This is a genomic window from Paraburkholderia atlantica (assembly GCF_000092885.1).
GTDB lineage: Bacteria > Pseudomonadota > Gammaproteobacteria > Burkholderiales > Burkholderiaceae > Paraburkholderia > Paraburkholderia atlantica.
Genome location: NC_014118.1, coordinates 567,236 through 682,578 on the forward strand (window position 1 = coordinate 567,236; position 115,343 = coordinate 682,578).

General features: G+C 64.1%; 95 protein-coding genes, 2 tRNA genes, 3 rRNA genes, 4 pseudogenes and 2 riboswitches (1 of these 106 cut by a window edge). Of the genes and pseudogenes, 59 read left to right on the forward strand and 45 right to left on the reverse strand.

Annotated features, from left to right (window positions below):
* Positions 1-393: 393 nt before the first annotated feature.
* Positions 394-1,941: an MDR family MFS transporter gene (locus tag BC1002_RS18590; RefSeq protein WP_013091535.1), complete on the reverse strand. Its 1,548-nt coding sequence runs from the start codon at positions 1,939-1,941 to the stop codon at positions 394-396.
* Positions 1,942-2,058: 117 nt separating this feature from the next.
* Here BC1002_RS18590 and BC1002_RS18595 point away from each other — a divergent pair, with 117 nt between their 5' ends.
* The gene (locus BC1002_RS18595) at positions 2,059-2,829 is read left to right on the forward strand and encodes a TetR/AcrR family transcriptional regulator (protein WP_157874711.1); all 771 of its coding nucleotides are present in this window, start codon (positions 2,059-2,061) and stop codon (positions 2,827-2,829) included.
* A gap of 48 nt (positions 2,830-2,877) precedes the next feature.
* Here BC1002_RS18595 and BC1002_RS18600 read toward each other — a convergent pair whose 3' ends face one another.
* Positions 2,878-3,609, reverse strand: coding sequence for a ribonuclease activity regulator RraA (locus tag BC1002_RS18600; protein ID WP_013091537.1), 732 nt, complete (start codon positions 3,607-3,609; stop codon positions 2,878-2,880).
* A 548-nt stretch (positions 3,610-4,157) separates the two neighbouring features.
* On the opposite strand from BC1002_RS18600, the gene BC1002_RS18605 reads away from it, so the two are divergent.
* Positions 4,158-4,670: a response regulator gene (locus tag BC1002_RS18605; RefSeq protein WP_013091538.1), complete on the forward strand. Its 513-nt coding sequence runs from the start codon at positions 4,158-4,160 to the stop codon at positions 4,668-4,670.
* Positions 4,671-4,815: 145 nt separating this feature from the next.
* Here the strand turns inward: BC1002_RS18605 and BC1002_RS18615 are convergent, their stop codons facing one another.
* Both BC1002_RS18615 and BC1002_RS18620 read right to left on the reverse strand, forming a co-directional pair.
* Entirely contained in the window at positions 4,816-5,397 is a 582-nt protein-coding gene (locus tag BC1002_RS18615) for a Fur family transcriptional regulator (RefSeq protein ID WP_013091539.1), read from the reverse strand.
* A gap of 105 nt (positions 5,398-5,502) precedes the next feature.
* The gene (locus BC1002_RS18620) at positions 5,503-6,129 is read right to left on the reverse strand and encodes a glutathione S-transferase family protein (RefSeq protein ID WP_013091540.1); all 627 of its coding nucleotides are present in this window, start codon (positions 6,127-6,129) and stop codon (positions 5,503-5,505) included.
* 235 nt (positions 6,130-6,364) lie between these two features.
* Here BC1002_RS18620 and BC1002_RS18625 point away from each other — a divergent pair, with 235 nt between their 5' ends.
* Positions 6,365-8,032 (forward strand): ATP-binding domain-containing protein, encoded by a 1,668-nt coding sequence (locus BC1002_RS18625; RefSeq protein ID WP_013091541.1) that lies wholly within the window; start codon positions 6,365-6,367, stop codon positions 8,030-8,032.
* 45 nt (positions 8,033-8,077) lie between these two features.
* Here the strand turns inward: BC1002_RS18625 and BC1002_RS18630 are convergent, their stop codons facing one another.
* Entirely contained in the window at positions 8,078-9,025 is a 948-nt protein-coding gene (locus tag BC1002_RS18630) for a phosphoribosyltransferase (protein WP_013091542.1), read from the reverse strand.
* A 267-nt stretch (positions 9,026-9,292) separates the two neighbouring features.
* On the opposite strand from BC1002_RS18630, the gene BC1002_RS18635 reads away from it, so the two are divergent.
* Positions 9,293-9,859: a putative pterin-binding protein gene (locus BC1002_RS18635; RefSeq protein WP_013091543.1), complete on the forward strand. Its 567-nt coding sequence runs from the start codon at positions 9,293-9,295 to the stop codon at positions 9,857-9,859.
* Entirely contained in the window at positions 9,829-11,676 is a 1,848-nt protein-coding gene (locus tag BC1002_RS18640; RefSeq protein WP_013091544.1) for an ATP-binding response regulator, read from the forward strand. Before BC1002_RS18635 ends, BC1002_RS18640 begins: the two co-directional genes overlap by 31 nt.
* 25 nt (positions 11,677-11,701) lie before the next feature.
* Here BC1002_RS18640 and BC1002_RS18645 read toward each other — a convergent pair whose 3' ends face one another.
* The 3 genes from BC1002_RS18645 to BC1002_RS18655 form a co-directional block, all read right to left on the reverse strand.
* Positions 11,702-12,556 carry a helix-turn-helix domain-containing protein gene (locus BC1002_RS18645; RefSeq protein ID WP_041734954.1) on the reverse strand — a complete coding sequence of 285 codons (855 nt, stop codon included), beginning with the start codon at positions 12,554-12,556 and terminating at the stop codon, positions 11,702-11,704.
* A 312-nt stretch (positions 12,557-12,868) separates the two neighbouring features.
* A complete protein-coding gene (locus BC1002_RS18650; RefSeq protein WP_013091546.1) occupies positions 12,869-14,209 on the reverse strand; it encodes a type II toxin-antitoxin system HipA family toxin in 1,341 nt (446 codons plus the stop codon).
* Positions 14,210-14,464: a helix-turn-helix domain-containing protein gene (locus BC1002_RS18655; protein ID WP_013091547.1), complete on the reverse strand. Its 255-nt coding sequence runs from the start codon at positions 14,462-14,464 to the stop codon at positions 14,210-14,212.
* Between the two features lie 230 nt (positions 14,465-14,694).
* On the opposite strand from BC1002_RS18655, the gene BC1002_RS18660 reads away from it, so the two are divergent.
* From BC1002_RS18660 to BC1002_RS18685, 6 genes are all read left to right on the forward strand, one after another.
* The gene (locus BC1002_RS18660; protein WP_013091548.1) at positions 14,695-16,035 is read left to right on the forward strand and encodes an NAD(P)/FAD-dependent oxidoreductase; all 1,341 of its coding nucleotides are present in this window, start codon (positions 14,695-14,697) and stop codon (positions 16,033-16,035) included.
* Between the two features lie 47 nt (positions 16,036-16,082).
* On the forward strand, positions 16,083-16,715 hold the full coding sequence (locus BC1002_RS18665) for a C39 family peptidase (protein WP_013091549.1): 633 nt from the start codon (positions 16,083-16,085) through the stop codon (positions 16,713-16,715).
* A gap of 89 nt (positions 16,716-16,804) precedes the next feature.
* Positions 16,805-17,083 carry a hypothetical protein gene (locus BC1002_RS18670; RefSeq protein WP_013091550.1) on the forward strand — a complete coding sequence of 93 codons (279 nt, stop codon included), beginning with the start codon at positions 16,805-16,807 and terminating at the stop codon, positions 17,081-17,083.
* A gap of 83 nt (positions 17,084-17,166) precedes the next feature.
* Entirely contained in the window at positions 17,167-18,099 is a 933-nt protein-coding gene (gene lhpI, locus BC1002_RS18675; RefSeq protein ID WP_013091551.1) for a bifunctional Delta(1)-pyrroline-2-carboxylate/Delta(1)-piperideine-2-carboxylate reductase, read from the forward strand.
* Between the two features lie 234 nt (positions 18,100-18,333).
* Positions 18,334-19,815 (forward strand): glucose-6-phosphate dehydrogenase, encoded by a 1,482-nt coding sequence (gene zwf / locus BC1002_RS18680; protein WP_013091552.1) that lies wholly within the window; start codon positions 18,334-18,336, stop codon positions 19,813-19,815.
* 168 nt (positions 19,816-19,983) lie between these two features.
* On the forward strand, positions 19,984-21,129 hold the full coding sequence (locus BC1002_RS18685; protein WP_013091553.1) for a nucleoside hydrolase: 1,146 nt from the start codon (positions 19,984-19,986) through the stop codon (positions 21,127-21,129).
* A gap of 31 nt (positions 21,130-21,160) precedes the next feature.
* Here BC1002_RS18685 and BC1002_RS18690 read toward each other — a convergent pair whose 3' ends face one another.
* Entirely contained in the window at positions 21,161-22,117 is a 957-nt protein-coding gene (locus BC1002_RS18690) for a LysR family transcriptional regulator (protein WP_013091554.1), read from the reverse strand.
* Positions 22,118-22,859: 742 nt separating this feature from the next.
* The gene (locus tag BC1002_RS18695) at positions 22,860-23,912 is read right to left on the reverse strand and encodes an NAD(P)-dependent alcohol dehydrogenase (protein ID WP_013091555.1); all 1,053 of its coding nucleotides are present in this window, start codon (positions 23,910-23,912) and stop codon (positions 22,860-22,862) included.
* 323 nt (positions 23,913-24,235) lie between these two features.
* Here BC1002_RS18695 and BC1002_RS18700 point away from each other — a divergent pair, with 323 nt between their 5' ends.
* Entirely contained in the window at positions 24,236-25,204 is a 969-nt protein-coding gene (locus tag BC1002_RS18700; protein ID WP_013091556.1) for an AraC family transcriptional regulator, read from the forward strand.
* Here BC1002_RS18700 and BC1002_RS18705 read toward each other — a convergent pair.
* The 3 genes from BC1002_RS18705 to BC1002_RS18715 are packed head-to-tail and all read right to left on the reverse strand — an operon-like array spanning position 25,201 to position 27,339.
* Positions 25,201-26,007 (reverse strand): molybdopterin-dependent oxidoreductase, encoded by an 807-nt coding sequence (locus BC1002_RS18705; RefSeq protein ID WP_013091557.1) that lies wholly within the window; start codon positions 26,005-26,007, stop codon positions 25,201-25,203. The two genes, BC1002_RS18700 and BC1002_RS18705, sit on opposite strands and share 4 nt — an antisense overlap.
* A complete protein-coding gene (locus BC1002_RS18710; RefSeq protein ID WP_013091558.1) occupies positions 26,004-26,654 on the reverse strand; it encodes a cytochrome b/b6 domain-containing protein in 651 nt (216 codons plus the stop codon). Before BC1002_RS18710 ends, BC1002_RS18705 begins: the two co-directional genes overlap by 4 nt.
* Before the next feature lie 43 nt (positions 26,655-26,697).
* Entirely contained in the window at positions 26,698-27,339 is a 642-nt protein-coding gene (locus BC1002_RS18715; protein ID WP_013091559.1) for a DUF5666 domain-containing protein, read from the reverse strand.
* A 234-nt stretch (positions 27,340-27,573) separates the two neighbouring features.
* On the opposite strand from BC1002_RS18715, the gene BC1002_RS18720 reads away from it, so the two are divergent.
* The 3 genes from BC1002_RS18720 to BC1002_RS18730 all read left to right on the forward strand — a co-directional run bounded on the left by BC1002_RS18720 (position 27,574) and on the right by BC1002_RS18730 (position 30,049).
* A complete protein-coding gene (locus tag BC1002_RS18720; protein WP_013091560.1) occupies positions 27,574-28,245 on the forward strand; it encodes a heavy metal response regulator transcription factor in 672 nt (223 codons plus the stop codon).
* Positions 28,242-29,642 (forward strand): heavy metal sensor histidine kinase, encoded by a 1,401-nt coding sequence (locus BC1002_RS18725; RefSeq protein ID WP_013091561.1) that lies wholly within the window; start codon positions 28,242-28,244, stop codon positions 29,640-29,642. The genes BC1002_RS18720 and BC1002_RS18725 overlap by 4 nt, the downstream gene beginning before the upstream one ends.
* 104 nt (positions 29,643-29,746) lie before the next feature.
* Positions 29,747-30,049, forward strand: coding sequence for a putative quinol monooxygenase (locus BC1002_RS18730; RefSeq protein ID WP_013091562.1), 303 nt, complete (start codon positions 29,747-29,749; stop codon positions 30,047-30,049).
* Between the two features lie 57 nt (positions 30,050-30,106).
* On the opposite strand, the gene BC1002_RS18735 is transcribed toward BC1002_RS18730, so the two are convergent.
* Positions 30,107-31,585: a sensor domain-containing diguanylate cyclase gene (locus BC1002_RS18735; RefSeq protein ID WP_013091563.1), complete on the reverse strand. Its 1,479-nt coding sequence runs from the start codon at positions 31,583-31,585 to the stop codon at positions 30,107-30,109.
* Between the two features lie 115 nt (positions 31,586-31,700).
* Complete coding sequence (locus tag BC1002_RS18740) at positions 31,701-32,468, reverse strand: GntR family transcriptional regulator (RefSeq protein WP_049870273.1); 768 nt, start codon at positions 32,466-32,468, stop codon at positions 31,701-31,703.
* Here BC1002_RS18740 and BC1002_RS18745 point away from each other — a divergent pair.
* The 9 genes and pseudogenes from BC1002_RS18745 to BC1002_RS18780 form a co-directional block, all read left to right on the forward strand.
* Positions 32,403-33,322, forward strand: a pseudogene (locus BC1002_RS18745) (UxaA family hydrolase); the annotation flags it as partial. The gene BC1002_RS18740 and the pseudogene BC1002_RS18745 sit on opposite strands and share 66 nt — an antisense overlap.
* Before the next feature lie 179 nt (positions 33,323-33,501).
* Entirely contained in the window at positions 33,502-33,924 is a 423-nt protein-coding gene (locus BC1002_RS38950) for a cation:dicarboxylate symporter family transporter (RefSeq protein ID WP_238538013.1), read from the forward strand.
* Positions 33,925-34,007: 83 nt separating this feature from the next.
* Positions 34,008-35,006 (forward strand): Ldh family oxidoreductase, encoded by a 999-nt coding sequence (locus BC1002_RS18755; protein ID WP_013091566.1) that lies wholly within the window; start codon positions 34,008-34,010, stop codon positions 35,004-35,006.
* 259 nt (positions 35,007-35,265) lie between these two features.
* Positions 35,266-35,418: pseudogene (locus tag BC1002_RS36400) on the forward strand (hypothetical protein); the annotation flags it as partial.
* A gap of 10 nt (positions 35,419-35,428) precedes the next feature.
* Positions 35,429-36,142, forward strand: a pseudogene (locus tag BC1002_RS18760) (dimethyl sulfoxide reductase anchor subunit family protein); the annotation flags it as partial.
* Between the two features lie 316 nt (positions 36,143-36,458).
* Positions 36,459-36,686, forward strand: a complete 228-nt coding sequence (locus BC1002_RS18765; protein ID WP_013091567.1) for a hypothetical protein — start codon at positions 36,459-36,461, stop codon at positions 36,684-36,686.
* A gap of 791 nt (positions 36,687-37,477) precedes the next feature.
* Complete coding sequence (locus BC1002_RS38955) at positions 37,478-37,840, forward strand: hypothetical protein (protein WP_238537992.1); 363 nt, start codon at positions 37,478-37,480, stop codon at positions 37,838-37,840.
* An 11-nt stretch (positions 37,841-37,851) separates the two neighbouring features.
* Positions 37,852-38,229 (forward strand): hypothetical protein, encoded by a 378-nt coding sequence (locus BC1002_RS18775; protein WP_013091568.1) that lies wholly within the window; start codon positions 37,852-37,854, stop codon positions 38,227-38,229.
* Between the two features lie 87 nt (positions 38,230-38,316).
* Positions 38,317-38,610, forward strand: a complete 294-nt coding sequence (locus BC1002_RS18780; protein WP_041734959.1) for a hypothetical protein — start codon at positions 38,317-38,319, stop codon at positions 38,608-38,610.
* A 66-nt stretch (positions 38,611-38,676) separates the two neighbouring features.
* On the opposite strand, the gene BC1002_RS18785 is transcribed toward BC1002_RS18780, so the two are convergent.
* Positions 38,677-41,262 carry an adenosylcobalamin-dependent ribonucleoside-diphosphate reductase gene (locus tag BC1002_RS18785; protein WP_013091569.1) on the reverse strand — a complete coding sequence of 862 codons (2,586 nt, stop codon included), beginning with the start codon at positions 41,260-41,262 and terminating at the stop codon, positions 38,677-38,679.
* Between the two features lie 284 nt (positions 41,263-41,546).
* Positions 41,547-41,834, reverse strand: coding sequence for a DUF3331 domain-containing protein (locus BC1002_RS18790; RefSeq protein ID WP_013091570.1), 288 nt, complete (start codon positions 41,832-41,834; stop codon positions 41,547-41,549).
* A 343-nt stretch (positions 41,835-42,177) separates the two neighbouring features.
* Between BC1002_RS18790 and BC1002_RS18795 the strand changes: the two genes are divergently transcribed.
* Positions 42,178-43,272: an AI-2E family transporter gene (locus BC1002_RS18795; protein ID WP_013091571.1), complete on the forward strand. Its 1,095-nt coding sequence runs from the start codon at positions 42,178-42,180 to the stop codon at positions 43,270-43,272.
* A gap of 7 nt (positions 43,273-43,279) precedes the next feature.
* On the opposite strand, the gene BC1002_RS18800 is transcribed toward BC1002_RS18795, so the two are convergent.
* Both BC1002_RS18800 and BC1002_RS18805 read right to left on the reverse strand, forming a co-directional pair.
* A complete protein-coding gene (locus BC1002_RS18800) occupies positions 43,280-44,152 on the reverse strand; it encodes an alpha/beta hydrolase (RefSeq protein WP_013091572.1) in 873 nt (290 codons plus the stop codon).
* A gap of 118 nt (positions 44,153-44,270) precedes the next feature.
* Positions 44,271-45,383: an OpgC domain-containing protein gene (locus BC1002_RS18805; protein WP_013091573.1), complete on the reverse strand. Its 1,113-nt coding sequence runs from the start codon at positions 45,381-45,383 to the stop codon at positions 44,271-44,273.
* Positions 45,384-45,908: 525 nt separating this feature from the next.
* On the opposite strand from BC1002_RS18805, the gene BC1002_RS18810 reads away from it, so the two are divergent.
* Together BC1002_RS18810 and BC1002_RS18815 are read left to right on the forward strand one after the other, a co-directional pair.
* Positions 45,909-47,087 (forward strand): porin, encoded by a 1,179-nt coding sequence (locus BC1002_RS18810; protein ID WP_013091574.1) that lies wholly within the window; start codon positions 45,909-45,911, stop codon positions 47,085-47,087.
* A 427-nt stretch (positions 47,088-47,514) separates the two neighbouring features.
* A complete protein-coding gene (locus BC1002_RS18815) occupies positions 47,515-48,462 on the forward strand; it encodes a peptidoglycan DD-metalloendopeptidase family protein (protein WP_013091575.1) in 948 nt (315 codons plus the stop codon).
* A gap of 251 nt (positions 48,463-48,713) precedes the next feature.
* Here the strand turns inward: BC1002_RS18815 and BC1002_RS18820 are convergent, their stop codons facing one another.
* Positions 48,714-49,112, reverse strand: a complete 399-nt coding sequence (locus BC1002_RS18820; protein ID WP_013091576.1) for a hypothetical protein — start codon at positions 49,110-49,112, stop codon at positions 48,714-48,716.
* Between the two features lie 359 nt (positions 49,113-49,471).
* Here BC1002_RS18820 and BC1002_RS18825 point away from each other — a divergent pair, with 359 nt between their 5' ends.
* The 3 genes from BC1002_RS18825 to BC1002_RS18835 are packed head-to-tail and all read left to right on the forward strand — an operon-like array spanning position 49,472 to position 53,503.
* Entirely contained in the window at positions 49,472-49,927 is a 456-nt protein-coding gene (locus BC1002_RS18825) for a (2Fe-2S)-binding protein (RefSeq protein ID WP_013091577.1), read from the forward strand.
* A 1-nt stretch (position 49,928) separates the two neighbouring features.
* Complete coding sequence (locus tag BC1002_RS18830; protein ID WP_013091578.1) at positions 49,929-52,181, forward strand: xanthine dehydrogenase family protein molybdopterin-binding subunit; 2,253 nt, start codon at positions 49,929-49,931, stop codon at positions 52,179-52,181.
* 17 nt (positions 52,182-52,198) lie between these two features.
* Positions 52,199-53,503, forward strand: coding sequence for a c-type cytochrome (locus BC1002_RS18835; protein ID WP_013091579.1), 1,305 nt, complete (start codon positions 52,199-52,201; stop codon positions 53,501-53,503).
* An 88-nt stretch (positions 53,504-53,591) separates the two neighbouring features.
* Here the strand turns inward: BC1002_RS18835 and BC1002_RS18840 are convergent, their stop codons facing one another.
* Entirely contained in the window at positions 53,592-54,296 is a 705-nt protein-coding gene (locus BC1002_RS18840; RefSeq protein ID WP_013091580.1) for an SDR family oxidoreductase, read from the reverse strand.
* A 399-nt stretch (positions 54,297-54,695) separates the two neighbouring features.
* Between BC1002_RS18840 and BC1002_RS18845 the strand changes: the two genes are divergently transcribed.
* The 4 genes from BC1002_RS18845 (at position 54,696) to BC1002_RS18860 (ending at position 56,741) form a co-directional block, all read left to right on the forward strand.
* Positions 54,696-55,142, forward strand: a complete 447-nt coding sequence (locus BC1002_RS18845) for an Ohr family peroxiredoxin (protein WP_013091581.1) — start codon at positions 54,696-54,698, stop codon at positions 55,140-55,142.
* A gap of 84 nt (positions 55,143-55,226) precedes the next feature.
* A complete protein-coding gene (locus BC1002_RS18850) occupies positions 55,227-55,673 on the forward strand; it encodes an OsmC family protein (RefSeq protein ID WP_013091582.1) in 447 nt (148 codons plus the stop codon).
* 69 nt (positions 55,674-55,742) lie between these two features.
* Positions 55,743-56,015 carry a hypothetical protein gene (locus tag BC1002_RS18855; protein WP_013091583.1) on the forward strand — a complete coding sequence of 91 codons (273 nt, stop codon included), beginning with the start codon at positions 55,743-55,745 and terminating at the stop codon, positions 56,013-56,015.
* Between the two features lie 267 nt (positions 56,016-56,282).
* Positions 56,283-56,741: a MarR family winged helix-turn-helix transcriptional regulator gene (locus BC1002_RS18860; protein ID WP_013091584.1), complete on the forward strand. Its 459-nt coding sequence runs from the start codon at positions 56,283-56,285 to the stop codon at positions 56,739-56,741.
* A 43-nt stretch (positions 56,742-56,784) separates the two neighbouring features.
* Here BC1002_RS18860 and BC1002_RS18865 read toward each other — a convergent pair whose 3' ends face one another.
* The 8 genes from BC1002_RS18865 to BC1002_RS18900 form a co-directional block, all read right to left on the reverse strand.
* The gene (locus tag BC1002_RS18865) at positions 56,785-57,375 is read right to left on the reverse strand and encodes a winged helix-turn-helix transcriptional regulator (RefSeq protein ID WP_013091585.1); all 591 of its coding nucleotides are present in this window, start codon (positions 57,373-57,375) and stop codon (positions 56,785-56,787) included.
* Positions 57,376-57,500: 125 nt separating this feature from the next.
* Positions 57,501-58,157: an amino acid ABC transporter permease gene (locus BC1002_RS18870; RefSeq protein WP_013091586.1), complete on the reverse strand. Its 657-nt coding sequence runs from the start codon at positions 58,155-58,157 to the stop codon at positions 57,501-57,503.
* A 2-nt stretch (positions 58,158-58,159) separates the two neighbouring features.
* A complete protein-coding gene (locus tag BC1002_RS18875) occupies positions 58,160-58,933 on the reverse strand; it encodes an amino acid ABC transporter permease (protein ID WP_013091587.1) in 774 nt (257 codons plus the stop codon).
* 62 nt (positions 58,934-58,995) lie between these two features.
* Positions 58,996-59,808, reverse strand: coding sequence for a transporter substrate-binding domain-containing protein (locus tag BC1002_RS18880; protein WP_041735296.1), 813 nt, complete (start codon positions 59,806-59,808; stop codon positions 58,996-58,998).
* A gap of 62 nt (positions 59,809-59,870) precedes the next feature.
* Positions 59,871-60,965, reverse strand: a complete 1,095-nt coding sequence (locus BC1002_RS18885; protein WP_013091589.1) for an ABC transporter ATP-binding protein — start codon at positions 60,963-60,965, stop codon at positions 59,871-59,873.
* A 25-nt stretch (positions 60,966-60,990) separates the two neighbouring features.
* A complete protein-coding gene (locus tag BC1002_RS18890; protein WP_013091590.1) occupies positions 60,991-61,884 on the reverse strand; it encodes an ABC transporter permease in 894 nt (297 codons plus the stop codon).
* Entirely contained in the window at positions 61,881-62,864 is a 984-nt protein-coding gene (locus BC1002_RS18895) for an ABC transporter permease (protein ID WP_013091591.1), read from the reverse strand. The genes BC1002_RS18890 and BC1002_RS18895 overlap by 4 nt, the downstream gene beginning before the upstream one ends.
* A 5-nt stretch (positions 62,865-62,869) precedes the next feature.
* On the reverse strand, positions 62,870-63,964 hold the full coding sequence (locus tag BC1002_RS18900) for an ABC transporter substrate-binding protein (protein ID WP_013091592.1): 1,095 nt from the start codon (positions 63,962-63,964) through the stop codon (positions 62,870-62,872).
* Between the two features lie 491 nt (positions 63,965-64,455).
* Here BC1002_RS18900 and BC1002_RS18905 point away from each other — a divergent pair, with 491 nt between their 5' ends.
* The gene (locus BC1002_RS18905; protein ID WP_013091593.1) at positions 64,456-65,349 is read left to right on the forward strand and encodes a LysR substrate-binding domain-containing protein; all 894 of its coding nucleotides are present in this window, start codon (positions 64,456-64,458) and stop codon (positions 65,347-65,349) included.
* Between the two features lie 34 nt (positions 65,350-65,383).
* Here the strand turns inward: BC1002_RS18905 and BC1002_RS18910 are convergent, their stop codons facing one another.
* Together BC1002_RS18910 and BC1002_RS18915 are read right to left on the reverse strand one after the other, a co-directional pair.
* Entirely contained in the window at positions 65,384-66,466 is a 1,083-nt protein-coding gene (locus BC1002_RS18910) for a calcium:cation antiporter (protein WP_013091594.1), read from the reverse strand.
* Positions 66,467-66,762: 296 nt separating this feature from the next.
* Positions 66,763-67,122: a BON domain-containing protein gene (locus BC1002_RS18915; protein WP_013091595.1), complete on the reverse strand. Its 360-nt coding sequence runs from the start codon at positions 67,120-67,122 to the stop codon at positions 66,763-66,765.
* A 325-nt stretch (positions 67,123-67,447) separates the two neighbouring features.
* Here BC1002_RS18915 and BC1002_RS18920 point away from each other — a divergent pair, with 325 nt between their 5' ends.
* Both BC1002_RS18920 and BC1002_RS18925 read left to right on the forward strand, forming a co-directional pair.
* Entirely contained in the window at positions 67,448-68,077 is a 630-nt protein-coding gene (locus BC1002_RS18920) for a DNA-3-methyladenine glycosylase (protein WP_041735297.1), read from the forward strand.
* A gap of 219 nt (positions 68,078-68,296) precedes the next feature.
* A complete protein-coding gene (locus tag BC1002_RS18925) occupies positions 68,297-68,644 on the forward strand; it encodes a DUF4148 domain-containing protein (RefSeq protein ID WP_013091597.1) in 348 nt (115 codons plus the stop codon).
* Between the two features lie 273 nt (positions 68,645-68,917).
* Here BC1002_RS18925 and BC1002_RS18930 read toward each other — a convergent pair whose 3' ends face one another.
* Positions 68,918-69,361, reverse strand: coding sequence for a CBS domain-containing protein (locus tag BC1002_RS18930; RefSeq protein WP_013091598.1), 444 nt, complete (start codon positions 69,359-69,361; stop codon positions 68,918-68,920).
* Between the two features lie 336 nt (positions 69,362-69,697).
* Here BC1002_RS18930 and ribA point away from each other — a divergent pair, with 336 nt between their 5' ends.
* Complete coding sequence (gene ribA / locus BC1002_RS18935; protein WP_041735298.1) at positions 69,698-70,348, forward strand: GTP cyclohydrolase II; 651 nt, start codon at positions 69,698-69,700, stop codon at positions 70,346-70,348.
* A gap of 193 nt (positions 70,349-70,541) precedes the next feature.
* On the opposite strand, the gene BC1002_RS18945 is transcribed toward ribA, so the two are convergent.
* Entirely contained in the window at positions 70,542-71,450 is a 909-nt protein-coding gene (locus BC1002_RS18945; protein WP_013091601.1) for an NmrA family NAD(P)-binding protein, read from the reverse strand.
* 238 nt (positions 71,451-71,688) lie between these two features.
* Between BC1002_RS18945 and BC1002_RS18950 the strand changes: the two genes are divergently transcribed.
* Positions 71,689-72,600 (forward strand): AraC family transcriptional regulator, encoded by a 912-nt coding sequence (locus BC1002_RS18950; protein ID WP_013091602.1) that lies wholly within the window; start codon positions 71,689-71,691, stop codon positions 72,598-72,600.
* 33 nt (positions 72,601-72,633) lie between these two features.
* On the opposite strand, the gene BC1002_RS18955 is transcribed toward BC1002_RS18950, so the two are convergent.
* The 3 genes from BC1002_RS18955 to BC1002_RS18965 form a co-directional block, all read right to left on the reverse strand.
* Positions 72,634-73,485 carry an anti-sigma factor family protein gene (locus BC1002_RS18955; RefSeq protein ID WP_013091603.1) on the reverse strand — a complete coding sequence of 284 codons (852 nt, stop codon included), beginning with the start codon at positions 73,483-73,485 and terminating at the stop codon, positions 72,634-72,636.
* Positions 73,482-74,000, reverse strand: a complete 519-nt coding sequence (locus BC1002_RS18960) for a sigma-70 family RNA polymerase sigma factor (RefSeq protein WP_013091604.1) — start codon at positions 73,998-74,000, stop codon at positions 73,482-73,484. Before BC1002_RS18960 ends, BC1002_RS18955 begins: the two co-directional genes overlap by 4 nt.
* Positions 74,001-74,158: 158 nt before the next feature.
* The gene (locus BC1002_RS18965; RefSeq protein ID WP_013091605.1) at positions 74,159-74,884 is read right to left on the reverse strand and encodes an anti-sigma factor family protein; all 726 of its coding nucleotides are present in this window, start codon (positions 74,882-74,884) and stop codon (positions 74,159-74,161) included.
* A 166-nt stretch (positions 74,885-75,050) separates the two neighbouring features.
* Here BC1002_RS18965 and BC1002_RS18970 point away from each other — a divergent pair, with 166 nt between their 5' ends.
* The 8 genes from BC1002_RS18970 to BC1002_RS19005 all read left to right on the forward strand — a co-directional run bounded on the left by BC1002_RS18970 (position 75,051) and on the right by BC1002_RS19005 (position 87,194).
* On the forward strand, positions 75,051-75,323 hold the full coding sequence (locus BC1002_RS18970) for a DUF4148 domain-containing protein (protein WP_013091606.1): 273 nt from the start codon (positions 75,051-75,053) through the stop codon (positions 75,321-75,323).
* A 115-nt stretch (positions 75,324-75,438) separates the two neighbouring features.
* Entirely contained in the window at positions 75,439-76,548 is a 1,110-nt protein-coding gene (locus BC1002_RS18975; RefSeq protein WP_013091607.1) for a catalase family peroxidase, read from the forward strand.
* Positions 76,545-77,084 carry a cytochrome b gene (locus BC1002_RS18980; protein ID WP_013091608.1) on the forward strand — a complete coding sequence of 180 codons (540 nt, stop codon included), beginning with the start codon at positions 76,545-76,547 and terminating at the stop codon, positions 77,082-77,084. The genes BC1002_RS18975 and BC1002_RS18980 overlap by 4 nt, the downstream gene beginning before the upstream one ends.
* Positions 77,085-77,303: 219 nt before the next feature.
* Positions 77,304-80,822 carry a DEAD/DEAH box helicase gene (locus BC1002_RS18985; protein WP_013091609.1) on the forward strand — a complete coding sequence of 1,173 codons (3,519 nt, stop codon included), beginning with the start codon at positions 77,304-77,306 and terminating at the stop codon, positions 80,820-80,822.
* Between the two features lie 997 nt (positions 80,823-81,819).
* The gene (locus tag BC1002_RS18990) at positions 81,820-82,560 is read left to right on the forward strand and encodes a response regulator transcription factor (RefSeq protein WP_013091610.1); all 741 of its coding nucleotides are present in this window, start codon (positions 81,820-81,822) and stop codon (positions 82,558-82,560) included.
* Complete coding sequence (locus BC1002_RS18995; protein ID WP_013091611.1) at positions 82,557-83,984, forward strand: FecR family protein; 1,428 nt, start codon at positions 82,557-82,559, stop codon at positions 83,982-83,984. Before BC1002_RS18990 ends, BC1002_RS18995 begins: the two co-directional genes overlap by 4 nt.
* Positions 83,985-84,050: 66 nt before the next feature.
* Complete coding sequence (locus BC1002_RS19000; protein WP_013091612.1) at positions 84,051-86,537, forward strand: CHASE2 domain-containing protein; 2,487 nt, start codon at positions 84,051-84,053, stop codon at positions 86,535-86,537.
* Positions 86,538-86,579: 42 nt separating this feature from the next.
* Positions 86,580-87,194, forward strand: a complete 615-nt coding sequence (locus BC1002_RS19005) for a DUF4136 domain-containing protein (RefSeq protein WP_013091613.1) — start codon at positions 86,580-86,582, stop codon at positions 87,192-87,194.
* A gap of 38 nt (positions 87,195-87,232) precedes the next feature.
* On the opposite strand, the gene bluB is transcribed toward BC1002_RS19005, so the two are convergent.
* The 5 genes and pseudogenes from bluB to cobA all read right to left on the reverse strand — a co-directional run.
* Positions 87,233-87,892, reverse strand: a complete 660-nt coding sequence (gene bluB / locus BC1002_RS19010) for a 5,6-dimethylbenzimidazole synthase (RefSeq protein ID WP_013091614.1) — start codon at positions 87,890-87,892, stop codon at positions 87,233-87,235.
* Positions 87,876-89,201, reverse strand: a complete 1,326-nt coding sequence (locus tag BC1002_RS19015) for a cobyrinic acid a,c-diamide synthase CobB (RefSeq protein WP_013091615.1) — start codon at positions 89,199-89,201, stop codon at positions 87,876-87,878. Before BC1002_RS19015 ends, bluB begins: the two co-directional genes overlap by 17 nt.
* 3 nt (positions 89,202-89,204) lie before the next feature.
* Entirely contained in the window at positions 89,205-89,807 is a 603-nt protein-coding gene (gene cobO, locus BC1002_RS19020; protein ID WP_013091616.1) for a cob(I)yrinic acid a,c-diamide adenosyltransferase, read from the reverse strand.
* Complete coding sequence (locus BC1002_RS39550; RefSeq protein WP_337999503.1) at positions 89,804-90,259, reverse strand: cobalamin biosynthesis protein; 456 nt, start codon at positions 90,257-90,259, stop codon at positions 89,804-89,806. Before BC1002_RS39550 ends, cobO begins: the two co-directional genes overlap by 4 nt.
* A 42-nt stretch (positions 90,260-90,301) precedes the next feature.
* Positions 90,302-91,027: pseudogene (cobA, locus tag BC1002_RS39555) on the reverse strand (uroporphyrinogen-III C-methyltransferase); the annotation flags it as partial.
* A 244-nt stretch (positions 91,028-91,271) separates the two neighbouring features.
* Positions 91,272-91,532, reverse strand: a riboswitch (cobalamin riboswitch).
* 80 nt (positions 91,533-91,612) lie between these two features.
* Positions 91,613-91,890: riboswitch (cobalamin riboswitch) on the forward strand.
* Positions 91,891-92,093: 203 nt separating this feature from the next.
* On the opposite strand from cobA, the gene cobW reads away from it, so the two are divergent.
* Genes cobW through BC1002_RS19045 form a run of 4 tightly spaced genes read left to right on the forward strand, consistent with a single transcriptional unit; the run spans position 92,094 to position 98,776 of the window.
* Positions 92,094-93,185, forward strand: a complete 1,092-nt coding sequence (cobW, locus tag BC1002_RS19030; RefSeq protein WP_274380054.1) for a cobalamin biosynthesis protein CobW — start codon at positions 92,094-92,096, stop codon at positions 93,183-93,185.
* A 13-nt stretch (positions 93,186-93,198) separates the two neighbouring features.
* A complete protein-coding gene (gene cobN, locus BC1002_RS19035; RefSeq protein ID WP_013091619.1) occupies positions 93,199-97,017 on the forward strand; it encodes a cobaltochelatase subunit CobN in 3,819 nt (1,272 codons plus the stop codon).
* A complete protein-coding gene (locus tag BC1002_RS19040) occupies positions 97,014-98,105 on the forward strand; it encodes a magnesium chelatase ATPase subunit I (protein WP_013091620.1) in 1,092 nt (363 codons plus the stop codon). The genes cobN and BC1002_RS19040 overlap by 4 nt, the downstream gene beginning before the upstream one ends.
* A 56-nt stretch (positions 98,106-98,161) precedes the next feature.
* Positions 98,162-98,776, forward strand: coding sequence for a vWA domain-containing protein (locus BC1002_RS19045; RefSeq protein WP_013091621.1), 615 nt, complete (start codon positions 98,162-98,164; stop codon positions 98,774-98,776).
* A 65-nt stretch (positions 98,777-98,841) separates the two neighbouring features.
* Here BC1002_RS19045 and BC1002_RS19050 read toward each other — a convergent pair whose 3' ends face one another.
* Positions 98,842-99,786, reverse strand: coding sequence for a flagellar brake protein (locus BC1002_RS19050; RefSeq protein WP_013091622.1), 945 nt, complete (start codon positions 99,784-99,786; stop codon positions 98,842-98,844).
* Between the two features lie 577 nt (positions 99,787-100,363).
* Here BC1002_RS19050 and BC1002_RS19055 point away from each other — a divergent pair.
* From BC1002_RS19055 to rrf, 5 genes are all read left to right on the forward strand, one after another.
* Positions 100,364-101,896 (forward strand): 16S ribosomal RNA (locus BC1002_RS19055).
* Between the two features lie 79 nt (positions 101,897-101,975).
* Positions 101,976-102,052 (forward strand) — tRNA-Ile (locus tag BC1002_RS19060).
* Positions 102,053-102,110: 58 nt separating this feature from the next.
* A tRNA-Ala gene (locus BC1002_RS19065) sits at positions 102,111-102,186 on the forward strand.
* 307 nt (positions 102,187-102,493) lie between these two features.
* Positions 102,494-105,373, forward strand: a 23S ribosomal RNA gene (locus BC1002_RS19070).
* A 200-nt stretch (positions 105,374-105,573) separates the two neighbouring features.
* Positions 105,574-105,687: ribosomal RNA gene (rrf, locus tag BC1002_RS19075) — 5S ribosomal RNA — on the forward strand.
* The 16S, 23S and 5S rRNA genes sit together here with 2 tRNA genes alongside, the layout of an rRNA operon.
* 80 nt (positions 105,688-105,767) lie before the next feature.
* Here rrf and BC1002_RS19080 read toward each other — a convergent pair.
* Genes BC1002_RS19080 through BC1002_RS19090 form a run of 3 tightly spaced genes read right to left on the reverse strand, consistent with a single transcriptional unit; the run spans position 105,768 to position 110,267 of the window.
* Positions 105,768-106,937 (reverse strand): lipocalin-like domain-containing protein, encoded by a 1,170-nt coding sequence (locus tag BC1002_RS19080; RefSeq protein WP_238537993.1) that lies wholly within the window; start codon positions 106,935-106,937, stop codon positions 105,768-105,770.
* Between the two features lie 26 nt (positions 106,938-106,963).
* Positions 106,964-109,543: an FtsX-like permease family protein gene (locus BC1002_RS19085; protein ID WP_013091624.1), complete on the reverse strand. Its 2,580-nt coding sequence runs from the start codon at positions 109,541-109,543 to the stop codon at positions 106,964-106,966.
* Complete coding sequence (locus tag BC1002_RS19090; RefSeq protein ID WP_013091625.1) at positions 109,533-110,267, reverse strand: ABC transporter ATP-binding protein; 735 nt, start codon at positions 110,265-110,267, stop codon at positions 109,533-109,535. Before BC1002_RS19090 ends, BC1002_RS19085 begins: the two co-directional genes overlap by 11 nt.
* 680 nt (positions 110,268-110,947) lie before the next feature.
* Between BC1002_RS19090 and BC1002_RS19095 the strand changes: the two genes are divergently transcribed.
* The 3 genes from BC1002_RS19095 to cyoB all read left to right on the forward strand — a co-directional run.
* Complete coding sequence (locus tag BC1002_RS19095) at positions 110,948-112,504, forward strand: NADH-quinone oxidoreductase subunit M (RefSeq protein ID WP_013091626.1); 1,557 nt, start codon at positions 110,948-110,950, stop codon at positions 112,502-112,504.
* A gap of 391 nt (positions 112,505-112,895) precedes the next feature.
* Positions 112,896-113,789: a ubiquinol oxidase subunit II gene (gene cyoA / locus BC1002_RS19105; RefSeq protein WP_013091627.1), complete on the forward strand. Its 894-nt coding sequence runs from the start codon at positions 112,896-112,898 to the stop codon at positions 113,787-113,789.
* Positions 113,790-113,792: 3 nt separating this feature from the next.
* Positions 113,793-115,343, forward strand: the 5' portion of a protein-coding gene (gene cyoB / locus BC1002_RS19110; protein ID WP_013091628.1) for a cytochrome o ubiquinol oxidase subunit I. Its footprint extends 471 nt past the window's final position; only the first 1,551 of its 2,022 coding nucleotides appear in the window; its start codon is at positions 113,793-113,795; the stop codon falls past the right edge of the window.

Sequence of the window (115,343 nt, forward strand, 5' to 3'; positions counted from 1 at the left end):
ATGCCGTAAAGGCATGCTCCGGATCGTGTTGAGGCAGGAGCCTTGTCCGCGGAATACGATCCACATGCGCCGGAGTCGCGGAGACGCAGGCCGCGCCTGCGTTTCCACGGTTTCCAATATGTGATGTTTAACGGGGGACGTCAACGCGGTAGGCCCCTGGATTGTGTGCGCTACCGCTCATTCGGAGGTATGAAGAAACTTTGGCGACACGCTCGAACCGAACGTATGTATCTGTTGTTTCACGACAAATGCAGAGGGCGCGCCACAGGTGGTGAGCGCGACGAAAAAACAACGAGGCCGACGCGTTGCGCGTGCGGCCTCGTGATCACTCTGTTGGTGGGTGCTTGCCGGTAAGCGTTTGCATCAGCATCCGGATCAGGCGTGGAACAACGCTCAGTGCTTGCGCAACGGATGATCCTTCAGCAGCCACGCCAGCGCGAAGGCGAGCACCACGACGCATGCGGCCGACAGATACACGGTGTGCAACGCGCCGGCGAACGCATGCAGATAGTCGTTGCGCAATGCTTCGGGTAGCTGATGAATCGCGGCGGGACCCAACGCCTGCGGAAGTTCGGTATCGGGCGGAATCAGCTTTTCGAGGCGTGCGGCGAGGCCGTTCGAAAACACCGCACCGAAACCGGCCACGCCGATCGAGCCGCCGATCGAGCGAAACAGCGTGACGCCCGACGTCGCCACACCCATGTGCTTGAATTCGACAGTGTTCTGGACCGCGAGGACCAGCACCTGCATCACCATGCCGAGGCCGCAGCCGAGCAGACCCATGTACAGATACATCACATGAATCGGCGTATCGATCTGCAGGCGCGCGAGCAGCAGCATCGCCACGGAGACGAGGAACGTGCCGATGATCGGGAACAGCCGATACTTGCCGATCTTGCTGATCAGGCGGCCCGTCACCATCGACAGGATAAACAGGCCGCCCATCATCGGCAGCATCTGCATGCCGGCTTGCGACGGCGTGGAGCCCTTGACGACCTGCAGATAGAGCGGAATGAACGTAACGGAGCCGAACAGCGATACGCCGATGATGAAGCTCACGAGGCTGCTGATAAGAAACGTGCGTTGCTTGAACAGTCCGAGCGGCATGATCGGTTCGACCGCGCTGCGCTCTTCGTGGATGAAGCCCCAGATCGCTACGAGCCCCATGCCGAGCGTGAACCATAGTTGCGGCGAGGTCCACGGCAGGATCGTGCCGCCCTGGCTCGTGAACAGGATGATGCAGGTCAGCGCGCCGGCGAGAAACGCGGCGCCCATGTAGTCGATCGTGTGCTTGACGTGGCGCACGTGCGGCTTGAACACCGCGCCGATCACGATCAGCGACAGGATGCCGAGCGGCAGGTTGATGTAGAAGATCCAGCGCCACGTCAGATGCTCGACCAGAAAACCGCCGAGCAGCGGACCGATGACGGTGGCGAGACCGAAGATGCCGCCGAACACGCCCTGATAACGGCCGCGCTCAGCGGGTGGAATCACGTCCGCGATCGCCGCCATCGTCACGACGAGCAAGCCGCCGCCGCCGAGGCCTTGCAGCGCGCGCAGCACGATCAGCTGACTCATGTTCTGCGCGATGCCACACAGCGCCGAGCCGACGAGAAAGATGACGATCGCCGTCTGCAGCACGATCTTGCGGCCGAACAGGTCGCCGAACTTGCCGTACAGCGGCACGACGATCGTCGAACTGAGCAGGTAGGCGGTCACGACCCAGGAGAGGTTATTGAGCCCGCCCAGATCGCCGACGATGGTGGGCAGCGCGGTAGACACGATCGTCTGGTCGAGCGCGGCGAGCAGCATGACCAGCAGCAGCGCCGGAAACAGCAGCCGGATCGGCGGATGATCGGCTGCGGCTGCGGCCGAGGCCGCAGCTTGGCGGGGTTCCTCGGGCGCGGACTCGACGGACAGGGTCCTAGCGGGTTGTTCCATGGTGGCAACGCGTTGAAATTAATTAACTGAGAGATTAATATATGCGACATCGCCTCTCACGTCAAATTCAATGCAATGACAAGGATCTCATCTGACGACGCCGCGGCGGACAATGCCGTGACACCTGCCGGGCCACCCGCGCGGATTGCCGCGAAAGAGCGCGGCGCGTCGAAGCCCAAACTCGAGGCGGCGCAGGCGGATACGCAAACCGCGAATATCGCAGGCGGCGCGCCAACCGGGTCGGCCGCCCGCCGCCCCGGCCGGCCGACGGGCGCCGCGCGCGGCCCGGAGCAGCGCGCGCGCTTGCTCGACGCGGCGCTGACGTTGTTCGCGAGGCAGGGCATCGTCGAGACATCGCTCGGTGAGATCGCCCGCGAGGCCGGCTTCACGCCCGCGATGGTGCACTACTACTTCAAGACACGCGATCAACTGCTCGATGTGCTGATCGACGAGTGTTTCGCGCCGTTGCGTGCGAGCCTCGGTCTGCCGTTCCAGGAAAATCCCGACGATCCGGTCGCGGCGATCACGCAGCTCACCGAGCGGCTCGTGCAGATCGCGAGCGATAACCCGTGGTTCGCGTCGCTGTGGATTCGCGAAGTGATCAGCGACGGCGGGCTGTTGCGCCAGCGCATGCACGAGCGGTTCGGTTTCGCGCATCAGAAGGAGTCGCTGCTGGCGATCGCGCGCTGGCAGAAGGAGGGGCGCCTGAATGCATCGCTCGAACCCGCGCTCGTGTTCGTCACGCTGCTCGGCATGACGATTCTGCCGCTCGCCACTTCGAAGCTGTGGCGTAATGATCCATTGCGCCGCAGCATCGGCGGCGCGGAGATCGCACGGCACGCGGTGGCGTTGCTCGTGCAGGGCATCGGGCCCGCCAAGGGTGATTGAACCGGCGGCCGGTTTGCCGCACCGGTCGCCGTGTCCTTTGAAAAGGCCCTAGATTGTGCGGTTTTTCTTCCACGCGTCGAATGCCGCCTTCGTTTCGTCGTTCGGCGGATAGGTGCCGGGCAACGCGGCGCCGGCACGAATCCTTTCGGTCAGAAACGCTTCCAGCCGTTCCTGCTCGGCCGCGGCTTGCGCGACGTCGTCGGCCATCTTGCGCGGAATCACGACGACCCCATCCACATCGCCGACGATCACGTCGCCCGGAAACACCGCGACGCCGCCACAGCCGATCGGCACGTTGATGTCGACCGCGTGATGGCGGATCAGATTGGGCGGCGCGCTCGCGCCGGCGCAAAACACCGGCATGTCGAGCGCGGCGATCGTCGCGCTGTCGCGCACCGGGCCGTCGGACACCATGCCGGCCACGCCGCGCACCTGCAAACGCAGCGACAGGATTGAACCGAACGACGCGCTGCCGCGCTCGCCGCGGCAATCCTGCACGAGCACATGGCCCGGCGGAATCGTCTCGACGCATTTGCGTTGCGCGTACTCAGGGTCCGCGAATAGCTCCAGCACGTCGATGTCTTCGCGCGACGGGATATTGCGCAGCGTGAACGCCGGCCCGACCAGGTTCGCGCCTCGGCGCGGACCGAGCGGCGCGACGCCCTGCATGAAGGTGTTGCGCAGACCGCGCTTGAATAGCTGCGTGGTCAGCGTGGCGGTGCTGACGTGAAGAAGGATCTCGAGCGTTGCGGTGCAAAGCGCGGGCGATGTGGCGGACATGGGGTCGGGTGGCCTCGGGTTGGGATGAGGAAACATCGATAGACGCATGCGGGCGGCTGCGATCCGAAGCATGCCGCGCATGCGCGCCCACGATAATAGCGCCGCGACGCCAACGGTTAGCAGGCAAGCGCCAATTCATCTACGTGTCATCGGCACGCGCGACCGGGCCCCTCTTCCCGCAAAGCGAACCGCTGCAGCGAGGCACGCGACATGCTTCCAGAGTCGACGGGTACGAGCGGCGCAAGACGAACGACAGCGCCGCGTCGCGCGAACAATACGAAGGACTGAATCGATACCGGGCGGAGAAGGCCGTACGAACGGGGTTCGTGCGAACCGCGCCGGAACATCGGGTGCCGGCAATCGGCGAGCCGCGGAAAAACTGCGGACACACAGCAGCTAAATCGCGGTATGCGTCGAGCGCCGTTTTTTCATCGACGTGCAATTTTGGCGCGTTACCGTGCGCACGCGTTGTACTCGGGAAGGTGCTCAGCAATGTTTTACAATCGCGGACCTGTCTGCAACTCGGCGTGCGAAATCGAGTCGGAACCATGGACAGCAACACCTTGGCCGCGCAAATCGGCGGCAATCAGCAGAGTGAAACATTGGCCACTTCCGATGGCCTAACCGGTTTTCCAGAGCAACAACATACGATGAATGCAGCAATGAGGCTCGATCAGGCCACGATCGTGCTGGTCGAGGACGACCCCGACAGCCGGGAATCGTTGACCTTGCTACTCGAGGCGGAAGGCGCGAAGGTATGCGCAGTCGCCGATGCGGAAGAGGGTGTCGTGGCGGCGATGGAGTTGCTTCCCGACGCGGTCGTCTGCGATCTCGACTTGCCGACCATGGATGGCTTCTATCTGATCCAGCGGCTGCGCGACCACGAGATTTGCGGCGGCCATTCGCCCGCGGTGGCGGTGGCGCTGACCGGCCATACCGACGACGCATACCGGCTGCGCAGCATCGGCGAAGGCTTCCAGCATTTCATGACCAAACCCGCGTTACCCGAAGCGCTCGTGACGTTGCTGCGCGACGCAATCGACGCCCGCGCGGCGGGTTGATCGCCGCTTCGCATTGGCTCTCGTGGGCAGTGCGTTATAGCAGGCCGGCGCGCGGCGGGAAGACGTCGTTTCGCAAAGCAGCGCACGGCCATCGACGCTTCGCAGCGCATTACACCGCGTTGCGCACCCGACGCGTAGAGCGCCGCTATTTCGCCGCGGCCACCGGCGCGGCCTCGCCGGCCACTGCGGCCGCCTGACACGCCGCACACAGACCCTTCAACTCGATTTCGTCGCTCGCGAGCCGATAGCCCGCGTCTTCGATCTGCGCGATGAGCGCCTGGCGCAGTTTCGGTTGATGCAGTTCGGTGACGCTGCCGCATTGCTGGCACACGACGAGAATACCGTGCTGGCATTGCGTCAGATCATGGCAGACGGTGAACGCATTGATCGACTCGATCCGATGCACGAGTCCCGCCGACAGCAAAAAATCCAATGCGCGATAGACGGTTGGCGGCGCCGAGCCCGGGTGAATCTGGCGCATTTCGTCGAGCAGCGAATAAGCCTTGGTCGCGCGTCCCGAGTTCAGCAGCAGTTCGAGCACCTTACGGCGGATCGGCGTGAGTTTTTCGCCGCGTTCGCGGCAATATTCCTCGGCCAGTGCGAGAGCCGCTTCCTGCGACGGCTGATGCACGTCGTGATGCACATGATCATCGTGCGCATCGGCGGCGGTGGCGGCAGGCACGGGAGTGACCGGATGGCCGATTGCGGCGGGCTTGGCGGTTTTCATGCGTCGATTATAGAGGCATGCGGGGTGGGCCGCCGCGCCTGTCGTGGGATCGGCGGGGCACAGGCGCGCGGGCGGCGATCACGAAGCCGCCAATCAACCGGCCGTTCAGGTCAACGGAAAATCCACATACTTCTTGAACCCGGTGCGCGTTGTCAGACGCGAATACCAGCGCTCCAGACTCGGCAGCGGCGGCCGCTGCAAACCGTCGACGCCGAACCAGCGCTTCGCGTACGCGCCGATCACGATATCGGCGAGCGTGAACTTGTCGCCTTCGAGAAAGAAGCGGCCCTGCAGATGCGTGTCGAGCAGGCGCCAGAGCACGGTGACCGCCTGCACGTCGGCAGCGAGTTTGGCGGTGTCGCGTTCGGCCTCCGGCGTGCGCACGAGCGACCAGAACACGGGACGTTCCACCGGCTGCAGCGTCGACAGCGACCAGTCCAGCCAGCGGTCGATGCTGGCGCGCAGTTTCGGCTCGGCCGGATACAGCAGGCTCGATTCGCCGTATTGCATCGCCAGATAGCGCAGGATCGAGTTGGATTCCCACAGCACGAAGTCGTCGTCGACCAGCGTCGGGATCTTGCCGGTCGGGTTCATCGCGAGATAGTCGGGTTCGTTGTTGCGGCCGAATTGCAGGCCCGCGTCGATGCGGTCGAATGGCAGTACGAGTTCGTCGCAGCACCATAAAACTTTCTGGACGTTGACTGAATTGGTACGTCCCCAGATCGTAATCATCCGGTAAATCCTTTTCTGTTACGGTTGGCAAGCCGCGCCTCGCGCGCGGCGTTCAGCCAGTTACGATACACGATGCGCGAAGCTTTGCGCGGCGTACGAAAGGCGCCCTCCGCGCGAGGCGGCACGCAGTCTCGCGGCTGCGACGCCGCGACCGCGTTGCGTACAATGACCGCACCCCGAATTGCACTGAGCCGACACGCGTGGACTCACGCATCCAAACCCAATAAGGCACCGCATGGCCCGCATTGTTCCCGACGACTGGAAGAGCCTGGAAGCGACCGGCGCGGCGGCGCGCGAACGCGAAACGCTCGCGTTGCTCGAAAAGGCATTGCCCGCCGACTACACGGTATATCACGGCGTGCATTGGACTCGCCTGAACCAGAACTTCTCGGTATTCGGCGAGGCCGACTTCGTAATCGTGAGTCCCGCCGGGCGTCTGATGATCATCGAGCAGAAGACCGGTTTTCTGCGTGAAACGCCGAAGGGGCTCGTCAAGGTGTATCTGCAGACCGAGCGCAACGTCGCGATCGCGCTCGCGCATACGATCGAGAGTCTGCACCGGCGCTTTACCGCGGCGTTCGGCGCCGGCACGTATTTCATCGAGGAACTGCTGTACTGTCCCGATCACATCGTCAAGGATGCAGCGATCGCCGGCGTGAATCCCGCGCGCATCGTCGACGCGACGCGGCGCGAGCGGCTCGCGGCGATCATTCGCGAAGCGTTGCCGGCCGATGAGCCGCGCCTTCCCAGCGCATCGAAAATCCATCACTTTCTCGCCGACGAACTCGCGCTGGCGCCCGACACGAGCGCGCTCGTCGGGCAGGCGGGCACGCTCGTCACGCGCCTGTCGGGCGGACTTGCGACATGGGCCCGGCGGCTCGAACTCGCGCCGTTCCGTTTGCGCGTGGTCGGCACGGCCGGCTCCGGCAAGACGCAACTCGCGGTGCAGGTGATGAAGGACGCGGTCGCGCGCGGCGAGCGGCCGTTGTACGTGTGCTTCAACCGGCCGCTCGCCGATCACATCGCGCGGGTCGCGCCGCCCGAGGCGAAGGTCGCGAACTATCACCAGCTGTGCGACTGGATCACGCGCGACGCGGGCCGCGCGCCCGATTTCGAATCCCCACAGGTATTCGATCAACTGGAAGCCGGATTCGCCGACACGCCGATCGAACCGCGCTGGCAATTCGACGTGCTGATCGTCGACGAAGGGCAGGATTTCCAGCAGTCGTGGATTACCTCGCTCGAGCGGCTGCTGCGGCCAGGCGGCGCATGGTGGTGGCTCGAAGACCCGCTGCAGAATCTGTACATGCGCGAGCCGGTCTCGTTGCCCGGCTGGGCCACGCTGAAGGAGACCACCAATTACCGCAGTCCGCGTGACATCCTCGACTATCTGCGCGACGTGATGGGCTCGTCGGTGCCGCTTGCCGCAGCGCTCGCGTCGGGCAGTCCGTTCGACGGCTCAGACGTTTCGGTGTCGGTCTACGACGAAACGCAGGCCGCCGAAAACAGTATCGACGCGACCAAGCGCGCGATCACCCACGCGCTCGGGCTCGGCTTTCGCAAGCAGGACATCGTGGTGCTGTCGTTCCGCGGCAGGGAGGGTTCGGCGATGAGCGCGCTCGATCATCTCGGACCGCATCGGCTGCGCAGCTTCACCGGCAAATACGATCTGTTCGGCAACCCGGAGTATCGCGAGGGCGACGTGCTGTTCGAGTCGATCTACCGCTTCAAGGGGCAGGCGGCTCCATGCGTGATCTTCACCGAGATCGACTTCGACGCGTTCGACGAACGCGTCGCGCGCAAGCTGTTCGTCGGCGCCACGCGCGCGACGATGAAGCTGATCGTCGTCGCGTCGCAGCGGGCCGCACGGCATTTGCAGCTGCGCGAGGGGAAGGACAAGTAGCGCTGGCGTTTGGTCGCTGCGCCCACCCGGAACGCTGAGCGCAGCTCAACTCCACGCCCTTGCGCTCACCAGCATCCCCGTATGCGTCAGCGCATCCCACCAGATCACGCGCAGCAACGGCGCCTGCTGCGCGATCAGCAGCGCCTGCACCGGATCGCTTTCGACGAAGTGCGTGACTCCCGCGCGCAGCGCCGCGCTCGCCTTGTGCGCGGCCGCGCCGGAGGGGCTGTCGTCGTGCAGGCCGGGCGCGCGCATCACCGGTTGCATGTGAGCGAAGCCGTGTCGCGCGAGCCACGCTTCGGTGCGCGCGCGATCCATCTCCGGGCGGCCCGTGATGATCGTGCGCACGTGCTGCAGGTCGATGCCGGGCAGCACCTCGAACGGCAGCAGCGCGTCGCGCTCGGCGAGCGCGGCGGTGAGGTCTTCGTCGTAGCGCGCGAGCGGGACGTCGGGCAGCAGGATGCCGTCGAGGTCGATCGCGTACGCGGCGTATTCGTGGTCGTTGGCCATCGCGGGCGCGGCACCGGCTTCGACGCGCGCCCAGTCGTCGCGGTAGCGCTCGGTGTACGCCTGGCGCTCCCATGGAAAGAGCGCGAAGTAGCCGTGCGCGTCGATCGCGTAGTCGGGCTGCGCGCGGCTCAGATCATCGACCGCGGCAGTCAGCGTCTTGACTTCGAGCCCGTGCGATTGCAGGAACGCGATGCAATCGACGAGCGTAAAACCGCGTCCGGCGATGTCCTCGCACAACAGCACTTTCGAGCCCGCGGGCGGGATCGGAAGCGTCGAATCCCATGCGACCGCGCGCGTCTGGCGGTCGTAGCGCAGGAACGCGACCGGCGCGCCGACCGCGTGCGACACCATCAGCGCGAGCGGCGCGCCGCCGCGCAGAATGCCGAGCGCCATGGTGAAGCGCTCGGCGAGCAACGCGGGTTGCAGCGATTCGATCCAGTGATCGAGTTGTTCGTACGTCAGAGGCAAGACCGGCTTGTTCATGACTATCGAGGCGCCGATGGCGCGATGGAAGACATTGGTCCGCGGGGAGGCGCGCGGTGCTCGCTGACGCACTGGCGCGACATCGCGGGTCCCCGTTTTTGAGTCAGCGCATTTTGGCGATATTATGCATGCGGGTCAAAGGTCGCGTGTCGGGGTGGCACGCGTTTGACTGCACGGTATGGCGCAACACTTCGCGTGGCATAAGATCGGCTGACCGTGGCGCCGTCCATGGTCCGGCGAATCAACGAAAACGGATAAAAAAAGCAAATGGCCAACCTGATTGCAACGCTGCGCAACGCAGCCGGCGGAACCGGTGTACCTTGGCGGATGCGCTGGCTGACGGGGCTCGCGGGACTGATCGTCGGGCTTACTGTCTATGGCGCGCATGCGCAGCCGGGCGCGCGGCAGTCACTCGCGCTGGCGCTCGACGTGCAGGGCAAGATCGCCAACACCAACGACGCTGCGCATCGCACCTATCACTTCGACGAGGCTCAACTGCTCGCGCTACCCGTGCATACGATTACGACTTCGACCACCTGGACACCGCGCTCGACGTTCGCCGGTCCCAGGCTCGCCGATATCCTGAAGGCCGTCGGCGCGCGCGGCACCGAAATCGAGCTTCACACCTACGACGATTACACCTACACCGTTCCGGTCGCGGACTGCGAACGCTACGGCGTGATCGTCGCGTACAGCATGAACGGCCAGCGCCTGAAACTCAGCGACTTCGGGCCGCTGTTTCTGATTTATCCGCGCGATGCTTTTCCGGAACTGACTGGCGCGGTCGGCAACGCGAAATTCGTATGGCAGATCAAGGCCCTCATCGTCAAATAGCGCGCCGTCCGTGGCGCCGCGTGTTGTACGTGCTGATCTGGTTGATGGCGCTCGCGGCGCCCGTCGGCGCGATCGGCTATCTGCTGTATGCGAACCTGCTGAACCCGCGCGCAACCGAGCAGTTGACCGGCAATTACGACGGTTTCTACTGGGACGCCGCGCAACTGCAGATCGCGTACGCTCGCTTCGAGAACCAGCTGCTGCTGTATCAGTCCGGTGCCGACGACGACTATCAGCGTCTGCTGCTGCGCTTCCAGCTGCTGCAGTCGAAGCTGCGCGTGATGGCCGGCTCGACGCAGCGGCTCTCCGCGCAGCTCGCTCTGTTGCAACGGCAGATCGACGAAATCAAGACGCTCGAGAATGTGCTCGACGACATCCAGCCCGACATCGACGTACTGCCGCGCGACCGCGCCCGTGCCGCGCAGATCGACGCGCAGCTGCGCCAGCACTGGAACGAGGTCAACGATCTCGCGCTGTCGCGCCGTTTCGCCGATGTCGCCGACCGCGAGGCGCTGAACCGCGATTTCATCGACAAGCGCCGCATCCTGTTCGCCGGTGGTCTGGTCCTGCTGTTGCTGTCGGCGGCGGCGACGCTGCTGCTCGTACTCAACGGCCGGCGCCGCACGCGGCTCATGCGCCAGCAGCGCGCGGCACTCGAAGCCGAGCATCAGGCGAGCCGCGCGGCGCGCGAGGCGAGTCTCGCGAAGGATGCGTTTCTCGGCATGATCAGTCATGAGCTGCGCACGCCGTTGCATGCGATCGTGTCGTCGGTGGAACTGCTCGGCTTCCACTATCACTCGGAGGCCGACCGCAAAGTGATCCAGCGGCTCGAAACCGCGGCGCGCCATCTCGAAGCGCAGATGAAGGACCTGACCGACTACGCGCGCCTCGGCGCCGGCAAGCTCGAACTGCGGCACCAGCATTTCGAGCCGCGCGAACTGCTGGCGTCGATCGTCGATGAACACACGATGTCCGCCAAGGCGCGCGGCCTCAAGCTCGAAAGCGAGGCAAGCGGCGCGAGCGGGCTCGTCGAGTCGGACCCGCACCGCATCCGGCAGATCGTCAACAACCTCGTCACCAACGCGATTCGCTACACCGAGACCGGCACGGTGCGCATCGAGCTGCGGCAGGAGCCGGCGCTGCTGGTTTTCGTCGTCAGCGATACGGGACGGGGCGTGCCGTCGGAGCAGATCCCGCTGATCTTCGAGGAGTTCACACAGCTCGACGCGTCGCGCACGCGCCGCTTCGAAGGCGCGGGCATGGGGCTCACGATCGTGCAAGGGCTCGTCAAGCTGTTCGGCGGCACGGTGGATGTCGCGAGCACGGTCGGCGAGGGCACCCGCTTCACGGTGACGATTCCGGTGGTGCCGGTCGCGACCGTCGAGCCCGCCGACGTCGCGGCGCAGGCCGAGCCGGACGGCGCGCAGCCGTGCGTGCTGATCATCGACGATAACCGCCTGATCCGCGAGTCGCTCAGTGAAATGGTCGCGCACATGGGCTACGACTCGCTCGCCCTCGGCAATGCAAACGACGCGCTCGAGTGGCTCGATACGCACCGCTGCGAAGTGGTGCTGCTCGATCTGCATATGCCCGAGCGCGACGGCTATACCTTTCTCGAGGACTTCGCGGCGCGCGGCGGACCGTCGGCGGGCGTGCCGGTGATCGTCGTGAGCGCGTACGCGCCGGAGGTCGCGCGAGATGATGAAGGTGGGGGGAGTGGCGCGCCGTCGGTGTTCGAGGCGCTGCTAAAGCCAGTCCATTACGAGGATCTGAAGCACGCGCTGCAGCGGGCGCTAGCGGCGCGGCATCAGGCGTGAGGGCGTGAGGTCGGCGCCGCGTGGTTCAGGGGCGATTCAGCCGCTTCGACAGATCGGCGACGAGGATCGCCATGCGCGCGGGCTTCTCGTAGCACGCGACGTCGTAATCGCGAATCACCTCGCTGATCTCCGATTCGCTGACCTTGCCGGTCAGCAGCTCGCCGGTCAGCACGAAGATCGGTGCATCCGGGTTCTCCGACGCACGCACCGCGCGAATTGCGGCCGCCGAGGTCTGCGAGCCGAACAGCCAGTCGATGATCACGCCGTCGAACACCTGCGTTTGCAACTGCTCGCTGAAGGCCGCGAGCCCATAGATCGCGACCGCCGTGAAGCCGCTGCGCTCCAGATAGTCGCGCAGGTTGTCGGCGCTCGCGCAATCGTCGTCGACGACCGCGATGGCCGGCTTGTCGGTTTCGGCGCGGCGCGGATAGATCTCGATCTTGTGGACTTCATAGGCGCTCTGATACAGCGCGCCATCATGACGCGACACACGCCATTGACCGAGCCGCGAATAAGCGACGAACTCCGGACGGCTACCCGGTTCGAGCACGGCGCCGACCCACGCGGTACAGGCGATTTCGGTCGCGCCGATGCAGAACACCGCTTCCTGGGCGATTGCGCCGACCACGCCCGGATCGAGCGACTGCGCGCCGAACAGCTGCGCCGCCGGTTCGTCGAATACCTCGGCGACTTTCTTGATCTGCGACAGCGTCCACGGACTATTGCCGCGCAGTTTGCGGTGCCCCTGAGAAAAACTCAGATCGAGGATTCGGCATAGCTCCGTGGTTTGCTGGCGCTTGCCGATTCCATGCCGGCTCATCAACTCGCGCACGCGCTCGGCAACCGCGATGGAGTCGGGTGAGTGTGTTTCGTTGGCCATACTGCGTGAAAATCCGCGAGTTAAAAGGTACAGGTGGTACGCGGTCGACAGGCGCAAGCCGACCTTGCGCATGCAATGCGCATGAATCGGCCACGCGGGGACAGCAAATGTACCGTAAAAAAATTCACTGTTTATGATTTTGTCAGACCGTCGCCGAGGCCGCTAATGCAAGCGACGCAGCCGTCGCGCCGGTGACTTTTGATGCATGGAGCATCAAAAAGCATTCTACCGGTGAATCGATGACGAAACCGTAGGGAATCCACGAATGAGGCGTGCGCAAGGCAACAGTTCCGGCTTCTGGCCGCAAAGCGTTCAGCTGGCCGGCATCGTGTCGAGGCGGGCCGCCGAGTTTTGAAGTCCTTTGAAGATCCGCTCGGCGACTTTGCCCGGAAAGCGCTCGGGCAACTCCGCCGACACCCGCTCGATCACACCGGGTGTCTGCTCGATCAGACGCTGGATCAGCGGCTCGGCGTTAGCGCCGTACGAGCACTTCAACGCCATTGCGTTGAAGTGCCGCCGCTGCACGTCGCGAAACGCATCGTGCTTGCTGCGCGACCACAGTCCCATCGCAAGCCGTGCCTTGTACCACGACCACTGGTTCGGGCCGTTGCCTTCGACCGGCCAGATCGACATCACGTCGTAAAGCGGCGTCAGACGGTACCGGCCACCGGCGAGCAGACGGATGCTGAAGTTCTTTGCATGGCCGTCCGGCGCGGCCAGCATCCAGAACAGGATCTGGCTCGCGAGCAGGGTCTCGAGGTCCTGCCGCGCATCGACCGACTGCTGCAGAATCCGCGCGAGGTCGAGCACGCCGGGGCCGCCCTCGTTTTCGTACTTGCGATGCGACGGCACGCCGTACACCTGGCAGAAATCTTCCTGCGGCAAACGCAATAGCCATGTGCCGCTCGAATGCATCTGCCGGTCGAAGCGTTCGACGGCGAGCACGCGCTGCTTGCCGAAGCTGAGCACCTCGGTGTTGGCGACCGGCAGGCCGAACTCGCGCAGAATCCGCATGCACAGCCACTCGTTTTCGACCGACGTGCTCAGATCGGCAAGCCGGTTGCCGACCAGCCCGAGCGGCAGCTTGAAGATATGCGTGGTCGGCGTCGCGCCGTGCGGCCGCTGCCATTGGCCGTCGTGCCACAGCAGCGCGGTTTTCTCCTGCGCGCCGGCGAGCGAGATGCGGAAGTCGTCGGCTTCGTCGGGCGCGCCGAGGGTCGGTTTGCCGACGGTTTGCGCAAGCAGCGCCTCGATGTCGTCGTCGGAAAGCGGCGTGCCTTCGATGCGCTGGACCCCGGCCGGGGCGTCGTCTTCGGCGAGCAACTGGACCGCGCCGACGCAGTCGCGGCCGATGGCCTGCAGCAGGTCGAACGCGTCGAGCGTTTCGGTGCGGTAGCGCTGCGCGATGCGTTTGCGGATCGCGTCGCTATCGGGCAGCAGGTTGTCGAAGTAGTTGAGCACCCGCGGCCCTTTGTGCGTCATGTTGCCGGGTGTGAACGGCATTGACAGCGACAGCGGACGACCCGCGGGCGACGCGATCCAGGCGGCGTCGTAGGCGAACTCCATCGGGCCGCGGGCGGGCAGGCGCCAGCTGCCGACGCGCTCGCCGTTGGCCCACACCGACAATGCCTTCGAGGCGGTTTGCCGGGCCATCTACCACTCGACGTTCGGTGCCGGCTCGGCGCTCGGCGGATTTTTGTCGCGCAACTGGAGTTGCAGGCCGTAGGCGCCGCACAGCGCGAGCAACTGGATGAGCGTGAGCCCGCTCGCATCGGTTTCGAGCGCGGAAATGCGGCTTTGGCTGACACCGACGCGCGCGGCCGCCTCGGTCTGCGTGAAGCCGGCCTGGCGGCGGCTGGCCGCGAGCAGCTGCGCGAGCTGGTCTGAGGTGGTGATCAGATGAAGCATGGCGGATTATCTGTGAGACGAATAAACGAAATTTATGCGTTAGACGAATATTTGTCAAATATTCGCATCACAGATAATGGCCGAATATTCGTTTGCCCGATAATCGGGGATTCCGGCAGGAGCCGGCCGCGCCGTCCCGGTTGCGGCCAGCAGCGGGGCCGAGCTCCCGCGGCATTGCGGACAATGGCTGCCACTGCGAAGATGACGCCCACATCTCAACCGCCCAACCCATGACCACGACTTACCCGCTGCACTCGACCTTTACGCCCGCCGACCAACCGTTTCCCAGCCGCGCCGACGTCGTGATCGCCGGTGCCGGCATCATGGGCTGCGCGGCCGCTTATTACCTGGCGCGGCGCGGCCTGTCGGCGGTGGTGCTCGACAAGTCGCGGATCGCCGGGCAGCAGTCGTCGCGCGCGTGGGGCTTCGTGCGTCAGCAGGGTCGCGAAGCCGCCGAGGTGCCGCTGATGATGGCGAGCATTCCATTGTGGAAAGAACTCGAACATGAGCTGAACTTCGATCTCGAATGGCGCCACGGCGGTTGCCTGTATGTCGCCACCAATGACGAAGACTGGACCTCGTTCCAGCAATGGATCGAGGTCGCGCGTCAGTATGGCCTCGACACCCGCACGCTCGACCGCGGGCAGATCGACGCCGTCGTCACCGGCATGCAGGGCCCCGCGCTCGGCGGCCTGTACACGCCGAGCGACGGTCAGGCCGAACCGCGCCGTGCCGCGGCGGCGTTCGCGGCGCGCGCGGCCGAAGCCGGCGCGCTGTTTTTCGAGGGCTGCGGCGTGGTCGGCGTCGAACGCGCGGGTGGCGCGATCGCCGGCGTGGTCACCGAGCGCGGCACGATTCGCACCTCGCGTTTGATCTGCGCGGCAGGCGCGAGCAGTTGGCGGCTCCTCAGGACGCTCGGTCTCGAACTGCCGCAGCAGGCGGTACGCGGTACCTGCATGCGCACCAATCCGCAGCCGCCGGTCACGGCGTCGACGTTCTGGGGCCACGGCCTCGGCATCCGGCAGCGCGCGAACGGCGCGATCAACCTCGCCGACGACATGCAGGTCGACGTCGACATGACGCTCGGCCATTTCCGCGCGCTCAAATGGTTTTTGCCGGAACTGTGGACGCAGCGCGACAAGTTCAGCTTCCATCTGAACGGCGCCTGTCTGCGTGATCTGCGCGAGCGTCTGCCGGGCGGCGTGCCCGACGCCGAACGTGTGCTTTATCCGCGCGACCCGCATCCGCAGCCGAACCCGAGCCACGCGCCGCGCGCGCTGAACAAGCTGCGCGCGCTGTTTCCGGCGTTGCGCGACGCCCAGGTCGTCGAGGCGTGGGCGGGCCTGATCGACGTGTTGCCCGATGGCATTCCGGTCATCGATGCGCCGCCGCAGGTTCCTGGCCTGACGATCGCGACCGGCTTCTGCGGACATGGGTTCGCGATGGGGCCGATCGTCGGCAAGCTGCTGGCGGAACTCAACGATGGCGGCAAGGCGTCGCTCGATCTGTCGGCGTTCCGTTTGCAGCGTTTCTTCGACGGCACGATGAAGCGGCCGCGCAGCATGCTGTAACCGCGCGCAACGCGATCCAATCCAACTCAACCCGACCGATACCAACGATGAGCGAACCCGTTCTCCGCCACGCCGATGTCCCGTACTACACGCAATGGGGCAGCCCCGAGTGGGTGCGCGACATCGTCGAACAGCAGCGCGACCCGTGCGACGACCCGCACTGGCGGCGCAGCGGTTTCGCCGACCCCGAGCGCTATCGTTTCTGGGCGCAACGCCTGTGCGGGCTGACGTGCCTCGAATCCGCGCTCGACTACTGGGGCATCGATCACGCACCGCGCGCCGCATTGCTCGACGACGCGCTGCGGCACGGCGTGTATCGGCTGCGCGACGATGGCGGCGTCGACGGTCTGATCTACCGGCCGTTCGCCGACTGGGCGGGCCCGGCGTTCGGTCTCGATATCGACGTGCTGCCGCACGCGTCGCTCGAGGAAATCGCGGCGCGGCTCGACGCCGATACGCTCGCAATCGTGTCGGTGAGCCCCGAGATCCGCTATCCCGAACGGCCGAACCAGCAGCGGGGCGGCCATCTGATCCTGCTGCACGGCCGGGATCGCGATGGCGTGTGGTTTCACAACCCGTCGGGCGTCGCGCCGCATCAGTCCGACGTGTACCTGCCGTTCGCGACGATGTCGCGTTTCTACGCGGGGCGCGGGATGACGCTCGGCCGCAGCACGCGCTAGCTGGCGCGCTGGGCATGACGCGGCGTTCGCGATTCGGGTCTGCTTCCTGCTGAGGCTGGATCTTCGACGTTCGACCTATCGGATCTGCCATGAATCGAGCCTTCCGCCTGCTGGCCGCCAGCCTCGTCGTGCTCGACGCCGCCGGCGCCGCGAATGCCGCGACTCGCGACGAGCAGGCCCATGCGTGCCGTCACGATGCGTTCCATTTCTGCGCCGCGGAGATTCCGCACCGGGCGAAGATCATCGCCTGCATGAAGCGGCACCTCGACGAACTGAGCCCCGCGTGTCGGGCGATGTTCGGCAACGGCAACGGCAACGGTAGCGGCAAGAACGGCGACAAGAATCGTGACCAGAACGGCGGTAAGTAGGCGCCCACACGACTGGTCAATTTTTTCGCGCTCGGTTACGGTGACGCCATGCCCACTCCATCCAGCATTGGACCGTCCCGCCCATGACCCGCCCGACCACGCAGATCTTCGACGCCGCCGCCACCGCGCGGCTGATGCCTTATGCGGCGCTTGTCGACGCATTGCGGCGCGCAAGCATCGACTACGCGCAACAACGCATCGTGAGCCCCGAGCGGCTCGTCGTGCCGCTGAACGCCGGCGGCATCATGCTGTCGATGCCCGCCACCGCGCCCGATCTCGCCATCCACAAGCTCGTCAACGTGTGCGCGAGCAACGGCGCGCGCCATCTGCCGACGATCCACGGCCAGGTCATGGCTTTCGATGCCGATACCGGCGAGACGCTGTTCGTCCTCGACGGTCCGACCGTGACGGGCCGCCGGACCGCGGCGATGTCGATGCTCGGCATCGCGGCGTTCGCCGCGCGCACGCCGCGCGAATTCCTGCTGATCGGCACCGGCACGCAGGCGCTGAACCATCTGGAAGCAATCGGCGAACTGTTTCCCGACGCGCTGGTGTGGGTCAAGGGCAGCGCCCCCGCGCGCGCCGAAGCGTTCTGCGCGGAGCAGAGCGGCAAGGTTCGTGAGTTGCGGCCGCTCGCGGAAGCGGGCGCGACGATTCCGGCTTCGATCGAGGTCGTGATCACGTTGACCACCAGCAAACAGCCGGTCTACGACGAGCCGGCGCGTGCCGAGCGGCTCGTGATCGGCGTCGGCGCTTTCACTCCGCAGATGGTCGAGATCGGCGCAACGACGATCGGGGGCAGTGCGCTGTTTGTCGACGACGAGGCCGGCGCGAAGCACGAGGCCGGCGATTTCATCCAGGCCGGCGTCGACTGGGCGCGGGTGGGCGGGATCGCCGCGGTGCTCGGTAAGGCGCAGCCCGTGCTGGGGGGGCCGGTGGTGTTCAAGAGCGTCGGCTGCGCGGCGTGGGATCTGGCCGCGTGCCGGGTCGCGCGTGACGCGCTAGCGCGCGGCTGACCGTTAGCGGCGCACCCGCCAAAATCACGCAAAATATCCCGAAAAAACAACCGTGTGGCGCGCAAGCTTGGCAACTTGCGCTAACCTGCGGCAGATGTTGCCGTGCAAACTATCTCAAAACGTTGCACCATAGATGCTTGCCGGAAAAAGCGCCATACCGGACGTGAGCCATAGCCCGTCCGCCCGCCGCCGATTCCTGATCGACGCCTTCCCCCTAGACGCTGCGACCGTGCCATGACGACCCATCAAGCTCCTGCCACCCCCGACCTGCCGCTCGACATGATCATCTTCGGCGGCACCGGCGACCTGTCGTTCCGCAAGCTGCTGCCCGCGCTGTACATGGCGCATCTGCACTGCAACCTGCCGCCGGACACCCGCATTCTGACGATCGGGCGCAAGCCCTGGTCGCGCGAGGAATACATCAGCGAATTCATGGAGCAGAAGGCCAAGCCCTTCATCGACAAGAAGGCGTTCGATGCGTCCGCGTGGGACAAATTTCTCGCGATTTTCGAATACGTGCGGATGGACGTCGATTCGCCCGAGGACTACCTGCGCCTGAAGGAAGCATCGCGCGACGGCGTGAACCGCGTGTTCTATCTGGCGACGTCGCCGGATCTGTTCACCAATATCTGCGACAACCTGTCGGCGGCCGGGCTCGTCGACGCCCATTCGCGCGTGGTGCTCGAAAAGCCGCTCGGCCACGATCTCGCGTCCGCGAAGGAGATCAACAACGCGGTCGGCAAGCATTTCGAGGAAGCGCAGATCTACCGGATCGACCACTACCTCGGCAAGGAAACCGTACAGAACCTGATGGTGCTGCGCTTCGGCAATCCGATTTTCGGGCCGCTGTGGCAGGCGCCGTACATCAAGAGCGTGCAGATCACTGTGGCCGAAACGGTCGGCGTGGGCACTCGCGCGGGGTTCTACGACAAGACCGGCGCGTTGCGCGACATGGTGCAGAACCACCTGCTGCAACTGCTGTGCATCGTCGCGATGGAGCCGCCGGTGTCGCTCGATCCCGACGCGGTGCGCGACGAAAAGCTGAAGGTGCTGCGCTCGCTGCGTCCGATGACGCCCGAGGACATCGCCCGCGACACGGTGCGCGGCCAGTACACGGCGGGCGCGGTCGATGGCGAGGCGGTCAAGGGCTACCTCGAGGAAGAAAACGTGCCGCCGGGCAGCCGCGCCGAAACCTTCGTCGCACTGCGCGCGCGGATCAACAACTGGCGCTGGGCCAACGTGCCGTTCTTCCTGCGCACCGGCAAGCGGATGCAGAAGAAGCTGTCGGAGATCGTCATCGAATTCTCCGAGCTGCCGTTCTCGATCATCCCGAGCAATGGGCGCACTTACGGCAATCGTCTGGTGATCCAGTTGCAGCCCGAAGAGTCGATCCAGCTGCAGGTGCTTGCGAAAGAACCCGGCAGCGGCATGCACATGGTGCCGGTGAACCTGAACCTGGACCTGCAGCAGGCGTTCACCGAGCGTCGCGCGGAAGCCTATGAGCGGCTGCTGATCGATGTGATCCGCGGACGGCTGACGCACTTCATGCGCCGCGACGAACTCGAAGCGGCATGGGCGTGGGCCGAGCCGATTCTCGACGGCTGGGCGAAGTCGGGCGAGCGGCCGCGTTCGTATTCGGCGGGCACGTTCGGACCGGCGGCATCGACCTCGCTGATGACGCGGGAGAACGCCGTGTGGGCGGAGGAATCGCAGTAACGGGCTTTTGACAGCGCTATTCGAGGCGGCTCGCGACGTTGCAGTGGCGTCGCGAGCCGCTTTTGCTTGGGCTGTGGCTGGCGCGTTGATTGTTCGTCATTCATATGGCTTGAGCCTATGATGGTTTCCTTGTCCGCATCACTCAGCGGCATTCCAAAGGAGGCATCGATGAGGCGAATTCTCGTGGCATTGATCTGGGCGGCAAGCGTGGCAACCATACTCAATCTCACGGCTTACGCCAGCAACGGTGTCAATGCCCGCAGCGATCCGCCGAAGGTGATCATCGACAGCGACTACAACACGCTCGGCGACGACGGCCAACTCGGCGTGATGGCCGCGCAATTGCAGGCGCAGGGTTCGCTGAAAGTGCTCGGCATTACCGTGGTATCCGGCAATCAGTGGCTGAAGCAGGGCGTTGCCGATGCGTTGAAATCGGTCGAGCGGCTCGGCGTCGAACAACAGATCGGCGTGTATGCGGGCGCCAATTACGCGTTGTCGCACGACTTCACGACGATCCAGCGGGAACTGAAGGCATGCCCCGGCGGGGACGGTTACATTGGCGCATGGAGCAAGCCCGAGCCGAAATCGGCTGACGAGCTCGTCGCGCCGCCGGACGGCTTTGCAACGCACACGAAGGTGCGGAGTCAGAGCGCGATCGACTTCATCGTCGAGTCGGTGAAGCGCTATCCGGACGAGGTGACGATCCTCGCAATCGGCCCGCTGACCAACATCGCGTTGGCTACGCGCGAGCATCCCGAGATCGTGCCGCTGATCAGGCAGATCATTTACATGGGCGGCGCGATCGACGTACCCGGCAATACCACGCTCACCGCCGAATTCAACTGGTGGTTCGATCCGGAAGCGGCGAAAACAGTGCTGCGTCTGCCGATCAACCAGACGGTGATTCCGCTCGACGTGACGAACACCGTGAAAATGGACAAGGCGCTTTACGATCGCATTGCACACGATCCGGCGAAGCAGACCATCATCACGCAACTGTTCAGGACGCTGAACGGCTACGGCTACGACGGCAAAAACGGCTTCGAGACCGATCCGAACTACACGACGAACATCTGGGACACGCTGACGCTCGCGTATCTGATGCATCCGTCGTTCGCGACGCAGACCGTCGAGGAGTGGGTGGATGTGGATACGAGCTTCGGCGCCAACGATGGCAAGGCAAGGGGCTACACGAGTTCGCCGCCGCCGGGATTGCAGAAGATGACAGTGGTCAAACGATTTGATAATCCGGCGTTTTTCAATTTCTATGTCGATCTGTTGACGCGGCCGGTGCCGGTGCGGCCGATGGACTGATCGACGCGCGCGCCGCGCGCCCGCACCCGCTTTACGCGGGATGCAGGCCGCGCAGCAACTGACGCACGCGCGACAGATCCTGCTCGACGTGGCCGGCTTTCTCGAACAGCTCCGCGAGCCAATCGACGAACGCACGCACGCGCGGCGACACGCGGCGGTTCTTCACGTATGCGACCGAGACCGGCATCGGCACGGGTTTCCATTGCGGCAGCACTTCATGCAGCAAGCCTGAATCGAGGTAAGGCTGCGCGGCGATGCGCGCGGGCTGGATCATGCCGAGGCCTTGCAGCCCGCAGGTCAGGTACGCCTGTTCGTCGCTGACTTGCACGAAGCCATTGAGCTTGACCTTGCGCGCTTCGCCATCAACTTCGAAATCGAAGTCGCATTCGCGGCCGCTATGTGGCGACACGCAGTTGACCGCGACATGCGCGCGCAGCTCGTCGAGATCGGCGGGCGAGCCGTGGCGGGCCAGATAGCCTGGACTCGCGCAGGTGACCTGATCGAGCGTGCCGAGTTGCCGCGCGACGAGATTGGAATCGGGCAATTCACCGAGCTGGATGCTGCAGTCGATTGCCTCGGAAACCATATCGACGGTGCGGTTGCTGACGCCGATCGCGAGATCGAGGTTCGGGTAGAGGGTGTGGAACTCGTCTAGCGATGGAAGCACGATTGCGCTTGCTACTGCGCTTGGCATTTCTATGCGGAGGCGGCCTGTCAGGTTGTCGGTCGAATTGCGGATGCTGGCTTCCATTTCGTCGATGTCGGCGAGTATTTGCGCGCAGCGTTCGTAGTAGGCGGCGCCTTCTGGCGTGATGCTCAGGCGGCGCGTCGTGCGGACTAAGAGCGCGGTGCCCAGCAGGGCTTCCAGGTTCTGGACGATCGTCGTTGCCGTTGCGCGCGGAATGTTTAGTGATTCCGCTGCGCGGGTGAAGCTGTTGGTGTCCACAATTCGGATGAATGTGCGCATTGCAGTTATTCTGTCGATCACTGGGATGCTCCAAATGAGGTTTGTCTTTTTTGCCTGCGGCGGTTGTTTTTGTCTTTGTTCTTTGCGGTGTTGGCCTTTCCTTGCTGACTTATCGGTCTATTGGCGTTGCCCCTGTGCGGGGCGGCACCTACTTTCTTTGCTGCTGCAAAGAAAGTAGGCAAAGAAGACAGCTCAAACCGCTAATTCTTAAGCGGGCACCGTGCCCCACAAGCGGCAGTGGTGCATCTGGAATCGGTGCCCTCGCACATTCCGCGTTATTGACAAAGCCGTCATCCATCCCACTCCGCACTGCGTGCGTCGCGGACCGGTATGCAGGGGAAACCAGTGTGTTTTTTTGTGTTAGTGGGGCCATCGGCGGCGCCTCGGTGAGGCGCCGAAACAACCAATGGTTTGAGAACAGTGCTTCGGCGCGCGCAGCGCCGCCGGAGGTATGACTGCCTTGTCAATAACGCGGAATGTGCGAGACGACAGATTCCAGATGCACCACTACCTCATGCGGACTGAGGGACCCGCTTAAGAGTTAGCGGTTTGAGCTGTCTTCTTTGCCTACTTTCTTTGCAGCAGCAAAGAAAGTAGGTGCCGCCCAGCACAGGGGCAACGCCAATAGACCGACAAGACAACAAGGAAAGGCCAACACCCTAAGAACACAGAAAAAGAGCGAAGGCAAAAAAACACAACGACAAACAAAACCCCGCGCCGCAGGCGCAAAAAAAGCCACCCGCTGCGCGGACAAAAAAAGCAACTATTTCCGCAGGGAATCCATATCAATCACAAACCTGTACTTCACATCGCTCTTGAGCATCCGCTCATAAGCCTCATTGATCTTCTGCATCGGAATCATTTCAATATCAGAAGTAATGCCATGCTCCCCGCAGAAATCGAGCATTTCCTGCGTCTCGGCAATACCACCAATCAGCGACCCAGCAAGGCGCCGCCGCTTGAAGATCAGATTGAACACCTGCGGCGACGGATGATCATGCTCCGGCGCACCGACCAAGGTCATAGTGGCATCTCGCTTCAGCAGATTCAAAAACGGATTCAGATCATGCTGCGCAGCCACCGTATTGAGAATGAAATCGAAGCTATTCACATGCGCTTCCATCTCCTGCGGATTCTTCGAAACCACGACTTCATGCGCGCCAAGCCGCTTCGCATCCTCGATCTTCGACGGCGACGTCGTAAACAGCACGACATGCGCGCCCATCGCCCGAGCCAGCTTCACACCCATATGGCCGAGTCCGCCGAGGCCGACAATCCCGACTTTCTTGCCCGGGCCCACGCCCCACGTGCGTAGCGGCGAATACGTGGTGATGCCCGCGCATAGCAGCGGCGCGACACCCGCGGGGTCGAGATTCTGCGGAACGCGCAGCGTAAACGCCTCGTCGACGACCAGTTGCGTCGAATAGCCACCGTACGTGACCTGTCCGTCGACGCGATCGACACCGTTATACGTGCCCACCCAACCGTTCTCGCAATACTGCTCGAGACCTTCCGCGCAGCTCGAACAGGTGCGGCACGAATCGACCAGACAGCCGACCGCGACCAGTTCTCCGACCTTGTACTTCGTTACGTTCGAACCAACCGCGGTCACGCGGCCCACGATTTCGTGGCCCGGCACGACCGGGTACATCGTGTTCTTCCATTCGTTGCGCGCCTGATGCAAGTCGGAATGGCACACGCCGCAGTACAGCACTTCCATCTGCACGTCATGGGCGCGCGGTGCGCGGCGCTGGAATTCGAATGGGGCGAGCGGCGTGGTGGCGTCGGTCGCTGCATAGGCATACGTCGTGCTCATGGGTAGCTCCAGCAAAGAGGGTGATGGTGCAACATGCGACGCGCTGGCGATACGCAACACCAGGTTGCGGATGCGGCGGGCCGCAGCATGAACCGGAATCGGGGAGCGGGCATCGGTGACCAACATTCGCGTTGGCCAATGACCGTAGCACGCTGCACGCGGCGAGAAGGGCGATCCGGCAGGGTTCCCATATTAGGAGTCCGGTACCCGTCGCGGAATACCTGATTGTCTTGAAGATTTGCCTAAAACTCTGGAAGGGCGGCGCGATAGACTGTTTGGTGCTAAATTCCAGGCATTATTCTCCTGGCTGTCACCATATCGTCATGTCCACTCAAGCTGTCGATTCCGTTACGAACGATGCGGCGCAGCGCCGCGTGCTCGAACTGTTCAATCTGCTCGCGCCGAATGCCGGCATCACGCGTTCGAGCCTCGAAGGCGTCGACCTGCTGCGCGCGAATCAGCCGATGGCGCGCAGGCCGGTGATGTACGAGCCAAGTATCGTGATCGTCTGCCAGGGACGCAAGCGTGGTTTTATCGGCGATCAGATATTCCAGTACGACGCGCAGCAGTACCTGGTGTTGTCGGTGCCGTTGCCGTTCGAATGCGAGACCGAGGCAAGCGAACAGGAGCCTTTTCTCGGCATTTCCGTGCGCGTCGATCTGACGATGGTCGCCGAGTTGCTGATGGCGCTCAACGAGACCCAGGGTATCGCGCAGCACGAACCGGCCGGCATCTACTCGACGCCGCTCGATCCCGCGCTGAGCGGCGCAGTGAAGCGTCTGATGGAAGCACTCGCATCGCCGCTCGATGCGCGCATCCTCGCGCCCGGCATCGTGCGCGAAATCTGTTATCGCGTGCTGACCGGCGAGCAGGGCGGCGCGATCCGCGCGGCGCTCACGCATCAGAATCATTTTGGCCGCATCGCGAAGGCGCTGCGGCGTATCCATGCGGACTACCACGGCTCGCTCGATGTCGATACGCTCGCGGCCGAGGCCGGCATGAGCCTCGCGGTGTTTCACGCGCAGTTCAAGGCGGTCACCGCGACGTCGCCGATGCAGTACGTGAAGACCACGCGTCTGCATCACGCGCGTCTGTTGATGGTGCAGGATGGCTTGAATGCGGGCGCGGCTGCCGCGCGGGTCGGCTACGAAAGCGCGTCGCAGTTCAGCCGCGAGTTCAAACGGCTATTCGGCCTGAGTCCCGGCGACGAGGTCAAGCGCATGCGCGCCGCTCACGATGCGCCGCTGCCGCGCGCACACAAGCCGGTGCCGCGTTATGTGACCGCGGTCTAAAGCCCGCTGAACCAGTTGTAGCCCTGATCTTCCCAGTAACCGCCCGGGTTCGTGTTGGTCACGAAGATCGCGGCGATATGCTTCGGGTTCTTGAAGCCGAGTTTGGTCGGCACGCGCAGCTTCAGCGGATAACCGTATTTGGCCGGCAGCGGCGCGTTGCGGAAATCGAGCGTCAATTGTGTTTGCGGATGCAGCGCGGTCGCCATGTCGAGGCTCGAGTAATAGCGGTCCGCGCATTTGAAGCCCACGTAGCGCGCGCTCAGATCGGCGCCGATCAGTTGCAGAAACGTGCGAAACGGCACACCGCTCCATTGTCCGATCGCGCTCCACCCTTCGATGCACACGTGACGCGTGATCTGCGAAACCTGCGGCAATGTGCGCAGCCGCTCGAGACTCCAGCTGCGTTTGTCCGCGACGAGCCCCGACACTTCGAGCCGAAAGGTCGAGCCGTCGATATCGGGCGCATCGAACTCGGGATAGAACGCGTTGAACGGAAACGGATCGGTGATATCGCGCGCCGCATAGGTCGGCGCGAGTTTGTTGCGATTGAACAGCCACGCCTGCACGCGATCGTTCCAGCGCGACATCGCCCATAGCACCTTGTCGACCGAATCGTTGTCCTGCAGGTTGCAGCCGGACAGCATCGCGAGGGCGCCGATCGATAGCGACGAGCGCAGAAATAGACGGCGTTGCAATTGCTCGATTTGCGGCCGGTGCTCGGCAAGCACGATGCGTGGGCGGCGCGCGTCTTCTGTATTGGCGTGCGTATCGTTCGCCGTGTCGGTTCGTTGCGGGGCGCTCATGCGCGAGTCCTCTGGGGGGCTTGATCGATTCGGTGCGTGCCATGCCGGGCGCGTCCGGTGAACATCGGCGGCAAGGTGCGCGGCACCAGCAGTACCAACAGCAGATGCACGACGACGAAGCCGACCACGCCGGCCATCGCGACGAAATGCACGCGCCGCGCAAAATCGAAGCCGCCGAACAGCGTGGTCAGCCACGAGAATTGCACCGGCTTCCAGATCGACAGTCCGGATGCGACGAGCAGCACGCCGAGCACCAGCACCAGCAGATACAGCGCGCGCTGCACGGCGTTGTACCTGCCGGTCTCGTGCGGCAGTCTGAAGCGCAACGCGAGCGCCGCATCGCGCGCCACGTCGCGGGCACGCACCGGCAGCAGCTTGCGACGCAAATGGCCGCTCGCGACGCCGTGCGCGAGATACAGCAGCCCGTTCACGCACAGCAGCCACATCGCCGCGAAGTGCCATGCGATCGAGCCGCCGAGCCATCCGCCGACCGTCGCCCAGACGGGAAACCGGAACGGAAAGATCGGCGACGCGTTATAGATCGCCCAGCCGCTCATCACCATGCAGACCATCGCGAACGCATTGATCCAGTGCGTCACACGAACCAGGAGAGGATGAACGATCAGAGCTGCTTGCGAGTCGGGCATTGGCTTCAAAAACGAGAGGGTTGAAGATGAACCACATGCCGCTTTACATCGGCGGCGTTACGCCATGCTCACCGGCCGAAATGAAATTCGCCGCCATCGAGCCGTCCGCCTCCTTGTGCGCAAACAGCACGACCTTCGCGCCGGGCGTCAGCAGCGCGCGGCTGCCCGGCTCCAGACTGACGATGGGCACGTCCTGCGGAATCACGATCTTCTTCTCGCCGTCCTTGTACTTGACGGTGATCGTGCGGCCGTTGCTGACCACCAGCGAGCCGACCGTGCCGTTCGTCATCGTGCTGTTCGCGCCGAGATCCCACGGACGATGACCTTCGCCCGAACCGCGCATGCTCGGCGGGAATACATGCACTTCGAGCGCTTTCAGCGTGCCGTCGGACTGCGGAATCGCGGCAGTGCCGACATAGCTGTCCGGCTTGATGTCGGCGACGTTGGCGAGCGTGACGCCACGAATCGGCGTGTCGGCGGCGAGTTTCACGTCGACGTCCTGGCCGTCGCGCGTGTGGACTTTGAGCAGATCGCCCGACAGCGACGTGACCGTGCCGCGCACGCCGGTCGGCGCGGCAGTCTGGGCCAAAGCCGCGAACGTCGTCGCGAACAGCGCGGCGGCGAGTGCGGGGACGGCGAGGGCGCGCAGCGTGCGCGCGCGGGCGTTGTTCATGCGGGTCTTCATCAGGCAACTCCAGGAAGGGATGCAGCGTGGTGGACGGTGCTATCAGACTAGCCGCCGCATCGGCTCATCACGGTGACGGGAGGATGACAAAAACGTCATCAATGGCCGACGGCGGCCACGTAGAATGGCCGCCGGGGGAGCGTCGCAGGTTTTTTCGAGCGCTCCCGTCAGGCGTTTATTGCGCGCGCGAGCGCGGCCTTGCGGGTCGAATCGTGCGCAGGAGCGGCGAGCATCATGAGCATTCTGGTTATCGAAGACGATCCGAAAACCGGCGACTATCTGAAGAAGGGTCTGCGCGAGAACGGCTACGCGGTCGACCTCGCGCGCACCGGCACGGACGGCCTGCATCTGGCGCTCGAGCACGACTACGAACTGGTGGTGCTCGACGTGATGCTGCCCGGCATCGACGGTTGGGAAATCATGCGGGCGTTGCGTGCGCGACGCGATTTGCGGGTAATTTTCCTGACCGCGCGTGATCAGGTCAGCGACCGCATTCGCGGTCTCGAACTCGGCGCCGACGACTATCTGGTCAAACCGTTTTCGTTTACCGAGCTGGTGCTGCGCATTCGCACGTTGCTGCGCCGTGGCGTGATCCGCGAAAGCGACGTGTTCGAAGTCGCCGACTTGAAGCTCGACGTGTTGCGCCGCCGGGTCACGCGCGAAGGCGTCGACATTCCGCTGACCAACAAGGAGTTCATGCTGCTGCATCTGCTGGTGCGCCGCGAGGGCGAAGCGCTGTCGCGCTCGCAGATCGCGTCGGAAGTGTGGGACATGAACTTCGATAGCGACACCAACGTGGTCGACGTGGCGATCAAGCGCTTGCGCGCGAAGGTCGATCACCCGTTCGAGAAGAAGCTGATTCACACCGTGCGCAGCATCGGTTACACGTTCGGCGACAGCGCATGAAACTCTGGACCGAACGCTCGCTGATCGCGCGCACCACGTTGCTGTTCGCGCTGATCGCCTGCGCGGTGATCGGTTCGCTCGGCGCGTATTTCTATCATTCCGCCGAAGTCGCGCTGCAACGCCGCGCCGATGTCGTGCTGAGCGGCCGCGTCGAGCATTTCAGCCGCATCGTGCACGACCTTTACTCGGTCAGCGAATTGAAAAAGCGTCCGCTGCTGTTCGAGACGATGCTCGGCGCGGAAGAGGACGTGCTGATCTTTCGCCGGCCGGGTGAAGCGCCGTTCGTCGACGTGAATCCGGGCGGGCTCGCGGTGCCTGATCTGCCGGTCATGCCGGCAGGCAATCCGCCGCGCGCCACCGACGTCCGGCGGACGCGCCTACCCGACGGCGTGCCGGTGCATTGGGCGATCGCGACCGCGACGGCGCGCGAGGATGGCGCCGAAGTCGAGGTGATCGCCGGCCATCCGATGACGCACGAAATGCGCATGCTGGCCGAGTACCGCAACCGCATCGTGCTGGCGACGTTGACCGGCATGCTGGCGGCGACGCTGCTCGCTTACTGCGTGTTGCGCCGCGCGCTGCGCCCGGTGCGCGAGATCGCCGCGCGCGCCGCGCAAATCAGCCCGACAAACCTGGCGGTGCGGCTCGACGACGAAGCGGCGCCGGTGGAACTGCGTCAGCTTACGCACGCGTTCAATGCGATGCTCGATCGTCTCGCCGACGGCTACCAACGTCTGCAGCAGTTTTCCGCCGATCTCGCGCACGAGATTCGCACGCCGGTCGGCGCGCTGGTCGGCCAGACCCAGGTGGCGCTCGCGCAGCCGCGCGAACCCGACGAGTATCAGCAACTGCTCGAATCGAATCTGGAGGAGTTGAATCGCCTGAGCCATATCGCGGAGAACATTCTGTTTCTCGCGCATGCGGATCATGCGGCGTTGTCGATCGAACGGCAGCCGGTCGATCTGCATGGGGAGCTCGTCAGAATCGCCGACTATTTCGAAGGCCTGGCCGATGAGCGCGGCATGCGTTTCGAAGTCGACGCGGCGGGCATCGCGTCGGCCAATCCGATGTTGTGCCGCCGCGCGATCAACAATCTGGTCGTCAACGCGGTGCGTTACGGCTCGGGCGACACCATCGTGCGCCTGCGCGGCGCGCAGGACCAGGCGGGCGCGCTGGTGACAGTCGAAAACGAGGGCGAGCCGATTCCGGCCGCGCAACTCGACCGGCTGTTCGATCGCTTCTATCGCGGCGACGCGGCGCGCAGCGCGTTCACCGAATCGAACGGACTCGGGCTCGCGATCGTGAAGGCGATCATGCATCTGCATGGCGGCAGCGCGCGCGTGGTGTGTCCGCTGCCGGGCGTCGTGCGTTTCGAGCTGCGCTTTCCGGCCGCGTGACTTGCTCGCGCGTTAGGTCCGGCGCCGCTTCAGCCGACGCCGCCTATACTTTTCAAAGCGCTTTGAAAGGACCGTTCGCTGCCGAACTCACCAGGAGTCGCATCATGGTCAAGCTCGCTTTGTATGTCCGTCTGGAAGCCAAGCCCGGCAAGGAAAAGGAAGTCGAGGCGTTTTTGCTCGGCGGCCTGCCGCTCGTCGAGCAGGAGCCGGCCACCGCAGCGTGGTTCGGTCTTAAGCTCGGTCCGTCGACGTACGCCATTTTCGATGCATTCGACGACGAAGCCGGTCGCAACGCACATCTGAACGGCAAGGTCGCGGCCGCGTTGATGGAGAAGGCGGGCGAGCTATTCGCGTCGCCGCCGAGCATCGTCAAGCTGGATGTGCTGGCGGCCAAGCTGCCGGGCTGAGTGAGGTTGAGCGTCGAGCGTTGCGCCGGCGTGGCGAACGTCTGACGCCCTCGGCCGTTATTTCGCCGCCGCGTCCACGGCCGGCTGCGCGTCGTAGTGCGCGCGCTTTTCCTCGTACATCAGCAGGTCGGCGCGCTGCACGCCCGCTTCGAGCCGATCGCCGCGCTGGCAGGTCGCCGCGCCCATCGAGAAGCTCAGCGGCGAGCCCGGATAGAACTGATTGTTCATCTCGACCAGCTGGCGGATCGCGTCGATCATTGCCGCGCCGCCGCGCTCGTCGGTATCGGGCATCAGGATCGCGAACTCGTCGCCGCCGATGCGCGCCGCGTGGAACGGCGACTCCATCGCCTTCGCGAGCACTTCGCCGGCGCGCCGCAGCAGCGCGTCGCCGGCCGCGTGGCCGAGCTGATCGTTCACGCGCTTCAGGCCGTTCAGATCGGCCATGATGATCGTGACGGGCCACGGTCCCTTGCGTTCCAGCCGGTTCAGTTCGTCGACGTAGAACGAGCGGTTGCGCAGCTTGGTCAGCACGTCGTGCTTGCCGAGGAATTCGAGGTAGGCCTCGGCCTTCTTGCGCGCGGTGATGTCGGTCAGCGCGACGAGCACGAGGTCCCAGTCCCGCTCGTGACCGGGCAGCACCGAGAATTGCAGGTGTACGTGAACCTCGTTGCCGTCGAGTGAATAGTTGAGCACCTCGCGCTGCTGAAACAGCTTGTTGTCCCACAGGTCGATCAACTGCTCGCGGAAATGCGGACGCATATCGTCGCGGAACACATCGGCGAGGCGGGCGAGCAGCGTCTTCTTGTCCTTCGCGCCGAACATCCCGAGCGTGTGGTGGTTGACGTCGAGCACGTGGATTTCCGCCATGCAGCGTTCGACGAACTCGGGATGGACGTCGGTAAACACGCGGAAGTCGTTGATGCCGGCCGCGCGCGCGCCGTCGAGCAGGCGTTTGACCGCGCTGAAATCCTCGACCCACAGCGATACCGGTGAATGTTCGAAGAGCCCGCGCGCGTATTCCTCCGCTTTCACGACGCGGCGCCGCGCGCCTTCGAGCTCGGTGATGTCTTCGGTCGACACCAGCACGCGGTCCCAGCGTTGCTCGTGACCGGGCAGCACCGAGCCCTTGAGCAGCACGTCGAGGCGCCGTCCGCCGAGCGTGTAGTTGACGGTGTGGCTCGTGAAGTTCGACTGTCCGGCCCAGAGCTGGCACAGCTCTTCGAGGTGCGTTTTTAGCATGTCGTCGCGGAACACCGACGCGAGATTGCTCGTCAGCGTGTCGAAATCGGCGGCCTCGAATTGCGTGAGCGTCTGCCGATTGACCTTGATCACGCGGATGCGGTGAGCGCATTCGGCAACGCGGCGCGGGTCTTCGGCGAAATGGGCGCGCAGATCGGTCACGCCCGCGGCTCGCCATTCATCGAACAACGCGCGCACGCCGCTGAAATCTTCGAGCCACAACGACACCGGCGCGAGTTCGAACATTCCGGAGTCGTCGTTGATGGGGGCGGCGCCGCTCGTGAGGGTATCCAGCATGAGGTTCTCGGAATCGGAAGTGCGGCTATTTTAGACAGGTTGGCGCCGGCAGAAAATGAAAGACGATTGGCCTGTCGTTTTTGCGCAGATGTGCGTGGCGAGTGACCGTGGTCCGTTATTTCTGATCGTCGCGCGCCGCGCGCGTGCCGATGTACTCGTACTCCTCTGTATTGAGCCGCGAAATGCGCAGTTCGACCGCACTACGGTGATACGAGTACGCGATGCGCCGAATCTCGAGCAGCGGCGCGCCGACTTCGACGCCAAGCTGCGCGCTTTCGAGCTCATTGGCGAGCGCAACGCTCACACGCTCATCGGTCTCGACCACGTTGATGCCGAAACCGTCCTGATAGAAGTTGTACAGCGTGTTCGGCCGGTTGCGCAGCTTGCTTTCCGTCAAGCCGGGAAACAGCGCTTCGGGCACGGTGATATGTTCGATCAGCACGGTCTTGCCGTGCAGCGCGAGCCCGTTGACGAACCGCAGCACGCGCGCGCCGCTGTCGATGCCGAGCGCGGCAGCCGCCTCGCGCGACGCACGCGCCTTCTTGAATCCGATCAGCGTGACGACCGGATAGGCCTTGTCGCCGCCGCGCCGCACGATGCGAAAGAAGCGGAAGAAGTGCCGGTCGCGCTGATGCATCGAAACGAACGTGCCGAGCTCCTGATGGCGGATCAGAATGTTCTCGGCGCACAGTTCGTCGATGGCTTTGCGCAGCGTGCCGATCGACACGCCGAAGCGTTCGGCGAGGCGCTTTTCCGAAGGAATGCATTCGCCGCCTTTCCATTCGCCGGCCGCGAGTGCCGCGAGAATCGCGCTCTTGACCTCTTCAATGCCGCGGCGCAGGCGGTCGAACACAACATCAAGGGGACCATGGCGCTGCCGCATCCATATGGGCGGCTGCAATTCGGCGCCGACCTCGAACTGCATTTCCGCACGCTGATCGGCGCGGGCAGCAATCCGAACGTCGCGGCGGTGGTCGTGATCGCGAGGCGTGCCCGATCTCGGAGCTATGGGTGTCGACCAAGTGCGGCGAGTCGGACACCACGTCGGGCTGCGGCTCGAACCCGACCGTCGGCAACGCGTTCGACAAACTGTACGGCCTCGGCACCACGCTCGTGTTCGGCGAGACCTCGGAGCTCACGGGCGGCGAGCAGATCGTCGCCGCGCGCTGCGCGAACGACGGCGTGCGCGAGCGCTTCCAGTTCATGTTCGACCGCTATCAGGACATGATCAATCGCTGGAAAACCGACGACCTGTCCGAGTCGCAGCCGACCAAGGGCAATATCGCGGGCGGCCTGACGACGATCGAGGAAAAGGCGCTCGGCAACATCCAGAAGATCGGCAAGAAGTGCATGGTCGACGGCGTGCTGGACAAAGCCGAGGAGCCGACGCATTCGGGACTGTGGTTCATGGATTCGTCGTCGGCCGCGGCCGAGATGGTGACCTTGTGCGCGGCATCGGGCTTCGTCGTGCATTTCTTTCCGACGGGGCAGGGCAACGTGATCGGCAATCCGATCGTGCCGGTCATCAAGATCTGCGCGAATCCGCGCACGGTCCGCACGATGGGCGAGCATATCGACGTCGATGTGACCGGCATTCTGCAGCGCGAGCAAAACCTCGACCAGAGCGGCGACAAACTGCTCCAATGCATGATGGCCACGATCAACGGCCGTTTCACCGCGGCCGAAGCGCTCGGTCATCGCGAGTTCGTCCTGACGCGTCTGTTCGAAAGCGCCTGACGCGGGCAACCCGGCCGCCGCGGCGAGCCGCACGGCTCGCGCGCCGCGGTCCCCACCTTTCCGGCGCATGCCGGCACGGCAGAAGCGGCCAACAATGCCCCCCGTGACCGGCAGCTCATGCGGCAGTGGCGCCGGCTCGATATCTGGCAGCAGCGAGTGGAGGAGACACCATCTTGCGCGTGCTCAAACATCTCTATGTGCAGGTCCTGATCGGACTTGCGGCTGGCATTCTCGTCGGTCATTTCGCGCCCGTGTTCGGCGTGCAGATGGAACCGCTCGGCGACACCTTCATTCGCCTCATCAAGATGCTGATCACGCTGGTGATCTTCTGCACGGTTTCCGTGGGCATCGCGCGCATGCAAAGCCTGAAGCAGGTGAGCCGCGTCGGCTTCAAGACGCTGCCGTATTTCGAGATCGTCACCAGCATCGCGCTGGTGCTCGGCCTCGTCGTCGCGACGCTGGTGGCAGGTATTGGCGCAGCCGGTGCGCGAGCCGCAGGCGGCGCAAGCGGAGCAGGCGCGCGAGGAAGAATCCAGCCGGCCTCGTGCAACGGGGTTGTACGAAAAGGCGGCGAAGTGAGGATCGCGTCGCAGCGGCATTGACGGCAATGCCGGACTTGATGCTTCACCGCGGCAATGACAAAGTGATGCGCTGCCGACAATAGAACCAAGGAAAGGAATACCCGATGGCCCGACTGTTTCCCGACGCGCTCACCGCGCTTGCGATTGGCGCGTTGCGCCGCGCGGACGCGTCGCCGGCGACCGCCGAATCGACGGCGCGCGCGCTCGTCTATGCCGATATGCGCGGCCTGTCTTCGCACGGCGTATCGCGTCTGCCGATGTACTGCGCACAGTTGCGCAACGGTCGCGTCGATCCGGCCGCGCAAGCCGTCATCGTCGCGGATCGCGGCGCGGCCGTGTTGATCGACGGCGCCGACGGCCTTGCTTATCCGGCCTGCGATCTGGCGGTCGCGACGCTCGCCGAACGCGCCCGGCAGTACGGCAGCGCGGTCGCGGGCATCTGCCGCAGCCATCATTTCGGCGTTGGCGCGGCGCATCTGGCCGCGCTCGGCGAAGCCGGCATGGTCGCGCTCGCGTTCAGCAATTCGCCGGCCGCGATGCCCGCGTGGGGCGGCCGCCGCGCGCTCTTTGGCACCAACCCCATCGCCGCCGTGTTTCCGCGCCGCAACGGCGCGCCGCTCGTCATCGACCTCGCGCTATCGCAGATCGCGCGCGGCAAGATCGCGCTGGCGGCGCGCGATGGCAAGCCGATCCCCGAAGGCTGGGCGACCACGCGAGATGGTCTGCCGACCACCGATGCGCGCGCCGCGCTCGACGGCATGATGCTGCCGTTCGGCGGCGCGAAAGGCGCGATGCTGGCGCTAGTGGTCGAGCTGCTGGCCGCCGCGCTGACCGGCGCGAACTTCGGCTACGAAGCGGGCTCGTTCCTGACCGAGGAGGGGGAGCGCTCGCGCATCGGCCATCTGTTCTGGGCGATCGATCCGGGCGCGTTGGCCGGCGACGACGCGTATCTGTCGCGCGTCGAGGCGCTGATCGAGATGATGCTGATGGACGATGACGTGCGCTTGCCTGGTTATCGAAGAGAGCAGCTTGCGCAGGCGGCATACGAGGACGGCGTCGACATTCCGGATGCGCTGATCGCGCAACTGGAGGGCTGCGCTTGAACAAGCGTCCCAGCGTACGCAACCGGTCCGATGCAACTGGACACCGGAACGAAAGAGGCGCATAGCTGAAGGCGAAACCGCAACTATCGGTGCGTCGGATAGTTTTAGTCGCAAATCGCGATTTCCCTTGTGAGGCAGGCGCGAATACGATTGATCGATATCGTATGAGCAGCGCGTATGACCCGCGCTTCGGCCCACTGGAAGCAGCGACGGAGATGGTCAGGAGCACCACGCCCGCACGCAGAACGAACGGCTCGATATCAAGACCACCACCTGCTATAGGTGTGCATGCCGCTGCGGCATCCGCGTGCATCTGCGCGACGGCGAGGTGCGCTATATCGACGGCAATCCGGAGCATCCGCTGAATCAAGGCGTCATCTGCGCGAAGCGTGCCTTCGGCATCATGAAGCAGTAGTGGCCCGCGCGCCTCGTGGCTGTCGCGCGAATGCCTATGCCTGCCGGCGTTTCTCGCCTGCGCGTTCCTGTATGGCGTCGCGCACTGGCTCGGCTCGCCGTGGTCACTCGCGCTCGGCTGGCTCGGCGTGCTCGCTAGCGCCGCGCTGTTCGTCTGCACCGCGATGATCTATGCGTGCCTGCGCTTTCTGCAGGAGTGGGCGACGCCGCTGACGCTGGTGAACTTCGTGCTGCTCGGCTGCGCATCGGGCGCGACGCTCGCGACCGCATTGAGCGCCTGGTTCGCGCCCGAGCTGACGATGGGACTGGCGATCTGCGCGTGCATGCTGACGCTCGCCGGCTGCGCGAGCCGCTCGGCGTCGCTGCTGCGCAATGCGCGCTTGCGGCCGAAATCGACGGTGCAGAGTGCGACCGGCATCCGCAATCCGAAACTCGTGCAAGTGTCACGAGGCTTCACCGCCGGTGCGTTCAATCTGCGCGAGTTCTTTCACGGCTAATCGGCGCGGACGTTGCGTGGTGTCAAATGGGGCTTTCTCGTGGGCGCGTTCGTCGTGCCGGTCGCGTTGATCGTCCTCGGCGCGGGGCTGCGTTCGCTTGGCGCGTCGTTCGGCGTGCTGGCCGCGGCCTGTCTCGTGCAGTACGCGGGGCTCGTGGCGGAGCGCTGGTTTTTCTTCGCCGAGGCGAAGCATCCGCAGAATCTGTATTACGCGAGGGTGGGGTGAAGCGTAGCCTTCGATGAGCGCGCCGGACTTCCACTGCGGCTTGACGCATAAGCTGAAATGGCAGCAGCGGGAGGAACGGTGCTTGCACAGCAAGTTTTCCGGTTCCCTATGGAGCGGCCCCCGAATCGCCGGACACAGTGTTCCACTTTCATAAGGCTGTGTTTTTGACTAACAACAAGCAAGAAGTGATGGAAGTGTTGACGGGGCCCGAGCGTCGGCGGCGATGCGCAAGTGGAATTCCAGAAGACGCACAAAGCCGAGCGCGCCGCCGTGCTTGCTTGCATCGACGAGTACGGCAACGTGATGAGGCGGCGTCATGGCTGATTTTCTGCACTCTTCAGCGCAGAGGGATTCCGCGACTCCCGACACTGCTGTTATTCGCATCGATCAATTGCACGCGCTGGCGGGGTTGTTGAGTCTCGAAGAAGTCGCGGAACAGTTCGCCGGTCTCTCAACCGTTGCCCAGGTTTGCATTTTTGGTCCGTTCGAGGATGCACTCACCGACGTACGCGCTGCATTGACGCAGACGGCAACGCGTGACTAACCTGCGGCGCGAGTGCCGCTAGCGGCTGGAAAAGCCGTAGATTGGCATCGCGAGTCCTTTCCGGGAGCGTTTGCACTGCGGGCGCGAAGAACGGCCATGTGTGTGCGGGTGATAATCAACACCCTCAGGTGTTCCCTGTCAACCGGAGCACGATTCCGGTCGTATCAAGCTCAACATCGGCTGAAAACGCTTCCCGTAGCACTCCATTCCGGCCCATGCGCCGGTGGACAGCGCTTTTTTTCTGTTTCGTCGAAGTCCGAGGAGATTTTGGGCGATCGCCCATGTACGGACTGCCTGTCGCACGGTAATTATCTGACTGCTGTCAACTCCGGCAGCGACTTCAGATAGGCCAACGACACACCTATGTCCCTGTCCGTATTTGAGATGCACTCCGTGGAGCTGTTCTGCCAGCGGCCACCGGGTTCCTGTTATGTCATCTGTGACGAGTGGCACTATAAAGCGTGCCTCGGCAAGGCAGCAGACCGTCAGAAGGCCAGGGCGGAGACCCGGGAATTTTTTGAGATTGCCGAACTGAATCACAGGAAGTGGGAGGAGGACCGGAAACTGGTCAGGCGTATCCAGAAGAGTGGCTGGCTGTTTTTCCATAGCGCGCGCACCGCAACCCTGACACCGATGGCTGGCGGGTCATCGTTGCTCTTCTCGAAGAGGTTCGCCGGGGCAAACTGCTTGCCATTAGAGGTCCGCGTAATAGCCTGTTTCCGTCACCCTACAGCAGCACGCCGTTAAGGAATCCCGTAGCGAGGATCGGCAGTAACCCGGACGGCGAATCTGTGCTGTCTGTCCAGTACGATCCAGCCACTTGGCAAACCCGGCTGAACGCTGCGCGCGCAGCCAGAACTCGCGATAGAGCCGCATCAGCGCTGCTGGGCGATGCGCAGCCGTTCCACTTTCAGCCGCATTCCGCCGATGGCGATACATTTGAAGTTGCTGGCATTCCTAACATGACCGGTAATCCGAACTCTTGGATTGAAAGCGGCCCCGGTATGAAGAAGCAATGGCGCATGTTTGATTCTAATGGCTCGGCAGCGGTTGACATAGACTTTGATTCCCACCACGGGCAGCCTAATCCGCATGCACATAACTGGGATCGCAACGTGCGCGATCAAGGTTGGCCCGTTTCAATTCTCCCTTAGTGAGGCAAACTGTGACAGATATTGACGCAACGCTCCACGCGTATGATTACTTCCATGACTGGCATGTCGAAAGCATCCTGCTACAAAATGAATCTGACTTGACTTGTCCTGACACATTGATTCTGGGTCTCAAACTCGGTGCGCGTCGAGTCACAGCCACCTTTCAAGGAGTGACTCGTCTAGGCCTCGAGAACGGCGGTACAGTCAATATCGTGCTGTCGATGGAGAGGGCACGGCCGAACACGCAAGTTGAAGCACTTGCACGCAATCTGTTGAACTGCTCATTGCCGGGTAAAAGAACAGCTCAACACATTGTCTATTTGCATCCGACTGCCGGCTTTGCGATCGCTATAGAGTTCGATTCGTTCATCATCCGGGAACATGCATAGTGGAGACGAATATGCCGCCCCTCACAACTCGGCTTTTTGTGCCCCTCTCTTCGACCGCTTCTACAATCAACCCGCCATGCCGGATACATGCGCCGCCGACTCTTCATTCATCGGGCAGCGCTGTTCGAGCAGGTCAGTCTTCTGATAGGCCACATCAACCTTGTTCGTGACCAGATGCGCGACGGGGACGAAGATTTAAACTGGAATTTTGTCGAGTGGGCGACAAGCCCAAAAGAGCTTGCTGGCAGGGCAACTATCCTGCACGTCGTCGAGCCAAAATCCTGCATTCATCTCGGCGGGGGGAACAGCAGTCGCATCGTTTCAGCCCGGGTCGACGCGGCGGCTGAGTGCGACCTCTTCGGACCTCGCGGCCTGGACTAGTTGCCACGGTCGCTTTGCGACCTTATGGGGGTACTCACTTCCACGCCGCTCGCTCCCAACCTCACACTACCCGCACGCCCCCACCTCCCCGCACGCGGTACAAAAATCGCAGCCGTCCTTGCGAATCACCGCATTCGCGCCACATGAAGCGCATTTGCGTCCGAGCATCGTGTGCAGCCCTTGCGTGCCGTTCGGCTGCAGCAACGTGTCAGCGCTATCGGCGGGATTCGCACGGAGGCCGAAATCGGCGGACAGCGCCAGATCGGTTTTCATTTGCCCGCGCGGCAAACGCGCGAGCATCCGCGACGCGACCTGATTGCCCTCGGCGTCGAGAAAGCCGCGTCGATACAGGATCTGCTGGATCGCGAACGCGAGCGCCGCCACTTCGGAATCGTGCCAGCGCGGCGCGCGATGACCGTCGAGACGCTGCACGTCGCCAAGCCGCACCTGGCCGCGGTCCCACGACACCTTGCGCATATCCTGCAGATTGCGCGCGACGAAGCCGCCGCGCGCGGCCAGCGACAGCGAACGCATCGTCGCGGTGATCCACTGCTGCGACTCGTCGCGCTGACCAACCGGAATGAAGAACTCGATCGGCCGCTCGATCGTCACGTCCTCGCCGCCGAGCCGCCCCGTCACCTCGATGAACGACACCGCGACATACAAGGACTTTTTGCCCGCCTGAGTCAGATACTCAACCTTCTCGATGATCGCCGGCAATTCGCCCCTGGGCCGATGATCGATCGCGATCCGCAGCGGGTCCTGGTCCATCTCGGCGAGCGTGTCGTCGCTCTGCGCGGACGACACGCTCAGCACCGCGCCGAGCGTGTCGTTCGGCCGATAGGTGGCAAGGCCCTTCAGCCCGCTTTTCCATGCATCGAAGTAGAGGCTTTCGAACGCGTCGAACGGATAGTCGGCGGGCACGTTGACGGTCTTCGAGATCGACGTGTCGACGTACGGCTGCACGGCCGCCATCATGTCGAGATGATCGCGCGCGGACATCTGCAGCGCGCTGACGAAATAGTCCGGTAGCCTGGTCACATCGCCGCCGAGCTCGCGATAAAGCCGGTACGCGTAGTCCTCGACGTCGAACGATTCGCGGCCGCCGTCGGCCATCACCTTCATGCGCGTATAGGTCCACGAGAACGCCGGCTCGATGCCGTTCGACGCGTTGTCCGCGAACGCGAGGCTCACGGTGCCGGTCGGCGCGATCGACAGCAGATGGCTGTTGCGGATGCCGTCGCGGCGGATCGCCTGCTTGAGGTCGTCGGGCAGGCGCGACGCGAACGTGCCGGCTTCCAGGTAGCGCGCGGCGTCGAACAGCTCGAACGCGCCGCGCTCCTTCGCGAGTTCGACCGACGCGCGATACGCTTCGTCGCGCATCAACCGCGCGATGCGCACCGCGAAATCGCGGCCTTCCTGCGAGTTGTAGCGCAGGCCCATCATCACGAGCGTATCGCCGAGGCCGGTAAAGCCGACGCCGATGCGCCGCTTCGCGCGCGATTCGGCGTATTGCTCGGGCAGCGGCCACAGCGTGACGTCGAGCACGTCATCGAGAAAACGCACCTGCGTGCGGGTGCGGCGCGCGAGGCCGTCCCAGTCGAACGACGGTTGACGGCCCTGCAACTGCGCGAACGGATCGACGACGAAGCGCGTCAGATTGAGCGGCCCCAGGTTGCAGCAGCCGTAGGCGGGCAGCGGCTGCTCGCCGCACGGATTGGTTGCGCGGATCGTTTCGACCGCGCGCAGATTGTTGTCCTCGTTCATCCGCGAGATGAACACGATGCCGGGCTCGGCGACGTCGTACGTCGAGCGCATGATGCGATCCCAGATCGCGCGCGCCGGATGTTCGCTATAGACCCACAGGCCGTCCTCGCGCTGCCGCACGTCGCCGGCCGCGCGCAGCGCCGGCGACGGCTCGGCGCGATGGACCAGTTGCCACGGCTCCTCGTTCTCGACCGCGCGCATAAATTCGTCGGTGACGCCGACCGATACGTTGAAGTTGTTCCAGCGCCCCTTCGAGTGCTTGGCCTCGATGAATTCGAGCAGGTCGGGGTGGTTGCAGTCGAGCACCGCCATCTGCGCGCCGCGCCGCGAGCCCGCGCTTTCGACGGTGCGGCACGATGCGTCGAACACGTCCATGTAGCTGCACGGGCCCGAGGCGGCCGAGCTGGTCGTGTGAACCCGCGCGCCCTTCGGGCGGATCGCGGAGAAGTTGTAGCCGACGCCGCCGCCGCGGCGCATCGTTTCGGCCGCCTGCAGCAGCGCCACGTAAATGCCAGGCAAACCCTGTTCATCGACGCCCTGGATCGAATCGCCGACCGGCTGCACGAAGCAGTTGATCAGCGTCGCGGCGATGCCGCTGCCCGCCGCGCTCATGATCCGGCCCGCGCCGAGCGCGCCGTGGCGCATATTGTCGACGAACTGTTCCTCGACCGACGCGCGCAACTCGGGCGGCTCGGCTTCGGCAACGCCGCGCGCGACGCGGCGGTATACATCGTCGGCTGATTGCTCGTCGCCTTTCGCGTACTTTTCGAGCAGCACGTCGAGCGAGAACTGCTGCGGCGGGATCAGCGAAGCGGGAGGAGCAGGGGAAGCGGGAGGCGTGGAAGCGGCGGTGGCCGCGCGGGTTTGCGGCGTGTCTTCTGCCATGATCGGCCCTCAAACGGCGTCGCGGCGGGCGCGGCGCGGTGGTGGAAGGCGCGCAGCCTGCGCCGGATAGCGAGCCGGCGGTCGGGCGGGCGCAACGAATCCACCTTAACGCACGAGGCGCGGGGCGGCAACCGGGAGCGGGGCCGGCGCGGCGGCGCATCATACGATGCCGCGGCGGCCGGGCACGCGATCGTTAAGGGCGTGTGGGCAGTAGGGAGATCGACCGCGAGGGCAACGGATCGAACCCTGCGTTCCGCCCGCGGGACTCGGGAACGTTCCGTGCGTCAGGCCGCTTCGAGCAGCGGTTCGAGAATTTCAGCGCAGATCATCGCGGATGCATTCGACGGCGCCGGACGCTCGGCCGGCTTGAACACCGGGTCACCGCGACGGATTTTGCGGCGCGACACCGCGCAGGTACCGGAAGAATGCGCCGAGCGGCGCCGCCAGCGCTGCTCACCGTAGTGGCAGCGGCCCGGCTCGACCCAGCGGATCACCAGCGTCGTGTCGGAGCTCTCGAGAATTTCGATGCGTACACCATTGCTACCGTCGAGGGGGATGGACTCCAGGGTCATCATCGACTCCGTATTGTGGAGTGCCGAATTTAGTCCTGTGCGCGCCGGATAGCCATTGTGTCATCGTTGAAACACCGTTCCGGAATCCGCAATAATCACACTTGACATTTTCGATTGGCTGAAATGGCGGGCGTCGCAAGCGTTTTTTATGTGAGTTTTTAATAATGTGCATTTTTGCAACGCTGTGTTGCCTGTGACGCGACGAGGGCGGCGGCCGGGAAAAGGGCGGCAACGCTTCCTTTAAGATGTTGAGTGTCGGGCGGCGAACTGAGCCGTCAGTGTAGCGGGTTTGGATTTTTCAGGTCGGCTCGCGCGCACGCTGTTCAAGAACACAAGAGTTCACATGATTCCACGCCCTCCCGCAGTTCCGCCCAACTCTCCCGAAGCGTCGTCTGTCGCCGTCGAGCGCCAGAAAAAGCAGAGGGCCGCATCGGTCGCGCTCTATATCGGGCTCGTGCTGCTCGCATTGTGGGTGGTGCGCGATTTCATCGTGGTGGTGGCGTGGGCGGCGGTCGTCGCGATTGCGCTGTGGCCGCTGCTGCACAAGGTGGCGAGCAGCCCGTGGTTCAGGGGACGCACCACCTTGCTCGCGACCGTCTTCACGCTGGTGATCGCCGTGCTCGTGCTGCTGCCGGTCGGGCTCGGCCTCGCGCAGGCTTTGCGCGAGGCGCACGATCTGAACGACTGGTTCCGCAGCGCGCAGGAGAATGGCATTCCGTTGCCGGACTTCATTAACCGTCTGCCGTTCGGTGTGCAGCAGATCAGCTCGTGGTGGCAAGCCAATCTCGCTCAGCCGCTGCGCGGCTCGGCGGCGATGAAAGGCTTGCACAGCGAAACGGTGATGACACTCGGCCGGCATTTCGGCGCGCGCGCCGCGCACGCGGCGATGGTGTTCGCGTTCATGCTGGTCACGCTGTTCGTAATTTTTCAGGCGGGGCCACGGCTGTCCGGCTCGCTGCTGAAGGCCGCGCGACGCGGTTTCGGCGATAGCGGCGCGGACCTCGTCGCGCATATGGGGACCGCGGTGCGCGGCACCGTGTCGGGGCTGATCGTGGTCGGCGTCGGCGAGGGCCTGCTGCTTGGCGTCGCCTACTTCGTGACCGGCGTGCCGCATGCGGCGCTGCTCGGCTTCGTTACGGCGATCGCCGCGATGCTGCCGTTCTGCGCGCCGATCGTGTTCGGTCTCGCCGCGCTGTGGCTGCTCGTGCAGGGCTCGATGGTCGCGGCGGCCGGGCTGCTGGTATTCGGCGCGGTCGTCGTGTTCGTCGCCGAGCACTTCGTGCGGCCGGTACTGATCGGCAACTCGACGCGCCTGCCGTTTCTGCTCGTGCTGTTCGGCATTCTCGGCGGCGCGGAGACGTTCGGGCTGCTGGGGATTTTCATCGGGCCCGCGTTGATGACGGTGCTGATGGTGCTGTGGACCGATCTCGTGGAATAGCGCTGTCTCAAGGCCGCTGATTCGACGGATGCTCCTGCGCCGGCGGCTTCACGCAGCCGAGCGTGTATTTGAGCGCTGCGGGCAGCAGTGCGGTCCATACGTCCCACGTGTGGCCGCCGTCGATGATCCGCAGCGCCGCCGGATTGCCCGCGAGCCGCAGATGCGTGTATAGCAGCGACGCATCCGCCTGGATGTCGAGGTCGTCGTCGCCGGATGCGATGAACATCGGCAGGCGATACGGCTGGCTCATGTAGCGGTCCCACTGCGCCGGATAGTTAAGCTCGTGCCATATGCGCGGATCGAACTGGTGCTCGCCGAACACGCCGACGCGCCGCGCCGCCGACGCGCGCGGCGGCTCGTTTGCGTAGATTGCGGGACTCAGCAGCAGCGCGCCGCAAAACATCTCGGGCTGCGTCAGCGCGTAGCGCAGCGCGCCGAAGCCGCCCATCGACACGCCGCCGATCATCCGTCCGCCGCGCTGGGTCGCGACCGCGTAGTGCGTTTCGATCTCGGGCAGCAGATCGCCGAAGAACGCGCTCTCCATCTTTTCCTTGCGGTCGACGTACCAGTCCGTGCCGCCTTGAGGCATCACGATGACGACCGGCGCGATCTCCTTGCGCTCGATCAGCGTGTCGGCGGTACTTTGCAGATGGCCTTGCGTGAGCCAGTCGTTGGCGTCGCCGTTATTGCCGTGGAGCAGGTAGAGCACCGGCAGGCGCGGACCGTCCGCGCGATAGCCCGCCGGCAGGTAGACCGTGTAGTTCCAGTCGCGGCCGAGCGCATCGGAATGGAAGCTGCGGCTCGCGACCGTGCTCGCGAACGCGGGCGCGCCAAGGGTGAAGGCAAGCAGTGCGAGGGCGAAACTGAAGAATCGACGCATGTCAGTGAAGATGGCCGGCTGGCGCGGGATTCGCGCGCGGCCGTCATCCTATCAGCATTGACGCCAGAGTTGAGATGGAAAGTGGCGGACGGACGGCGCTTTATGCGCGCAAAGTTGTTCAGCCCGACGTCCGCAGCCGCTCGTCCACGAACCGCCCGACGATCCGCTTCAATGGCTCTACGCCCAGCGCGACGGCTAACAGAGCGCCGACCGCGGCCGCATCGGCGAGCAGTCCGAGCGGATAGTTCAGGTAACCATCGGTGGCCGCGTAGAGCACCGAGTCGATCACCAGCGAAATCACCGCGCCGGCAATGAAGCACAGCAGGCCCTGACGGCCGATCAAGCCGACCCACGGCAGCCGCCGCGCGACCTTCTTCGCCCAGCCGAGCTCGATCAATTTAGCGACGAGCCATGCGATCGCGAGGAAGTTGCCCGCGCGCAGGTAGGACAGGTTCTCCTTGAAGCTTCCGGCAAGCGGCGCATGCAGCAGCACGAGCTTGTAGTACGCGGCGCCCACGACCACCGCGAACGCCAGCACGCTGACGAGCCAGCCCGACCGATGCGCGCTGGTGCGCTGATACACCGGCTGGCAGCGTGCAAGCACGCCGAGCACGAACATCAGTTGCCACGCGAACGGGTTGAAGTCCCAGTGCATGTCGGGCGCGGCGGGCAGGTACTTGCTGATCGCCGGCGCGCCGGCCCACAGCGCGACACTGCCGGCGACCAGCAGCCACGGCTTGCTGCGCGCAAGCGGCAGGACTGCGGGGACCAGCAGCGCGAAGAACGCGTACATCGGCAGCACCGACGCGAGGTACGGCTGCCGGCGCAGCAGCACGATGTCGCGCAGCGCGGCGAGCGGCGTGTCGATCAGGTCGTCGAGATCGGTCGTGGCGAGATTCGGCCCGTCGATGCTGAATGCGGTGAGTACCGCGCTGACCAGCAGCATCAGCCCGGCGGTGACGAGGAACGCGCGATAGATCTCGAACGAGCGGCGCACGAAGCGGCCACGCGCGATCGTCTCGTTGCGCCGCTCGGCGAGCGTCGCATAGGCGGTGGCGGTCGCGAAGCCGCCGAGGAACACGAATACTTCGGCGGCATCGCACAGCGCATACGCGTGCAGTGTCACACGCGACAGAATGCTGCCGCCGATATGATCGACGACGATGATCAGCAGAACCAGTCCGCGGAAAAAGTCCAGCTCGATCAGGCGGGAGGAGGGCTTGTCAGGCATTGTTCGAGTCAAAAGCAGCCCCGTGCGACGGCGCGCTGATCCAGCGCGGCGGGCGTCTCACAAGGCTTTTTAGTATGGGATTGGGTGCTGCGGCGGGAAGGCGATCCGGGCTGGCGTCACCTGTGGTCCGCGTCGCCGACTTCGGCTGCCTTTCGGGGCGGCGCGTCAGCGGGCTGTAAAGATGACCTTCGCTGCGGCATCGAGTTCCGTTGCACAGCAGCAGAGGCACGGGATTATATTTCCTTTCATGACAATCACGCAGCGAGATCGGCAGCAGCGGCTGCCGTTTACCTGAAGCGACGTTACGAAAAAAGAGGAAACGACGCGCAGTGGAGAATTAGCAACATTCCCGATGCTTGGCGCATCCACTCATGGACGGCCGGACGATGTCGTGTGAGGATTTCTGGAAAGCGCAGCCATTGGAGCAGCCTTCAGAACTGCTGGGAAAGTGACGAGAATAAAAAGCAAAGAGAACAAAACGGCCGGATCGAGTTGTCCTATCACTCGAGGTGCAGGGAGATCATCATGAACAAGCAAGTGTTCGCGCTGGCTGTCTCCATTGCTGCGTCTGCCGTTCTTGCCGTGCCTGCCGCCGCGCAGACTAGCGTCACGCTGTATGGCGTGATCGACGAAGGCATCAACTATACGAACAACGTCGGCCACGGCCATGTTTATGAACTCGCCAGCGGGCTTGCACAGGGGAGCCGCTGGGGCCTGAAGGGTTCCGAAGATCTCGGTGGTGGACTGAAGGCCATCTTCCAGCTCGAGAATGGTTTCGATCTGAATTCCGGGCGGCTCGGACAGGGCGGTCGCCTGTTCGGTCGGCAGGCTTTCGTCGGACTCAGCTCGCAGGCGTACGGCACGCTGACGTTTGGCCGACAATACGATTCGGTCGTCGATTATCTGGCGCAGACCACGGCCAACGGCAATTGGGGCGGCGAGCTGTTCTCGCATCCATTCGACAACGACAACACCGACAACACGTTCCGCCTTAACAATACCGTCAAGTATTCGAGCCCGTCGATCTCGGGCTTCCAGTTCGGCGGCACCTACAGCTTCAGCAACGACACGGGCTTCGCCAACAATCGCGCGTACAGCTTCGGCGGCCAGTACACCTATGGCGGGCTGCTGGTTGCCGCGGCTTATCTGCAGGCCGACCATCCGGGTGGCAGCGCGAACGGCGCGGTCGCCACGAACGACGCCGGCTTCGTCGCGACGCGCATGCGCGTGTTCGGCGGCGGCATCACCTATACGTTCGGACCGGCGACGGCGGGTTTCGTCTATAGCAACTCGAACTATCTGGAGCCGACCGCAAACGGCTATCTCGGCATCGAGCCGCTGGTGCCGCTCGTGCCCGTCACGCCGCCGGGCGTGCTGCTGAACTCGCTCAAGTATCAGAACTTCGAGATCAACGGCAAGTATCAGATCTCGCCGGTGCTGTTCGTCGGCGCGCAGTACGTGTACACGATGGAAACCTACGACGCATCGAACGGCGGCGTGAAGCCGCGCATCCATACGTTCGGGCTGATGGCCGATTACAACCTGTCCAAGCGCACCGACCTCTATCTGCAGGGCGCCTATCAACAGGTCGCCGGCGATTCCACACTGTCGATCCTCGACTTCGCATTCATCCCGGGCACGCAGTCGCCGTCGTCGACGTCGAAGCAGGTCGTCGTGCGCGCGGCGATCCGGCATAAGTTCTAGTTCGCCGCACATCTGATGCAGATCGGCCGGCCTTCGAATTTCGAAGGCTGGCTTTTTTGCGCTCTGCGCCTCGGCGCATGACTATTCAAGTTCCCCTCGCGTCTGCCGATAAGTCGAATGTCAACGAGCCTGAACGCGCCGCGGCGAAGCGGTGATGTGTGCGTCGTTGGCGTGCCCAAACACGTACCGTCGTAACGCGGAAATACGGCTCGTAACGTCTGTATCAGAGTGTGTGGCGCGGGGCGTTTCGATTAAACGGCACTTTAGAATTCCGCCAGAAATTCGATCGGCAAGCAGGCACGGAACGAGCGCCGTACGAGGCAGCTTCGCCGTGTCGTCGGGAAGGCTGCGTGGCCGAAGATCGCGCGCCTTGTCAGCGGCATCGGCGTATCCGGCTTGCGCATCTATACAGCAGGAGTCGGACAGAATGAGAAAGCGTTTCGACAGAACGATCCTGGCCGGTCTCGCCGGCGCATGGGTCGCGCTGGCGGTCAGCGGTTGCGCGAACGTCGGGCAGCCGAATGCGCAGAACGGAGTGGCAAACAGCACCAACGCAGCGTCCGGCGTGCCGGCGGCGAATGCGACGGGAACAGCGTCTGCCGATGCTGCGGCAGCCGCGCCGCTGTCGATCGATGCCAGCGATAATGCGTCGCTGAAAAAGTCGCAGCCGCTCGTGTATCGGGTCAGGCACGGCGACACGCTCGCGCGGGTCGCGCAGCATCATCGCATCAGCGTCAAGCAGTTGCAGGCATGGAATGGGCTGAAGGCGTCGGCGCGGCTGAAGCCGGGGCAAGTGCTGCACGTCGCGTCGCCGGAGACGGTGCGCGCGGTGAAGGCGGCCAATGAGGCGGCCGCCTCGAAGGCGGCGGCGCGAGCCGCGGCGCCGGGTGCTTCACAAGCGACAGCGCAAACCTCGGCGCAATCTTCGACGCAGTCCGCAGCCCCCGCTCTGGATGCCGCCGAAGTCCGCCAGGTCACGCAGGAAACCCGCCGGCATGCGACCAGCGTGACACTCGCGTGGCCTGCCGCGGGCAGCGTGGTCGAAGCGTTCCAGCCGGGCGAAACACGCGGCATCGAAATCGGCGGCAAAGCGGGCGATCCGGTGCGAGCCGCCGCCGACGGCAAGGTCATGTACGCGGGCACCGGACTGAACAGCTATGGCAGCCTGATCATCGTCGAACACAACAAGGATTTTCTGACCGCGTATTCGCACAACCGCAAGCTGCTGGTGAAGATGGGCGACATCGTTCGCAAGGGACAGCAGATCGCGGAGATGGGTGACGAAAACAATTCGCGTGTGTCGGTCGGGTTCGAAGTGCGGCACGACGGCAAACCGGTCGATCCGCTGCGTTATCTGCCGCAAGGGCGCAGTTGAGCTTCTGCGTTCCCGCAAAAGCTCACCTTGGATTCATTCAGCTAACCCAGGTAATCCGATCGGCCGCTCATGCTGGGCGGTCGATAAATCGCTGCGAAAGTACCTTCACGTCAGCGCATTCCGCTCAATTCACGCAAAAGTACCGACCATCGACGATGCGGGCGCGACCCGCGGCCGCTGATCAACGGTGAGGAAATGCAGGAGCCGGCAAGCAGCGCACGCGCCGCCGCCGTGCTCCGCGCGAATCGCCGTTACGTCGTTTGCACGCCGCGCAGCAATCGCGCTACCTCGCCGTGGTAATGCAGGATCGCCGGATCGGCCTGCAACAGCGGCAGATAACGCGGCAGGAAGTGGTTGTTCGGTTGGTCGGGAGAGAACAGTCCGATCACGGCCTCGGCGGTCGCGAGACGGTCGCCGGCCTCCGCTTCCGCGTCGTCGAGAATTTCGTCGACGCTCGCGATCACCGTCGATAACGGCGTCAGCCAGCGAAACCCCGAACCGTTGATCAGCACTTGCAGGAATGCCGCCGGCGTCACCGGGCCGAACTCCTTTTCGTATACGGCGCGTTCGTGATCGAGAATCGCCTTGTGCAGCGCAAGCAATGGTCGGCGAATATCCGTGAGGAATTGAGTGCATTGCGGGTCGTTCATCGGCGGCTCCAGCGGCTGAGGTGACTCGACGGAATCGCGCGTCGCAACACCACTCGGTGCGATGCAGGGTCGCGCGATCACGCTAACGGATCGATCCATCGATGGTAACGCATCGCCCCCGCCGACACATGCGATGCAGCCCGCATAGCATGCGACGTGCCGCCTGGCACCGCCAAAGCGAAGTTCTTTCGACACGACTACAATCGGCCGGTTTTCTGGCGACACCCGCTCGATCACAGACCGCTTTTCATCGCGAATTAGCGCGACATGCCGAACAAAACCGGTGCATGTTCGCGGTCTGGTGCGGCGTCGCGATCTAAACCGCGTGACCACAACAACATCCCCCACCGGAGCCGCTCATGACAACGCTCAATATCAACGGCGAAACCCATACCGTCGATGCCCCGCCCGACATGCCCCTGCTTTGGGTGCTGCGCGATCTCGTCGGGCTGACCGGCACCAAGTTCGGCTGCGGCATCGCGCAGTGCGGCGCATGCACCGTGCATCTCGATGGCGTCGCGGTGCGTTCGTGCGTGTTTCCGACGGCGGCGGTGGGCGAGCGCAAGATCGTCACGATCGAAGCGGTCGGCGCGACGCCCACCGGCCAGAAAGTGCAGCAGGCCTGGCGTGAGCTCGACGTCGTGCAATGCGGCTACTGTCAGTCGGGGCAGGTGATGTCGGCGGCATCGCTGCTCGCGCGCAATCCCAATCCGAGCGACGCCGACATCGACGCCGCGATGGCGGGCAACATCTGCCGCTGCGGCACCTATCACCGCGTGCGCGCGGCGATCAAGCAAGCCGCGAAGGGGGCCTGACATGTCCCAGGGATTGCTCGATGCACAGAACGGCGCACAGCCGTCCGACACCGACACGCCGCGTGCGCGCGGCATCTCCCGGCGCACGTTCCTCAAGTTCGGCGTGACGGTCGGCGCCGCGGCCGGCGGCGGTCTGCTGCTCGGCTTCAGCATGCCGGCCGCGAGCCAGGATCAGAAGGTGGGCAAGAGCGTGATCGGCGGCGATGCGAACGAGGCGCCGCAAAGCGGCGTGTTCGCGCCGAACGCGTTCATCCAGATCGACACCGCCGGCAAGGTCACGTTGGTGATACCGAAGGTCGAGATGGGTCAGGGTGTCTATACATCGATTCCGATGCTGATCGCCGAAGAACTCGAAGTCCCGCTCGACTCGGTCACGCTCGATCACGCGCCGCCCAACGAAAAGCTCTTCATGGACCCGCTGCTCGGCGGCCAGTTGACCGGCGGCTCGACGTCGATTCGCTTCGCGTGGGAGCCGATGCGCCGCGCAGGCGCGACAGCGCGCGTGATGCTGATCAACGCGGCCGCGCAGCAGTGGCAGGTCGATCCGGCCAGTTGCCATGCGCAAGGCGGGCAGGTGATCCACGCGGCCAGCAATCGCAGCGCGAGCTATGGGCAGCTCGCGCAGGCCGCCGCCGCGCTGCCCGCGCCGCAGAACGTGCCGTTGAAAGACCCGAAGAATTTCAAGCTGATCGGCACGCCGGCGAAGCGTCTCGATTCGCCGGAGAAAGTCGACGGCACCGCGCAGTTCGGCCTCGACGTGCGCTTGCCCGGCATGGTCTACGCGGTGATCGCGAACTGTCCGGTGTTCGGCGGCACGCTCGCGAGCGTCGACGCTACGCATGCGAAGAAGATCCCCGGCGTGCGCGAAGTCATCAAGCTCGACAATGCGGTCGCGGTGATCGGTGACCACACGTGGGCCGCGAAGCGCGGCTTGCAGGCGCTCGATATCAAGTGGAACGAAGGCGCGGGCGCGCAGGTATCGATGAAGCGCATCGTCGACGATCTCGCGGCGGCCTCGCAACATGGCGGCGCGGTGGCGCGCAAGGACGGCGACGTCGGCCGCGCGTTCGGCAATGCGAAGTCGCGTGTGGACGCGGTCTACCAGCAGCCGTTCCTCGCGCACGCGACGATGGAGCCGGTCAACGCCACGGTTCACGTGCGCGGCGACGCGTGCGAAATCTGGCTCGGCTCGCAGGTGCCGACGCGCGTCGTCGATGCGGCGGCTGCGGTCACCGGCTTGCCTGCCGACAAGATCATCGTGCACAACCATCTGCTCGGCGGCGGCTTCGGACGGCGGCTCGAAATCGACATGGTCACGCAGGCCGTGAAGGTCGGCAAACAGGTGTCGACGCCGGTCAAGGTGCTGTGGACGCGCGAGGAAGACATCCAGCACGACATGTACCGGCCGTACTACTACGACACGATCTCGGCCGGGCTCGACGCGAACGGCAAACCGATCGCGTGGCAGCATCGCATTGCCGGTTCGTCGATCCTGGCGCGCTTCGCGCCGCCTGCGGTCAAGAACGGAGTCGACCCCGACGCGGTGGAAGTCGCCGCCGATCTGCCGTACGACCTGCCGAACCAGCTGATCGACTACGTGCGCGTGGAACCGCACGCGGTGCCCACCGCGTTCTGGCGCGGCGTCGGGCCGACGCGCGGCACGTTCGTCGTCGAGAGCTTCATCGACGAGCTCGCCGCGCACGCGAAGATCGATCCGGTGCAGTACCGGCGCGATCTACTCGGCAAATCGCCGCGCGCGCTGAACGTGCTGAACGTGGCCGCGCAAGCCGGCAACTGGGGCAGTGCGCTGCCGAAGGGGCAAGGGCGCGGCATCTCGGTGATGCACGCGTTCGGCAGCTTCTTCGCGATCGTCGTCGAGGTCGCGGTCGAGCAGGGCGAGGTCACGGTCAAGCGCGTCAACTGCGCGGTCGATTGCGGGATGTACGTCAACCCGAACACGATCGAGGCCCAGGTGCAGGGCGGCATCGTCTTCGGCATCACGGCGGCGCTGTATAGCGAGATCACGATCAAGGACGGCCGCGTCGAGCAGAACAACTTCACCGACTACCGGATTCTGCGCATCAACGAGACGCCGCCGATCGACGTGCACCTCGTCAAGAGCGGCGAGGCGCCCGGCGGCATCGGCGAACCGGGCACCGCCGCGCTCGCGCCCGCGCTGACTAATGCGATCTATGCGGCCACCGGCACGCGGCTGCGGCAATTGCCGGTTGGCCGTCAACTGCACAGCGCGTGACGCGAAAGGAGGCCAACATGAAAAACATGCTGAAGGGTCTTGGCGCGGCATTGTGCGTCGCGTTGCCGTTTCTCGCGCAAGCGCCTGCCGGTGCCGCAACTCCGGCGAATGCCGGCGCAGCCGATCAGGCGCTCGTGCAACGCGGCGCCTATCTCGCTCAACTCGGCGATTGCGCGGCCTGCCACACCGCGCCGAAAGGCAAACCGTTCGCCGGCGGCCTGCCGATGAACACGCCGATGGGCCGCATCTACGTGACCAACATCACGCCCGACGCGCAGACCGGCATCGGCGGCTACACGGAAGCGGACTTCGCGCGGGCGCTGCGTGAGGGCGTCGCGAAAGACGGCCACAACCTGTATCCGGCGATGCCGTATCCGTCCTACGCAAAGGTCAACGACGGCGACGTGAAGGCGCTGTACGCGTTCTTCATGCACGGCGTCGCACCGGTGCAGCAGGCGAATCGCGAGTCCGACATCAGGTGGCCGCTGAACATGCGCTGGCCGCTGATGTTCTGGAACATGGCGTTTCTGGAGAAGGGTCCGTACCGCGACAAGCCGGGCAAGGACGTCGCATGGAATCGCGGCGCGTATCTGGTGCAGGGGCTCGGACATTGCGGGTCGTGTCACACGCCGCGCGGCGTTGGGTTCCAGGAAGGCGCGCTCGACGAAAGCGGCAGCGCGTTCCTGAGCGGCGCGCTGCTCGACGGCTGGTTCGCGTCGAACCTGACCGGCGAGCACAACACCGGGCTCGGCCGCTGGAGCGACGAGGATCTGCGCACGTTCCTGAAGACCGGCGCGAATCGCCATGCGTCGGCGTTCGGCGCGATGACGAGCGTGATCAACAACAGCACGCAAGCGCTGAACGATCAGGACGTGGCGGCGGTGTCGAAGTATCTGAAGTCGCTGCCACCGGTCGGCGGCAACGGCGCGCCGGCCTATACCTACGATCCGCAGGCGACGAAGGTGTCGCTCGATCGCCCCGCGAACGATGCCGGAGCGCGCGTCTATGCCGCGTATTGCATGCATTGCCACGGTGTCGACGGACGCGGCTTCGCGCCGATGCTCGCGCCGCTCGCCGGCAATCCGAACGTGCTCGCGAAGGACGCGTCGTCGCTGATCAACGTGACGCTGAACGGCACCGGCGATCTCGTGATCAACGGCGTGCCGTCGCCGTTTCCGATGCCCGGCTTTGCGGCGGTGCTCGACGACAAGCAGATCGCCGACGTGCTGAGCTTCGTGCGCGCGGGCTGGAACAACGGCGCGCCGGCCGTTGCTGCGGCGGAGGTGGCGAAGTTGCGCCAGTCGACGCAAGCGGGGCGGTGATCGAGAGGTAAGTGCGGCGGAACGCAAAAGCGGCAATCCATGCAGCGCAGGGTTGCCGCTTTTTTTGGGCGGGAGCGCTTCGGCGCGATCAGCGTGACGTGGAGTCGTTCAGATAGATGCCTGCCGACAGTCCAGCCTTCACCTGCCGCGTGAATTCGTCGGTGGACACTTCCTCCGAGCCGGCCTCGATAGCTTCGTACGCCTGGCGCACGACGTCGGCCGGCGTTGCCTTCGGCACTTCCAGGTCGCGCACCAGATCCGTATCGATAAAGCCTGCATGCAGCCCGATGACCTGCGTGCGCTGCTCGCGCAGCGATTGGCGCAGGCCGTTGGTCAGCGCCCACGCGGCCGACTTCGACACGCCGTAGGCAGACAGAATCGGCCGGTTCACCCAGCTCGCGACCGACAGCACGTTCAGGATCGCACCGCCGCCGTTCGCGGCGAGGCTCCCCGCGAACGCACGCGACATCGCCAAGATGCCGAAGACATTGGTTTCGAAGTGATCGCGCAACGCGTCGAGCGCGCCGTCGTCCGTCAGGCTGCCGAGTCGCGCGATGCCGGCGTTGTTGATCAGCAGCGTGACGTCGCGAGCCGCATCGGCAGCCGCGGCCACGGCCGCCGGATCGGTCACGTCGAGCTTGACGGGGACGACTCCCGGCAATGTCACGCTGGCCGGATTGCGGGCGCCCGCATAAACCTTCCGCGCCCCTCGTTCGAGCGCCTGTTTCGCGAACTCGAGGCCAAGCCCGCGGTTCGCGCCCGTAACGAAAACGACAGCATCTTCGATCTTCATAGTCTTTCCTTTCACATGGTGTATCGCATGCGCGCCGGCTGGCGGTGCGCGTGAGATGCGGTGGAAACGAGGCTGCATTCGCTAACCGAGCCGTTGCGCCGCGCCTTGGCGCGCAGCAGCTGAGCGCGTCGCGCAGCCGGCGCCGGCTGCCTTTTGTCGGACGATTCGTGAGCTCTCGCGCTTCGCAATGACAACGGGCGCAGCATATAACTATGATATTCATACCGTCAAGTGCGGCGAGGCGACGGGGCAAGTATTCGCTCGCCCTATCAATATATCGGATGCGATTAAATCTTTTGCGATTGACAGCGGCCGCGTCTTTGTCCATTATTCAACGCAAGCGATTACATCGCATGCGATCTAAGACGCTTAACCCCCTTATTTACATAGGAAGCCATCATGGCCCGAATCGATCAAGTCCTCTTCTCAGGCAACTCCCACGCCACGGTCAATCACGACCCCGATGCACAGCGCGGTGAGCACGGCGTGCTCGACCTCAAGCTGTCGGCGCCCAACGGCGAAAGCCGCGATTTCATCGCCACCGAACTGCATCCGCGAGCCGAGCAGATGTTTGCGGGCGCGTGGTCGGCCTGTTACATCAGCGCGTTCGAGATTGCGGCCTCGATGAGGAAGGTCGCGCTGCCGTCCGACTATTCCGTGGACATCCAGGTCAGTATCGGCACGGTCGGTAACGGGTTTAGTCTCGGCGCCCAGTTCACCATCCGCGCGCCGGGTCTGGCAGCGGAAGTCGTCGAGGGACTTGCGAACCGCGCCCATCAGATCTGCCCGTATTCGAAGGCCGTGCACGGCAACATCGAGGTCAGCCTGAACGTCGTCACGACGTGACATATATATCGTACGCGATGTAATCGTACGAGAGTGAAATGCGTTTGATACCCGCTTGTTATCCCAAACACACAGGAATCCATCATGGAAAAGATCGAAAACGTCCTCGCTGCAGGTAACTCCCACGCCACGGTCAATCGCGACCCCGCAGCCCAGCGCGGCGAGTACGGCGTCTACGACCTGAAGCTGACCGCACCAGGTGTCGAGACCCTCGACTACATCGGCACCGAGCCCCACCCGAGAGCCGAGCAGCTGTTTGCGGGCGCCTGGTCGGCCTGCTACACGACCGTGTTCGGCATGGCGGCCCAACTGAAGAAGGTCACGCTGCCGCCCGACTATTCGGTCGACATCCGGGTGAACATCGGGCAGACCGGTGCGGCGTGGTTCCTCGGCGCCGAGTTCGACATCCGCGTGCCCGGAGTGGAAAGGGAAGTCGTCGAGAAAATCGCGCACCTGGCCCATCAGATCTGCCCGTACTCGAAGTCGGTGCGCGGCAACATCGAGGTCAGTACCAACATCGTCACGGCGTAATACGTCAGGGCACGTGTCTCTGCCAGGAGCAGGTGCCCTTCACTGAACATCTTTGAAGGAATTCTCATCATGAAGACCAAGCTCATCGTTGCACTGCTCGTCGCAGTTTCCGCGTCCGTCACCGTACCCGCGTTCGCCAGCGGCTATGGACCGGCCCCGTTCTACAAGCCCTCGGTGGGCGCACCGGCATCGCAAAGCGGTCAGAGCCTGCGAACCGTCGCGGCGGAACGCGCGGACGAAGCTACACGGGAAAAGGCGTATGGCGGTGCGGTTTCCGGGCTGTCGGAATCAGGCAGCCATGTCGCCGCGACGTCGCGTGACAAGCTCTTCGCACACCACTAGATCGTCCATCCCTCCGTCGCTCGGCCGTCGCGCATCCTCGTTGTTGCTGCGCGCCGGTCACGGCAATCGGACGGTCGATGAGTTCGCCACGGAGAAAGAAGCAGCGCTCAGAGCGGTTCTACGATGCGGTACTGCGCGCTCTTCGCCGCGAGACCTTCACGGTGGGTTGAACGCTTCCGGCAGCGATGCGCCATATGTTGTGGCGCGATATAATCGTATGCGATGTATATCCCGTGAAACGTCAGGCTCCAGCGAAGGAGGCTACATATGAAATCCAGGGATCAACTGGCACCCGAAAATCTGATGCTTTCCGATTACCTGTGCTTTGCGGTCTACTCCGCGAACCTGGCTTTCGGCAAGGCATACAAGCCGATACTCGAGGAACTCGGACTTACCTACCCGCAATACATCGCGATCATTGCGTTGTGGGAGGACGACAACCAGACCGTCAGCGGTCTTGGCGCCAAGCTGTTTCTCGAGTCCAACACGCTTACGCCAATGTTGAAGAAGCTCGAGGCGATGGGTTATGTGGAAAGGCAACGCGATCCCGGCGATGAGCGCCAGGTGCGGGTCAGTCTCACGAAGAGCGGCCGGCGGCTGCGCGAAAAAGCACTGAAGATGAACCCGGTCGACACGGGCCTTGCGTCCGACGAGTTCGCAAAAGTTCAGGCGTCGGTCGTGACGTTGCGGAACAATCTTATCAAGTCAGTCCGGAACGACGAGTGAACGCTTAACGGTCGCGCATTGCAGGGTCGCCTAAGTCGGACATTCAACGGACTTTTGGGCGCCTCACGGGAGACTTCACGGTCGATCGAACCTCGCGGGGACCTGTTTTAGACGAGCGAGTGCGATCAGCTGCGGACTTGCCGGTCTTTGCTGCGTCCTGTCGCGTCGCGCGCTCCTGCGCGTAGGAAGGGCTCAGTTCAGTCTTTAGATCTTCGCGCCGCAATGGTTCGCCGCAGGCCTGGCAAACAGTGCCAATGCCGGCATCGTTGCCACAGGTGACATGCGTGAAGCGTACCGCGACGTCGTCGCCCTGCGATTTGTGCCACTTTTCGCCCCATTCGCGAAGCGCCAGCATGACCGGGTAGAACGCTCGGCCCATTTCGGTGAGTTCGTATTCGTAACGTGGGGGCGTTGCCATGTAGCGCTTGCGCTCGATCATGCCGTCCGCTTCGAGCCGTTTGAGCCGGGACGAGAGCATCTGGGGCGTCGCTTGCGACTGTGCCACCAGACTGTCGAATCTTCGATTGCCCATGAACAGTTCGCGCAGGATCAGAACAGCCCAGCGGTCGCCGATGACTGCCTGAGACAACGCGATCGGGCACAGCGTATCGCTCTTGTCGGGCAATGCACTCATTCAAACCTCCATCGAAATTGCCACGATTGTCAGTATGATAATCATAGCAATATCGGCGGGGGTTTGCGCCCTGAACGCAGTCGTGCGGCGCATGCCGGCGCGCCGCACATAGCCTCCATATCACCTCAGCGATGCTGCCCGACCTTCTGCCGCTTCTCTAGCACGCGCGCATACCAGGTCAGCGGAAAACACATCGCGAAGTAGATCATCGCGACCATGCCGTAAATCGGAAACGGCCGGAACGCGGCATTCGTGATCATCGTGCCGGTCTTCGTCAGTTCGATGAAGCCGATGATCGACGCGAGCGCAGTGCTCTTCACCACCTGCACGAGAAAACCGACGGTGGGCGCGACCGCGATTTTCAGTGCCTGCGGCCACACGATATAGCGCAACTGCTGGCCGAACGTCATGCCGAGGCTCGCGCCGGCCGCCCACTGACCGCGCGGCACCGCTTCGACGCAACCGCGCCAGATGTCGACCAGATAAGCGCTCGTATAGAGCGTCAACGTGACCGTCGCGGCGGCCCACGGCGACACGTCGATGCCGATGAGCGGCAAGCCGAAGAACGCGAGAAAGAGCTGCATCAAGAGCGGCGTGCCCTGAAACACCTCGACGTACAGCACGACGATACGGCGCAGCCACGCGATCGGTGACACGCGCATCGCGAGCAGCACGAGCCCGACAACCCCACCGCCGACGAACGCGATCAGCGACAGCAGCACCGTCCAGCGCGCGGCGAGCAGCAGATTGCGGGCGATATCCCACAGCGTGAATTCGACCATGATCAGCGCTCCGTCGGCAGGGTGCGCGCGCCGCGCCACATCAGGCGGCTGCGCCAGTTGCGCGGCAAGCCGTCGTTGCCGCTACGGTTGTTACTACCGCTGGGGCCACGGACCGCGCGGCCCGCGAACAGCCCGCGCCCGAAGCGGTTCAACAGCTGCCGCAGCACGATCGACATCAGCAGATAGGTCGCCGTGATGATCACGTAGCTCTCGAACGAGCGGAAGTTGCGCGACTGGATGAAGTTCGCGGCATAGGTCAGGTCGGGCACCGAAATCTGCGACACGACGGCCGAGCCGAGCATCACGATCAGCACCTGGCCGAGCAGCGCGGGAAATACGTTGGCGAGCGCCTGCGGCAGCACGACGTAGCGGAACACCTGGCGTCCCTGCAGGCCGAGCGCCTGGGCGGCCTGCACCTGGCCGCGCGAAATCGAATCGATGCCGGCGCGCACGATCTCGGTCGCATACGCGCCGAGATTGACGCTCATCGCGAGAATCGCCGCCTGAACCTCGTCGATATGAATGCCCAGGCTCGGCAGGCCGAAGAACACGAAGAACAACTGCACGAGAAACGGCGTGTTGCGGATCAGTTCGACATAGCTCGCGACCAGCCAGCGCGCCCACTTCGGCCCGGCCGCCGCAATGCTCGCGCCGGCGATGCCGACGAGCCCGCCCGCCAGGGTCGACACGGCGGTGAGACCGAGCGTCACGGCGGCGCCGCGCGCGAGCATCCCCGCATAGAGGCCGAAGCCGGTGAAATCGAACGCGTAAGTCATGGCCTCGTGCCCATCGTAGGATCAGGTTGCGGCGCGGGCTTCACAGCACCACGCCACGGGTTTCAGAGATCGGCCGGCAGCGGCGCGCGCAGCCACTTCTGCGAGATCGCGTTCATCGTGCCGTCCTTGCGGGCTTTGGCAATCGTTTCGTCGACCTTCGCCTTCAGGCGCGGCTCGTTCTTGTTCAGACCGACGTGATCGGGCGAGCTGAACAGCGCGAACTTCTGCTCCGGATCGTTCGCCGGATGCCGCGCGAGAATCGTCGCGCCGACGTCGTTGCCGACCACCATCAACTGTACCTGACCAGAAAGAAACGCCGAAATAGCGCCGTTCGGATCGTCGAAACGTTTGATGTTCGCCGACGGCGGCGCGATCTTCGTCACGCTCAGGTCTTCGAGCGTGCCGCGCGCGACCGAGATCGACTTGCCGCCGAGATCGGCCGCGTTCTTCACCGGCAGCGATTTCGGGCCGAACACCGCGAGGTAGTACGGCGCGTACGGTTGCGAGAAGTCGATCACTTTTTCGCGCTCGGGCGTCTGGCCGACCGACAGCAGCATGTCGGTCTTGTGATCGGCGAGGAAGGCCATGCGGTTGTCGCCGGTCACCGGCACCAGTTCGACCTTCGCGTTGAGCGCCTTGCCGATCAGATTGGCGACGTCGATGTCGTAGCCGACCGGCTTCATGTCCGGACCGATCGAGCCGAACGGCGGATAGTCTTCGAACACGCCGATGCGCACGGTGCCGGACTTCGCGATGTCGTCGAGCGCGTCGGCATGCGCGGCCGATGGCAGCGCGCCGAGCGCGGTGATTGCGAGCGTCGCGGCGAGGGTCGCGAACACGCGGCGGGTCGATTGGAGAGCGGGGCGCTGGTTCATCATCTGGTCCTCTGTCGTCATGCGGTTTTATCGAAGCGAAGCGTGTGGGATGGGTTCGGGTATCAGGCGGTGCGCGCTGCGATCAGCTTACAGGCGTGCGGCGGCAGCTCGGCGAGCACCGGCATGCCGAGCGCGAGCCCGGGCGTTTCGCGCGGCGTGGTCGCGGCGGTCAGCGTGAAGCCCGCACAATCGATCGTCGCTTCGAGCGAGGCGCCGACGTCGCGAATGAATATGACGGTGCCGGGCAGCCGGTTCGCGTCCGGTGCCTCCGTGGCCGCCTTCACGCAGATGTCCTCGGGGCGGATCAACAGGCGGATCGCGTCGCCGCTCGCAACCGGCTGCCGCGCATCGGCGAGCGGCGCGCTCGGGCTCGGCGTCACCGCGATGCGCCGTCCACCCGGCAGGCTCACGACGCCAGCGCCGTCGTACTGCACCGGCAGGATATTGCCGAGCCCGATGAAGTCGGCGACGAACTCGTTGACGGGATCGCGGTAGATGTCGAGGGGCTTGCCGACCTGCGCGATGCGGCCTTTCTCCATCACGACGATCTCGTCGGCCATCGTCATCGCTTCGCGCTGGTCGTGCGTGACCATGATCGTCGTGATGCCGAGGCGTTGCTGCAGCAAGCGGATTTCGACCTGCATCGCTTCGCGCAGCTTGGCGTCGAGCGCGGACAGCGGTTCGTCGAGCAGCAGCAGTTGAGGCTCCGAAGCAATCGCGCGCGCGATCGCGACGCGCTGACGCTGTCCGCCCGACAACTGCGTGACCGGCCGGTTCGCCATGTGCGGCAGCCGGATCAGTTCGAGCAGTTCGGCGACGCGGCGGGTTTGCTTCTCTCTTGCGACCTTGCGCAGCTTCAGCGGATACGCGATGTTCTGCGCGACCGTCATGTGCGGAAACAGCGCGAGCGACTGGAACACCATGCCGAAGTCGCGCCGGTTGGCCGGCAGCCACGTGATGTCGCGGCCGGCGAAATGGATGCTGCCCGCGCTCGGCGTTTCGAGCCCGGCGATCATCCGCAGCAGCGTGGTCTTGCCGCAGCCTGACGGGCCGAGGAAGCAGACGAGTTTGCCGTCGGGCACGCTCAGGTCGACGTCGTCGACGGCATGCACTGCGCCGAAGCGCCGCGTGACGGCTTGCAAGGTCAGATGGGTCATCGCAGGCTCCAGCAAGGTGGCGGGTTCACAGCGCGACGCCTTCGTCGCCGATCAGCTTTTCCAGCAGCCAGATCAGCGCGAAGTCGATCGCGACGATCACCACCGCGAAACAGAACACGGTCGGATCAAGCGACGACACCGTGCGGCTATAGAGCCACACGGGTAGCGTCATCGTGTCGATGCTATACAGGAAGAACGTGACCGTGAACTCGTTGAACGACACGATGAACGCGAACAGCATGCCGGCGAGAATGCCGGGGCGCATCAGCGGCAGCACCACGTCGACGAGCGCGCGGCTGGGGTTCGCGCCCATCACGAGCGCGGCTTCCTCGAACTCGGGGCCGATCGATGCGACCGACGCCGCGCAGTTCTTCACCGTGAACGGCAGCGCCAGGATCACATGCGCGATGATCAGCCGGCCGACGCCCAGCTCGACCGGCAGCACGTTGAACACCAGCAGCAGCGACAGGCCGAGCATCACGAGCGGATAGACGAGCGGCAGCGCGACCAGCTGCTCGACCGCCGGTTTGCCGCGAAAACGGTAGCGCGACAGTGCATACGCGGCGGGCACGGAGACCAGCGTCGCGATCAGCATCGTCGATAGCGCGACGATGAGGCTCGTGGTCAGCGCGGCGCCCATCGACAGCGTATCGGTCGCGTCCGGCGACACGAAGCTGTGCCACGCCGCGCGATACCAGTGCAGGCTGTACGCGTGCGGCGGGAATTCGAGCGTGTCGGCCGCGCTGAACGACATCGCGATCATCGTCAGGATCGGCAGCGCGGCGAGAAACAGCACCACGCCGGCCACGAGCGCGGTTGCGCGGCGGAGCTGCCCGGGCATCGTATCGGGCAGGCGCGGGAAGCGCGGCGAACGAGGTTCGGTGCGCGGCAGGCGCGAAGCTGGCAGCGGCGTGCTCATGCGTGAGGCTCCCCGGTCAGACGTTGGGTGCGGCGCACGAGCCGTTGCGAGAGCGCCATCACGGCGAGCGTCGCGACCATCAGCACGACGCCCGAAGCGGAGGCCGCCGGCCAGTTCAACAGCGGCGCGACCTGATCGTGCACCAGCACGGCGAGCATCGGCACGCGCCGGCCGCCGAGCAGCAGCGGTACCGCGAACGCGCTCGCGTTATACGCGAACACCAGCAGCGCACCCGACACGAGGCCCGGCATCGCGAGCGGCAACAGCACGTGGCGCAGCGTTTGCCAACGCGTTGCGCCGAGCGTCGCGGCGGCTTCCTCGTACGAGATCGACACCGCACGCATCGCGCTGGACAGCGGCAGAACGGCGAGCGGAAACGCGGTCTGGATCAGCCCCAGCAGTACGCCATGCTCGCGATAGAGCCACATGACCGGACGCTCGACGAGCCCGCTCGCGAGCAACGCGTGATTGAGCAGGCCCGCCGGGCCGAGGATCACCAGCCAGCCATAGCCTTGCAGCAGCAGATTGACCAGCAGCGGCAGCAGCACACCCGCGAGGAGCAGCCGGCGCGCGAGCCGCGAGGTCGTGCGCGCCATCGCGAGCGCAACCGGAATCGCGAGCACGACCGTGCACAGCATGCTCTGGAACGCGAGCCGCAGCGTCAGCCACAACGACTTCAGGAAGTAGCCGTCGAGCAGGTCCGCGTAGTTCTGCAGCGTGAAGCTGCGCCATTCGTTGCCTGACGTGCCGAAGCTCATGCGCAGCACGACCAGCGCGGCCGCGCCGAGGATCGCCAGAAACACCAGGATCGGCGCGAGCAGCAGCCACGGCCGGGCTTTCGCGCGCGTCGTTGCGCCGCCAGCGGGGGCGGTCAAGGCAGTCTCGACGATTACGGAAGCGCAGGCAGCGCCGCCGGGCGTCGGACCCGGCGCCGCTTCGTCCGGCATCATCGCGGCACGCCGCGGGAAGCGCGCGAGCATCGTGGTTACGCCGAGAAGATTTCGGTGTAGCGCTTGATCCACGCCGGCTGCACGACGGCGAGCGCCTTGTCGTCATGCAGCACGGCTTTCTCGGCGATCTGCTGCGGGCTCGGCACGAACGCGCGGCTCTCGGCCGGAATCCTCGCTTTCGAATTGACCGGGCCGTTCAGCACGTCGGCGGCCATGCGGCCTTGCACGCCGGCGTCGAGCGAATGATTGATGAACGCGTGGATCAGGTCGCTGTCGCCCGGATGCGCTTTCGGGATCACCGTGAACATCAGCTGCGTCGCGAAGCCTTCCTTCATGCCGTAGGTGACGCCCATCTTGTACTCGGGCTTGCGGATCTGGTCCGGAAAAAACGCCGGCGAGTAGATGCCGCCGATGTCGAGCGAGCCGGTGCGGAACAGGTCGGCCACCTGGTTCGGGTTCTCGCCGAGCGTCATCACATGGTCTTTCAGTTGCGCGAGCTTCCTGAAGCCGGGCTCGATGTTCTGCTGCGAGCCGCCGTTCATCTTCGCGGCGATGATCGCGAGGTCGACCGCTTCGGCCCACTCGGGCGGCGGCAGGAATACGCGACCGCCGTATTTCGGGTCCCACAGTGCCTCGTAAGACGAAGGCGGCGTCTTGACCGTCGCGGTGTTGTAGATGAGGCCGTCGGACCACAACAGATAGCCGACGCCGAAGCCGTTCGCGCCGGTACGGTATTGCGGCGCGACGTCTTTCAGGTTCGGCAGGCGGTCGAGCTCGGGCTTCATCAGCAGGTCCGCGTCGGCGAGGCCGGCCGCGCCGACGCCGGCGAGCGTGATCACGTCGTAGGTCGGGCGCTCGCCCGCCGCCTTGACTTTCGCGACCATGCCGGAGGTGCCGTCGGCGCGATCGGCGATCACCTTCGCGCCGGTCTTCGCGGTGAAGGTCGCGGCGATGTTGCGCAGCGCGGCCGTGCCGGTATCGTCGGACCATGTCAGGATGCGCAGCGTCTTGCCGCTGAAGTTGTGCTCCTGTGCGCGCAGATTGAGGAACGGCATCGGCAGAGCGGATGCCGCGAGCGCCGTACCGATCGTCTTGATGGCTTGCCTTCTACCGCGTTTGATCTGCTGCATGACGGTCTCCTGTGATGAACGCCCGTTGCCGATGAATCGCTATGACCGCTGCCGGATGAACCGTGCGTGGAGGCACTGTAGGTTTGCCAAAATCACGCAACAATCGAAATATGCGCATGGGTGGCATGACCTGCGCTCATGGCTCGCGGTGCGCGGGCGCGGCGGCGCGCGGTTCAGCGACGCGACAGGAGGCTACCGGCGACGGTGCATGCGGGTTAACGTCCATCTTTGACCGTTGAATACAAGGTGCATCGAGGCATGAGGAAAGCTCGGTTCTGGTGCGGGTGCCGCAGGCCTTTCGCACCACCGCGGTGCGACATCGGCCGGAACGCGCATTTTTCGCGCGCCATGAGCCGAACGCATGCGGGTTCGCCCGCGCGCCGGCTCGTGCGCGCGCCGCCGATCGCGTATGCTTTGGGCATCACGGGCATGGCGGCGACAAGCGCTGCCGCAGCCCCGCAATGATTTTTTCTGATCCTGGACGACATCCGATGCGACGCCTACCGCCGCTCAACGCGCTGCAGATTTTCGAAACCGTCGCGCGGCATCGCAGCTTCACGCGTGCCGCCGATCATCTGTGCCTGACCCAAGGCGCGGTCAGCCGGCAGATCATCGCGCTCGAGGAGTACTACAAGTTTCCGCTGTTCAAGCGTCACGCAAAGGGGCTGACGCTGACCGCAGAGGGCGAAATGCTGCTGCCGACGGTCAAGGAGAGCTTCGCGCGGATCGAGGAAATGTCGCTGCGCTTGACGAGGCAGCGCACCGATCTCGCGCTGAAGGTGCCGACCTGCGTGATGCGCTGGATGCTGCCGAAGATCATGCGCTTCCAGTCCGAATATCCCGATTTGCACGTGCAGATCACGACCACCTGGCAGCACGACGTCGATTTCCAGAGCGAACCGTTCGACGCGGCGATCATCTACGGTTCGTCGCCCGGTGCGGACGTGCAGGCGGTGTCGCTGTTCGAGGAGCGTCTGACGCCGGTCTGCACGCCCGAGCTGCTGAAGGACAAGCCGCTCGCGCAGGTGGCGGATCTCGCGCGCCATACGCTGCTGCATCCGACGCGGGATCATCGCGACTGGAAGATGTGGCTCGCAAAAGTCGCGGAGACCGATGCGACGGGCGCCGCCACGATCGACGCGGAGCTCGGCCCGAGCTTCGATACGCTCGACATGGCGACCAATGCCGCCGCGCAGGGCTTCGGCATCGCGATCAGCGATCTCGCGCTGATCGACGAGGACGTCGCGGCGCGCCGCCTCGTCCGGCCGTTCGAAACGGTGCTGAAGACCGGCTGGCGCTATTACTTCGTGTATCCGGACTCGGTCGCGCAACAGCAGAAGCTGAATCTGTTCCGCGACTGGATGGTCGAGCACTGGGAAGAGTGAGTTGCCGTCCGCCAGCGCCGGATCAGGCCTCAGGTCACGGCGCGAACGACAGAAACAGATAAGCCGCGAATAGCGATAGATGCACGGCGCCTTGCAGAATCGTCGTGCGTCCGGTACTCAGGGTTAGCGTGGCGACCACCAGCGTGAGCGCGAGCAGCACCATGTCCTTGCCGTTGATGCCGAGCACGATGGGCTGACCGATATAAAGGAACACGCCAGCGACGGTGGGAATGGTCAGGCCGATACTCGCCAGCGCCGAGCCGAGCGCGAGGTTCAGGCTGGTCTGCAGACGATCGGCGCGCGCCGCGCGCAGTGCCGCGAGTCCTTCCGGCAACAGCACTAGCGACGCAATCACGATCCCGACCACCGCCGGCGGCGCGCCCGCGCCCAACACCGCGGATTCGACCACTGGCGACAGCACTTTCGCGAGCAGCACGACCGCGACCAGACTCACCAGCAGCAGCACGCCGCTGATGGCCGCGAGGCGCGCGCCCGGCGGCTCGGCATGGACGTCTTCGTCGGGCACGCCGGCGAGGAAGTAGTCGCGATGGCGCACCGTCTGCACGAACACGAACACGCAGTACAGCACCAGCGACGACACACCGGCAAACGCGAGCTGCGACGGCGACAGGACCGGCCCGGGGCTGGTGGTCGTGAAGTTCGGCATCACGAGCGTCAGCACCGACAGCGATGCCAGCACCGCCAGCGCGGCCGCCGCGCCGCGGCTCTGGAAGTCCTGTTCCAGATGGCGGATGCCGCCCGCCAGCAGACATAGCCCGACGAGCCCGTTGCAGACGATCATCACGGCCGCGAATACCGTATCGCGTGCGAGGCCGGCTTTCTCGGGACCGGACGTCAGCATCACCGAGACGATCAGCGCCACCTCGATCACCGTGACGGCGACCGCGAGCACCAGCGTGCCAAACGGCTCGCCGACACGATGAGCGACCACTTCGGCATGATGGACGGCGGCAAACACGGCCGCGCACAGCGACACGCCGACCAGCGCGAGCAGCAGCGCGTTGCCCGGCATCGCATAGGCGGCACCGAGCACGATCCAGCTAATGATCGGCGCGATGAGGGTCCAACGGGGCAAGACGGTCGCCGGCGAAGTCATGCGGCCTTCCTTTCGGTGCGTGTGGAAACTTGCGGTAATATCTTAACAAGTGATGTTAAGCTATTAAATTATAAGGGAAAAATTGCTGCGAAATACCGGCGCTTCGCTGAGTGATGCGCTCAACATATCGCGGTTATGAGGGCGCGGGAAATCGCCGCGTCGGACGATGCGAGGGCGCACCGGGGGCAATCGTGTCGAGCGATGGATCGGAGGGGAAATTGGCGTCGCGACGGAGCTTTCCGCCGTCGACGCCAGCTTGCTGCTTTTACTGCAACTTCTTCGGCAGTTTGACCGGCTTACTGGCCGATTGCGCGAATCGACAGTGCGCTCTTCACCGATGTCACGCCTTCCACGCCTTGAGCGGCGTTCGTCGCGATTTCGATCTGAGCCTGCTCCGGCACCGAACCTTCCAGTGTGACCGCGCCGCTGCGTGCGCGCACGGTGATGTTGCCGACGGTCAGGCCCTTCGTACGTGCGAGCTTCGCGCGGACCTTCTTCTGCAGAGCGCGATTAGCCTGTTTAACTTCCTTGGTGGTCGGTGCCGCTGCCGCCGGCGCTGCGGTCGCAGCTGCATCGCTGCTTTGCGCATACGCGTTGAGGGAAGCGAAAACGACCAGCGCGCCGCCGATCACCTTGATTGCCGAGAATGCTTTCATTCAACCATCTCCTATTGTCGTAGAACGTCGATCCCCCGGATGGGGTCGATTTTTTTTACATCAGCGGGTACAGCGGGATTCAATGCGAATGAAACAGGTACAGCAGCCATGCGAACACTTTCAGCCGACACACACGTTTCCGCGCGCCGCGAAGCGCGCGCAAAACATGCAAACGGCCGTGTGACCGGCCGGAAGCACACGATACAGCAATTGGTGCCATGTTGACTTGCCGGCGCAGAAAATGAGGCGTCGGTACAACGAATTTGCCGATCGCAACCGGTCGATGACGCGGGATTTCAGCATCGGCTTAATGGACATCCAGCGTATGCGAAACGAAGCTCTTCCGATCCGGCCGCTACGCCGCAACGATCTGCCGCTCGACACCGTCGAGCTCGCGCGCTTCATGGTCGGCAAATATCTCGTTCACGATCTGCCCGAAGGACGCCTGAGCGGACGCATCGTCGAGACCGAGGCCTATCCGCTCGGCGATTCGACGAGCCATGCGTTTATCGGACGTCGTGCGTACAACGGGTCGATGTTCCTCGCGCGCGGTCACGCTTATGTGCGGCTGACCTACGGCGTCTCGTACATGTTGAACATGTCGTCCGAAGCGGAGGAGGTCGGCGCCGGCATCCTGCTGCGCGCGATCGAACCGCTCGAAGGACTCGCGCTGATGGAAGCGCGCCGTCCCGGCGTGCCGCTGCGCGATCTCGCCCGCGGACCCGGCCGGCTGACGGTGGCGTTCGGCATCGGCCAGGCGTTCGATGGCCACGATCTGTGTACCGGGCGGGGGCTATGGATCGGCGTGATCGAGACCGGCGAAGCACCGATCGGCGTGACGACGCGCATTGGCCTGTCGCGCGAGATGCACCGGCCGCTGCGATTTTTCGAGCCGGGCAGCGCGTTCGTCAGCGGCCCGCGCAAGCTACTGACGATTCCGCATTCGGGCGCATGACATTCCGGCCGCGCCGGGACGTTCCCGGACAATTGTTGCCCGGAACATCGTGCGGGGCGAATCGACCCCACGATATTCCATGGCATTGTTGCGAACGGAACAATTTTATATCTCGCAATTAAGGGTTTTCCCTTGTTCATGTGGTGACTAGACTGAACTTATTCGCTGCACACCACGGTGTCGGCGATGCAGATAAAACCACATTGGAGGGAAGTCATCATGAAATCGCTTGTCAAGGCAGTTGCCATTGCAGCCGTTGTCGCCGCGCCGATCGTATCGTTCGCGCAATCGAGCCAGCAGCCGATCACCCGCGCCCAGGTTCGCAGCGAACTGATCCAGTTGGAGCGCGCGGGCTACAACCCGTCGACCTCGAACGACGCGGAATATCCGGCAGACGTCCAAGCCGCCGAACAGCGCGTGCAAGCGCAGAATCCGGCCGTCGCGCAAACCCAGCCGGCCGCTAATACCGGCGGTTACGGCGCGCCGATGAGTGGAGCGACGCAAGCGGGTGGCCCGACGCAGCCGCAGCCGACGAGCGGCCCGAAGAGCGTGTATTTCGGTAACTAATTTCGCAAACGGGCAACCACGTACGCAGAACCACGCTGTGCGCCGCTTTCGCGGGCGCACAGCGCTTCACAGCAGGTACTGTTTCAATCGAGCGCGCCGCACCCATGCGCCCGTGAGCGTGTCATCCGTGCGCGCGTTGCGTTCCTCTTTCCGAAGGAACCTCCGCTGCCGCAAGGTAGCTTGGCCCAAGCTTTTCGAGGTTTGGGCCTTTTTTGCTTCAGGTTCCGCGCGGATGATCGATGCGCGTTCGCTCAGCGAAAGCCGTGCTGCCTGTCAGAGCCGTTCGCCGTGAATATAGAACTCGAGTTGCTGGATCGTGAACTGCTGCTCCGCGATGATGTCCTTCACGAGGTCCCCAATCGACACCATACCGATCAGCCGCCCGTTCTCGATGACCGGCAGGTGACGCATGCGCCGCTCGGTCATCAGCGCCATGCAGTCTTCGGTCGTCTGGTCCGGACGAACGAAGCGCACCGCCTTGCTCATGATGTCGCGCACCGGTGTCGCCTTCGACGAGCGGTCCATCAGCACTATTTTGCGTGCGTAGTCGCGCTCCGTGACGATGCCGGCGATGCTGTCGCCGTCCGTCACCACCAGCGCGCCGATGCCTTTCTCGGCCATCAACCGGATTGCCTCGTAGACGGAATCGTCGGCGCCGATCGTGTAGACCTCGGAGGAGTTCGGTTTCGTTTTAAGAAGCTGTGCAACGCTTGTCATGGAGCGCTCCGTTTCGCAATGCAGCACGCCGAAGTGGCGCGCTGTCGTGAGGGACAGGCGATTCCAGTATAGGCGCGACGTGCGCCCGCGGTACACCAGGAATATCTGGGGCGCGCCGGACGATGCGCGCTGAATCCGCGCGGTTCGCGCGGGCTTGTCTGCTGTCGCGTGTGGCGGGTCTTGTGTCGCGCGGGTGCTTCGAGGCGGTGGTCGCGGCGCAGCGTCCGGCGGCTGCGAAGGGGCATCCACGTGCTGCGTGCGGATTAGCGGTAAACTCGCAGTCCAACCCTTATCCCCGGCTCGACCGGGTTCATGCCAGCACTATTGTTCAACGCCATGCTCACGTCTCAGGATTCATCGCCCGCAGCGGACGGCGCCGTCACGAGCGAATGCGTCGTGCTCGACGCCACCGCCACGCTGCCCACGCGCTACGGCACGTTCACTTCCTATGTGTTTCGCGTGGTCGACAGCGGCGCCGAACATCTCGCGCTCGTGATGGGCGATGTCGCCAACCAGTCGTCCGTGCTGACGCGCCTGCATTCGGAATGTCTGACGGGCGACGTACTCGGCTCCTATCGCTGCGACTGCGGCGAGCAGCTCGATCTCGCGCTGCGCTATATCGCGGCTGAGGGTTGCGGCGTGCTGCTGTATCTGCGCGGCCACGAAGGACGCGGCATCGGCCTGTCGAACAAGATCCGCGCGTATGCGCTTCAGGAGCAGGGGCGCGATACGGTCGAGGCCAACCTCGATCTCGGCCTGCCCGACGATTCACGCGAATACGATTCGGCCGCGGGCATCCTGCGTACGCTGAAGGTCACGTCGGTGCGGCTGATGAGCAACAATCCCGACAAGTTCGACACGTTGTCGAAGCACGGCATCCCGGTGTGCGAGCGTGTCGCGCTCGCGATTCCGATGCGCGAGGAAAACGAGCGCTATATCCGCACCAAGCAGCTGAAGTTCGGGCATTACTTCGACGAGAACGAGTAAGCCGGAACGCCAGCAACCTAGAACACGCCGAAATCGTCGTTGCTATCGGGAATCGCGGCGAGCAGGTTCGCAAGCGCGTGGCAGCCGATCAGGCTGGAAAGCTTCATCGCTGCGCGCAGCCAGCACTCGGCGCGTGAGCTTGGGCTCACCGCTGCTCGCGCCACGCCGTCGGTTTGCCGAATGTCCACGTGGCTCATCGCGCCGCGGCTTCCATACCGCCCACGCGCGATAGCAGCGCCTCCAATACCTGTCGCAACGTCGTGGCGCCGAAACGTCGCTCGCTGACGTTCGCCTCCACGTCGATGCGGCCAGCGTTGTGCGCGTCGTACAGATCGACGATCAGTTGCGCGTGACGCTCGCCGAGCCCGGCGCCGCGCAGCACGGCACTCCATTCGTCGCGCGGCACCCGCTGGGCGATCACCGGCCGCCCCGACAGTTCCGCCAGGTTGCGCGCGACGTCGAGCGCGCTGACCCGCTCTTTCCCTTCGATACTGACCACCCGCGGCGTCGTGCGTGTCGGCGCTTCATCGAGCAGCAACTGCGCGGCAAGTTTGCCGACGTCCTCGGCGGCGACGGTCGGAAACAGCTTGTCGAGCGGATCATGCAGACTCGGCAGCACGCCCCGGCCGAGTGCGACCGGCAGCACACGCGACCAGTTCTGCATGTGCTCGGCGGCGCGCAGCAAGATCAGCGACGACGCGACGTTGCGCAGCAACCGCGTTTCGAGGTAGTGGAACAGCGTCGTGATGCCGGTGCCGTCCGGGTGTTCGGCGCCGTAGTCGGATAGCGCAACGAGCCGCGGCGGCGTGGTCATGCGCAAGGCGTCGACGCCCGCATCGATGATGTGTCGCATGGCGGCCGCAGGGTCGTCATGCGCCCGCGGCACCGGACACAGCCATTGCACTGCCTGTGCGCCGTCGATCGCCCGCGCGACCGACTCCGAGTCGTTCAGGTCGGCGAGCGCAATCTCGCAGCCGATTGCCGCGAGCGCTTCCGTTTGTGCCGCGTCGCGCACCACCGCGCGTACTTGATGGCCCGCGCGACGCAAGGCGGTTGCGCTCGCCTGTCCCACGTGACCGCTCGCTCCGAAAATGACGAACACGTTGTGCTCCGTTTGAGGATCGCTATGGCGCGATGGTAAGGACGGGGTGCCCGCGAGGCGCTCAGATCCGGATGACTTTGCGCAGATATGGATGATTTTTTGTGGCGCTGCCGCGCAAGCCGCGCGAGTCGCGTTGGCCGTTGGCGAGCTACGAAATTCCGTCACGCCGGCGAAGCCGCCGAAAACGCCGCACAATGCAGGTTTCGCGCCGTCATTCAGGTCATTCAGGAGACAAGCGATGAACGCCGTCACCCCGATTCCCGCGCCTGCGGCTCACACCGGCTCGCGCATCGCCGTGCGCACGAGCAGGGCGCTCGGCTGGCAAGGCTTCGGTGCGGAACTGGTCAACGTGTCGGCCGGTTTGCATCGGATGCCGGCGTTCGTCCATCACCGTGTGGGCGTGCATGTCGGCGCGCCGGTGACCGCGCGCTGTCTGTGCGATGCGCGCCGCCACACGCGGATTCAGGCGCACGGCGACGCGGACGTGATTCCCGCGGGGGTCGAAGGTCAGTGGAACGATGACGCCGCCTGCACGATTTTCAGCGTCTGGTTCACCGAGGACTTCGCGCGACGGACCGTCGAGCAACTTGCATTGAAATCGGCCGATGCGCAGTTGCGTCCGCGTTTCCAGATGCGCGATCCGCGCTTTCAGCATCTCGCGTGGGCGCTGCGCGCGGAGCTCGAAGCGGACGATGCATCCGATCCGCTGTACGCCGAAAGCCTGTGCACGGCGATGCTGGTGCGTCTGATCGGCGTCGAACCGAATGTCGCGAACCGGCGGCGCACGCTCGCGCCGCGCACGGCCGCGCGCGTGATCGAGTTCATCGACGCGCATCTCGATCAGCGTCTGACGCTCGACGAGCTCGCCATGCAAGCGCAACTGAGCGTGCCGCATTTCAAGGCGCTGTTTCGCGACACGCTCGGCGTGCCTGTGCATCAGTACGTGGTACAGCGCAGGGTGGAGCGCGCGCGAACGCTGCTGCTGCAAGGACGCCTCAGCGCAAGCCAGATCGCGCTCGAAACGGGCTTTGCGCATCAGAGCCATATGGCGCACTGGATGTCGCGTTTGCTGGGCGCAACGCCGCGTGAACTGCGCGGCGGCGCGCGCGATGACGCGGCGACGCCGGCGCAGCAGAAGACGCTACGTTGATGCGCGAACGGCGCGGCGCGGAACGCATCCGCTTCAACCAGGTACCGCGCCCGTCAACTGCGCATAGACATCATGCGCGATCTGCAACAGCTGCTTGCGATCGATCCCGCCTGACACCGCATAGCCAAAATCGCCGTCGATCCAATAGAACACGTTGACGGGCCCCGCCTGATACAGCTTGAACGCCGTCGTATTCGCGTTCTCGCGACGATGCGAGATGCACAGCGTGACACGCTCGCCGTTCGGTCCGCGATACATGAACTGCGCGGTCGGGCCATCGTCGCCGGGCAGCAGGCGCCCGCCCGACAGCATGAAACCGCTCTTCGACAGCATCGGCGGATGGACCTCGGTGCCGAGCCGGTTCGCGAGCCATTGCACGAAGTCCTGCTCGTGATCGGCGCTCATGTCGCTCGGCCGGTCGATCGCCGGCATGTAGACCACGTGCGCGACCGCCGCCCGGCGCGCGAAGCTCTCGGCGCTGTCCGCGCTGACCGCACGATTGCCCAATTGAGTATCGGCCGCCGTGTCGGTTCGATCGATCGCAACGGGTGGAATCAGATCGTTCCTGTGCATGCCGATGCCCAGGCCGAGCACGAGCGCGGCAGCCATTCCCGCGAACTGCGCGGCATAACGCGGCCAGTTCGCGGCCGCCCGCGCGCGGCGCGGCGCGCCGCTCTGCAGACGCGTCGGCACGGGCTCGCTGAGCACGCGGTCGTAGCGATCGTGAAGCAGCCCATTGAGAGAAAAGTAATCGCTGACGCGCGCGGCCAGCTCCGGGTTCTGTTCGAGCGCGCGCTCGACCTCGTCACGCCGCTCGCCGGACAGCGTGCCGTCCACGTACGCGTGCAAGTCTTCTTCGCCGATCGGCATTTGCGGCTCGCTCATCGCACCACCTGTAATTTCGCACCGGGCTGGGCGCCCGCCATCAAAGCTCGCAACCGTTCGCGTCCGCGCGACAGCCGCGACATCACCGTACCGATCGGAATGTTCAGCGCGAGCGCGACATCGGCATAGCTCATCTCCTCGAGACCGACCAGCAGCACCACCTCGCGCTGCTCGACCGGCAGCCGCTGCAGCGCGTAGTCGAGATCGCGCATTTCGAGCGAACGCGTCTGGCCCGACGGCACCGCGAGCTCGCTTTCGGCGATGCTGTCGTCGTCGACCGCGACGTGGACCGCGCGCGCCGCCGCCTTGCGCGCCTGATTCGCGAACACGTTGTGCATGATCGTGAACAGCCACGCGCGCAGATCGGTGCCCGGCTGGAACAGACGGGTGCGGCCGAGCGCGCGCTCGAGCGTGTCCTGCACGAGGTCGTCGGCGAGCTCGCGATTGTTGATCAGCGCCCGCGCATAGCGCCGCAGACGCGGCACGTGCTCGATCAGCTCGTCACGGACATCCATGGTCGATCCCGTTCAGGGGGCGTGGGGGTGGCATCGGCTTCACTCGCGTCGGTATCGATACGCGCCGGGCCGGTCGCGGAGGCTTCCGTTGCACGATGCGTTCGTACTGCAAACACCTTTCAGCGCATTTTATTCCGCGAGGGCCGCGCGCACCGGTGTCAGCGCGCGGTCATCACGTCGGCGGCGCGCATCAGGCCGTGGGTGCGCGCATCGCCAGCGACGACGAAACGCTGGCGCCGCGCGCTCCACGTCAACAGCCGCAGCTCGCCGATGCGGCGCGCGGCCCACTGCGGCTCTTCGCGCGCAAACGGCGCCGCCGCCGACAGCACCACCACCGGCTGCTGATCGCCGTTCAGATAGACGAGCTCGTCCACGCGCTGCAATGGCCCGAGCCGCAGCACGCGTTGCTCGACGAGGCGCAGGCCGATCGCGCCGAGATCCGGCGCGGCGGGATCGACGCGCGTCGACGATGCCGACGAAAAGGGTTGCGCGCTGACTTCGGCGAGCGCCATCACGGCGGCGTTGTCGAGTGCTTGTGCCGACACCTGAGCCGCCGCGATCCAGCCGCTGACGGCGATCAGCATCAGCGCGAGCGCGATGAGCGCGACCAGCGTTCGGCGCACGGGACCGGCCGGTTGCGCGCGCATGCGAAGCCGGCGCGAGCCGCGCAGGTGCTCATGCGCGGGCTCGTCGGTGGTCTGAAACGTCGCCTGGATCTGTGCGTTCAAGCGGTCGTAAAAGGCGACGCGCCGTGCTTCCGCCGGATGCTTGCCGAGATAGTCGCGCAGAGCCGCGGCACGCTCGGGCGTCAGCGTGCCGTCGGCGTAGGCCTGGATGTCGTCTTCGGACGGAGGAGTGCCGGACGGGCGATGAGTCGAGGTCATGGTGATGCGCGGTGTTGATTACTGCTATCCGAGGACAAACACCAACGCTTGCCCGTTTATTCCCCACGCCGGCGATGTTTTTCTCGCGCGGCGAATCCAGGAATAAACGCCGCCGACTCGTGGTTCTCCCTGGTGCGAACCCGCACAACACTCACTGGAGTCGATCATGAAAAAGCTTTCGTTCATCGCTTTGTCGTTCGTCGTTCTCGCCGCTTCGTCGAGCGCGTTTGCGCAGGCCAAGACACGCGCTCAGGTGTATCAGGAATTGATCGAGGCCCAGCAGAACGGTCTCGATTACATCACCGACGCGTCGTACCCCGACGTCAGCCCCGTGTTCGCACGTCAGGTCGAGCAGCACAAGATCGCGCTTGCCGCGCAAGCGGCAGCCGCCGCGAGCCACGTCGCGAACTCGGGCGCGCCGGCTGTTGGCACCCGTTGAAGCGTCGGCCACCGGCGCGCGAATAGGTTTGAACGGGCGCGCCGGTGCCGGATGGAATAGATCGTAGCGCGGGGTGTTTGCCCCTACGTTGGTATCCATCCGGCAAGGAGTTTCCGTGACACAACCCTCCCGACCCAAACCCCATCCCGCCGGCTCCGACCCGCGGCCGATCTGTGTGCCATGCCGGCTCGCCGCGATCGGCGCGGTCGTGCTTGCGCTTGCGGGCGGCTTCGCGTACACCGCGGGCTGGCTCACGCCAACGCGTCTGACCGCGCCGCGCATCATCGATACGTTCGAAGCAGTCGCGGGCCAGCATCCCGGCTATCGACGCAATCACGCCAAAGGCCTATGCGTCGACGGCTATTTCGACAGCAACGGCAATGGCGCGGCGCTGTCGCACGCGGCGGTGTTCGCGCCGGGCCGCACGCCGGTGTCGGGCCGCTTCGCGGTGCCCGGCGGCAATCCGTCCGCGCCCGATACGAGCTCGCCGGTGCGCAGTCTCGCGCTGCAGTTCCGGCTTCACGATGGCGAACAGTGGCGTACCGGCATGAACTCGACGCCGGTATTTGCGGTGCATACGCCCGCGCAGTTTTATCAGCAGTTGCTGGCCTCGAAGCCGGACCCCGCGACCGGCAAACCGGACCCCGCGAAGCTGAAGGCGTTCTACGCGGCCAATCCCGAGACGCAGCCGTTCCAGCGCTGGGTCAAGTCACACGCGCCGTCGTCGAGCCTCGCGAACGCCGCGTACTACGGCATCGACGCGTTCCTGTTTACCGATGCCCACGGCACGACGCGCGCGGTGCGCTGGGCCGTCGTGCCCGACACGCCGTACGCGCCGGTCACCGCCGCGCAGCAGGCCGAAAAGAACTTCCTCGCCGCCGATCTCGACGAGCGTCTGCAACACGGCCCTTTGCGTTGGCATCTGATATTGACAGTCGCGCAGCCAGGCGACCCGACGAACGACGCGACGCTGCAATGGCCCGACGACCGTCAGCACATCGACGCGGGGACGCTCGTGATCGAACGCACGACGTCGCAGGAAGACGGCACCTGCCGCGACATCAACTTCGATCCGACGATCGTGCCCGCCGGCATCGCGCCATCGGATGATCCGTTGCTCGCCGCGCGCTCGGCGGCCTACGCGCAGTCGTTCCAACGCCGCACACGCGAGGAGGCGCTGCATCCCGAGGTCCATCGAACCCTGCCAAACGGAGAGCACTCATGACCCGCGACCGCACTCATTTCAGTCCGCTCGCGCGGCTGCTGCACTGGACGATGGCGCCGCTGATCGTCGCGATGCTGTTTATCGGCGTGGGCATGGTCGCGACGGTATCGCGTGCCCATGATGCGTTGGTCGCGCTGCATCGGCCGCTCGGCATCGCGTTGCTGCTGCTCGTGCTGGTGCGGCTCGCGGTGCGCGTGATGCGCGGCAGTCCGCCATTGCCCGAGCGGATGTCGAAGCCGCAGCGAATCGCGGCGCATGCGTCGCACGTCGTGCTTTACGGGCTGATGCTGGCGATGCCGCTGATCGGCTGGGCGATGTTGTCGGCGGCCGGCTATCCGGTCACGCTGTTCGGTCCGCTGCATCTGCCGCCGATCGCGCCGCACGACGTCGCGCTGTTCGCGCTGCTGCGCGCGCTGCATACGTGGCTTGCGTTCGCATTGTTCGCGACGGTGCTGCTGCATCTGGCCGCGGCGCTGTTGCATGGGCTGATCCTGCGCGACGGCGTGTGGGGCAGCATGGCCCGCGGAGGACGCTGATACCGGCTGAATCGGCCGGGCCGCGGCTCGCTTGGGCCGTTCCCAAACTGACCAGATCGGCCGGCCCAGCGATTTTCGTCCAACGCGTAAAATGGCCGGTTACCACAGGCAAATGGCAACTGGACAGAATCGGCCGGGCGTCGCGAGCGAGCGTCGTCCGGTGTACTGGTTCGGCCCGCGCGCGCTTGCCTTCGCCGGTTTGAAAAGGAATGCACGCGGATGTCGTCAGTTTTCTTCGATCGGGACAGCATTGCCGAATGGCTCGGTGAGCGGACCGTCGCCAAGGCGCGCTCGGTGGGCGCGATCAGCAACGTCAAATGGCAGGGCGAGACGCTGTCAGGCGACGTGCAGGGCTCGCAGCCACAGCCTTACCGCACACGGGTCCGCTTTCGGACCGATGGCGGGTCGCCGTGGGCCGAAGGCGAATGCACGTGCCCGGTCGGGCGCAATTGCAAGCACGTCGCGGCGTTGCTGCTCGCGGAACTCGACTACCACGACGAGATGGATCACATCACGCAGGTCGAGGAAGACAGCGATCCGGCCACGTCGGAGGTGTTCGTCGGGCGACGGATCACGGTCCCGGGCGCGCCGCCGGCGCCGTCTCCATCTCCATCTTCATCTCCGGGCGTGCGGCCCGAACTGGTCAGCTGGCTCGAACGTTTTCGCGCGCGCGCCCGCGCGGCCGACGCCGCCGCCGAAAAAAATGCCGCCCGCAAGCTGGAGGCCCCGAGCAAGGAGACGCTCGCCTATCGGCTCAACTGGTCGCGTTTTCATCTGCGCCACGAAGTCGTGCTGCATCGCGCGCGTTGCGACGCGGACGGCGTGATCGTCGAAGTCGGCGACAGCTGGGGCGACGTCGAAGGCGCGCTGCTCAGGCAGCCGCGCTTCGTGTCCGACGAAGACCTGTCGATTCTGCGCGGCCTGTGGCTCGGCCGCTCGCGCGAGGACATGGGCCAGTTCGTGCTGCGCGGCACCAGCGGCGCGGAAACGCTGCAAAAGCTGATCGCGACCGGGCGCCTGTTCTTCGACTTCAGGACCGCGCCGGGCCAAGCTGGGCCGACACCGCTCGCGCGCGCCGCCGACCGGCCCGGCCGCATCGAATGGGAGCCGCTCGCCGACGAGCGTCTGCGCCCGGTGCTGCGCACCGAACCGCGCGCGAGCATGGTGCTGCCGACCGAGCCGGTCTGGTACGTGGACGGCGTCGCCAACGAGGCGGGCGTCGTACCGCTGTCGCTGCCGTTCCAGCAATTGCCCGACTACCTCGCGATGCCGCCGATCTCGCTCGCCGAGGCGCCGCTCGTCGCGTCGGTGCTGCGCGAGATCGCGCCCGAGCTGCCGCTGCCGCCGACCCATGACGCGCCCGCGATTCGCGTGATCGACGTCGAGCCGGTGCCCGTGCTGACGCTGAACAGCCACGCGCTGCCAGGTACGGCGAAGGGCATGAAAGCGGCGAAGACCGCAAAAACCGCGAAGGCAGCAAAAGCCGCGGAGCGCAAGTCCGCCGCGGTCGAACTGGCCGCGGCGAGCTTCGACTACGACGGCGTCAGCATCAACGCCGACAGCAGCGTGACGCTCGTGCCGCTGCCGGGCGGCGACGTGATTCACATCCGCCGGCGCTACGACGCCGAGAAAAAGCGCTTGCTGGAATTGCGCAAGACCGGTCTGCAGAAGGTGCCGACGCGCAATATGCAGGCGGCGCGTCTGTTGCCTGACACGATGCTCGGCCTGCCCGACAGCGACGCGTGGTCCGAATTCGTCAACGACGCGATACCGGATCTGGTCGCAAAGGGCTGGCGCGTGACGATGGCGCCCGAGTTCCGCTACAACGTGATCGAGATCGACGCGATCGACGGCACCGCGCAGCAAGCCGGCGACGGCTGGTTCGATCTGGAGATGGGCATCCGCGTCGGCGAGCGCAACGTGCGGCTCGAGCCGCTGCTTGCCGATCTGTTCCGACGCGACCGGCGCTGGCTGTCTGGCGCGCTGGAGAGCATCCGCGACGACGAGCCGATCGAGCTGAAGACCGAGGAGAACAAGCGCCTGCGGTTGCGCGCCGATCGTTTGAAGCCGGTGGTGCGGGTGCTGGTCGATCTGTTCGATTCGCTTGGCGGCGCGCTTGCCGAAGGCGCGCCGCTGCGCGTGCCCGCGGTCGATGCCGGCCGCCTCGATGCGCTGCACGACACCGGCCGCTGGCAGTTCAGCGGCGACGCTTCGATCCGCGACCTCGCGCGCCGTCTGCAAGCCGGACCGGGCTTGCGCGAAGTGCCGGTGCCGCGTGGTCTGAAGGCGGAGCTGCGCGCGTATCAGCACCAAGGCCTGAACTGGATGCAGTTTCTGCGCGAACAGGATCTGGCCGGCGTGCTCGCCGACGACATGGGACTCGGCAAAACCGTGCAGACGCTCGCGCACATTCTCGCGGAGAAGGAAGCGGGACGACTTACGCAGCCCGCGCTGATCGTCGTGCCGACCACGCTGGTGCACAACTGGCGCGAGGAAGCGCGCCGCTTTGCCCCGGACCTGAGGGTGCTGGCGCTGAACGGGCCGCACAGAAAGGAGCGCTTCGAGCAGATCGGCGAACACGAGCTGATCCTGACCACGTATGCGCTGCTGTGGCGCGATCAGAAGGTGCTTGCTGAGCACGACTATCATCTGCTGATACTCGACGAGGCGCAGTACGTGAAGAACGCGACCACCAAGGCCGCTCAGGCGATTCGCGGCTTGCGGGCGCGGCATCGGCTGTGTCTGACGGGCACGCCGCTCGAGAATCATCTCGGCGAGCTGTGGTCGCAGTTCGATTTTCTGCTGCCGGGCTTTCTCGGCAGCCAGAAGGACTTCACGCGACGCTGGCGCAACCCGATCGAAAAGAACGGCGACGACGTGCGCCGCGCGTTGCTCGCGCGCCGCATCCGGCCATTCATGCTGCGCCGTCGCAAGGACGAGGTCGCGAAGGAACTGCCGCCGAAGACGACGATCGTGTGTCCGGTCGATCTGGAAGGCGCGCAGCGCGACCTGTACGAAACCGTGCGCACGGCGATGCAGCAGAAGGTGCGCGCGGCGGTCAGCGCGCAAGGGCTCGCGCGCAGCCACATCATCGTGCTCGATGCGTTGCTGAAGCTGCGCCAGGTGTGCTGCGATCCGCGGCTCGTGCGCACCGCGAGTGGCTTCACTGACGGCGCTGCGACGGGCGGCGGCGAGCGCGCGATGCGCTCGGCCAAGCTCGATCTGCTGCTGTCGATGCTGCCCGAGCTGATCGAGGAGGGGCGTCGCGTGCTGCTGTTCTCGCAGTTCACCGGCATGCTCGCGCTGATCGCCCAGGCGCTCGACGAGGCCGCGATCCCGTACGCGATGCTGACGGGTGATACGACCGATCGCGTAACGCCGGTCGAGCGGTTTCAGCAGGGCGAGGTGCCGCTGTTCCTGATCAGCCTGAAAGCGGGCGGAGTGGGCCTGAACCTGACCGCCGCCGACACGGTGATCCACTACGACCCGTGGTGGAATCCGGCCGCCGAAAACCAGGCGACCGACCGCGCGCATCGGCTGGGACAGGACAAGCCGGTATTCGTCTACAAGCTGATCGCGGCCGGCAGCATCGAGGAAAAGATCGTCGAGCTGCAGGAACACAAGGCCGGGCTCGCCGACAGCATTCTCGCGGAAGACGCGGCGGGTGCCGCGAAGTTCTCGGACGACGATCTCGATGCGCTGTTCGCGCCGATGCCGGAAATCGAGGGCGGGAGGTGAGCGCGAGAGGCGCGGTCGCCTGAGTCGGGAATCTGATGCGCTGCAGCAACATCAAAGGGAGCCGGACTGTAACAAAACGTCTGTGTATGTAAATTGCCGCCGAAGGAAGGCTTCAACTCATACCAATTTCGAACTCGCGCTGTATAAGACTTGCGCGTCGGACGATTGCGAACGATGTGTAATTACTGCTTTGGCAGCGGTTACAAAGGAATTTCTTTCATCTTGAGCAGCGCTTCACGCAGGGCTAACGTGACGTTACTCGTGCGGTTAGACCCCGGCGAGCGTGTGTAGTGTTTTTTGGGCGGCGTTGCTTCAACAGGGGCAACGCCGCATTTTTTTGCCCGCGACCCTGGCGCTCGGCATCACGCGCCGACGATCCATGACGCATTGCGTCATCGCATTGGTCATCCATGTGAAGCAGTCGAACAAAAACAGGCTGCGTCTCGCGGCCGACCATGATGATTGCATCAAATGACAACTCGTTCGAGACGAAATCTAACAATGTTTAAACGAATTATTCTGAGATTATTCTTATACTGAACTCGCAATTGTTAAATAAGAGTACCTGAAAGGAATCTTAAAGCGTATAAGCGGACATCCCCGAAAGGCCGCTGCAGCAAGGATCTGCGGTCCGCAGTCTGACGTCCGTCCGGGGTGCCTCGCAGTGGTGGCAGACCGGAGAAACCTAAGAAGCGTTTCAATCGTTTTCAATTAGGGTTTTTCGCGACGGATTGCCGGTACACGGTAAGCGGGATGAAAGAGGGTTTTCGATTATCATGATCTGCCCTGCATAATCGCTAAGGAAATCACATTTATGCGCTGATTTCAGCTTCACGAAACCAGCGTCATGGCGGGGGTACGGCGAGGGACCTTTAGTCAGAAAGTAGCAGCCGGAATTTTATGGGAAGCCGGATCGGCGGCGCTATGTCGTCATCCCGGTCGTCAGCCGGTTCGCCGGCCGTCAGCCGCGAAAGGTGCTGTTACGTAGTGGGGTGTTATGAGAATTGCTGTCCTCGATGATGATTCGGCTCAGGCCGACCTTGTGTGTCAAACGCTATCCGCCGCTGGACACGTCTGTCACGCGTATGGCGCAGGGCGTGAACTCGTGCGCCAGTTGCGCCGCCAGACATTCGATCTGCTCGTGCTCGACTGGAACGTTCCCGACATGTCCGGCGAAGAAGTGCTTCGCTGGGTGCGCGAAAGCCTGTCCGAGCGCCTGCCGGTGCTGTTCATGACCAGCCGCGGCCGCGAAACCGACATCACTTCGATTCTGAACATCGGTGCGGACGACTATCTCGTCAAGCCCGTGTCGGGCGCCGTGCTGCTCGCTCGGGTCGGCTCGCTGCTGCGGCGAGCCTATTACCTGAAGCCGCCGACAACCAGGGAAGTGTTCGGCGACTTCGAGTTCGATCTGAGCGCCAAGCACGTCGTCGTGCGCGGCACGCCGGTCTCCGTCACGCAGAAAGAGTTCGAGCTCGCGCTGCTGCTGTTCCAGCATATGAGCCGGCCGCTGTCACGCGCACACATTCTCGACGTGATCTGGAAGCAGGCCACCGACATCCCGTCGCGCACGATGGACACCCACGTGTCGATGTTGCGCAGCAAGCTCGGTCTGCGCCCGGAGCAAGGCTATCGGCTCACGCCGATCTACGGCTATGGCTACCGCCTCGAGCGGATCGAAGCCGACACACCACCTACCGCCGACGACGAACCCACTGAAGAAGCGGGGGAGGCGTGACGGTCTGCGTGGGTGGGGCAGCGTCCGGTCGCCGCGCCGCCGCGTGGCTTGCCGCGGCCTGTCTGATTGCAACGGGCGCGACCAGTTGGAGCGCGCACGCGCAGCCCGTGCGCGGCAAGACCGGTGCGAAGGCGTTGCCGGTCTACGCGTCGTACACGACGCACGAAGGCGACACGCTGTACGAGATCGCCGCCCGCTACATGGCCGACCCCGCCGACTGGGCGCTGTTGAGCCGGCTCAATCACGTGCCCGCGCCGCGCCGCATGCCGGCTGGCATCGTGCTGCGTTTGCCGTTCCAAAGGCTGCGCCAGGATCGCGACACGGCTCGCGTGGTCGCGACCAGCGGTCCGGTCGAGCACGCGTTCGACACGAGCCCTTATCTGCCGTTGAAGACCGGTGAAACGCTTGCCGAAGGCGATCACTTGCGCACCGGCGCGAACGGCTTCGCGACGCTCGAGCTGCCAGACGGCTCGTACGTGACGGTCGCGCAGAACGGCGAACTCAATATCGAGAGACTGCGGCACATCACGCTGACCGGCGCGGCCGATCGCATTTTTCGGTTGCGTTCCGGTGAGATCGAAAGCCAGGTCACGCATGCGACGCGACGCGACGATCGCTTCCAGATCCGTTCGCCTTCAGTGGTCGCCGGGGTGCGCGGTACGCGCTTCCGTGTCGATTACAACGGTGACACGCAGACTACCGCGGTGGCCGTGCTCGACGGCGCGGTCGGCGTCGATCAGCCCGCGCAGCACGGCCGGAGCGCCGCGCCGGCGCCGGGCAGGCCGTTGCAGGCGTCCGAGCAACTGGTCAAGGCAAGCTTCGGCAACGTCACGCGCTCGGGCGGCGCGATCGGCAGTCCACTCCAGTTGTTGCCGGCGCCTTCGCTCGCGCGGCCGGCGCGCGTGCAGGACGGGGACACCGTCGCGTTCGACGTCAACCCGGCAGAGCACGCGGTCGGCTATCGGCTGCAAATTTCGCACGATGCCGATCAGCTCGACCTGGTGCGCGATCTACGTGTGAGTGCGCCGCACGCCGACTTCGGCGATCTGCCCGACGGCACGTACTTCGTGCGTGTCGCGTCGACTGATAGCAACGGCCTCGACGGTCTGCCGAACGTGTACGCGTTCGAGCGCCGCCAACTCGGGCTGGACGCTTCTGCGGCGCAGCGCGCGGGTAGCCACGACTACGAGTTCCGCTGGTTCGTCAGCCACAGCAACGTGCCGACGCGTTTTCGCTTCGTGCTCGCGAAAACGGCAGATCTGAGGCACCCCATGATCGATCGCATCGATCTGGCAGGCGGCGAACTCGTGATCAGCGATCTGCCGCCGGGCGTCTACTACTGGACGATCGTCGCCGAGCAGTTCGACGACGGCCGCTTCTACGAAAAGAGCAGCCCGGTCCGCTCCTTTACGCTGGCGCGCTGACGCTGGTAGATTCTCGGGGCCGGCCGGCTGGCCGGTCCGTCCTCTGTTTCCCGACTACATCGTCCCTTGCCCGCCACTTCTACGCGACTGAGCCTCGATCCGCGCGCCCGTCTCGGACGGCGGGCCGGCCGGCGCTTTCTGATCGAGTGGCTCAGCGTCGGCTGTCTGGGCCTCGTGGTGATCCTGCTGACGTCGTTCGGGCGAGTCGGCACGGGCATCGATCTGCTGGTGTACGACCAGTTTCTGAAGCTGCGTGAGCAGCCGCTGCTGTCCGACCTCGTCGTCGTCGAGATCGACAACGCGACCATCGACGCGCTCGGCCGCTGGCCGTGGCCACGCAGCGTGCATGCGCGGTTGCTGGATCAGCTCGCCGCGGCCAAACCTGCCGCGGTGATCTACGACGTGCTGTTCACCGAGTCCAACGTCGACGACGCCCAGCTCGCCTACGCCATCGCGCTGAGTCCGACCTATCTGCCCGTGCTGCTGACGCCGCCCGATGCGAGCGGCGAGCGCACCGTCGATGAACCCGTCACGCCGCTCGCGCAGGCAGCAGCCGGGCTCGGTCACATCAATTTCGAAGTGGACGGCGACGGCATCGTGCGCAGCGTCGCGCGTTTCCAGGGCGACGAGCACTCGCGCTGGCCGCAACTGACGGTGCTCGTCGCCGACGCGGTCGAACGCGGCAAGCTGCATCTGCGCAACGGGCTGCCGCCGCGTCGCTCGAATGAGCCCGCGCGCGGCAGCGACGACGGCCACGAAGACCGCTTCCTGATTCCGTTCGGCCCGAATGCCGCGAACTACGAGAAGTTCGGTTTCGTCGACGTGCTCGCCGGCAAGGTGCCGGCCGATCAGCTGCGCGGGCGCATCGTCGTGATCGGCGTGACGGCGTCCGGTCTGTACGACCGCTTCGCGACGCCGGTGTCAGGCGAGCTCGGTCCGCTGCCCGGCGTCTATATCCATGCGAACGTGCTCGATACGCTGCTGACCGGCCGCGAGATCCAGCCGGTCGCGCTATGGATCGTGTTCGCGGCGGCGCTCGTGCCGCTGGCCGCGCTGCTCGCCGGCTTCCTCGTGCTGTCGCCGCGCCGCTCGCTGTTGCTGACCGGCGCGCTGGTGCTGCTCGCCGCGGCCGGCAGCGCGCTGCTGCTGTACGGCGGCAGGCTGTGGATGTCGCCGGTGCCGGCGATCCTCGGCGTCGTGATCGTCTATCCGATCTGGAACTGGCGACGCCTCGAAATGACGATGGCGTATCTGCGGGGGGAGCTGCAACGTCTCGCCGACGAGCCGCATCTGCTGCCCGAAACGCCGAAGCGCCGCCGCGAGTTCGGCGGCGACGTGCTCGCGCAGCACATGGCGCTGATGGCTGAGGCCGCGCAACGGGTGCAGGACATGAAGCGCTTCGTGTGGGACAGCCTCGACAGCATGCCGGAGCCGATTCTCGTCAGCGATGTGGGCGGCGTCGTGCTGATCGCGAATCACGCGGCGAAAGCGCATTTCGCGCGGCTCGGCGCACCGATGCCCGAGGGCCAGCCGATGCAGAGGGTGCTCGGCGGTCTCACACTCGTGAAGACGATCGATGCCGGCGCGGCCTCGGATAACGAGCGCAACGTGTACGCGCACGCGCACTGGCCGGCGCCCCTCGATCCGACGCGCGGCGAGTTCGCGGCGCTGATGGCGCAGGGTGTCGAGGTGCGCGACACGAACGAGCGCGACCATCTGCTGCGCTATGCGACCTGCACCAATGCGCAGGGCGAGACGACCGGCTGGATCGCCGGTCTCGTCGACGTGTCGGCGCTGCACGCGGCCGAGCGTCAGCGCGAAGACGCGTTGCGGCTGCTGTCGCACGACATGCGCTCGCCGCAGGCGTCGATCATTGCGCTGGTCGAGATCGAGCGCGCGCGGACCGAGCCGGCGCTCGCGCGCAGCGTGCTCGAGCGCATCGAACGCTACGCGCAACGCGCGCTCACGCTCGCCGACGACTTCGTGCAACTGGCGCGCGCCGAATCGCAGGCTTATGTGCTCGAGCCGCTGAGCCTGACCGAACTCGTCATCGATGCCAGCGACGAGGTCTGGCCGCAGGCGCACGCGAAGCGCATCACACTGCATACGGAAACCGGCGGCGACACCTACGAGGATCCCTGGATTTACGCCGACCGCTCACTGATGACACGCGCGCTCGTCAATATCCTGAACAACGCTGTCAAGTACAGTCCGCCCGACACGCGCATCGTGTGCAGCTTCGCGAGCCAACCGGCGGTCAGGCGCGCGGGCAGCGGCGCGGCTCGGGTGGCGTGCACGATTCGCGACCAGGGCTATGGCATCCCGAAGGAGCAGCAGGCCGGGCTATTCGAGCGCTTTCGCCGTTTTCACGAGGCGCAGCGGCCGGAAGTGGGCGGCGCGGGACTCGGCATGGCGTTCATCAAAACGGTCGTTACGCGCCACGGCGGCAGCGTCGAGGTCGTCAGCGCGCCCGGCGAGGGGACGGCCTTTACGATCTGGCTGCCCGCGCTCGACGACGCGCCGCTAGATGAAACGAGCGCACCGCGCGCCTGATGCGCTTGCGATTTATTCGATGGACTAGAGAGAAAACAGAAAATGGCGAAGATCGCTCACCTCTGTGCCGCGCTGGCCGCGGCGAGCCTCACCGCTTGCGCGGGTCTCAGCGCCGACGTGCACACCGTCTCCGCTAGCGACGCCGACCACGCCGTTGCGCTGCAAGGCGAGCCGACCTATTCGCTCGCGCGCACGCAGTCACAGGACGATAGCGCCGACCATCCGCAAGTCGAAAAGCTGCTGCGCGACGAGTTGGCGAAACACGGCTTGGTCGATACGGCGGGCAAGCCCGCGCATTATTTGCTGTCGATCGCGTATAGCACGCGGCCGGCGTCGGTCGGCATCGGCGCTGAGAATTGCGCGCCCGCCGATTGCGGCGCGGGCAGCGACGGTCCAACCGCGCTGCTGTTCGGGCGCAAGTATCAGCATGCGCTGACGCTGCGCTTTTTCGACTACGCGAGTGGCACCGAGCGCTACAAGGTCAGCGCGATGTTCATGGATCGCGATGCGGACCCGTTGCATGCGTTGCCGCTGCTCGTGAAAACCGCGCTTGCGAAGCTGCCGTACGACGCGCCGGCTGACTGGCGCGTGAAGCTCAGTATCGACAAGGCGAGCGGTGCGCCGAACGTCGAGTCGATGAAGCCGCTGCAGCGCTAAACAACGCAGCTTCGAGTCGCTGGGGCCGTGCCTATCAGTTATTCCTGCGCTGGCTCACCGCGTGGCCAGCGGTTTTCGAACACGCAATCGGCCAGCGGCAGACGGCTCGCCCAGCGCTCCGTTTCGAGCATCGGCTCGCTGTAGAACGTATCGACGTGGCCGAGGCACAGAATCGCGACCGGTCGCGCGCCTTCCGGCATCGCCAGTAGTTGATGCACCGCGCCGACATCGAACAGCGACACCCAACCAAGCCCAAGTCCTTCCGCGCGTGCGGCGAGCCACATGTTCTGGATCGCGCACGCGACCGACGCGAGGTCCATCTCCGGCAGCGTGCGACGGCCGAACACGTGTCGCTCGCGCCCGTCCATCAACGCGATCACCAGTAGCTCCGCGCAGTCGCGCATGCCTTCGACCTTCAGCTTCATGAACTCGTCGCGGCGCTTGCCGAGCGCGTCGGCGGTGGCGAGCCGTTCGCGCTCGACGATGTCGCGCAAGCCCGTGCGCAGCGCCGCATCGGTAATGCGCACGATGCGCCACGGCTGCATGTAGCCGACGCTCGGCGCGTGATGCGCCGCGTCGAGCAGACGCCGCAGCACTGCCGGATCGACCGGATCGGGCACGAAGTGGCGCATGTCGCGGCGTTCGTAAATCGCGCGATAGACAGCGTCGCGCTCGGAGTCGTCAAAAGGCTTCGCCATGAAAGAGGGCGGCCGTGAAAGCCGGGTTGGAGGGCCAGTAAGTGTGCATATAGGTTGCCACAATCGGGCCTACGCGGAACACCGCTTCGCCGGGCGCGTCGCTGTGCGCGCGCGTGGCGAAGCGCTGCGGCGCGAGCGGTGTCGCGAGCTTCGAGTAATGGAACGTGTGGCCGGTCAGCGTGCCGTGGATGCCGTCGATCTGCTGCATGCCGAGCGACGTGAAGCGCGTTTGCATCGTCGCGTGACCGGGCAACAGGCCGAGCATCGGCGTGCTCGTGCCTTGCGTGTCGGTCAGGGTGTCGAACAGGTAGAGCATGCCGCCGCATTCGGCGACCACCGGTTTGTCCGCCTCGACGTGCGCGCGAATCGATGCGGCGCTGTTCACGTTGCTCGCGAGCACCGCCATATGCAGCTCGGGATAGCCGCCGGGCAGATAGAGCGCATGCGTGTCGGCGGGCAACGCTTCGTCGGCGAGCGGCGAGAAATAGCTGAGCCGCGCGCCGAGCGCTTCGAGCAGCGCGAGGTTGGCCGGATAGATGAACGAGAACGCGGCGTCGCGCGCGATCGCGATGTGCTTGCCTTCGAGCAGACGCGGCAGCACCTCGGGCGACGGTGCGCCGAAATCGACCGGCGGCGGCAGTTCGACGAGCGCAGTCGACGCCAGCGTATCGGCCGCGCGTTCGAGGCGCGCTTCGAGATCGTCGATTTCATCGGCCTGATGCAGGCCGAGGTGGCGGTCGGGGAGCGTGATCTCGTCGCTCGCGGCGATGTGGCCGCACCAGCGCAACTCGGCCGGTAGCGCTTCCTGCAGCATCTGCGCGTGCCGAGCCGAGCCGACACGATTCGCGAGCACGCCATGAAACGGCAGTTGCGATCTGAAGCGCGCCAGGCCGAACGCGAGCGCGCCGAAGGTCTGCGCCATCGCCTGCGCGGAAATCACCGCGAGCACCGGCACGCCGAACGTGGTCGCCAGGTCGGCGCTGCTCGGCGTGCCGTCGAACAGGCCCATCACGCCTTCGATCAGGATCAGGTCGGCTTCTTGCGCCGCCCGCGCGAGCAGGTTGCGGCACGCGTTTTCACCGACCATCCATAGATCGAGCGACAGCACCGGCGCGCCGCTCGCGCGCGCGAGGATCATCGGGTCGAGAAAATCCGGTCCGGTCTTGAACACGCGCACGCGACGTCCGAGCCGCCGGTGATACCGCGCGAGAGCGGCAGTGATCGTGGTCTTGCCTTGTCCCGAAGCGGGCGCGCTGATGAACAGCGCGGGGCACGCTGCGGGGCGAGTCCGCCTGGGGGACGCGGACATCGCTCAGAACTCCACGCCGCGCTGCGCCTTCACACCTTGTTCGCGATACGGATGCTTGATCGCGCGCATTTCGGTGACGAGGTCGGCGGCTTCGATCAGCGCGTCGGGCGCATGGCGTCCGGTCACGACGACATGCAGCATCGGCGCACGCGCTTTGATCACGGCGAGCACTTCGTCGAGCGGCAGGTACTCGTACTTCAGCACGGTGTTCAGCTCGTCGAGGATCACCATCTGGTAGTCGCCGCTTTCGATCATCCGCCGCGCTTCGTTCCAGCCCTTGCGCGCGGTCGCCATGTCGGCCTCGCGATTCTGCGTGTTCCACGTATAGCCGTCGCCCATCGTGACGAAATCGCATTGCGCGATCGCGCCGAGGAAATCGCGCTCCGACGTATGCAGCGCGCCCTTGATGAACTGCACGACGCCGAGCCGCATGCCGTGGCCGAGCACCCGCACGGCCATGCCGAATGCGGCCGTGCTCTTGCCCTTGCCGGTGCCGGTGTTGACGATCAGCAGCCCTTTTTCGACGGTCGCGCTGGCCTGCTTCTTTTCGTGGCCTTCGCGGCGGCGTTCGGTCATGCGTTGATGCGATTCGGGATCGGTTTTCATCGTGGGTCCTGGTCTTGAGGGGCGTGATGGACGGGCGGTACGTCGCCGGGTGCGGTGTCGTTCGCCACCGCGATCGCGACTGTGATGCCGGCGAGCACCGTCTTGCGTATGATCAGACGCGCGTTTTGCGCGATAGTCGCGGAGTTCGCTGCCGCTGCCGCCAGCAACGCGCACGGCTCGCACACACCGTCGATACCGAGATGCGCGCGCGCGGCCGCCGACGGCGACGCGACCGGTGCGGCGGCGATCTGCTCGCGGCTGAACAATTGCAGCGGCAGTTGATGGCGCGAACAGAATTCGAGCAGACCTGCTTCGTTGGCTTTGGTGTCGATCGTCGCGATGGTGCCGATCTGCTCGAAGGCATTCGAGCCGAGTGCTGCGCGCACGGCGGCTTCGATGTCAGCGGCATTGCTGTGCAAGCGGCAACCAATGCCGACGCTCAGCGTTTTGATCGCGCTCGCGGCTTGTTCGTGATCAACCCGGCCGTCGCGCGTGGCCGCTTCACGCGCAAGCGCGAGCGAAGCCACGCCGCCGATCACGACGATCGCCGGCGAGCCGAGCCCCGCGCGCACGACCGCCTCGGCAAACTCGCGAAGCGGCGCGAGCACGTGACGCTGGTCGTGTCGCGTCGCCGATTCGATCGCCGCGCAGGGCGTATCGGCGGACATCCCAGCCGCGAGCAACGCGCCGACGATTTCGCCGAGCCGCCGCATGCCCATATAGATCACGAGCGTCATGCGCGTCGCGGCGAGCGCGGCCCAGTCCGGCTCGCCGCTGCCGGCGCCGTGGCCGGTGACGAACACGACACCCTGTGCGTAATCGCGATGCGTGACCGCGATGCCGAGCGTCGCGGGTGCAGCGATGCCGGCCGTGATGCCGTTGATCACGTCGACGTCGATGCCCGCCGCCTGCAGCGCCTGCAACTCTTCGCCGCCGCGGCCGAACACGAACGGATCGCCGCCCTTGAGCCGCGCCACGCTGCGCCCCGCGTGCAGATGCCCGAGCATTTGCGCGACGATATCGGCTTGCGGCGTCGACGGATGGCCGCCGCGCTTGCCCACGTACACGACTTGCGCGTTGGCGCGTGCGAACTGCAGTACGTCGGGATTGACCAGATCGTCGACCAGCACGACATCGGCCTGCGCGAGCGCACGGGTGGCCTTCAGCGTCATCAGTTCGACGTCGCCGGGACCGGCGCCGATCAGCCAGGCGCGCGTCATCGCGGCGTGCATGGCGCATGCCATGCGGAGATGGGAGGAGAGAAGCGGCGCGCGACGGTGCACGCGGCAGTGAATATAGAGGTCATGCGGTACAGCGAATCCGGGCGCGGCCACTCGTGCGGTTCGCGGCGGATTCTTCAGAGAGAACGCCACGACACGCGCGATGCCGCGCTGCTACGCCTTCACATCCGTTCCCCGCGGATTCCGGCGGCCGGCGGCGCAACCTGATGCACGGATGCATGCGGCGCCGCCTCCGCGTCTGGCCGGTATCCGGGCTGGCGGCCTCACGCGCTTCGCCTTCCCGTCCCGGTTTGCAGATTCGCGAGGACAGTGGCATCAAAAAACGCATGCGCGGCACGGCGGAATCGAAGCTGAATCGAATCGCGCGCCGCAGGTCGCTTACCGTTGCGGGGACAGCACAGGTTGAACGCACGAGGCGCTGCCTGTTTCCCGTTTAACTGCACACGCGAGCGCATGTGCGGGCACCAAACGCGCGCATACGATAGCACATGGCGCCTTGCCGGATAAGCGTCGGCGGCGCTTTCCGGCACCGTGCGTTCCTTGACTGCGCAAGGCCGCGGGCCTACACTCGCACGCACTTTGGGTGCTCGCGTGCGCGTTCCTGCGCATGCAGTTAAACGGGAAACAGGGAGCCATCTGCGCTAGAGCGGCTAACCTGTGCTGTCCCCGCAACGGTAAGCGAAAAGCGGTTCCGGCTTGATAGCCGGGCGCCGCGGTGCCGGCTTCGATGTCCTCGCGCAAGGTCGCGTCGACATATCACCACTGGACGAGAAACCACTCGTCCGGGAAGGGGAAGCGGCGCTTTCGCCAGCCCGGATACCGGCCCGAAGAAGCAGAACGACCGCCGCGGGGATGCGGCGGCGCGTTCATGACCTCAGTTCCGCTTTCTGAATTTCCGTTGTCGCGGCAATGCCGTCGTTCGTCCCCGTGTCTGGTGATCGCTGGTACTGTTGCGCGTGCTTCATTCGCTCCATTCGCCAGCCGATGCAGGCCGAAGCGCGGACTTTGCGGCAGACCGATGCAACGCAAAGGGATGGACCTCACGATGCAAACTCAATTGCGCAAGATTCCCGTCACGATCGTCACCGGCTTTCTCGGCAGTGGCAAAACTACGTTGCTGCGGCACATTCTTCAGCATGCGGGCGGCAAGCGCATCGCGGTGATCGTCAACGAGTTCGGCGAACTCGGCATCGACGGCGAAATCCTCAAGGGCTGCGGTATCGGTTGCGATGAAAACGGCGTCGAGACCGAAGGGCAATTGTATGAACTCGCGAACGGTTGCTTGTGCTGCACCGTGCAGGAAGAGTTTTTCCCGGTGATGGAGAAGCTCGCGGAACGGCGCGATGAACTCGATCACGTGCTGATCGAAACGTCGGGGCTCGCATTGCCGAAGCCGCTCGTGCAGGCGTTCAACTGGCCGCAGATCCGCAATGGCTTCACGGTCGACGCGGTGGTGACGGTGGTGGACGGCCCGGCCGCCGCAAGCGGCCAGTTCGCCGATAATCCGGTCGCCGTCGATGCGCAGCGCAAGGCCGATCCGAATCTCGATCACGAGTCACCGCTGCACGAGCTGTTCGAAGACCAGTTGTCGGCCGCCGATCTGGTGATTCTGAACAAAACCGATCTGATCGACGACGCGCGCCAGCACGAAGTGGAAGCCGCGATCCGCGCTGAGATTCCGCCGCAAGTGAAGATCGTGCGCGCGCAGCGGGGACAGCTCGACCTGCATACGCTGCTGGGGCTCGAGGCGGCGTCGGAACAGACGATCCATCTGCGTCACGACCACCACGGTTCCGCCGACGACCCCGATCATCACCACGACGAATTCGATTCGGTCGTCGTGCAGGCATCGGTGCCGTCGCGCGACGCGGCGCTCGCCGCGTTGCAGACGCTGGTCGAAAACCACGCGATTTACCGTGTCAAAGGCTTCGCGGCGCTGCAGGGCGCGGCGATGCGTCTCGTGATCCAGGGCGTGGGCCGGCGCTTCGACAGCTACTTCGACCGGCGCTGGCAGGCGGGCGAAAACGGCGACGGCGCGTTGAGCCGCTTCGTGCTGATCGGCGAAGACCTCGATCAACCCGCGCTGCAACAGGCGTTCGACGCGGCGCTCGGCGCGACGTCGAACGCGACGGCATAACGGACGCACCAGCATGCATCTGCTGCGCACGACGCCGGGCGGCTTCGTCGACGATACGCAGGGCGTGATCCGCATCGATCAGCAGCCCGCCGATATCATCGTGCTCAGTTCCGCCGACACCACGCTGTCGCTGCTCGCGAGCGTGGTGCCGCGTCTCGGCGATGGCTTCCCGAGCCTGCGGCTCGCGAACGTCACGTATCTGCGTCAGCCGGCCTCGGTCGATTTCTATCTCGACGACGTGTTGCAGCATGCGCGCGTGGTCGTCGTCGATCATCTAGGCGGCGAAGCGTATTGGCCGTACGGCATCGAGCAGGTCGTCGCGCTCGCGCAGCGCAAGCAGCAAACGCTGGCGATGTTTTCCGGCGACCTGCAGGAAGATCCGAACCTGCTCGCGCGCAGCACGGCGAGCGCCGAGTTGTGTCAGCAGTTGTGGCGCTATCTGCGCGAGGGCGGTCCGCAGAACGCAGAGGCGTTTTTGCGCTGCATCGCGTATCGCGCATTCGACTGGGGGAGCGAGCCCGAGCCGCCGCGCGCATTGCCGGCCGCGTCGCTGTATCACCCCGAGCGCGATACGCCCACCGTCGCCGATTGGCAGGCGCGTTGGCGCGAGGACGCACCGGTCGTCGCGATTCTGTTTTACAAGGCGCATCTGCAGGCCGCCAATACCGCGGTGTTCGATGCGCTGATCGATGCGCTCGAAGCGCAAGGGCTCAATCCGCTGCCGCTTGCGATCACGTCGTTGAAGGATGCGATGAGCCGCGATGTCGTGCAGTCGCTGTGCGCGCAACATGGCGTCGCGCTGGTGCTGAACACGACCGCGTTCGCCGCGTCCGCGATCGACGACCCCGAGCCGCTAGCGCTCGCCGGCGACGCGCCGGTGTTCCAGGTGATCCTGAGCGGCGGCAATCGCGAAGACTGGCTGAAGGACAACCACGGCCTCAATTCGCGCGACATTGCGATGCACGTCGCGCTGCCTGAAGTGGACGGCCGCATCATCACGCGCGCGATCAGCTTCAAGGGGCTCGCGTATCGCTGTGCGCATACGCAGGTCGACGTGGTCCGCTATCAGCCGGACCTCGAACGGGTGCGCTTTCTCGCCGAGCTGAGCCGCCGCTGGTGCCGTCTGCGTTCGCTCGATAACGCCGACAAGAAAGTCGCGTTGATTCTCGCGAACTATCCGATGAGCGAAGGGCGCATCGGCAATGGCGTGGGGCTCGATACGCCGGCGTCGGTGGTCGGCATTCTGTCGATGCTGCGCGATGAAGGCTATCGTGTCGGCGAATTGCCCGACGACGGCGACGCGCTGTTGAACAGGCTGACCGAAGGCGTGACCAACGATCCCGTGGTGCGCGATCTGCGTCCGGCCCTGCAAAGCCTTGCACTCGACGACTACCTCGCGCATTTCGACGCGTTGCCGGCGAGCGTGCGCGACGCGTTGAACGCGCGCTGGGGCAAGCCCGCGCAGGACCCGACGCTGCGGCGCGGTCGCTTCATGATCGCGGGCTGGCGCTGCGGGCAGGTGTTCGTCGGCATTCAGCCTTCGCGTTCCCGCGAGCAAGGCGACTACGCGAGCTATCACGATGCGGAGCTCGTACCGCCACATGCCTACCTCGCGTTCTACTTCTGGCTGCGCCATCAGTTCGGCATCGACGCGGTCGTGCACGTCGGCAAGCACGGCAACCTGGAATGGCTGCCGGGCAAAAGCGTCGCATTGAGCGACGCGTGCTGGCCCGATCTGATTCTCGGACCGATGCCGCATCTGTATCCGTTCATCGTCAACGATCCGGGCGAGGGCAGCCAGGCGAAGCGGCGCGCGCAGGCGGTGATCATCGATCATCTGATGCCGCCGCTGACGCGCGCTGAAAACTATGGGCCGCTGCAAGACCTCGAACGCCAGGTCGACGAATACTACGAAGCCTTGATGGTCGATGCGCGTCGCGCGAAGCTCTTGCGTCGCACGATTCTGACGACGATCGTCGAGCATCGGCTGCACGAAGAGCTGAGTCTCGCGGCGCCGAACGGACAGCACGATGAAGACGCGCTGCTCACGCGCGTCGATGCGTGGCTGTGCGAGCTGAAGGAAGCGCAGATTCGCGATGGCCTGCATACGTTCGGGCAGTCGCCGCGCGGCGTGCAGCGGCGCGATACGTTGCTCGCGCTCGGGCGCTTTCCGATCGGCGATGGACAGGGCGGCAACGCAGGACTCGTCGACGCGCTGGCGCGCGATCTGCGCATCGATCATCTGTTCGATCCGTTGAGCGTGGATTGGGCCGCCGCATGGGACGGCCCACGCCCCGAGGTATTGCAGCGGGTCAGTGACGCACCGTGGCGACATTGCGGCGATACGCGCGAGCGCCTGGAGTTGCTCGCGGGCGAACTGTTGCGCGGCGTCTGCGGTGTCGATCGCGATGACGCGGATCGTTCGCAGGCCGTTGCCGTAGCCGACGAAAATCTGCCGCAAGCGGCACAGGTGATCGCACGCCTGCGCGACGCCGTGCTGCCGCGCCTCGACGCTTGCGGCCCGCATGAAATGACGCAGCTCAAGCGCGGCCTCGAAGGACGTTTCGTGCCGCCGGGTCCAAGCGGTTCGCCGTCGCGCGGCCGGCCCGACGTATTGCCCACCGGCCGCAACTTCTATTCGGTCGACACGCGCGCGGTGCCGACGCAAGCCGCCTGGGCACTCGGCCTGAAATCGGCGCAGCAACTGATCGAGCGGCATCTGCAGGAGCATGGCGATTATCCGCGCGCGATCGGCCTGTCGGTCTGGGGCACCGCGACGATGCGCACCGGCGGCGACGATATCGCGCAGGCGCTCGCGCTGCTCGGCGTGCGGCCGAAGTGGGCGCCGGGCAGTCATCGCGTGACGGACTTCGAGATCATGCCGATCGAAGCGTTCGACCGGCCGCGTATCGACGTTACGTTGCGCGTATCCGGCTTCTTTCGCGACGCGTTCGCGAACGTGATGCATCTGTTCGATGCTGCCGTGCAAGCGGTCGCCGAACTCGATGAGCCCGCGGAGCTGAATCCGATTCGCGCGCGCGTGCTGCGCGAACGCGATGCGCTGATCGCGCGCGGCATGGACCCGGTCGAGGCGCGCAAGCGCGCCGGCTGGCGCGTATTCAGTGCGCGACCCGGCGCGTACGGCGCGGGTCTGCAGCAGATGATCGATTCGCGCCAATGGCAGAGCGACGCCGACCTGGCGAACGCGTATCAGGCGTGGGGCGGATATGCGTATGCGCAAAAGAGCGCCGGCGAGGAAGCGCATCACGCGTTTGGCGCCCGCCTCGCAGCGATGGACGTGGTGCTGCAGAACCAGGACAACCGCGAGCACGACGTGCTCGATTCGAACGACTACTACCAGTTTCAGGGCGGCATGGTCGCGGCGGTACGGCATCTGGCCGGTCAGCAGCCGCGCGTCTATCACGCCGATCACAGCAATCCTGCCGCGCCGCGCGTGCGCACGTTGCAGGAGGAGATCGCGCGCGTGATCCGCTCGCGCGTGGTCAATCCGAAATGGCTCGATGGCGTGAAGCGCCACGGCTACAAGGGCGCGGCCGAGATCGCCGCGACCGTCGACTATCTGTATGGCTACGACGCGACCGCGCGCGTGATCGCGGATCATCAATACGCGCTCGTCGCCGATGCTTATCTGAACGACGCCGACACCCGCGCGTTCATGCAAAGGCACAATTCCCATGCGCTGCATTCGATCTGCGAGCGTTTGCTCGAAGCGATGCAGCGGGGGCTGTGGCAGCAGCCGGGCGACTATCGCGCGCAGGTGGAAGCGCATCTGCTTGCAAGCGAACAGCAAATCGAAGGAAGACAAACATGAATGGAGCGATGCGAGGAACGGACGGCGTAGGCAGCGCGGGCTCTGCGTCGGGCACGGCGTCGCGGCCGGTTTTTCCGTTTGCGGCGCTGATCGGCCAAGCCTCGTTGCAGCAGGCGCTGGTGCTCGCGGCGATCGATCCGGGTCTGGGCGGCGTACTGATCAGCGGACCGCGCGGCACCGCGAAGTCGACCGCCGCGCGCGCGCTCGCCGAGCTGCTGCCGGAAGGGCAGCTCGTGAATCTGCCGCTTGGCGCGAGCGAGGATCGTCTGATCGGCACGCTCGATATCGAAACCGTGTTGCGCGACGGCTCTTTGCGCTTCTCGCCGGGGCTGCTCGCGAAGGCGCATCGCGGCGTGCTGTACGTCGATGAAGTCAATCTGCTGCCCGACGCGCTCGTCGATGCGTTGCTCGATGCGGCGGCGAGCGGCGTGAATACTGTCGAACGCGATGGCGTGTCGCATAGTCATGACGCGAGCTTCGTGCTGATCGGCACGATGAATCCCGAAGAGGGCGAGTTGCGGCCCCAGCTGATCGACCGCTTCGGTCTGATGGTGGAGTTGCAGAACGCGTTCGAGCCGCAGGTGCGGCAGGCGATCGTCAAAGCGCGGTTCGCGTTCGATCTCGATCCCGCCGGGTTTCGTGCCGCCTACGCGGAGCAGCAGGCTTCCTACGTGCAGCGAATTCGCTCGGCGCGTGCGGCGCTGCCGCTGCTGTCGTTCGATGACGCCGTCCATGCGCGCGTGAGCACGCTATGCATCGACGCGGCCGTCGACGGCCTGCGCGCCGATCTCGTGATGCTGCGCGCGGCGCGCGCACTGGCCGCGTTCGAACGGGCGGATGCGGTGACGGTCGGACATGTGGAGCGCGTCGCCGATGCGGTGCTGCTTCATCGGCGGCGTCAACATGGTTCACCGCGTGCGAATCAGAGTCATCCGGAAAGCGAGGCGCGGTCGCAAGGCGTCGATCGGGGTGCGTCTGGCGATACGGCGAGATCTTCCGCCGACTCCGACTGGGGCTACCTGCCGGCCGAGCCGACCGCGACTGTGCCCGTCAAACGCGTCATTCCGCTCGACGTAAAAAAACGCTGAGCCATCGGAAGGGCGCCGCCGCTGACTCGCGCAGCGGTTTTCGATGGCGGCAAGGCGTGAGCGCGGGCTCGCGCGATGTGTCGCGCGGCGAACCGGGCCGGCGCATTGCCTGGCCACCGACGCTCGCGGCGATGCGAGAGCGCACGCTGCGTCGCGAGCATCTGCGCTTCGCACGCGAAACGCCGCGCGCCGGTGTGCTGCATTGTTTCGTGCTCGATTGCTCAGGGTCGATGCTGGCGGGCCAACGCCTCGCGCTCGCGAAGGGTCTACTGACTGCCTTGTTCGACCGTGCGAGTGGGATGCGCGCCGAGGCCGCGCTGATCTGCTTCGGCGGTGGGGGCGCGGACGTCCGCTTCGGCCCCGCCGTGCCGCGCTGGTGGAACGAGCGATGGCTTGCGCCCGTGGGCGGAGGCGGCGGCTCGCCGCTCGCGTCGGGCGTGCGTAGCGCCGCGCACTTGCTGGCGCGCAGTGCACGACGGCGGCCGGCCCAGCAGCGCTGGCTCTGGATTCTGACCGACGGCCGCACGCGCGACGAACCCGCGCGGCCGGCCGCCGCCGATGAAGTCGTGTTCGTCGATTTCGAGCGTGGGGCGATACCGCTCGGCCGTTGCAAGGTGCTGGCCGAGGCGTGGGGAGCGCGGCGGTTGACACCGGAAGAGTTGATCGGCTGATCGACGCGTGCCCAGCGAGGTCGGCCAACTGCGTCGGCACGAGCGTTGGTTGCTGGCCGTAGCGCTTATTTCAGTCCGTTGGACCAGTGCTGCACATCCTCCTGACGATCGAACACGAACACCTTCATCGCCATCTGGTGAGCGGAATCGAGTTGATCCAGTTCGAGCCCATGCATGGACGGCTCGCCAGGCGTCTTGCCCTTCTGAACATTGCGGATCACTGCCGTCGTCTCGATCTGCGAATCGTACTCGGCCGACTTCAGCCGGAACGCGATGCGTAGGCGCTCGCCGACCTCGCCCAACGTCCATGACGCACACAATGACATGCCGAGTGCGCTGATGCCTTTGGCGAGTCCGAGGCCTTCGTACGTGTCGCCGGTCCCACCGATGCCGAACCGCACGGGCAAATGCGCGTGGACGCGGATCGATTTGCGCTCGCGTAGCCGGCGGACCAAGCCAGGTCTCGACAACACCACATAGTCGAACGGCACGCGGCAGACTGCTTCTACCGTGCAGACGAAACGGAACACGGCTTGACTCGCGATCGCGACGAGTTCGACGTTATCGCCGGGCGTGAGCGGCAGCGGCTGGCCGTGCTGCATCGGAGGCGTGACGAACAGCGCATGATTTGGCGCGAAACCGATGATGCGGCATGGGTGCATCGGCGCGCCGCTGCCGAGTTGCGAACGCATGCCGATCAATGCGCCGATCTCGAGGTGCATGTCCTTCAGCGTCAACTCGCCGGTGTGATCAGGCAGAGCCTCGGGCGCCGGCGGTTGTTGGGCGCCGAGGTCGTGCAGGTCGCCGCGGTGCGGGTGGAAGTGTTGAAACAGAAAGGCGCGTTCGTCGGCGGTCGCGAGCGTCGTCGCGCTTGCGAAGAGCAGCGTGCCGTCGGCATCGACGATCGGCCATGGGAGCGGTGTGCCTACCGGCACCGAATCAGGCTCAAGAACCGGCGATGCAGCGGCGCGCTGGGTTTCCTCGACGGGTGCGTCGACGGGATTGTCCATAGTCGGCAGCTAATTTAAGTGGCGGGATGATCTGATTGACGGCGAGCAAGGGTAAAACTTTAATTTGGGGAGCGGCGGTCGGTTCGAGCTGTGCTCGGACTATTTTGTTTTGTCGGTATCTGGATCTCGGTGAATTGAATCTGAAGGCTAACTATTTTTGCTTCTTTTTGGGGCTGACGTGAGTTGACTCTTTTGGGGGTTCTCGGTGATTAGATGGAGACGAGAGCCTTTTGCTCACAAAAGAAATTCGCAGAAGGGGCTTGACGCGTTGTCGATCGCTCTCCATAATCTCGTTTCTCTGCTGCAGACGCAGCGACGCAAACGAAGCAGTGCCGGGTGGTGGTGGTTCAGGCGCAGCGGGTTTCGCGGATCGATCTTTAAAAACTAACAGCCGATAAGTGTGGGCGCTTGATGCGGAATGCGGCGGCGGATTCTTCGGAGTCTGCTGCAAGGCAAAAGTATCAGAAGCCTCACACAGTATTAGAGGAAGGTTTATCTGTCGAAAGACGGATCAATCATCGTCAGTACGTTGAGTGAGCGACCGGTTCGTAACTGAACCGAAAACAGTAACAGGTTTGAACTGAAGAGTTTGATCCTGGCTCAGATTGAACGCTGGCGGCATGCCTTACACATGCAAGTCGAACGGCAGCACGGACTTCGGTCTGGTGGCGAGTGGCGAACGGGTGAGTAATACATCGGAACGTGTCCTGGAGTGGGGGATAGCCCGGCGAAAGCCGGATTAATACCGCATACGCTCTGTGGAGGAAAGCGGGGGATCTTTCGGGACCTCGCGCTCAAGGGGCGGCCGATGGCAGATTAGGTAGTTGGTGGGGTAAAGGCCTACCAAGCCGACGATCTGTAGCTGGTCTGAGAGGACGACCAGCCACACTGGGACTGAGACACGGCCCAGACTCCTACGGGAGGCAGCAGTGGGGAATTTTGGACAATGGGCGCAAGCCTGATCCAGCAATGCCGCGTGTGTGAAGAAGGCCTTCGGGTTGTAAAGCACTTTTGTCCGGAAAGAAAACCTCTGGGTTAATACCCCGGGGGGATGACGGTACCGGAAGAATAAGCACCGGCTAACTACGTGCCAGCAGCCGCGGTAATACGTAGGGTGCGAGCGTTAATCGGAATTACTGGGCGTAAAGCGTGCGCAGGCGGTGCTGTAAGACCGATGTGAAATCCCCGGGCTTAACCTGGGAACTGCATTGGTGACTGCAGCGCTGGAGTATGGCAGAGGGGGGTGGAATTCCACGTGTAGCAGTGAAATGCGTAGAGATGTGGAGGAACACCGATGGCGAAGGCAGCCCCCTGGGCCAATACTGACGCTCATGCACGAAAGCGTGGGGAGCAAACAGGATTAGATACCCTGGTAGTCCACGCCCTAAACGATGTCAACTGGTTGTCGGGCCTTCATTGGCTTGGTAACGTAGCTAACGCGTGAAGTTGACCGCCTGGGGAGTACGGTCGCAAGATTAAAACTCAAAGGAATTGACGGGGACCCGCACAAGCGGTGGATGATGTGGATTAATTCGATGCAACGCGAAAAACCTTACCTACCCTTGACATGGATGGAATCCTGGTGAGAGCTGGGAGTGCCCGAAAGGGAGCCATCACACAGGTGCTGCATGGCTGTCGTCAGCTCGTGTCGTGAGATGTTGGGTTAAGTCCCGCAACGAGCGCAACCCTTGTCCCTAGTTGCTACGCAAGAGCACTCCAGGGAGACTGCCGGTGACAAACCGGAGGAAGGTGGGGATGACGTCAAGTCCTCATGGCCCTTATGGGTAGGGCTTCACACGTCATACAATGGTCGGAACAGAGGGTTGCCAAGCCGCGAGGTGGAGCCAATCCCAGAAAACCGATCGTAGTCCGGATCGCACTCTGCAACTCGAGTGCGTGAAGCTGGAATCGCTAGTAATCGCGGATCAGCATGCCGCGGTGAATACGTTCCCGGGTCTTGTACACACCGCCCGTCACACCATGGGAGTGGGTTTTACCAGAAGTGGCTAGTCTAACCGCAAGGAGGACGGTCACCACGGTAGGATTCATGACTGGGGTGAAGTCGTAACAAGGTAGCCGTATCGGAAGGTGCGGCTGGATCACCTCCTTTCCAGAGCTATGCATTCCTTGCACTCAAGTGCTCACGCTTATCGGCTGTAGTTTGGTAGAAGCAACGCAGACAGACTCAGGGGTCTGTAGCTCAGTCGGTTAGAGCACCGTCTTGATAAGGCGGGGGTCGATGGTTCGAATCCATCCAGACCCACCACTGTCTTGTCTGGTGAGCTGGTCGGGTGAAACCTCTGGAGTGTGTGTTGTGTGAGACTGGGGGATTAGCTCAGCTGGGAGAGCACCTGCTTTGCAAGCAGGGGGTCGTCGGTTCGATCCCGTCATCCTCCACCAATCCTCAATGCGCAGGGTTCTGCATGAAGGCAGAGCGTTGCGCATTGGCGATTGAGCCAGTCAGAGCGGTACACGATCAAATCGTGATATCGGCTGTCGTTCTTTAACAATCAGGAAGAAGTAGTAAAGAGATTCACGAAAGCGTACCTGGAGATGGGTGCGTGAGTAGGTGAATCAGGGTTGTGATTGTATCGATGTATTTTAAGGGAATCGAGAGATTGCCTTTGGAATACGGCGCAACACGAATACTCAACCTGTAGCGGCATGTGATCTGCGGTGAGCAATCATTGAGACACACCCGTTATAGGGTCAAGCGAACAAGTGCATGTGGTGGATGCCTTGGCGATCACAGGCGATGAAGGACGCGGTAGCCTGCGAAAAGCTCCGGGGAGCTGGCAAACGAGCTTTGATCCGGAGATGTCCGAATGGGGAAACCCACTCCTAATGGAGTATCCATGACTGAATCCATAGGTCATGTGAAGCGAACGCGGTGAACTGAAACATCTAAGTAACCGCAGGAAAAGAAATCAACCGAGATTCCCAAAGTAGTGGCGAGCGAAATGGGATCAGCCTGTACTCTTTATTCTCATTGTTAGTCGAACGCTCTGGAAAGTGCGGCCATAGCAGGTGATAGCCCTGTAGACGAAAACAGCGGGAAAGAACTGGGTGTACGACAAGTAGGGCGGGACACGTGAAATCCTGTCTGAAGATGGGGGGACCATCCTCCAAGGCTAAATACTCGTGATCGACCGATAGTGAACCAGTACCGTGAGGGAAAGGCGAAAAGAACCCCGGGAGGGGAGTGAAACAGATCCTGAAACCGCATGCATACAAACAGTCGGAGCCTCGTAAGGGGTGACGGCGTACCTTTTGTATAATGGGTCAGCGACTTACATTCAGTGGCGAGCTTAACCGATTAGGGCAGGCGTAGCGAAAGCGAGTCCGAACAGGGCGTCCAGTCGCTGGGTGTAGACCCGAAACCAGGTGATCTATCCATGGCCAGGTTGAAGGCACGGTAACACGTGCTGGAGGACCGAACCCACTAACGTTGAAAAGTTAGGGGATGAGCTGTGGATAGGGGTGAAAGGCTAAACAAACCTGGAAATAGCTGGTTCTCTCCGAAAACTATTTAGGTAGTGCCTCGTGTATCACCTTCGGGGGTAGAGCACTGTCATGGTTGTGGGGTCCATTGCGGATTACTTCGCCATAGCAAACTCCGAATACCGAAGAGTGCAATCACGGGAGACAGACATCGGGTGCTAACGTCCGGTGTCAAGAGGGAAACAACCCAGACCGCCAGCTAAGGTCCCCAAATATGGCTAAGTGGGAAACGAAGTGGGAAGGCTAAAACAGTCAGGAGGTTGGCTTAGAAGCAGCCACCCTTTAAAGAAAGCGTAATAGCTCACTGATCGAGTCGTCCTGCGCGGAAGATGTAACGGGGCTAAGCCATATACCGAAGCTGCGGATGCACATTAATGTGCATGGTAGGAGAGCGTTCCGTAAGCCTGCGAAGGTGCACTGGAAAGTGTGCTGGAGGTATCGGAAGTGCGAATGCTGACATGAGTAGCGATAAAGGGGGTGAAAGGCCCCCTCGCCGTAAGCCCAAGGTTTCCTACGCAACGTTCATCGGCGTAGGGTGAGTCGGCCCCTAAGGCGAGGCAGAAATGCGTAGCTGATGGGAAGCAGATTAATATTTCTGCACCATTGTGAAATGCGATGGGGGGACGGATCGCGGAAGGTTGTCCGGGTGTTGGAAGTCCCGGTCGCTGCATTGGAGAGGGTGCCCTGGCAAATCCGGGCACAGGACTCAAGGGTGTGGCGCGAGCTTCTTCGGAAGCGAAGCAACTGGAAGGGGTTCCAGGAAAAGCCTCTAAGCTTCAGTTTCACAGTGACCGTACCGCAAACCGACACAGGTGGGCGAGATGAGTATTCTAAGGCGCTTGAGAGAACTCGGGAGAAGGAACTCGGCAAATTGGTACCGTAACTTCGGGATAAGGTACGCCCTGGTAGCTTGACTGGCCTGCGCCAGAAGGGTGAAAGGGTTGCAATAAACTGGTGGCTGCGACTGTTTAATAAAAACACAGCACTCTGCAAACACGAAAGTGGACGTATAGGGTGTGACGCCTGCCCGGTGCCGGAAGATTAAATGATGGGGTGCAAGCTCCTGATTGAAGTCCCGGTAAACGGCGGCCGTAACTATAACGGTCCTAAGGTAGCGAAATTCCTTGTCGGGTAAGTTCCGACCTGCACGAATGGCGTAACGATGGCCACACTGTCTCCTCCCGAGACTCAGCGAAGTTGAAGTGTTTGTGATGATGCAATCTCCCCGCGGCTAGACGGAAAGACCCCATGAACCTTTACTGTAGCTTTGCATTGGACTTTGAACCGGTCTGTGTAGGATAGGTGGGAGGCTATGAAGCGTGAACGCCAGTTTGCGTGGAGCCGTCCTTGAAATACCACCCTGATCTGTTTGAGGTTCTAACCTTGGTCCGTAATCCGGATCGGGGACAGTGCATGGTAGGCAGTTTGACTGGGGCGGTCTCCTCCCAAAGTGTAACGGAGGAGTACGAAGGTACGCTAGGTACGGTCGGAAATCGTGCTGATAGTGCAATGGCATAAGCGTGCTTGACTGTGAGACTGACAAGTCGAACAGGTGCGAAAGCAGGTCATAGTGATCCGGTGGTTCTGTATGGAAGGGCCATCGCTCAACGGATAAAAGGTACTCTGGGGATAACAGGCTGATACCGCCCAAGAGTTCATATCGACGGCGGTGTTTGGCACCTCGATGTCGGCTCATCTCATCCTGGGGCTGTAGCCGGTCCCAAGGGTATGGCTGTTCGCCATTTAAAGAGGTACGTGAGCTGGGTTTAAAACGTCGTGAGACAGTTTGGTCCCTATCTGCCGTGGGCGCTGGATATTTGAAGGGGGCTGCTCCTAGTACGAGAGGACCGGAGTGGACGAACCTCTGGTGTACCGGTTGTCACGCCAGTGGCATCGCCGGGTAGCTATGTTCGGAAGAGATAACCGCTGAAAGCATCTAAGCGGGAAACTCGCCTTAAGATGAGATATCCCCGGGGCTTCGAGCCCCTTGAAGGGTCGTTCAAGACCAGGACGTTGATAGGTCAGGTGTGCACGTACAGTAATGTACTGAGCTAACTGATACTAATTGCCCGTAAGGCTTGATCCTATAACAGGTGTGTCTCGATAACCGTCAGCGCTTCAGCGCTTACGGGTGTCCGATCCCCGAAGGGGATGAAGACATGCCGGTTGAGATCGGTGTTGTGCCAGAAACAACACAACCCCACACACGAATCCTTTACGCTTCTTCCCGATTGGCTGTGGCGCCGGGTTGACCCCAACCTGAGAGCGACGCAGCAACCCGTCATGCCTGATGACCATAGCGAGTCGGTCCCACCCCTTCCCATCCCGAACAGGACCGTGAAACGACTCCACGCCGATGATAGTGCGGATTGCCCGTGTGAAAGTAGGTAATCGTCAGGCTCCTCCAAAGCCAGAAACCCCACCCCCAGCGGTGGGGTTTTTGCGTTTACGCGGCCAATATCGCTCGCTTCACCGCTTCACTACTTTCCAATCCGCAGCGCATCCGCGTAACCCGTCAGTTCCAGATAGGCCCGCCCTATATCCGCATTCTGTTGACTCACCCGCACCGCGCCTTCCCAATACACCGCGCCGGTCGACTGTCGTGAATCGAGTTCCTGATCGTCCATCAGCGGATCGAGTTGCCATGTCAGCGTTCCGGTTCTAATCGTCATCGAGACTGGATACAAAGTATTTGTGTGCGGCGACCGCCACATGCGATGCGGCGTGAAGGAAACTTCGCCGGGGCCGAAGTTCGTTACCTGTCCATCGCGTCTGCGAAGCGTCGCGTGGGCCCAAGTTGCATGTCCATCGCGGTTACGGATCTTGAATGCCATGAGCGCCGAGCCGTCCGTCAAATTGGCGCCGAGCCAATCCCATCCGACCGCATTTGCGTCGAGCAACGTGCTCGACCATTCGTGATCGAGCCATGCGGTACCCGTCACCGCGGCATTGCGCGTCGTGTCGTTTCCATCCGCTGCAGGGCGCACCACAGTGCCCGCCACGCGGAGTTGCGGTTCGCTGTAGTAATAGCTTGCCTGTTCGGGACGCAGTCCTTTGCGCGAGTAACCGCGCTCGCCCTGAATCAGCGGAGGCTGCGTAGGCGTGAGTTGGAGGTGTAGCGAGAATCCGCTTGCGTCCGCGGTGACGTCGTAGTGGCCGTCCGAGGCGCGAATCATTTTCCATGCGTCGAGTTTGACGTCGGTGTTGTCGGGCTTCGCGTAGGCAAGCCCCAGACCTTGGCGAGCGATGCGTTGATCGTGAACGAGGCGTCCGGCTGCTGGATCGCTCAGCGCAGCGTGCGCAATGATCAATTGCGAGGGAGCGAAGGCGCTGGGGTCGGCGGCATCGTGACCGGTCGCGGAACGGAAGAACGTGATCTGGAATCCGAGCGGTCGGTTGTCGGGCGTCGTGAGCCAGCCCGTCGCGTACCACCATTCGGTGCGGAAAGCCGGATGGGCGCCGGCGTCCTGGGGGAACGAAAGCGGATGTTCAGGCGTGACTGCCGCGAAGACGGCCGGCGTGGATGCAGCGGAGTCGCTGCTGGCGGCAAAAGACGGCGACGCAGTGGCTATGCCAACGCAAAGTAGGCTCCTAAAAAGTCGATGAGGGCATCGGAGTGGAGATCTACTGCTACTCCAGATCAACGGCATTCCCCACGCACGCCGCGCAACTCGCATCACCAGTCCTCCTTCACCGCGCGCACTGCATCCACCGACACCGCGCCGCGTCCCGCGACCACCGCCGTCGTGCACGACAGCACCAGCATCGCCAACGCGACCGTGCCCAGCACGAACCACGGTACATGCAGCGACATGCTCCAGTGAAACGACTGCGGATTGACGACGAACACGAGAATCAGGCTGATCGCGAAACCAAGCGCAAAACCGAGCGCAATGCCGGATGCGGTGAGCAGACCGCCCTCCGATGCGAGGATCGCGAGAATCTGCGCGCGCGTCGCGCCGACGTGGCGCAACATGCCGAACTCCCGGGCGCGCGCGAGCGTTTGCGCGGAAAAGGTCGCGGCGACACCGAACAATCCGATCACGATGGCCACCGCCTCGAGCAAATACGTGACCGCGAAACTGCGATCGAAGATGACCAGCGTGCGCGCACGGATCTCCCCGGGTTGCGATAACTCGAGCGAAGCGCCGAACGGCAACGCCTTCAAACCTGCGGCGACTCGTTCGACATTTACACCCGGTTCGACGGTCACGGCGACATCGGTTGCGGTTGAGTCGCCGGTCAGCCGCCGATAATCGGCAAGCCGTATCTGAATCGCGCCACTCTGCCGCGCGTAGTCGCGCCAGACGCCGGCGACGACGAACGTCTGGCCATGCTCGCCGAGCGGCAACCGCACACGTTGACCTAACTGATACCCATACAGGTCGACCATTGCTTCGGAAACCCAAATAGGTATGTCGGCAGCGCGAAGCGCGGACGGGGACAGCACCGCGCCGGTCATCTGCAGAGTCGCGCCCGGATCGGCCGCATCGATCTCGCGGGCCAACAGCGCGACGTCGGGGCGCGCGGGATCGAGCGTCAGATGTGTGATGCGCGAGAACGCTGCGTTGTGAATCCCGGGCACGGTCGCGATGCGCGCCTGTTCATCAGGCCGCAGGCCGCCACTGTCCCCGCTATTGCCGCCGGAGGTGACGCGCACATACAGATCAGCGGACAGCAGATGCGTGATCCAGTCGTCGACGGACACGCGGAAGCTGGCCACCATGATCGCCATCGCTACGATCAGCGCGAAGCTCGACAGCACCCCGCCCATCGCGATCGACGCCTGCCCCGGCGCGTTCGCGAGACGCGCAAGCGCGAGGGTGCTCGTCGCGCTCGCACGGCGTCGCGCGCCGCGCGCGCGGCTCGCCGCGCCGAATATCAGCGCGGTCACGCGCGGCATCAGCGCAATGCCGCCGACGAGCAGCAGCGCGACCGCCAAATATCCGGCGATCGGCGCATCGAACCACGGCGGCACGCGCGTCAGTGCGGCGGCGACCAGCAAACAGCCGAACGCCGGCCACGGCGTCGCGAGCCGCGCCAGCCCGGTTTCCTCGGCTCCGGCCTTGAGTGCCGAGGCAGGTCGTGCGCGTGCCGCATCGATGGCCGGCGCGACGCTGCCCAACATCGACACGGCGACCCCGAGTGCGAGAAACACCGCGCTCGCGAGCGGCTCCAAACCGACCTGCGGTTGCACGCCAGGAAAATAGCCACCCCCGAGATCGCTGCCGAAAAAGTGCAGCGCACCGCTTGCCATCGCGTAGCCGAGCGCAAGTCCACACAACGAGCCGAGCAGCCCGAGCAGCGCGCCTTCGAGCAGGATCTGCCGCAATAGCTGAGCTCGCGTGAGGCCGAGCACGCGTAGCATCGCGAATTGCGAGCGGCGTCGCACGACGCCCAGCGCCTGCGTCGAAAACACGAGGAAAGCGCCGGTGAACAGCGCGACCAGCGCGAGCACGTTCATGTTGATCCGGTAAGCACGCGACAGGCGATCGGTACGGCTCTCAGTATCGCGGGTCTCGGCGACGACCCATGCACTGCCGAGCCGTTGCTGCAGGTCGCGTTTGAAGCGTTGCCGATCGACGCCGCGTTCGAGTTGCACGTCGACGCGCTCCAGCTTGCCCACTTTGCCGAAGCGCCATTGCGCGGCGGCGATGTCCATCACCGCGAGCCGTTGACCGGGCCGCGTGCGCACGAGCCCGCCCGCGACGCGCAGTTGCAGATCCGAGGTGCCGACGCGCAGCGTCACGTGGTCGCCGGTCTTGACGTTCAGCCATTGCTGCGCGGCCGTCGACAGAAATATCGCATCGGAGGCGAGCGTGTCGAACGGGCGGTCAGGGGAGGGCACGCCGACCAGATCGGGCGTGATCCGGCTCGCCTTGAAGACGTCGATGCCGAGAACGGGCAGTGCACCGTTGCGGCCCGGCACCGCGATGTCGAGCGCGAGCACGGGACTCGCCAGCGCGACGCCCGGTTCGTTGGCCAACTGCGGATAAAGCGACTCGTCGACGAAAGACTGCGCGCCGCGCACCTGGAGATCCGCTTCGCCGGACAGGCTGCGCGCGGCCGCCGAGAATTCGTTGAAGGCGGCGCTGTTGATCAATTGCACCGCGTAGCCGAGTGCAACGCCTAGCGCGATCGTCGCGATTGCGACGAGTGCGCGACCGCGATGGCTGCGCCATTCCGCAGCCAGCAGCCAGCGCGCGAGAACGCGGTATCCCGGCGTGCGCGGCAGTGGATGAAGGTCAGCGGCCATCGTCGGTCGAGCGGGCCGCGGCGTGCGCGACGTTCGCGGGTTTATTGCGCGCGGCATGCAAGCCGCCGTCGCTCAGGACCAACACGCGGTCGGCAACGGCTGCCGCGGCTTCCGAATGCGTGACCATGATCGTCGCCGCGCCGGTCGCCTTGCTTTGCGCGCGGAACAGGCCAAGCACGTCGTGCGCGGTGGCGGGGTCCAGGTTGCCTGTCGGTTCGTCGGCGAGAAGCAGCGACGGACGATGCACGAGTGCGCGTGCAATGGCTACCCGCTGCAACTCGCCACCGGAGAGATCTCGTGGGAAGTCGTCGCCGCGTCCGCCGAGGCCGACCGCCGCGAGCATGTCGAGCGCGGCGGCCGTCGGTAGATGATTGAGCAGCAGTGGCAGCGCGACGTTCTGCGCGAGCGTCAGATGCGGCAGCACATGAAACGCCTGGAATACGAAGCCGAGCTTCTGGCGGCGCAGACGCGTCGCGGCGTTGTCGTCGAGCTGCTCGACCGCCCGTCCGTCGATCAGCACACTGCCGCTATCGGCGCGGTCGAGTCCGGCGATCAGGTTGAGCAACGTCGACTTGCCGACGCCCGAGTCGCCCATGATCGCGACGAACTCGCCCGCAGCAAGTGTGAAGTCGAGCTTCGCGAGCACGATGCGGCCGGTGCCGTACCGCTTGCTGAGGCCGCGGCATTCGAGTGCGGGTACGACGTCGTGGTCACGAAGCGTCATGCGAGGAGATCCGGAAAAGAAGCCGGGCGAGGGAGCCGGCCAGGCGAAAAGAGTGTGCCTCGTCGCGCGAATTTCCGCAGCAGCTACCACTGCATGGCACTGGTTTTCGTAAGGTAAATGGAAGATTGGCGCGCCTCGGTGGAACAATTTTTAGCGCATCCTGATCGAGGCGCTCGGCGCCGTTGCCCCTTTTCGCCGGTCAATTTAGACCGCCCGAACAAAAAAATTTTACCGCCGACAAGGCAAATTCTTGCCTGATCGCAGGCCGTCCCCGACCGGTCAAAAAGCACTGTTGAGCACGATCCGTTCCACCCGTACCGGCCCCAAAAACAGGCGATGGCTAAAAGCGGTCAACTGTGGTGTAACTGCCAGCTTTTGCTGCCAAATTATCAGCGCTGCACGAGGCTTTTGTAACATTGTGCAAACGCACATTTCGATGCGTCTTGCAAGCGTCCACGTCGCAACAATCTAATCCGAACGGATTTTTTGGCTGCTGCGATGCAAAATTATTCTTATCTTGGTAATCTCCCACCCTCGGTCGGTCGGCTGCGGGTAAACGTGTAGCGGGAAACCCCTCCACGCGTCAATTTCAGCGCACTCCAACTTACGTTTCAATTTCAATGCCTGCTGTTTTGGCGGCGTTGACGCAGCCTTTTGTACTTCAAGTTTTGACAGAGCACATGCCATTGCCTTTCCTAAGTCTTCTCATCTGGATCCCCATCGTCGCCGGCTTCGTGGTGCTGCGCGCCGGGTCCGACGCGGCGCGTAATCGCACGCGCTGGCTCGCGCTGATCGGCGCGGTGGCGGGTTTCTTGCCGGTGATTCCGGTCGTGGCGAATTTCCGTAACGACGTGACCTCGATGCAGTTCGTCGAGAACGTCCGCTGGTCGCCGACGTTCGATATCGCATGGCATGTGGGAATCGACGGGATTTCGCTGTGGCTCGTCGCGCTGACCGCACTGACGACGATCATCATCGTGATCGCGTCGTGGGAGTCGATCACGCAGCGTACCGCGCAGTACTACGGCGCGTTCCTGATGCTGTCGGGTTTCATGCAGGGCGTGTTCACGTCGCTCGACGGCATGATGTTCTTCATTGCATTCGAGGCGACGCTGATCCCGCTGTATCTGCTGATCGGCACGTACGGTCACAAGAACCGTACGTATGCGGCGGTGAAGTTCTTCTTCGTGTCGTTTCTCGGCTCGCTGATGATGCTGATGTCGCTGCTCTATCTGTATAGCCAGACGCACAGCTTCGACCTCGCCGTGTGGCGCGAAGCGCATCTCGACATGGTGCCGCAGACGCTGATCTTCCTCGGCTTCCTCGCCGCGTTCGGCGTGAAGGTGCCGATGTGGCCGCTGCACACGTGGCTGCCCGACGTGCACCTCGACGGCCCCACCGGCGCCGCGGTGATGATCGGCATGCTGAAGATCGGCGGCTACGGTCTGCTGCGTTTCGCGCTGCCGATCGCGCCGCAAGCGAGCCACTTCTTCGCGCCGATGATGATCACGCTGTCGCTCGTCGCGGTGATCTATTCGAGCCTGCTCGCGCTGGTGCAAACCGACATGCGCCGCCTGCTCGCGTATTCGACGGTCGCGCATATGGGCCTCGTCACGCTCGGTCTGTTCGTCTTCAACCGCTTCGGCCAGGCCGGAGCAATCGTGCAGATGATCTCGTATGGTGTGGTGTCCGGCGCGATGCTGTTGTGCACCGGCATGCTGTACGACCGCACGAAAAGCGCATCGATTGCCGAATACGGTGGCGTCGCCAATACGATGCCGCGCTTTGCCGGTTTCGTGATGCTGTTCTCGATGGCCAACATCGGTCTGCCGGGCACCTCGGGTTTCGTCGGCGAATTCATGGTGCTGATGGGCGCGATCCGCTTCAACTTCTGGATCGGCGCGATCGCCGCGACCACGCTGATCCTGAGCGCGGCCTACACGCTGTGGATGTATAAGCGGGTGATCTTCGGCGCGATTGCCAATGCGCGCGTCGCGAATCTGAAGGACCTCGGCAAGCGCGAGTTCGCGCTGCTCGGTGCGTTGGCGCTGCTGGTGCTCGCGATCGGCCTCAACCCGAAGCCGTTTACCGATGCGATCGATCCGTCGGTCGGCACGCTGCTCGCTCAATCGGAACGCTCGGCGCTTCCTTCGGACAACGTGCCGGCGGAAGGTGGCGAGCATCTGCAGGCAGCGGCGCCCGGACCGGCACCCGTCGCCACGCACAATCCGGGCTAAAAGAACAGAGCGCAAAAGTCGTTGTCGCATCGGCGCGTCAGGATGCGGCGACGCTTTTGCGCTTTTGCGCGTCGCTACCAATCCCTTTGTGAATGCATGCACGACGGAGTACTGCGAAACCGCTGCGCGTCCGGCGGTTTTCCGGGTGCTTATTTCAAGGGACTCTTGCGATGCGTCAACTTTTCGATGCTTCGTTTTGAAGCGTCGCAAACGACGCTGGTGAATAGGGTGCGCGGGAAATGCGGCAACGTGTCGCACTGCGTCGCGACGCAATAGATCGTTGCAAATTCGAGTGTTTATTAGCATTCGATGCCCCCCTATTATGCGAGCGCTTATTAATGGAGAGCCGTCGAATGACGTTCGTTGAAGTCAAAAAAACGAGGCAGTGGATATGAAAGGACGGACGCTGGGAAGGCCGGCTAGTTTCATTTCCGCCAGCCTCATGTTGCTGCTTTCGGGTTGCAGCAACCTCGATATTCTGAATCCGAAGGGGAGTGTGGGACTAGCGGAGCGTGATCTGATCGCGACTTCGGTGTGGGCCATGCTGATTGTCGTGATACCGGTCATTCTGATGACACTGTTTTTCGCGTGGCGTTACCGCGCGTCGAACAGAAACGCCGAATACAAACCGGGGTGGACGCATTCCACTGCGATCGAAGTCGTCGTCTGGACGATTCCGGCGCTGATCATTTTGTTCCTCGCCGTGTTGACGTGGAAGAGCACGCATGAGCTCGATCCGTATCGTCCGCTCGAGTCGGAGGTCAAGCCGATCAACGTCGAAGTCGTCGCGCTCGACTGGAAGTGGCTGTTCATCTATCCGGACCTTGGTATCGCATCGGTGAACCAGCTCGCGATCCCGGTCGGCACGCCGGTGAACTTCCGGATCACGTCGGACACGGTGATGAACTCTTTCTTCATCCCGCAGTTGGGCGGCCAGATCTACGCGATGGCAGGCATGCAGACGCGCCTGCACCTGATCGCCGATCACGCCGGTGACTACGCGGGCCTCGCGGCGAACTTCAGCGGCAAGGGCTTCTCGGACATGAAGTTCCGTACGCTCGCCTCGTCGCCTGAAGAGTTCAACGCCTGGGTTGCGAAGGTGCGCGCATCGTCGGACCGCCTCGACATGGACCGCTATCACGCGGTGTCGGAGCCGAGCGAAAAGGACCCTGTGCGGTACTTCTCCACCGTCGATCCGAAGCTCTTCAACAACATCATTGCCAAATACAACAACGGCAACGTCATCGACAACATGAAAGACGCCAACTGTGCGCCTAAGGGGTAACTCATGTTCGGAAAACTCACTCTCGATGCGATTCCGTATCACGAGCCCATCATCGTTACGGCGGGCGCCGGCATGGCCCTCGCCGCGCTGGCGGTGCTCGGCGGAATCACGTATTTCGGCAAATGGCGCTACCTGTGGAGCGAATGGCTGACGTCCGTCGACCATAAGAAGATCGGTGTCATGTACATCGTCGTTGCGTTCATCATGTTGCTGCGCGGCTTTGCCGACGCAATCATGATGCGTATGCAGCTGGCGCTGTCGTACCTGAGCCCAGGCTATCTGCCGCCGCATCACTACGACCAGATCTTCACCGCGCACGGCGTCATCATGATCTTCTTCATGGCGATGACGTTCATGATCGGTTTGATGAACATCATCGTGCCGCTGCAGATCGGCGCGCGCGACGTCGCTTTCCCGTTCATCAACTCGCTGAGCTTCTGGCTGACGGCAGTCAGCGCGATCCTGATCAACATTTCGCTGGTGGTTGGTGAATTCGCACAGACGGGCTGGCTCGCTTATCCGCCGTTGTCGGAATTGCAGTTCAGTCCAGGTGTCGGCGTCGACTACTACCTGTGGAGTCTGCAGATCTCCGGTGTCGGCACGTTGCTGACTGGTGTGAACTTCTTCGTGACGATCGTGAAGATGCGCGCTCCGGGCATGTCGTGGATGAAGATGCCGGTGTTCACGTGGACCTCGTTGTGCGCGAACGTGCTGATCATGGCGTCGTTCCCGATCCTGACCGTCACGCTCGCGCTGCTCGGTCTCGACCGTTACCTCGGCATGCACTTCTTCACGAACGAAGCCGGCGGCAACGCGATGCTGTACCTGAACCTGATCTGGGCCTGGGGTCACCCCGAGGTGTACATCCTGGTCCTGCCGGCGTTCGGTATTTTCTCGGAAGTCGTCGCGACCTTCGCGAAGAAGCCGCTGTTCGGCTACAAGACGATGGTCTGGGCGACCTGCGCGATCATGGTGCTGTCGTTCCTCGTGTGGCTGCATCACTTCTTCACGATGGGTTCGGGCGCGGACGTGAACGCGTTCTTCGGCATCGCGACGATGGTGATCTCGATTCCGACCGGCGTTAAGGTGTTCAACTGGCTGTTCACGATCTACAAGGGCCGTCTGCAATTCACGACGCCCGTTCTGTGGACGATCGGCTTCATCATCACGTTCACGATCGGCGGTATGACCGGCGTGATGCTGGCGATTCCGGGCGCGGACTTCATGCTGCACAACAGCCTGTTCCTGATCGCTCACTTCCACAACGTGATTATCGGTGGCGTGCTGTTCGGCTATCTGGCCGGCTTCAACTACTGGTTCCCGAAGGCGTTTGGCTTCAAGCTGAACGAGAAGCTCGGCAAGGCCGCGTTCTGGTTCTGGCAGATTGGTTTCTGGGTCGCATTCACGCCGCTGTACGTGCTCGGCTTCATGGGCGCGACTCGTCGTCTGAACCACTACGACAACCCGGATTGGCATCCGTGGATGATCATCGCGGCGTTCGGCGCGGTGCTGATCGCAATCGGTATCGCTTGCCAACTGCTGCAACTGGTTGTC

What these genes read in the sequence shown, in the direction of transcription:
- BC1002_RS18590 (WP_013091535.1), bottom strand. Translation starts at nt 1,941, where the DNA reads ATGGAACAACCCGCTAGGACCCTGTCCGTCGAGTCCGCGCCCGAGGAA.
- BC1002_RS18600 (WP_013091537.1), bottom strand. Translation starts at nt 3,609, where the DNA reads ATGTCCGCCACATCGCCCGCGCTTTGCACCGCAACGCTCGAGATCCTT.
- BC1002_RS18605 (WP_013091538.1), top strand. Translation starts at nt 4,158, where the DNA reads ATGGACAGCAACACCTTGGCCGCGCAAATCGGCGGCAATCAGCAGAGT.
- BC1002_RS18615 (WP_013091539.1), bottom strand. Translation starts at nt 5,397, where the DNA reads ATGAAAACCGCCAAGCCCGCCGCAATCGGCCATCCGGTCACTCCCGTG.
- BC1002_RS18620 (WP_013091540.1), bottom strand. Translation starts at nt 6,129, where the DNA reads ATGATTACGATCTGGGGACGTACCAATTCAGTCAACGTCCAGAAAGTT.
- BC1002_RS18625 (WP_013091541.1), top strand. Translation starts at nt 6,365, where the DNA reads ATGGCCCGCATTGTTCCCGACGACTGGAAGAGCCTGGAAGCGACCGGC.
- BC1002_RS18630 (WP_013091542.1), bottom strand. Translation starts at nt 9,025, where the DNA reads ATGAACAAGCCGGTCTTGCCTCTGACGTACGAACAACTCGATCACTGG.
- BC1002_RS18635 (WP_013091543.1), top strand. Translation starts at nt 9,293, where the DNA reads ATGGCCAACCTGATTGCAACGCTGCGCAACGCAGCCGGCGGAACCGGT.
- BC1002_RS18640 (WP_013091544.1), top strand. Translation starts at nt 9,829, where the DNA reads ATGGCAGATCAAGGCCCTCATCGTCAAATAGCGCGCCGTCCGTGGCGC.
- BC1002_RS18645 (WP_041734954.1), bottom strand. Translation starts at nt 12,556, where the DNA reads ATGGCCAACGAAACACACTCACCCGACTCCATCGCGGTTGCCGAGCGC.
- BC1002_RS18650 (WP_013091546.1), bottom strand. Translation starts at nt 14,209, where the DNA reads ATGGCCCGGCAAACCGCCTCGAAGGCATTGTCGGTGTGGGCCAACGGC.
- BC1002_RS18655 (WP_013091547.1), bottom strand. Translation starts at nt 14,464, where the DNA reads ATGCTTCATCTGATCACCACCTCAGACCAGCTCGCGCAGCTGCTCGCG.
- BC1002_RS18660 (WP_013091548.1), top strand. Translation starts at nt 14,695, where the DNA reads ATGACCACGACTTACCCGCTGCACTCGACCTTTACGCCCGCCGACCAA.
- BC1002_RS18665 (WP_013091549.1), top strand. Translation starts at nt 16,083, where the DNA reads ATGAGCGAACCCGTTCTCCGCCACGCCGATGTCCCGTACTACACGCAA.
- BC1002_RS18670 (WP_013091550.1), top strand. Translation starts at nt 16,805, where the DNA reads ATGAATCGAGCCTTCCGCCTGCTGGCCGCCAGCCTCGTCGTGCTCGAC.
- lhpI (WP_013091551.1), top strand. Translation starts at nt 17,167, where the DNA reads ATGACCCGCCCGACCACGCAGATCTTCGACGCCGCCGCCACCGCGCGG.
- zwf (WP_013091552.1), top strand. Translation starts at nt 18,334, where the DNA reads ATGACGACCCATCAAGCTCCTGCCACCCCCGACCTGCCGCTCGACATG.
- BC1002_RS18685 (WP_013091553.1), top strand. Translation starts at nt 19,984, where the DNA reads ATGAGGCGAATTCTCGTGGCATTGATCTGGGCGGCAAGCGTGGCAACC.
- BC1002_RS18695 (WP_013091555.1), bottom strand. Translation starts at nt 23,912, where the DNA reads ATGAGCACGACGTATGCCTATGCAGCGACCGACGCCACCACGCCGCTC.
- BC1002_RS18700 (WP_013091556.1), top strand. Translation starts at nt 24,236, where the DNA reads ATGTCCACTCAAGCTGTCGATTCCGTTACGAACGATGCGGCGCAGCGC.
- BC1002_RS18705 (WP_013091557.1), bottom strand. Translation starts at nt 26,007, where the DNA reads ATGAGCGCCCCGCAACGAACCGACACGGCGAACGATACGCACGCCAAT.
- BC1002_RS18710 (WP_013091558.1), bottom strand. Translation starts at nt 26,654, where the DNA reads ATGCCCGACTCGCAAGCAGCTCTGATCGTTCATCCTCTCCTGGTTCGT.
- BC1002_RS18715 (WP_013091559.1), bottom strand. Translation starts at nt 27,339, where the DNA reads ATGAAGACCCGCATGAACAACGCCCGCGCGCGCACGCTGCGCGCCCTC.
- BC1002_RS18720 (WP_013091560.1), top strand. Translation starts at nt 27,574, where the DNA reads ATGAGCATTCTGGTTATCGAAGACGATCCGAAAACCGGCGACTATCTG.
- BC1002_RS18725 (WP_013091561.1), top strand. Translation starts at nt 28,242, where the DNA reads ATGAAACTCTGGACCGAACGCTCGCTGATCGCGCGCACCACGTTGCTG.
- BC1002_RS18730 (WP_013091562.1), top strand. Translation starts at nt 29,747, where the DNA reads ATGGTCAAGCTCGCTTTGTATGTCCGTCTGGAAGCCAAGCCCGGCAAG.
- BC1002_RS18735 (WP_013091563.1), bottom strand. Translation starts at nt 31,585, where the DNA reads ATGCTGGATACCCTCACGAGCGGCGCCGCCCCCATCAACGACGACTCC.
- BC1002_RS18740 (WP_049870273.1), bottom strand. Translation starts at nt 32,468, where the DNA reads ATGCGGCAGCGCCATGGTCCCCTTGATGTTGTGTTCGACCGCCTGCGC.
- BC1002_RS18755 (WP_013091566.1), top strand. Translation starts at nt 34,008, where the DNA reads ATGGCCCGACTGTTTCCCGACGCGCTCACCGCGCTTGCGATTGGCGCG.
- BC1002_RS18765 (WP_013091567.1), top strand. Translation starts at nt 36,459, where the DNA reads ATGGCTGATTTTCTGCACTCTTCAGCGCAGAGGGATTCCGCGACTCCC.
- BC1002_RS18780 (WP_041734959.1), top strand. Translation starts at nt 38,317, where the DNA reads ATGCGCCGCCGACTCTTCATTCATCGGGCAGCGCTGTTCGAGCAGGTC.
- BC1002_RS18785 (WP_013091569.1), bottom strand. Translation starts at nt 41,262, where the DNA reads ATGGCAGAAGACACGCCGCAAACCCGCGCGGCCACCGCCGCTTCCACG.
- BC1002_RS18790 (WP_013091570.1), bottom strand. Translation starts at nt 41,834, where the DNA reads ATGACCCTGGAGTCCATCCCCCTCGACGGTAGCAATGGTGTACGCATC.
- BC1002_RS18795 (WP_013091571.1), top strand. Translation starts at nt 42,178, where the DNA reads ATGATTCCACGCCCTCCCGCAGTTCCGCCCAACTCTCCCGAAGCGTCG.
- BC1002_RS18800 (WP_013091572.1), bottom strand. Translation starts at nt 44,152, where the DNA reads ATGCGTCGATTCTTCAGTTTCGCCCTCGCACTGCTTGCCTTCACCCTT.
- BC1002_RS18805 (WP_013091573.1), bottom strand. Translation starts at nt 45,383, where the DNA reads ATGCCTGACAAGCCCTCCTCCCGCCTGATCGAGCTGGACTTTTTCCGC.
- BC1002_RS18810 (WP_013091574.1), top strand. Translation starts at nt 45,909, where the DNA reads ATGAACAAGCAAGTGTTCGCGCTGGCTGTCTCCATTGCTGCGTCTGCC.
- BC1002_RS18815 (WP_013091575.1), top strand. Translation starts at nt 47,515, where the DNA reads ATGAGAAAGCGTTTCGACAGAACGATCCTGGCCGGTCTCGCCGGCGCA.
- BC1002_RS18820 (WP_013091576.1), bottom strand. Translation starts at nt 49,112, where the DNA reads ATGAACGACCCGCAATGCACTCAATTCCTCACGGATATTCGCCGACCA.
- BC1002_RS18825 (WP_013091577.1), top strand. Translation starts at nt 49,472, where the DNA reads ATGACAACGCTCAATATCAACGGCGAAACCCATACCGTCGATGCCCCG.
- BC1002_RS18830 (WP_013091578.1), top strand. Translation starts at nt 49,929, where the DNA reads ATGTCCCAGGGATTGCTCGATGCACAGAACGGCGCACAGCCGTCCGAC.
- BC1002_RS18835 (WP_013091579.1), top strand. Translation starts at nt 52,199, where the DNA reads ATGAAAAACATGCTGAAGGGTCTTGGCGCGGCATTGTGCGTCGCGTTG.
- BC1002_RS18840 (WP_013091580.1), bottom strand. Translation starts at nt 54,296, where the DNA reads ATGAAGATCGAAGATGCTGTCGTTTTCGTTACGGGCGCGAACCGCGGG.
- BC1002_RS18845 (WP_013091581.1), top strand. Translation starts at nt 54,696, where the DNA reads ATGGCCCGAATCGATCAAGTCCTCTTCTCAGGCAACTCCCACGCCACG.
- BC1002_RS18850 (WP_013091582.1), top strand. Translation starts at nt 55,227, where the DNA reads ATGGAAAAGATCGAAAACGTCCTCGCTGCAGGTAACTCCCACGCCACG.
- BC1002_RS18855 (WP_013091583.1), top strand. Translation starts at nt 55,743, where the DNA reads ATGAAGACCAAGCTCATCGTTGCACTGCTCGTCGCAGTTTCCGCGTCC.
- BC1002_RS18860 (WP_013091584.1), top strand. Translation starts at nt 56,283, where the DNA reads ATGAAATCCAGGGATCAACTGGCACCCGAAAATCTGATGCTTTCCGAT.
- BC1002_RS18865 (WP_013091585.1), bottom strand. Translation starts at nt 57,375, where the DNA reads ATGAGTGCATTGCCCGACAAGAGCGATACGCTGTGCCCGATCGCGTTG.
- BC1002_RS18870 (WP_013091586.1), bottom strand. Translation starts at nt 58,157, where the DNA reads ATGGTCGAATTCACGCTGTGGGATATCGCCCGCAATCTGCTGCTCGCC.
- BC1002_RS18875 (WP_013091587.1), bottom strand. Translation starts at nt 58,933, where the DNA reads ATGACTTACGCGTTCGATTTCACCGGCTTCGGCCTCTATGCGGGGATG.
- BC1002_RS18880 (WP_041735296.1), bottom strand. Translation starts at nt 59,808, where the DNA reads ATGAACCAGCGCCCCGCTCTCCAATCGACCCGCCGCGTGTTCGCGACC.
- BC1002_RS18885 (WP_013091589.1), bottom strand. Translation starts at nt 60,965, where the DNA reads ATGACCCATCTGACCTTGCAAGCCGTCACGCGGCGCTTCGGCGCAGTG.
- BC1002_RS18890 (WP_013091590.1), bottom strand. Translation starts at nt 61,884, where the DNA reads ATGAGCACGCCGCTGCCAGCTTCGCGCCTGCCGCGCACCGAACCTCGT.
- BC1002_RS18895 (WP_013091591.1), bottom strand. Translation starts at nt 62,864, where the DNA reads ATGCTCGCGCGCTTCCCGCGGCGTGCCGCGATGATGCCGGACGAAGCG.
- BC1002_RS18900 (WP_013091592.1), bottom strand. Translation starts at nt 63,964, where the DNA reads ATGCAGCAGATCAAACGCGGTAGAAGGCAAGCCATCAAGACGATCGGT.
- BC1002_RS18905 (WP_013091593.1), top strand. Translation starts at nt 64,456, where the DNA reads ATGCGACGCCTACCGCCGCTCAACGCGCTGCAGATTTTCGAAACCGTC.
- BC1002_RS18910 (WP_013091594.1), bottom strand. Translation starts at nt 66,466, where the DNA reads ATGACTTCGCCGGCGACCGTCTTGCCCCGTTGGACCCTCATCGCGCCG.
- BC1002_RS18915 (WP_013091595.1), bottom strand. Translation starts at nt 67,122, where the DNA reads ATGAAAGCATTCTCGGCAATCAAGGTGATCGGCGGCGCGCTGGTCGTT.
- BC1002_RS18920 (WP_041735297.1), top strand. Translation starts at nt 67,448, where the DNA reads ATGCGAAACGAAGCTCTTCCGATCCGGCCGCTACGCCGCAACGATCTG.
- BC1002_RS18925 (WP_013091597.1), top strand. Translation starts at nt 68,297, where the DNA reads ATGAAATCGCTTGTCAAGGCAGTTGCCATTGCAGCCGTTGTCGCCGCG.
- BC1002_RS18930 (WP_013091598.1), bottom strand. Translation starts at nt 69,361, where the DNA reads ATGACAAGCGTTGCACAGCTTCTTAAAACGAAACCGAACTCCTCCGAG.
- ribA (WP_041735298.1), top strand. Translation starts at nt 69,698, where the DNA reads ATGCTCACGTCTCAGGATTCATCGCCCGCAGCGGACGGCGCCGTCACG.
- BC1002_RS18950 (WP_013091602.1), top strand. Translation starts at nt 71,689, where the DNA reads ATGAACGCCGTCACCCCGATTCCCGCGCCTGCGGCTCACACCGGCTCG.
- BC1002_RS18955 (WP_013091603.1), bottom strand. Translation starts at nt 73,485, where the DNA reads ATGAGCGAGCCGCAAATGCCGATCGGCGAAGAAGACTTGCACGCGTAC.
- BC1002_RS18960 (WP_013091604.1), bottom strand. Translation starts at nt 74,000, where the DNA reads ATGGATGTCCGTGACGAGCTGATCGAGCACGTGCCGCGTCTGCGGCGC.
- BC1002_RS18965 (WP_013091605.1), bottom strand. Translation starts at nt 74,884, where the DNA reads ATGACCTCGACTCATCGCCCGTCCGGCACTCCTCCGTCCGAAGACGAC.
- BC1002_RS18970 (WP_013091606.1), top strand. Translation starts at nt 75,051, where the DNA reads ATGAAAAAGCTTTCGTTCATCGCTTTGTCGTTCGTCGTTCTCGCCGCT.
- BC1002_RS18980 (WP_013091608.1), top strand. Translation starts at nt 76,545, where the DNA reads ATGACCCGCGACCGCACTCATTTCAGTCCGCTCGCGCGGCTGCTGCAC.
- BC1002_RS18985 (WP_013091609.1), top strand. Translation starts at nt 77,304, where the DNA reads ATGTCGTCAGTTTTCTTCGATCGGGACAGCATTGCCGAATGGCTCGGT.
- BC1002_RS18990 (WP_013091610.1), top strand. Translation starts at nt 81,820, where the DNA reads ATGAGAATTGCTGTCCTCGATGATGATTCGGCTCAGGCCGACCTTGTG.
- BC1002_RS19005 (WP_013091613.1), top strand. Translation starts at nt 86,580, where the DNA reads ATGGCGAAGATCGCTCACCTCTGTGCCGCGCTGGCCGCGGCGAGCCTC.
- bluB (WP_013091614.1), bottom strand. Translation starts at nt 87,892, where the DNA reads ATGGCGAAGCCTTTTGACGACTCCGAGCGCGACGCTGTCTATCGCGCG.
- BC1002_RS19015 (WP_013091615.1), bottom strand. Translation starts at nt 89,201, where the DNA reads ATGTCCGCGTCCCCCAGGCGGACTCGCCCCGCAGCGTGCCCCGCGCTG.
- cobO (WP_013091616.1), bottom strand. Translation starts at nt 89,807, where the DNA reads ATGAAAACCGATCCCGAATCGCATCAACGCATGACCGAACGCCGCCGC.
- cobW (WP_274380054.1), top strand. Translation starts at nt 92,094, where the DNA reads ATGCAAACTCAATTGCGCAAGATTCCCGTCACGATCGTCACCGGCTTT.
- cobN (WP_013091619.1), top strand. Translation starts at nt 93,199, where the DNA reads ATGCATCTGCTGCGCACGACGCCGGGCGGCTTCGTCGACGATACGCAG.
- BC1002_RS19040 (WP_013091620.1), top strand. Translation starts at nt 97,014, where the DNA reads ATGAATGGAGCGATGCGAGGAACGGACGGCGTAGGCAGCGCGGGCTCT.
- BC1002_RS19050 (WP_013091622.1), bottom strand. Translation starts at nt 99,786, where the DNA reads ATGGACAATCCCGTCGACGCACCCGTCGAGGAAACCCAGCGCGCCGCT.
- BC1002_RS19080 (WP_238537993.1), bottom strand. Translation starts at nt 106,937, where the DNA reads ATGCCGTTGATCTGGAGTAGCAGTAGATCTCCACTCCGATGCCCTCAT.
- BC1002_RS19085 (WP_013091624.1), bottom strand. Translation starts at nt 109,543, where the DNA reads ATGGCCGCTGACCTTCATCCACTGCCGCGCACGCCGGGATACCGCGTT.
- BC1002_RS19090 (WP_013091625.1), bottom strand. Translation starts at nt 110,267, where the DNA reads ATGACGCTTCGTGACCACGACGTCGTACCCGCACTCGAATGCCGCGGC.
- BC1002_RS19095 (WP_013091626.1), top strand. Translation starts at nt 110,948, where the DNA reads ATGCCATTGCCTTTCCTAAGTCTTCTCATCTGGATCCCCATCGTCGCC.
- cyoA (WP_013091627.1), top strand. Translation starts at nt 112,896, where the DNA reads ATGAAAGGACGGACGCTGGGAAGGCCGGCTAGTTTCATTTCCGCCAGC.